Origin of the sequence: Paenibacillus sp. RC21 (genome assembly GCF_044907935.1) — a bacterium.
Taxonomy (GTDB): domain Bacteria; phylum Bacillota; class Bacilli; order Paenibacillales; family Paenibacillaceae; genus Paenibacillus; species Paenibacillus terrae_A.
In genome coordinates this window covers 634,196-749,538 of the sequence record NZ_JBIYCS010000003.1, presented here as the reverse complement: position 1 = coordinate 749,538, position 115,343 = coordinate 634,196, and the positions used below count along the sequence as shown (strand labels likewise).

At 45.5% G+C, this 115,343-nt stretch carries 109 protein-coding genes, 2 tRNA genes and 4 pseudogenes (1 of these 115 cut by a window edge); 34 read left to right on the top strand and 81 right to left on the bottom strand.

The features are described from left to right. Positions 1–108 precede the first annotated feature (108 nt). The 12 genes and pseudogenes from abc-f to ilvB all read right to left on the bottom strand — a co-directional run bounded on the left by abc-f (position 109) and on the right by ilvB (position 15,160). Entirely contained in the window at positions 109–1,950 is a 1,842-nt protein-coding gene (gene abc-f / locus ABIA61_RS13230; protein ID WP_404520012.1) for a ribosomal protection-like ABC-F family protein, read from the bottom strand. A gap of 376 nt (positions 1,951–2,326) precedes the next feature. Further along, positions 2,327–2,969, bottom strand: a pseudogene (locus ABIA61_RS13225) (pectate lyase family protein); the annotation flags it as partial. A gap of 199 nt (positions 2,970–3,168) precedes the next feature. Next, a tRNA-Gly gene (locus ABIA61_RS13220) sits at positions 3,169–3,239 on the bottom strand. Between the two features lie 107 nt (positions 3,240–3,346). Next, entirely contained in the window at positions 3,347–5,488 is a 2,142-nt protein-coding gene (locus ABIA61_RS13215; protein WP_404520010.1) for a putative bifunctional diguanylate cyclase/phosphodiesterase, read from the bottom strand. Positions 5,489–5,828: 340 nt separating this feature from the next. Then, positions 5,829–6,932: an ATP-binding protein gene (locus ABIA61_RS13210; protein WP_283655222.1), complete on the bottom strand. Its 1,104-nt coding sequence runs from the start codon at positions 6,930–6,932 to the stop codon at positions 5,829–5,831. A 342-nt stretch (positions 6,933–7,274) separates the two neighbouring features. Beyond that, on the bottom strand, positions 7,275–7,691 hold the full coding sequence (locus tag ABIA61_RS13205) for a hypothetical protein (protein ID WP_007429530.1): 417 nt from the start codon (positions 7,689–7,691) through the stop codon (positions 7,275–7,277). Between the two features lie 265 nt (positions 7,692–7,956). Next, complete coding sequence (locus ABIA61_RS13200) at positions 7,957–8,496, bottom strand: peroxiredoxin (protein WP_014280569.1); 540 nt, start codon at positions 8,494–8,496, stop codon at positions 7,957–7,959. 328 nt (positions 8,497–8,824) lie between these two features. Continuing rightward, positions 8,825–9,901, bottom strand: a complete 1,077-nt coding sequence (gene leuB, locus ABIA61_RS13195) for a 3-isopropylmalate dehydrogenase (protein WP_283655221.1) — start codon at positions 9,899–9,901, stop codon at positions 8,825–8,827. Positions 9,902–10,105: 204 nt separating this feature from the next. Then, positions 10,106–11,647 carry a 2-isopropylmalate synthase gene (locus tag ABIA61_RS13190; protein WP_404580827.1) on the bottom strand — a complete coding sequence of 514 codons (1,542 nt, stop codon included), beginning with the start codon at positions 11,645–11,647 and terminating at the stop codon, positions 10,106–10,108. 124 nt (positions 11,648–11,771) lie between these two features. Next, a complete protein-coding gene (ilvC, locus tag ABIA61_RS13185; RefSeq protein WP_014280566.1) occupies positions 11,772–12,764 on the bottom strand; it encodes a ketol-acid reductoisomerase in 993 nt (330 codons plus the stop codon). A 163-nt stretch (positions 12,765–12,927) separates the two neighbouring features. Then, complete coding sequence (gene ilvN / locus ABIA61_RS13180) at positions 12,928–13,413, bottom strand: acetolactate synthase small subunit (protein WP_283655220.1); 486 nt, start codon at positions 13,411–13,413, stop codon at positions 12,928–12,930. A 1-nt stretch (position 13,414) separates the two neighbouring features. Continuing rightward, positions 13,415–15,160: a biosynthetic-type acetolactate synthase large subunit gene (ilvB, locus tag ABIA61_RS13175; protein ID WP_283655219.1), complete on the bottom strand. Its 1,746-nt coding sequence runs from the start codon at positions 15,158–15,160 to the stop codon at positions 13,415–13,417. Positions 15,161–15,774: 614 nt separating this feature from the next. Between ilvB and ABIA61_RS13170 the strand changes: the two genes are divergently transcribed. Then, a complete protein-coding gene (locus ABIA61_RS13170; RefSeq protein WP_044646666.1) occupies positions 15,775–16,215 on the top strand; it encodes a GNAT family N-acetyltransferase in 441 nt (146 codons plus the stop codon). 34 nt (positions 16,216–16,249) lie between these two features. Here ABIA61_RS13170 and ABIA61_RS13165 read toward each other — a convergent pair whose 3' ends face one another. Further along, positions 16,250–16,597 carry a hypothetical protein gene (locus tag ABIA61_RS13165; protein WP_283655218.1) on the bottom strand — a complete coding sequence of 116 codons (348 nt, stop codon included), beginning with the start codon at positions 16,595–16,597 and terminating at the stop codon, positions 16,250–16,252. 26 nt (positions 16,598–16,623) lie between these two features. Between ABIA61_RS13165 and ABIA61_RS13160 the strand changes: the two genes are divergently transcribed. Beyond that, positions 16,624–16,770, top strand: a complete 147-nt coding sequence (locus tag ABIA61_RS13160) for a hypothetical protein (protein ID WP_404580826.1) — start codon at positions 16,624–16,626, stop codon at positions 16,768–16,770. 94 nt (positions 16,771–16,864) lie between these two features. Here the strand turns inward: ABIA61_RS13160 and ABIA61_RS13155 are convergent, their stop codons facing one another. The 8 genes from ABIA61_RS13155 to ABIA61_RS13120 all read right to left on the bottom strand — a co-directional run bounded on the left by ABIA61_RS13155 (position 16,865) and on the right by ABIA61_RS13120 (position 24,670). After that, positions 16,865–17,824: an ABC transporter permease gene (locus ABIA61_RS13155; protein ID WP_283655217.1), complete on the bottom strand. Its 960-nt coding sequence runs from the start codon at positions 17,822–17,824 to the stop codon at positions 16,865–16,867. A gap of 1 nt (position 17,825) precedes the next feature. After that, positions 17,826–18,905: an ABC transporter permease gene (locus ABIA61_RS13150; RefSeq protein WP_283655216.1), complete on the bottom strand. Its 1,080-nt coding sequence runs from the start codon at positions 18,903–18,905 to the stop codon at positions 17,826–17,828. After that, the gene (locus tag ABIA61_RS13145; RefSeq protein WP_283655215.1) at positions 18,898–20,436 is read right to left on the bottom strand and encodes an ABC transporter ATP-binding protein; all 1,539 of its coding nucleotides are present in this window, start codon (positions 20,434–20,436) and stop codon (positions 18,898–18,900) included. The genes ABIA61_RS13150 and ABIA61_RS13145 overlap by 8 nt, the downstream gene beginning before the upstream one ends. Positions 20,437–20,577: 141 nt before the next feature. Further along, positions 20,578–21,615 (bottom strand): BMP family lipoprotein, encoded by a 1,038-nt coding sequence (locus tag ABIA61_RS13140; RefSeq protein ID WP_283655214.1) that lies wholly within the window; start codon positions 21,613–21,615, stop codon positions 20,578–20,580. 377 nt (positions 21,616–21,992) lie between these two features. Continuing rightward, on the bottom strand, positions 21,993–22,352 hold the full coding sequence (gene rplT / locus ABIA61_RS13135) for a 50S ribosomal protein L20 (protein ID WP_007429517.1): 360 nt from the start codon (positions 22,350–22,352) through the stop codon (positions 21,993–21,995). A gap of 53 nt (positions 22,353–22,405) precedes the next feature. Beyond that, the gene (gene rpmI, locus ABIA61_RS13130) at positions 22,406–22,606 is read right to left on the bottom strand and encodes a 50S ribosomal protein L35 (RefSeq protein ID WP_013309379.1); all 201 of its coding nucleotides are present in this window, start codon (positions 22,604–22,606) and stop codon (positions 22,406–22,408) included. 20 nt (positions 22,607–22,626) lie between these two features. Then, positions 22,627–23,124 carry a translation initiation factor IF-3 gene (gene infC, locus ABIA61_RS13125; RefSeq protein WP_014280557.1) on the bottom strand — a complete coding sequence of 166 codons (498 nt, stop codon included), beginning with the start codon at positions 23,122–23,124 and terminating at the stop codon, positions 22,627–22,629. A gap of 307 nt (positions 23,125–23,431) precedes the next feature. Then, positions 23,432–24,670, bottom strand: a complete 1,239-nt coding sequence (locus ABIA61_RS13120) for a glycosyltransferase family 2 protein (protein WP_283655213.1) — start codon at positions 24,668–24,670, stop codon at positions 23,432–23,434. Between the two features lie 602 nt (positions 24,671–25,272). Here ABIA61_RS13120 and ABIA61_RS13115 point away from each other — a divergent pair. After that, positions 25,273–25,800, top strand: a complete 528-nt coding sequence (locus tag ABIA61_RS13115) for a phosphatase PAP2 family protein (protein ID WP_283655212.1) — start codon at positions 25,273–25,275, stop codon at positions 25,798–25,800. 51 nt (positions 25,801–25,851) lie between these two features. Further along, positions 25,852–26,985, top strand: coding sequence for an MGDG synthase family glycosyltransferase (locus ABIA61_RS13110; protein ID WP_483874943.1), 1,134 nt, complete (start codon positions 25,852–25,854; stop codon positions 26,983–26,985). A gap of 22 nt (positions 26,986–27,007) precedes the next feature. Here ABIA61_RS13110 and trmB read toward each other — a convergent pair whose 3' ends face one another. Continuing rightward, positions 27,008–27,721, bottom strand: coding sequence for a tRNA (guanosine(46)-N7)-methyltransferase TrmB (gene trmB, locus ABIA61_RS13105; protein ID WP_283655210.1), 714 nt, complete (start codon positions 27,719–27,721; stop codon positions 27,008–27,010). A 104-nt stretch (positions 27,722–27,825) separates the two neighbouring features. Then, a complete protein-coding gene (locus ABIA61_RS13100) occupies positions 27,826–28,023 on the bottom strand; it encodes a hypothetical protein (RefSeq protein WP_013370066.1) in 198 nt (65 codons plus the stop codon). Positions 28,024–28,328: 305 nt separating this feature from the next. Between ABIA61_RS13100 and mnmL the strand changes: the two genes are divergently transcribed. The 4 genes from mnmL (at position 28,329) to ABIA61_RS13080 (ending at position 32,003) form a co-directional block, all read left to right on the top strand. Continuing rightward, on the top strand, positions 28,329–29,282 hold the full coding sequence (gene mnmL / locus ABIA61_RS13095) for a tRNA modification radical SAM protein MnmL/YtqA (RefSeq protein ID WP_404520000.1): 954 nt from the start codon (positions 28,329–28,331) through the stop codon (positions 29,280–29,282). Further along, positions 29,283–29,864: a tRNA 5-(aminomethyl)-2-thiouridylate-methyltransferase MnmM gene (gene mnmM / locus ABIA61_RS13090; RefSeq protein WP_404519998.1), complete on the top strand. Its 582-nt coding sequence runs from the start codon at positions 29,283–29,285 to the stop codon at positions 29,862–29,864. It begins immediately after the preceding gene. A 160-nt stretch (positions 29,865–30,024) separates the two neighbouring features. After that, the gene (locus ABIA61_RS13085) at positions 30,025–30,999 is read left to right on the top strand and encodes a type I phosphomannose isomerase catalytic subunit (RefSeq protein ID WP_283655208.1); all 975 of its coding nucleotides are present in this window, start codon (positions 30,025–30,027) and stop codon (positions 30,997–30,999) included. Positions 31,000–31,025: 26 nt separating this feature from the next. Continuing rightward, positions 31,026–32,003 (top strand): alpha/beta fold hydrolase, encoded by a 978-nt coding sequence (locus ABIA61_RS13080; RefSeq protein ID WP_283655207.1) that lies wholly within the window; start codon positions 31,026–31,028, stop codon positions 32,001–32,003. A 121-nt stretch (positions 32,004–32,124) separates the two neighbouring features. On the opposite strand, the gene ABIA61_RS13075 is transcribed toward ABIA61_RS13080, so the two are convergent. The 5 genes from ABIA61_RS13075 to ABIA61_RS13055 form a co-directional block, all read right to left on the bottom strand. Then, the gene (locus tag ABIA61_RS13075; RefSeq protein ID WP_283655206.1) at positions 32,125–32,655 is read right to left on the bottom strand and encodes a YfiT family bacillithiol transferase; all 531 of its coding nucleotides are present in this window, start codon (positions 32,653–32,655) and stop codon (positions 32,125–32,127) included. Between the two features lie 137 nt (positions 32,656–32,792). Then, complete coding sequence (odhB, locus tag ABIA61_RS13070) at positions 32,793–34,103, bottom strand: 2-oxoglutarate dehydrogenase complex dihydrolipoyllysine-residue succinyltransferase (RefSeq protein WP_283655205.1); 1,311 nt, start codon at positions 34,101–34,103, stop codon at positions 32,793–32,795. A 5-nt stretch (positions 34,104–34,108) separates the two neighbouring features. Then, positions 34,109–37,000, bottom strand: coding sequence for a 2-oxoglutarate dehydrogenase E1 component (locus ABIA61_RS13065; RefSeq protein ID WP_404580824.1), 2,892 nt, complete (start codon positions 36,998–37,000; stop codon positions 34,109–34,111). A 305-nt stretch (positions 37,001–37,305) separates the two neighbouring features. Next, positions 37,306–39,021: an ABC transporter ATP-binding protein gene (locus tag ABIA61_RS13060; RefSeq protein ID WP_342417129.1), complete on the bottom strand. Its 1,716-nt coding sequence runs from the start codon at positions 39,019–39,021 to the stop codon at positions 37,306–37,308. 122 nt (positions 39,022–39,143) lie between these two features. Then, a tRNA-Pro gene (locus tag ABIA61_RS13055) sits at positions 39,144–39,217 on the bottom strand. Positions 39,218–39,604: 387 nt separating this feature from the next. Here ABIA61_RS13055 and ABIA61_RS13050 point away from each other — a divergent pair. The 5 genes and pseudogenes from ABIA61_RS13050 to ABIA61_RS13030 form a co-directional block, all read left to right on the top strand. Further along, positions 39,605–40,138 (top strand): annotated as a pseudogene (locus ABIA61_RS13050) (PRD domain-containing protein); the annotation flags it as partial. A 111-nt stretch (positions 40,139–40,249) separates the two neighbouring features. After that, positions 40,250–42,155 (top strand): annotated as a pseudogene (locus ABIA61_RS13045) (beta-glucoside-specific PTS transporter subunit IIABC). A gap of 24 nt (positions 42,156–42,179) precedes the next feature. After that, positions 42,180–43,643 carry a glycoside hydrolase family 1 protein gene (locus ABIA61_RS13040; protein ID WP_404580016.1) on the top strand — a complete coding sequence of 488 codons (1,464 nt, stop codon included), beginning with the start codon at positions 42,180–42,182 and terminating at the stop codon, positions 43,641–43,643. A 326-nt stretch (positions 43,644–43,969) separates the two neighbouring features. Further along, positions 43,970–45,241, top strand: a complete 1,272-nt coding sequence (locus ABIA61_RS13035) for an MFS transporter (protein WP_404580823.1) — start codon at positions 43,970–43,972, stop codon at positions 45,239–45,241. A gap of 157 nt (positions 45,242–45,398) precedes the next feature. Beyond that, a complete protein-coding gene (locus ABIA61_RS13030; protein WP_283655198.1) occupies positions 45,399–45,704 on the top strand; it encodes a hypothetical protein in 306 nt (101 codons plus the stop codon). A 47-nt stretch (positions 45,705–45,751) separates the two neighbouring features. Here the strand turns inward: ABIA61_RS13030 and ABIA61_RS13025 are convergent, their stop codons facing one another. Next, entirely contained in the window at positions 45,752–46,156 is a 405-nt protein-coding gene (locus tag ABIA61_RS13025; protein WP_283655197.1) for a hypothetical protein, read from the bottom strand. A gap of 284 nt (positions 46,157–46,440) precedes the next feature. Here ABIA61_RS13025 and ABIA61_RS13020 point away from each other — a divergent pair, with 284 nt between their 5' ends. After that, complete coding sequence (locus tag ABIA61_RS13020) at positions 46,441–46,653, top strand: helix-turn-helix domain-containing protein (protein WP_283655196.1); 213 nt, start codon at positions 46,441–46,443, stop codon at positions 46,651–46,653. A 210-nt stretch (positions 46,654–46,863) separates the two neighbouring features. After that, a complete protein-coding gene (locus ABIA61_RS13015; RefSeq protein ID WP_010349271.1) occupies positions 46,864–47,085 on the top strand; it encodes a helix-turn-helix domain-containing protein in 222 nt (73 codons plus the stop codon). 856 nt (positions 47,086–47,941) lie between these two features. Here ABIA61_RS13015 and ABIA61_RS13010 read toward each other — a convergent pair. The 3 genes from ABIA61_RS13010 to ABIA61_RS13000 all read right to left on the bottom strand — a co-directional run bounded on the left by ABIA61_RS13010 (position 47,942) and on the right by ABIA61_RS13000 (position 56,612). Next, positions 47,942–48,664 carry a hypothetical protein gene (locus ABIA61_RS13010; RefSeq protein ID WP_283655195.1) on the bottom strand — a complete coding sequence of 241 codons (723 nt, stop codon included), beginning with the start codon at positions 48,662–48,664 and terminating at the stop codon, positions 47,942–47,944. 12 nt (positions 48,665–48,676) lie between these two features. Further along, positions 48,677–54,505, bottom strand: a complete 5,829-nt coding sequence (locus tag ABIA61_RS13005) for an RHS repeat-associated core domain-containing protein (RefSeq protein ID WP_404580822.1) — start codon at positions 54,503–54,505, stop codon at positions 48,677–48,679. 97 nt (positions 54,506–54,602) lie between these two features. Further along, positions 54,603–56,612 carry a fibronectin type III domain-containing protein gene (locus ABIA61_RS13000; protein WP_404519969.1) on the bottom strand — a complete coding sequence of 670 codons (2,010 nt, stop codon included), beginning with the start codon at positions 56,610–56,612 and terminating at the stop codon, positions 54,603–54,605. Between the two features lie 358 nt (positions 56,613–56,970). On the opposite strand from ABIA61_RS13000, the gene ABIA61_RS12995 reads away from it, so the two are divergent. Beyond that, the gene (locus tag ABIA61_RS12995; RefSeq protein WP_283655192.1) at positions 56,971–57,729 is read left to right on the top strand and encodes a DUF2087 domain-containing protein; all 759 of its coding nucleotides are present in this window, start codon (positions 56,971–56,973) and stop codon (positions 57,727–57,729) included. A gap of 33 nt (positions 57,730–57,762) precedes the next feature. Further along, positions 57,763–58,104: a GIY-YIG nuclease family protein gene (locus ABIA61_RS12990; protein WP_283655191.1), complete on the top strand. Its 342-nt coding sequence runs from the start codon at positions 57,763–57,765 to the stop codon at positions 58,102–58,104. A gap of 5 nt (positions 58,105–58,109) precedes the next feature. Here ABIA61_RS12990 and ABIA61_RS12985 read toward each other — a convergent pair whose 3' ends face one another. The 13 genes from ABIA61_RS12985 to ABIA61_RS12925 form a co-directional block, all read right to left on the bottom strand. Next, positions 58,110–58,667 (bottom strand): GNAT family N-acetyltransferase, encoded by a 558-nt coding sequence (locus tag ABIA61_RS12985; RefSeq protein ID WP_283656224.1) that lies wholly within the window; start codon positions 58,665–58,667, stop codon positions 58,110–58,112. Positions 58,668–58,697: 30 nt separating this feature from the next. Then, positions 58,698–59,255 (bottom strand): hypothetical protein, encoded by a 558-nt coding sequence (locus ABIA61_RS12980; RefSeq protein WP_283655190.1) that lies wholly within the window; start codon positions 59,253–59,255, stop codon positions 58,698–58,700. Between the two features lie 277 nt (positions 59,256–59,532). Next, on the bottom strand, positions 59,533–59,649 hold the full coding sequence (locus ABIA61_RS12975; RefSeq protein WP_404520071.1) for a TetR family transcriptional regulator: 117 nt from the start codon (positions 59,647–59,649) through the stop codon (positions 59,533–59,535). A gap of 32 nt (positions 59,650–59,681) precedes the next feature. Next, a complete protein-coding gene (locus tag ABIA61_RS12970; RefSeq protein ID WP_283655189.1) occupies positions 59,682–60,098 on the bottom strand; it encodes an HD domain-containing protein in 417 nt (138 codons plus the stop codon). A gap of 48 nt (positions 60,099–60,146) precedes the next feature. Beyond that, positions 60,147–61,091: a class I SAM-dependent methyltransferase gene (locus tag ABIA61_RS12965; protein ID WP_283655188.1), complete on the bottom strand. Its 945-nt coding sequence runs from the start codon at positions 61,089–61,091 to the stop codon at positions 60,147–60,149. 56 nt (positions 61,092–61,147) lie between these two features. Continuing rightward, complete coding sequence (locus ABIA61_RS12960; protein WP_283655187.1) at positions 61,148–61,294, bottom strand: hypothetical protein; 147 nt, start codon at positions 61,292–61,294, stop codon at positions 61,148–61,150. Positions 61,295–61,411: 117 nt separating this feature from the next. Continuing rightward, positions 61,412–62,623 (bottom strand): rhamnogalacturonan acetylesterase, encoded by a 1,212-nt coding sequence (locus tag ABIA61_RS12955; RefSeq protein ID WP_404580853.1) that lies wholly within the window; start codon positions 62,621–62,623, stop codon positions 61,412–61,414. 60 nt (positions 62,624–62,683) lie between these two features. Continuing rightward, positions 62,684–63,181, bottom strand: coding sequence for a ribosomal maturation YjgA family protein (locus ABIA61_RS12950; protein WP_404580821.1), 498 nt, complete (start codon positions 63,179–63,181; stop codon positions 62,684–62,686). Between the two features lie 243 nt (positions 63,182–63,424). Beyond that, positions 63,425–64,018: a GNAT family N-acetyltransferase gene (locus ABIA61_RS12945; RefSeq protein ID WP_404519965.1), complete on the bottom strand. Its 594-nt coding sequence runs from the start codon at positions 64,016–64,018 to the stop codon at positions 63,425–63,427. Beyond that, the gene (locus tag ABIA61_RS12940) at positions 64,015–64,728 is read right to left on the bottom strand and encodes an HAD family hydrolase (RefSeq protein WP_283655185.1); all 714 of its coding nucleotides are present in this window, start codon (positions 64,726–64,728) and stop codon (positions 64,015–64,017) included. The genes ABIA61_RS12945 and ABIA61_RS12940 overlap by 4 nt, the downstream gene beginning before the upstream one ends. 24 nt (positions 64,729–64,752) lie before the next feature. After that, positions 64,753–64,932: a hypothetical protein gene (locus tag ABIA61_RS12935; RefSeq protein ID WP_283655184.1), complete on the bottom strand. Its 180-nt coding sequence runs from the start codon at positions 64,930–64,932 to the stop codon at positions 64,753–64,755. Between the two features lie 400 nt (positions 64,933–65,332). Continuing rightward, positions 65,333–66,418, bottom strand: a complete 1,086-nt coding sequence (locus tag ABIA61_RS12930; protein WP_404519963.1) for a saccharopine dehydrogenase family protein — start codon at positions 66,416–66,418, stop codon at positions 65,333–65,335. Continuing rightward, positions 66,405–67,190 carry a class I SAM-dependent methyltransferase gene (locus ABIA61_RS12925; RefSeq protein ID WP_404520067.1) on the bottom strand — a complete coding sequence of 262 codons (786 nt, stop codon included), beginning with the start codon at positions 67,188–67,190 and terminating at the stop codon, positions 66,405–66,407. Before ABIA61_RS12925 ends, ABIA61_RS12930 begins: the two co-directional genes overlap by 14 nt. A 333-nt stretch (positions 67,191–67,523) precedes the next feature. Here ABIA61_RS12925 and ABIA61_RS12920 point away from each other — a divergent pair, with 333 nt between their 5' ends. Next, the gene (locus tag ABIA61_RS12920; RefSeq protein ID WP_404519961.1) at positions 67,524–68,636 is read left to right on the top strand and encodes a LuxR C-terminal-related transcriptional regulator; all 1,113 of its coding nucleotides are present in this window, start codon (positions 67,524–67,526) and stop codon (positions 68,634–68,636) included. A 101-nt stretch (positions 68,637–68,737) separates the two neighbouring features. Here ABIA61_RS12920 and ABIA61_RS12915 read toward each other — a convergent pair whose 3' ends face one another. The 17 genes from ABIA61_RS12915 to ABIA61_RS12835 all read right to left on the bottom strand — a co-directional run bounded on the left by ABIA61_RS12915 (position 68,738) and on the right by ABIA61_RS12835 (position 84,364). Then, entirely contained in the window at positions 68,738–68,917 is a 180-nt protein-coding gene (locus ABIA61_RS12915; RefSeq protein WP_014280513.1) for a hypothetical protein, read from the bottom strand. A 76-nt stretch (positions 68,918–68,993) separates the two neighbouring features. Continuing rightward, positions 68,994–70,046 carry an NAD(+)/NADH kinase gene (locus ABIA61_RS12910; RefSeq protein ID WP_404580820.1) on the bottom strand — a complete coding sequence of 351 codons (1,053 nt, stop codon included), beginning with the start codon at positions 70,044–70,046 and terminating at the stop codon, positions 68,994–68,996. Then, positions 70,043–71,104 carry an SPFH domain-containing protein gene (locus ABIA61_RS12905; RefSeq protein WP_283655180.1) on the bottom strand — a complete coding sequence of 354 codons (1,062 nt, stop codon included), beginning with the start codon at positions 71,102–71,104 and terminating at the stop codon, positions 70,043–70,045. Before ABIA61_RS12905 ends, ABIA61_RS12910 begins: the two co-directional genes overlap by 4 nt. 168 nt (positions 71,105–71,272) lie before the next feature. Beyond that, positions 71,273–71,938 carry an HD domain-containing protein gene (locus ABIA61_RS12900; protein ID WP_283655179.1) on the bottom strand — a complete coding sequence of 222 codons (666 nt, stop codon included), beginning with the start codon at positions 71,936–71,938 and terminating at the stop codon, positions 71,273–71,275. A 383-nt stretch (positions 71,939–72,321) separates the two neighbouring features. Then, positions 72,322–73,356, bottom strand: coding sequence for an NAD(P)/FAD-dependent oxidoreductase (locus tag ABIA61_RS12895; RefSeq protein WP_283655178.1), 1,035 nt, complete (start codon positions 73,354–73,356; stop codon positions 72,322–72,324). Positions 73,357–73,511: 155 nt separating this feature from the next. Then, positions 73,512–74,015, bottom strand: a complete 504-nt coding sequence (locus ABIA61_RS12890) for a DinB family protein (protein ID WP_283655177.1) — start codon at positions 74,013–74,015, stop codon at positions 73,512–73,514. 16 nt (positions 74,016–74,031) lie between these two features. Further along, positions 74,032–74,481, bottom strand: a complete 450-nt coding sequence (locus tag ABIA61_RS12885; protein WP_283655176.1) for a hypothetical protein — start codon at positions 74,479–74,481, stop codon at positions 74,032–74,034. A 199-nt stretch (positions 74,482–74,680) separates the two neighbouring features. Continuing rightward, positions 74,681–75,202, bottom strand: a complete 522-nt coding sequence (locus ABIA61_RS12880) for a GNAT family N-acetyltransferase (protein ID WP_283655175.1) — start codon at positions 75,200–75,202, stop codon at positions 74,681–74,683. 40 nt (positions 75,203–75,242) lie between these two features. Next, a complete protein-coding gene (locus ABIA61_RS12875; protein WP_283655174.1) occupies positions 75,243–76,250 on the bottom strand; it encodes a phosphotransferase family protein in 1,008 nt (335 codons plus the stop codon). A gap of 2 nt (positions 76,251–76,252) precedes the next feature. After that, positions 76,253–76,744 carry an 8-oxo-dGTP diphosphatase gene (locus tag ABIA61_RS12870; RefSeq protein ID WP_283655173.1) on the bottom strand — a complete coding sequence of 164 codons (492 nt, stop codon included), beginning with the start codon at positions 76,742–76,744 and terminating at the stop codon, positions 76,253–76,255. A 63-nt stretch (positions 76,745–76,807) separates the two neighbouring features. Continuing rightward, complete coding sequence (locus tag ABIA61_RS12865; protein WP_283655172.1) at positions 76,808–77,233, bottom strand: GNAT family N-acetyltransferase; 426 nt, start codon at positions 77,231–77,233, stop codon at positions 76,808–76,810. A 194-nt stretch (positions 77,234–77,427) separates the two neighbouring features. After that, entirely contained in the window at positions 77,428–78,453 is a 1,026-nt protein-coding gene (locus tag ABIA61_RS12860) for an NAD(P)/FAD-dependent oxidoreductase (protein ID WP_283655171.1), read from the bottom strand. After that, a complete protein-coding gene (locus tag ABIA61_RS12855; RefSeq protein WP_283655170.1) occupies positions 78,454–79,434 on the bottom strand; it encodes an ABC transporter substrate-binding protein in 981 nt (326 codons plus the stop codon). A 95-nt stretch (positions 79,435–79,529) separates the two neighbouring features. Further along, a complete protein-coding gene (locus ABIA61_RS12850) occupies positions 79,530–81,173 on the bottom strand; it encodes a helix-turn-helix domain-containing protein (protein ID WP_283655169.1) in 1,644 nt (547 codons plus the stop codon). A 175-nt stretch (positions 81,174–81,348) separates the two neighbouring features. Continuing rightward, complete coding sequence (locus ABIA61_RS12845; RefSeq protein WP_283655168.1) at positions 81,349–82,818, bottom strand: hypothetical protein; 1,470 nt, start codon at positions 82,816–82,818, stop codon at positions 81,349–81,351. A 272-nt stretch (positions 82,819–83,090) separates the two neighbouring features. After that, positions 83,091–83,447, bottom strand: coding sequence for a FlxA-like family protein (locus ABIA61_RS12840; RefSeq protein WP_283655167.1), 357 nt, complete (start codon positions 83,445–83,447; stop codon positions 83,091–83,093). Positions 83,448–83,527: 80 nt separating this feature from the next. Next, the gene (locus ABIA61_RS12835) at positions 83,528–84,364 is read right to left on the bottom strand and encodes a hypothetical protein (RefSeq protein ID WP_283655166.1); all 837 of its coding nucleotides are present in this window, start codon (positions 84,362–84,364) and stop codon (positions 83,528–83,530) included. Between the two features lie 264 nt (positions 84,365–84,628). On the opposite strand from ABIA61_RS12835, the gene ABIA61_RS12830 reads away from it, so the two are divergent. The 5 genes from ABIA61_RS12830 to ABIA61_RS12810 all read left to right on the top strand — a co-directional run bounded on the left by ABIA61_RS12830 (position 84,629) and on the right by ABIA61_RS12810 (position 89,382). After that, complete coding sequence (locus tag ABIA61_RS12830) at positions 84,629–85,204, top strand: class I SAM-dependent methyltransferase (RefSeq protein WP_283655165.1); 576 nt, start codon at positions 84,629–84,631, stop codon at positions 85,202–85,204. A gap of 15 nt (positions 85,205–85,219) precedes the next feature. Then, a complete protein-coding gene (locus ABIA61_RS12825) occupies positions 85,220–85,825 on the top strand; it encodes a DedA family protein (protein WP_283655164.1) in 606 nt (201 codons plus the stop codon). Positions 85,826–86,446: 621 nt separating this feature from the next. After that, the gene (locus tag ABIA61_RS12820) at positions 86,447–87,181 is read left to right on the top strand and encodes an SDR family NAD(P)-dependent oxidoreductase (protein ID WP_283655163.1); all 735 of its coding nucleotides are present in this window, start codon (positions 86,447–86,449) and stop codon (positions 87,179–87,181) included. Positions 87,182–87,256: 75 nt separating this feature from the next. Continuing rightward, positions 87,257–87,856: an NADPH-dependent F420 reductase gene (locus ABIA61_RS12815; RefSeq protein WP_137063209.1), complete on the top strand. Its 600-nt coding sequence runs from the start codon at positions 87,257–87,259 to the stop codon at positions 87,854–87,856. Between the two features lie 971 nt (positions 87,857–88,827). Beyond that, positions 88,828–89,382 carry a TetR/AcrR family transcriptional regulator gene (locus ABIA61_RS12810; RefSeq protein ID WP_283655162.1) on the top strand — a complete coding sequence of 185 codons (555 nt, stop codon included), beginning with the start codon at positions 88,828–88,830 and terminating at the stop codon, positions 89,380–89,382. A 255-nt stretch (positions 89,383–89,637) separates the two neighbouring features. Here the strand turns inward: ABIA61_RS12810 and ABIA61_RS12805 are convergent, their stop codons facing one another. Both ABIA61_RS12805 and ABIA61_RS12800 read right to left on the bottom strand, forming a co-directional pair. Then, entirely contained in the window at positions 89,638–89,772 is a 135-nt protein-coding gene (locus ABIA61_RS12805) for a hypothetical protein (protein ID WP_014277671.1), read from the bottom strand. Positions 89,773–90,386: 614 nt separating this feature from the next. After that, complete coding sequence (locus ABIA61_RS12800) at positions 90,387–90,653, bottom strand: hypothetical protein (protein WP_404519944.1); 267 nt, start codon at positions 90,651–90,653, stop codon at positions 90,387–90,389. Positions 90,654–91,419: 766 nt separating this feature from the next. Here ABIA61_RS12800 and ABIA61_RS12795 point away from each other — a divergent pair. Beyond that, positions 91,420–91,711 (top strand): annotated as a pseudogene (locus ABIA61_RS12795) (hypothetical protein). A 161-nt stretch (positions 91,712–91,872) separates the two neighbouring features. After that, positions 91,873–91,962, top strand: a complete 90-nt coding sequence (locus ABIA61_RS12790; RefSeq protein WP_007429455.1) for a putative holin-like toxin — start codon at positions 91,873–91,875, stop codon at positions 91,960–91,962. A 263-nt stretch (positions 91,963–92,225) separates the two neighbouring features. Here ABIA61_RS12790 and ABIA61_RS12785 read toward each other — a convergent pair whose 3' ends face one another. From ABIA61_RS12785 to recQ, 4 genes are all read right to left on the bottom strand, one after another. After that, a complete protein-coding gene (locus tag ABIA61_RS12785) occupies positions 92,226–93,539 on the bottom strand; it encodes an alkaline phosphatase (RefSeq protein WP_404580819.1) in 1,314 nt (437 codons plus the stop codon). 161 nt (positions 93,540–93,700) lie between these two features. After that, positions 93,701–94,162, bottom strand: coding sequence for an NUDIX hydrolase (locus tag ABIA61_RS12780; RefSeq protein WP_404580852.1), 462 nt, complete (start codon positions 94,160–94,162; stop codon positions 93,701–93,703). Positions 94,163–94,261: 99 nt separating this feature from the next. Continuing rightward, entirely contained in the window at positions 94,262–96,151 is a 1,890-nt protein-coding gene (locus ABIA61_RS12775) for a B12-binding domain-containing radical SAM protein (RefSeq protein ID WP_404580818.1), read from the bottom strand. 50 nt (positions 96,152–96,201) lie between these two features. After that, entirely contained in the window at positions 96,202–98,100 is a 1,899-nt protein-coding gene (gene recQ, locus ABIA61_RS12770; protein WP_192511530.1) for a DNA helicase RecQ, read from the bottom strand. Between the two features lie 245 nt (positions 98,101–98,345). Here recQ and ABIA61_RS12765 point away from each other — a divergent pair, with 245 nt between their 5' ends. Then, complete coding sequence (locus tag ABIA61_RS12765) at positions 98,346–99,392, top strand: RluA family pseudouridine synthase (protein ID WP_404580817.1); 1,047 nt, start codon at positions 98,346–98,348, stop codon at positions 99,390–99,392. 89 nt (positions 99,393–99,481) lie between these two features. On the opposite strand, the gene ABIA61_RS12760 is transcribed toward ABIA61_RS12765, so the two are convergent. The 3 genes from ABIA61_RS12760 to ABIA61_RS12750 form a co-directional block, all read right to left on the bottom strand. Continuing rightward, complete coding sequence (locus ABIA61_RS12760; RefSeq protein ID WP_283655156.1) at positions 99,482–100,330, bottom strand: hypothetical protein; 849 nt, start codon at positions 100,328–100,330, stop codon at positions 99,482–99,484. 194 nt (positions 100,331–100,524) lie between these two features. Further along, on the bottom strand, positions 100,525–100,764 hold the full coding sequence (locus tag ABIA61_RS12755; protein ID WP_283655155.1) for a helix-turn-helix domain-containing protein: 240 nt from the start codon (positions 100,762–100,764) through the stop codon (positions 100,525–100,527). A 27-nt stretch (positions 100,765–100,791) separates the two neighbouring features. After that, entirely contained in the window at positions 100,792–100,929 is a 138-nt protein-coding gene (locus tag ABIA61_RS12750; protein ID WP_283655154.1) for a hypothetical protein, read from the bottom strand. Positions 100,930–101,181: 252 nt separating this feature from the next. On the opposite strand from ABIA61_RS12750, the gene ABIA61_RS12745 reads away from it, so the two are divergent. From ABIA61_RS12745 to ABIA61_RS12735, 3 genes are all read left to right on the top strand, one after another. After that, the gene (locus ABIA61_RS12745) at positions 101,182–101,445 is read left to right on the top strand and encodes a hypothetical protein (protein ID WP_404580856.1); all 264 of its coding nucleotides are present in this window, start codon (positions 101,182–101,184) and stop codon (positions 101,443–101,445) included. An 85-nt stretch (positions 101,446–101,530) separates the two neighbouring features. Then, positions 101,531–102,337 (top strand): adenosylmethionine decarboxylase, encoded by an 807-nt coding sequence (gene speD / locus ABIA61_RS12740; protein WP_404580816.1) that lies wholly within the window; start codon positions 101,531–101,533, stop codon positions 102,335–102,337. Positions 102,338–102,607: 270 nt separating this feature from the next. Next, a complete protein-coding gene (locus ABIA61_RS12735) occupies positions 102,608–104,026 on the top strand; it encodes an NAD-dependent malic enzyme (RefSeq protein ID WP_283655152.1) in 1,419 nt (472 codons plus the stop codon). 108 nt (positions 104,027–104,134) lie between these two features. On the opposite strand, the gene ABIA61_RS12730 is transcribed toward ABIA61_RS12735, so the two are convergent. Further along, positions 104,135–104,815, bottom strand: a complete 681-nt coding sequence (locus ABIA61_RS12730) for a protein kinase family protein (protein ID WP_283655151.1) — start codon at positions 104,813–104,815, stop codon at positions 104,135–104,137. Positions 104,816–104,857: 42 nt separating this feature from the next. After that, on the bottom strand, positions 104,858–105,592 hold the full coding sequence (locus ABIA61_RS12725; protein ID WP_404580815.1) for an HAD family hydrolase: 735 nt from the start codon (positions 105,590–105,592) through the stop codon (positions 104,858–104,860). A gap of 459 nt (positions 105,593–106,051) precedes the next feature. Here ABIA61_RS12725 and ABIA61_RS12720 point away from each other — a divergent pair, with 459 nt between their 5' ends. From ABIA61_RS12720 to ABIA61_RS12710, 3 genes are all read left to right on the top strand, one after another. Then, positions 106,052–106,909 carry a hypothetical protein gene (locus tag ABIA61_RS12720; protein WP_404580814.1) on the top strand — a complete coding sequence of 286 codons (858 nt, stop codon included), beginning with the start codon at positions 106,052–106,054 and terminating at the stop codon, positions 106,907–106,909. A 111-nt stretch (positions 106,910–107,020) separates the two neighbouring features. Continuing rightward, positions 107,021–107,776: a threonine/serine exporter family protein gene (locus ABIA61_RS12715; protein WP_404519936.1), complete on the top strand. Its 756-nt coding sequence runs from the start codon at positions 107,021–107,023 to the stop codon at positions 107,774–107,776. Between the two features lie 20 nt (positions 107,777–107,796). Then, positions 107,797–108,231 carry a threonine/serine exporter family protein gene (locus tag ABIA61_RS12710; protein ID WP_404519935.1) on the top strand — a complete coding sequence of 145 codons (435 nt, stop codon included), beginning with the start codon at positions 107,797–107,799 and terminating at the stop codon, positions 108,229–108,231. A 134-nt stretch (positions 108,232–108,365) separates the two neighbouring features. Here ABIA61_RS12710 and ABIA61_RS12705 read toward each other — a convergent pair whose 3' ends face one another. After that, positions 108,366–108,887: a GNAT family N-acetyltransferase gene (locus ABIA61_RS12705; protein WP_283655148.1), complete on the bottom strand. Its 522-nt coding sequence runs from the start codon at positions 108,885–108,887 to the stop codon at positions 108,366–108,368. Positions 108,888–109,062: 175 nt separating this feature from the next. Between ABIA61_RS12705 and ABIA61_RS12700 the strand changes: the two genes are divergently transcribed. After that, a complete protein-coding gene (locus ABIA61_RS12700; RefSeq protein ID WP_483874942.1) occupies positions 109,063–109,497 on the top strand; it encodes an MBL fold metallo-hydrolase in 435 nt (144 codons plus the stop codon). A gap of 79 nt (positions 109,498–109,576) precedes the next feature. Continuing rightward, positions 109,577–110,665: a M24 family metallopeptidase gene (locus ABIA61_RS12695; RefSeq protein WP_404580813.1), complete on the top strand. Its 1,089-nt coding sequence runs from the start codon at positions 109,577–109,579 to the stop codon at positions 110,663–110,665. Positions 110,666–110,782: 117 nt separating this feature from the next. On the opposite strand, the gene ABIA61_RS12690 is transcribed toward ABIA61_RS12695, so the two are convergent. The 7 genes from ABIA61_RS12690 to ABIA61_RS12660 all read right to left on the bottom strand — a co-directional run. Continuing rightward, positions 110,783–111,742, bottom strand: a complete 960-nt coding sequence (locus ABIA61_RS12690; protein ID WP_283655146.1) for a sigma-70 family RNA polymerase sigma factor — start codon at positions 111,740–111,742, stop codon at positions 110,783–110,785. Positions 111,743–111,830: 88 nt separating this feature from the next. Continuing rightward, positions 111,831–112,178 carry a hypothetical protein gene (locus ABIA61_RS12685; RefSeq protein ID WP_404519930.1) on the bottom strand — a complete coding sequence of 116 codons (348 nt, stop codon included), beginning with the start codon at positions 112,176–112,178 and terminating at the stop codon, positions 111,831–111,833. A gap of 17 nt (positions 112,179–112,195) precedes the next feature. Next, positions 112,196–112,513: a hypothetical protein gene (locus ABIA61_RS12680; RefSeq protein WP_044644645.1), complete on the bottom strand. Its 318-nt coding sequence runs from the start codon at positions 112,511–112,513 to the stop codon at positions 112,196–112,198. A 32-nt stretch (positions 112,514–112,545) separates the two neighbouring features. Next, positions 112,546–113,010 (bottom strand): hypothetical protein, encoded by a 465-nt coding sequence (locus tag ABIA61_RS12675; protein WP_283655144.1) that lies wholly within the window; start codon positions 113,008–113,010, stop codon positions 112,546–112,548. Positions 113,011–113,178: 168 nt separating this feature from the next. Further along, positions 113,179–113,715 (bottom strand): sigma-70 family RNA polymerase sigma factor, encoded by a 537-nt coding sequence (locus ABIA61_RS12670; protein ID WP_283655143.1) that lies wholly within the window; start codon positions 113,713–113,715, stop codon positions 113,179–113,181. A gap of 521 nt (positions 113,716–114,236) precedes the next feature. Next, positions 114,237–114,386 carry a hypothetical protein gene (locus ABIA61_RS12665; RefSeq protein ID WP_404559585.1) on the bottom strand — a complete coding sequence of 50 codons (150 nt, stop codon included), beginning with the start codon at positions 114,384–114,386 and terminating at the stop codon, positions 114,237–114,239. 247 nt (positions 114,387–114,633) lie between these two features. Then, positions 114,634–115,343, bottom strand: partial view of a DNRLRE domain-containing protein gene (locus ABIA61_RS12660; protein WP_404580812.1) — the end only. The gene runs 3,280 nt beyond the window's last position; 710 of the gene's 3,990 nt are visible here — the last part of the coding sequence; the start codon falls outside the window, past its right edge; it ends in the stop codon at positions 114,634–114,636.

Below are 115,343 nucleotides of genomic sequence, written 5' to 3'. Positions count from 1 at the left end.
TTCTCCATCAAGACATTTTCAAATTTCGAACTATTGTCCATTATTATATGCAAACCCTAGCGCTTTGGCAAGCCGGGCACACGGTTTTACCCATTCTGACGCAGCCGTTTAATCCGACTGATCCAGTTTGGCACGAATACGCCTGATTTCTGACAGCAGTTCCTCATTTTCATCGTCCGGCCCCGCCGTACCCATCAGCTCCGTAAGACGCAACTGTAATCGCAGACGCTCCTCACGCTGTTCCTGATCCTCTGGTTCCTGTTGACGGTTCCGCTGTTCTTCCTGCTTTTCGTCGGCTATCCCTTCATAGATTTCATAGGTGCCTCCAGGCTGCATATCAAGCAAACGGGTTGCCGTCCGTCGCACCAGCTCCCGGTCATGTGAGACAAGAACCAGCGCCCCATCGTAACTGCGCAAAGACTCCTCCACGATTTCACGGGTTTCAATGTCAAAATAATTGGTTGGCTCATCCAGCACCAGCAGGTTGGCTCCACTAAAGTACAAACGTAGAAAGGCCACTCTGCATTTCTCACCCATACTGAGCGTCCCGATCCTCTTGAACACATCTTCTCTGGCAAAAAGAAAGCATCCCAGCACCGTTCTCGCTTCCGTCTGCGTCATGGTGGGGAGCGCAAGCAAGCTGTCCAGCAATGTCTGATCCTTTGGAAGCTGCTCCAGCTCCTGTGAGAAATATCCGATTTTTAGCTGTGGATTCGCTGTGATCTTTCCCTTATACGGCTCCAACTGTCCTGTTAACAGTCGCAGCAGCGTTGTTTTGCCAATTCCATTCGAACCCCGAACAGCCAGACGATCGCCACGAGCAATGTTCAGGTTGAGATCCTGCACAATGGTATTATGGTCGTCGTAGCTAAAATAGACATGCTCGGCACGCAGCAAATATTTGGCTTGAAATCTGCTGTCACTTAATTTCATATGCAGAGACGCGGCTTCACGCGGCTGCTCAACCCGATTGGCCTCCAGCCGTTCCAACTCCTTCTCCTTCGCATGATAACGGGAAATATTTTTATTAGCCTTGGCCTTATAAAAGCTTTGCGTAACGGCCATTTCCACATTGGAAGCTGCCCGGTGCGCCTGATGGAACCATTCCCGGTAACTTCGGATCGTCTCCTCCAACGCCTGCCGTGCCAGCTCCTGCTTCCGGTAGTTGGCTTCCTGCTCCCGCAGCTCCCTTTCCTTTTGCTCCTTATATTCCGTATAGCCGCCCTTATAGCGCCGAATGCCCGTTGACGTCAGCTCGCAAATACCTGTAGCTACTCGATCCAAAAAGGCTCTGTCATGCGATACAAACAACAACGTCCCATGATATGTGGACAGCCACTGCTCCAGCCAGAGCAAACTTTCGGCATCCAGATGGTTGGTCGGTTCATCCAGCACCAGCAGCTTCGGCTGTCTGACCATCAATCCGGCTAACCGTACTCTGGTCTTCTGCCCTCCGCTCAGGTCACCATAGGAAATAGGCCACGTCTCAGCAGGCATCCCCATCCGGGTCAGCGCCTTTTCCACTTCGGACTCCCACGCAAAACCTTGCAGCCGCTCGTACTCATCCATCAGCTCGCCGTATTGCTCCAGCCGACGCTCTGCTTCCTCTCCCCTATGGGCAATTTCAGCCTCCAGTTGCTTCAGCGTCGTCTTCACTCGCCAATGCTCAGGACTGGCCTGCTGTGCCGCCTCCAGTGCAGTTCGCGCGGATTGAATGGTATCCTGCTGCTTCATCCAGCCCCGCTCCTCCAGCGGCAATTCATGCTCTAACTTACCTGAAGTCGGCGCCTCGTCGCCCAACAGTATCCGCAATAGCGTCGTTTTGCCTGCTCCATTTCTTCCGAACAGGGCGAGCCGCTCCCCCTCCGTCACATCCATGGACACATTCTCAAACAAAGACGTCCCGTTCCAATCCTTTATGACATCTCGAATACGCAAAATGGTTCTCATATGGTAATCATCCTTTCCCTGTCCGGTTTTCATCACCGGAAGCAATAAAAAAAGCCGCAGAAGGCTACGGCTTGCTTACAAGGAATATAGAATGACTGCTATGAATCGTTTCAGAACATACGTTTATAAGAAAGAGAACCGTAAACGGAAAAAAGCATAATCCCGTTCCGGAGCAAACGTATACGTCCCAAACCTCATTTTCAGACACACTTCTCCCGTTGCAGCATACAGCCGCCTGCCACTAACTGTGCAGTTTGTGGGGAAAATCAGTGTGCTTACTTCATCGGACGTATCGTTACCTTCCTTTTCACGGAATACTTGCTTGCAGCCAGTATAGCAGATCAGAAAATATTTGCAAATCCGTTGTACATCAAAATTATTTTCCGAATACAAGAGTTGTATTGGACGAGCCTGCATATTTAGTTACAAATTCCTTGGTATATTCAGGAGTTTGAACTTGATAACTGTAGTTCTTGCTCGGATTCCAGTTGGTCACCCGCGACTTTTGGTTGATAATGGCTGGAAAGCTGCCGACGTCTTTAAATTCTCCATTTGCTTTATCGTCCAGAATGCCGCCCTTTTCGCTACCTTTTCCAAAATAGTTGTACTCCGAATAGATCTGCATTCGTAGCTATCCTGTAGGCCAACTGAAAATTATTGATGTAATTATTTTTAACATGGAAATATCCATATCTCATAAGCCCAGGACCGCGAACTTGCAAATTTTCAAAATAATTATTGGAGATAGTGATATAAGGTAAAGCTGAATATCATCATTATCGTTAATGTGGCGCTATGTTCAAAAGTCAAGTTTTGAAAGATCACAATACCGGAATTAGCCGTTGTTTTCAAATGAATATTAACCAGTTGTTCTGCGCGTATGAACCGATAAGCGATTTGTTGGCACCAATATTGACAACGGTTTTAGAGGAGGCAAAAATATTTTTTTCAATCACCAGGATTTTGGGAGTTGAATCCCCTAACTGGTTTTTCAAATCGTTGAGATTGTTGATATAGATATTTTTGTATAATAGTGTAAAAAAACAGTTCGTAAGAACGCAAACAAGCCGGTACACCCGATTGGCATCCCGGCTAACTATATGTAATCCAACTGCCCCTTGATCTGCTCCTATTTTAAAAAGGAGTCTGTCGTACGTCGAGCTATGGGCAAAACAAAAACCCTTGTAGGGCAAGGGTTTCAAGCATTTTATACAGCAAAGCGGGTGATGGGAATCGAACCCACGCTATCAGCTTGGAAGGCTGAAGTTCTACCATTGAACTACACCCGCACTTTAAAATATCTTAATTCTTATGAATGACATATTCGAACTGTTGTCAACCAGCAGAATCAGGATGTTATCTAGTATAACTTACCTGCCTGTAAATTGCAAGCAAACTACATACCATCCTGAACCAGCCAATTCATAGGTTTGCGCAAAAACAGGTTTTCAAAGGATTCTGCCGGAATGGGCCGACTGAAATAATAGCCTTGTCCCTCATGGCAATCCTGAGCCTGTAAAAATTGGAGTTGGCCCTCATTTTCCACTCCTTCAGCCGTAACCTTCAGCTTCAAATGGTGGGCCATGGAGGCAATGGTCGACACAATAGCCGCATTTTTGCTGTCCACCAGTACCTCATTGACAAAGGAACGGTCAATTTTAAGTCGGTCAATCGGAAGATTTTTCAAATAATGCAACGAACTATAGCCTGTTCCAAAATCGTCGATACTGATTGCAACGCCAATGGCCTTTATGTTTTTCAGTTGCTCAAAGGCCAGATCCTTATCAAAAGTCATACTCTCTGTAATCTCCAGCTCCAGGTAGCACGGCTCCAGTTCCGTGTAGGTCAAAATGCCCCGTATCACATCCACGAGCTTTTTTTGCTGAAATTGGCGCATGGATAAATTCACTGATATCGGGATCGGCTGGTACCCTGCCTTCTGCCAACTCTTGTTTTGCAGGCAAGCTTCCCGCAGCACCCATTCCCCCAAAGGCACGATCAGACCACTTTCTTCGGCCACCGGAATAAAATCTCCCGGCATCACCATTCCGCGATGAGGATGATTCCAGCGCACCAGTGCCTCCAAGCTCGTCAGTTCACCGCTTTGTAAATGAACACGCGGTTGATACACCAGTGAAAATTCCTCATTTTCAAGCGCACGCCGCAAATCATTTTCCAATTGGAGCCTTTCCTGCGCACGCATCTGCATGACACTGGTATACCGCTGAAAATTCACCCCCTGCTCCTTGGCATTATGGACAGCGGTATCCGCATGCTGAATGAGCTGCTCACCCTGAGTGGCATCCAGAGGATATAAAGCTATCCCCATACTCACCATCACATGATAGTACTCACCATTAATATCAAAAGGCTGCTCAAACAACTTTACCATATCATCAATACGATTCTTCATGGCATCTATATCCTGGTAGCCTGTGAGAAGAAACGCAAACTCATCTCTGCCCATACTGAAAACATCCTCGCCTTCACGGCAAAAATGCTCCAAGCGTTCTCCCACCGCATACAGCAAATAATTCCCTGCCATATGCCCCAACGAATCGTTAATGGTTTTGAATCGGTCAATATTCAATATTAAAAGAGCTGCCGTCTCATCGGGTTTTAATGGATTACGCAGAGATTGCTCCAGACGTTGTGAAAGACGCCGACGATTCGGTAGCCCTGTGATATCATCATAATAGGCTATGTAATTAAATTCAGATTCTGCCGCCTTCTTTTCCAGGTATGGAACAAGGACCATGAGCCGAACCAAGCCGCTTAGCAGATCATAAAACGCAATAGCATTCATCAAAAGTCCCATAAGCTGATTTATATCACTCATTTGCCGGGAGGACAAATAAAACAACTGGCTCACGATACATAGCCCAATCCCGCGAAGCATAAGCAACATACCAAATTCCGATGGAAGATATTTAAAATATTTTCGTGCGCCCAAAATAAAATTGGATACAAGCAGAAACAGGATAACCCAGTTCAACATCCATCCCAGATTGTCCAGTTCATGTCTTATACGAAGATCCGGTAAGTACGGTCCGTAGATCTGAATAGTCCCAAGGATCAGCAAAGTAAAACTTATACCTGTCCATAAAGCGGTTTTCTTGTGTCCTGATTTGGCTTTTCTAAAGGGGAAGGAGCAAATGACTATAAGCATAATGGAGGTAAAGACACGGTTCACATAAAGAATCCATAGCGAAATACCCGGAGACAAAACAAAATCTGTCAGGCTAATAAAACTAAACGAGACGATATGAATAAGGTAAAGAAGACCAGTCACCAGAAATGTGGGCGCGATGAGAAGTCTCTGCCAGGATAAGTGCTCCAGCAAAACCGACCAAGATTGATAAAAAATAGAGAAACAGATCGCCGCACAGACGAATCCAGCAATGGGATATAGCAAGAAAAAAACATTATAGGAGTATAGCTTATTCAAAGTTACATGAAATAACTGAACCAGGACAAACAGAACTAGCGCAGCAATGCCGATGCCTATCGTTTTCTTTACTTCCAGCCGTGTACTCATTCAGCCTCTTCAGCCCCCTGCATATCGGAAATTCCGATCATCTAAGACGTTTGACAGCTTTGGAAGCCGTTTTTTAAGTCTTTAGTATCAAAAATAAATATGGATTATGGTACATAATAACATTTAATCTGTGAAAGGTGAATCATTTTTTTGTCTTATATTCATTATTTCATTTTCGTATTTACGCAAATAAATAAGCTTCCAGAACCAAAAAAGCGCATCATCTCTTCAGATAATGCGCTCTATCCGGTCTTTTTCAAATGAGTGATACCTATGCCCCAGTTCTGTACAACACAAAAGAATCAGTACCTACTACATCCCTTGTGAAAGTCCCAGAACACTAAACTACAGGAAGCGTGATTTTAAACTGTGTCCCCTTTCCATGTGTACTGTCTACATGAATAAAGCCCCCGTGATTTTTGATGATCCGATAGCTCACTGCCAGTCCCAAGCCGGTACCACTTTCTTTCGTTGTAAAAAATGGATCAAATAAACGTGATAATGTATTGTGATCCATTCCCAAACCGTTATCTTCAATGCAAATATGGACATACGAGCCTTCCAGCACTGTATGGATATCAATGCATCCCTTACGGTCCTCTCTGATACCTTCGATGGCATCCATTGCATTTTTGATCATATTGAGAATGACCTGCTTAATCTGCTTTACATCAATCGAAACCTTCATGATCGTACTATTTTCATCCAGTGCAATTTGACAACCCTTCATCAGCGCCTCGCTTTCGGTCAGCATCACAACCTCTTTCAGCAGACCCATCACAGGTACGGCTGTTTTTTGCGGAGCTGAAGGCTTGGACGAATTCAGAAACTCATAAATAATGTCGTTCGCACGATCTATCTCTGTCAATATTATACGAGCATACTCATCTCTTCCCAGCTCCACCAGATGCGGCCGCAGTAATTGAATAAAGCCCCGAATAGCGGTAAGCGGGTTACGGATTTCATGAGCAATCGAGGCGGAAATGCGGCCTAACATCGCGAGCTTGTCATTTTGATACGCCGTCTGCTCAATTTGCTTATAATCCGACACATCCTTGACACTGAACAAAAAATCGCCATCCATCTGATCCCCGTAGGTCACCGTAATCAACCAATGCCGACTATATTCATCAATTAGCTCATGATAGCGCTTTCTATGAAAGATGGTCTCTTTGTATATCCGCATAATTTTCTTCTTCTTAAATCGGCTTAACTCGGGATGATGCAAAATTTGCATCAAGTTGCGGCCTGCCAGCGAACTACGCGGCAGTTCCAGCAGTTTGGCCATTTGCACGTTAATAAAGGTCAGTACACCGTCACTGTCAAACAGCATGATACCACTATCCAGGTTCTCCAGAACATTTTCATACTTGTTATTGGCGATCTGAGTGGAAGGACAAGCTCCCACGGTATCAAGCAAGGCTTCTTGGAATTCACTGATCATGCCAGGCTTCCCCCTTGTTTCGGAATGATAAACTGGCCGTATCGGACGCTTAACATTTTTTGAAGAAGAGAAAGACATCATCTATCGACTACCCTTCAACGGTTAGAAAACAGATTCAGAAAATCCTGGTCATCTCTTTCCAATTGAGAGTCTAATTTTATGATAGACAAGACTTAGGATTCCAGTCAATCGGAAAAAGTGTCGAATTCACATTTTTATCCTGTTTTCTTTCGTCATAATATCTGCGCAACATTACCAAAAACGAAATAATAAGTTAGGAATAAGCATCCTACACACCAAAGAAGCTCTCTAGGTGTGAGAGCTTCTTTGGTGTGTAGGATGTCAACTGCCGCTCTTATTATGCTGAAGCCGAGAGCGTCTCTGGCTCATAACAGCCAGTCTTCTCTTGAGCTCTCCCTGCCATTTTTCATCGTTCATCTGTTTTGCTACCATCAATAAATCCAGAGACATGTCAATTTGACGCTTCACAATTTCAAACGCATCTTCACTCTCTCGATTCACACAATTCTCAAATATCGTATCATCATCTTCCATGACGTAGTCCTGAAAATCAATCTCGCTTGCCCCGTCTCCATGTGCATACTCCGCCAAAATTTCATACTCATTCTCGACTTTATAATGGACCTCAATGCGACGACATACTGGGCAAAACAGCAAAGGAACATTATGAACTTGGGTGCGGTAATGCTTCAGCGTTCCCTTGGTTCCTACCATGCTTGCTCCACAGCAATAACTCATCCGGGCTCAGCCTCCTCTGAACAAAACCTGTTCCGCCTTGTTTATCCTCTATGTTACCTTATTCGCTTTCACCAGTCGAAATTCCTCCAAAACACAGTAACATTTCCACAATTATTTCTTATTTCACCCTATACTGTTCACTTCAAACACACATAATTATAAAATCTTTTCCTGCATAACATAGGCAAGCAAGCCCCCAATGTCGGTAAAAAACCGCTTGTTGGGGGCTTGCAAGTTTAATGCTCAACTTCTTCTGAAGTTTGTATTACAGGTTCTTGTCGCCTGGTTTCCAGTTCATTGCGCACAAGCCGCCAGATTGCAAAGCTTGCAGTACACGCAATGTTTCTTCTACACTACGACCTACGTCGTTGTGGTTAACCACTTGATATTTCAATTCGCCTTCAGGATCAATGATGAACAAACCGCGCAATGCAACTCCTTCTTCTTCGATCAGAACGCCATAATCGCTTGCTGTTTTTTTCGTGATATCAGAAGCCAACGGGAAGTTCAGTTTGCCCAATCCATTGTTTTCTTTTGCTGTGTTGATCCATGCTTTGTGGCTGTGTACGGAGTCTACACTGATACCCAGAATTTCAGTATCCAGCTCTTTAAATTGGTCAGCAGCATCGCTCAATGCTGTGATTTCTGTTGGGCACACAAAAGTGAAATCCAGTGGATAGAAGAAGAACACGAGCCATTTGCCACGGTAATCGGAAAGCTTCACCGAACCAAATTCTTGACCGTCCCCAGTCACTGTTTCCAATGCAAAATCAGGTGCGGGTCTTCCTACCAATCTTTCTGCCATAATATGAAATCCTCCTTTTAAAATATGTAAGGATTTTGAAAACTCCTCATGTAAGAAAAACATCAAATGTGTTTTCCTCAATCATCTGTATTGTATTAAAACAACCTACTTGATAAATGTTATCATTCGCAGAAATCAAAGTCAATATTGTAACCATTACTTTTTTAGAATTATTTTAAACTAGGTTTTGAAAATTCACAATTTATACACATTCACCAGGTTGTACACTTCCGGATATAACAGCAGCCCCTGATGGCTCAGGAGCTGCTGTATCATCATGCACTTGCTGTATAATCAGCTACCTTGTTTTAAGGAAGCCTCTAAGCTTTTATCGAATAGCCGCTGCGATCAGATCGCCCATTCGAGTTGTCGAGATGGCCTTGGATTTATCCACCGCGATATCGGCTGTGCGATGTCCGGCATCCAGTACCTCAGCTACCGCCTTCTCAATGGCATCAGCAGCTTTCTCATATCCGAAGGTCATACGGAACATTAAAGCAACGGACAGGATGGTTGCAATCGGGTTGGCCAGTCCTTGACCCGCAATGTCCGGTGCCGAGCCGTGGACCGGCTCGTACAGACCGAAGCTGCCTTCCCCGAGAGAAGCGGAGGACAGCATACCGATGGACCCGGTCAGCATAGCCGCTTCGTCACTAAGGATATCGCCGAACATATTTTCCGTCACGATGACGTCAAAGCTGGACGGCCGACGCAGCAATTGCATTGCGCAGTTATCAACCAGCACATGCTCCAGTTCAACATCCGGATAGTCTACTGCGACCCGGTTAACCACTTCACGCCACAAACGGGAAGTTTCCAGCACGTTGGCCTTGTCCACCGATGCGAGCTTTTTGCGACGCTTTTGTGCAATCTCGAAAGATTGGCGAACAATGCGCTCCACTTCCATTACATTATATGCACATGTATCGACAGCTTCCTCACCCTGCGGGCTTTCACGTCTGAACTTCTCACCGAAGTAGATGCCGCCCGTCAGCTCGCGCACAACGATCAGATCCGTTCCTTCCAGCACTTCAGGTTTCAGTGTCGATGCGTCCTTGAGACAGTCGAAGACGACAGCCGGACGAAGATTCGAGAACAGTCCCAGCTCTTTGCGTATACCCAGCAATCCTGTTTCAGGGCGAAGCTCCTTCGGATTGTTATCCCACTTGGGACCACCTACGGCTCCCAACAGTACGGCATCTGCAGATTGGCAGACAGCCAGCGTTTCTTGCGGCAATGGTGTACCCTTCTCATCAATGGCAATTCCACCGAACAGTGCATGCTCCGTTTCAAATGAATGGCCAAACACTTCCTCCGTACGCTTCAAAATTTTCTCTGCCTCAGCGACCACTTCCGGTCCAATTCCGTCCCCGGCTATTACCGCAATCTTTTTCACGTCTGCCATCACGTACACTCCTCTTGTTTTACAGCCTTACGGGCGTATTATTCATACCTTCTTTGTAACATACATGACAGGGCTTTGACCAAGATATAGAATCTATCAATTTAATAGGATTAGCCTATAAGCTGAAAAGCTGTAGTAAGACAAAACAAAACAGGACCGGAAATACCCGATCCTGTAAACTCCAAATTGCTTGATTCGCAACCATTAGGACTTGTAATCTACACGATTGCTGTAGTTTTTACGCTTGTCGATCAAGCCATTCAATGCATCCACATAAGCGCGGGCACTTGCTTCCAGAATGTCAGTGCTTACCCCACGTCCCTGTACAGACAGATCGTTTTGGGTCAACACGACATGCACTTCACCCAGAGCATCCTTACCTTGGGTAACAGACTTGATCGAGTAATCCGAAAGAACGACTACCTCGCTGCTGGCTTGGTCAATCGCATTGTAAATCGCATCGACCGAGCCGTTCCCTTCAGCTTCCGTCTCAATAACCTGACCTTCGTCGGTAACCAAACGTACCTTGGCGGAAGGTGTAGCCTCGTTGCCATAGGTTACGAAAATCGTTTCCAGCTTGAAGACTTCCGGTGAATCGGCCAGTTTTTCTTCCAGTAGCGCCAGGATATCATCATCCGATACTTCTTTCTTCCTATCAGCCAAATCCTTGAACTGTCCGAAAGAGCGGTTCAGCTCCTCTTCGCTCAATTCGTAGCCCAGCTCGATCAAACGTTCGCGGAAAGCATGGCGACCGGAATGCTTGCCCAGTACCAGCTTGCTCTCCTTCAAACCAATACTTTCCGGCGTCATGATTTCGTAGGTCGTTTTTTCCTTCAACATGCCATCCTGGTGAATACCCGATTCATGTGCAAAAGCATTCGCTCCAACAATCGCCTTGTTGCCCGGCACAACCATGCCCGTCAGGCGGCTGACCAACCGGCTCGTACGTGCGATCTCGGACAGTTGCAGAGACGTTTTGGCCTGGAAAAATTCCTGTCTCGTCTCCAGCGCCATTGCAATTTCCTCAATAGCGGTATTTCCGGCGCGTTCACCGATACCGTTAATGGTGCCCTCAATCTGATCCGCCCCGTTCAGGATCGCAGCCAGTGTATTGGCCGTAGCCATTCCCAGGTCGTTGTGGCAATGTGCGCTCAGTTGAACCTTTTCCACATCAACCACATTCTCCTTAACATGCTTGAAAATGTTGCCGTATTCATATGGTGTCAAGTAACCCACGGTATCCGGAATATTGACGACAGACACACCTTCCTGTACAGCCATGGTGACCATTTCCACCACAAAATCAAGCTCTGTACGACCTGCATCCTCCAGAGAAAACTCTACCTTTGGCAAATATTTTAACCCGTAACGAATGGCTGAACGAGCGGTTTCCAATACCTGTGCCTTCTCCATCCGCAGCTTATGCTGACGGTGAATCGGAGAGGTTGCCAAAAAGATATGGATACATGGGTCCTGAGCTCCCTTAAGTGCCTCGCGGACCGCATCAATATCTTGTTCCCTCGCACGTGAAAGACCAATAACCGTTGAATTTTTGACAGCCTTGGCGACTGCATTGACAGCAGCCAGGTCACCCGGAGAAGCAGCCGGAAAGCCAGCTTCCATACGGTCAATTCCCAGTTTCTCCAACTGGTAGGCGATCTCTACTTTCTCACGGGTATTCAAGTTCACACCAGGTGACTGTTCTCCGTCTCTCAACGTTGTGTCAAATATATATATTTTGCGCAACCTAACACACCTCCCTCAGGATAGAAGCATTAAATTACAATGCGGCTCACGCAATAAGCAGGGCCGCATTGTAAGATTACATTATGAATGAATCATATTGTCGAACTCGTTGTACAAAAAGATCTTATTTTTTGATCCAGTGCATCATTTCGCGCAATTGTCCGCCCACCACTTCAATCGGATGGTTAGCTTCATTACGGCGAGTAGCCGTCAGGAATGCACGTCCGGATTGATTTTCAAGGATAAAGTCACGAGCAAATTTACCTTGTTGAATGTCTGTCAATACGTCTTTCATTGCTTTCTTCGTATCTTCTGTTACGATACGTGGTCCAGTTACATAGTCGCCATATTCCGCTGTGTTACTGATAGAATCCCGCATTGTTGCCAATCCGCCTTCATACATCAGGTCAACGATCAGCTTAAGCTCATGCAAGCATTCGAAGTAAGCCATCTCAGGAGCATATCCTGCTTCAGTCAGCGTTTCAAAGCCCGCTTTTACGAGTGCGCTCACGCCGCCACACAATACCGCTTGCTCACCGAACAGATCCGTTTCAGTTTCTTCACGGAAGGAGGTTTCGATCACGCCTGCACGTGTACAGCCAATACCTTTGGCATATGCAAGACCGATTTCTTTCGCTTGACCCGTTGCATCCTGCTCGATTGCGATCAGACCCGGTACGCCAAAACCTTCTACATAGGTACGACGTACCATATGACCTGGGGATTTTGGAGCAACCAGCAGTACATCGCTATCTTTAGGAGCAACGATTTGTCCGAAATGAACGTTGAAACCATGGGAGAATAAAAGAGCTGCGCCTTTTTTCAGGTTAGGTTCAATTTCATTTTTGTACACAGAAGCTTGTGTTTCATCCGGCAACAAAATTTGAACCACATCTGCACGGCTTGTTGCATCAGCCACGTTCAGAACTTCAAAACCGTCGTTTCTTGCAACATCTGCCGATTTGCCTTCACGCAAACCGATAACAACATTCAGACCACTATCACGCAAGTTTTGTGCTTGAGCATGTCCTTGGCTACCGTAACCGATAACGGCAACTGTTTTTCCTTTCAATACGCTGAGCTCTGCATCTTTTTCGTAGTACGTTGTAACTGCCATGGTTAATTTCCTCCTTTTAATTGGACCCTTCATAATGAGCGGGTACTCCAAGAGACTCTGCCTCGTTACCAAAATTTGAAAATCTCTTCGAGCCCCCGCTCTTATGCGGGCGGTTCTTTATTGATGTAATGCGCTATAAGCGGTAATTCGTTAAAGCTCCGTATTAAGCATTGCCACGTATCATGGCCGTAACCCCGGTTCGGGTCAGCTCACGAATACCGTAGGGCTTCAACAACTCGATCATAGCATCAATTTTTTCGGTATCGCCAATGACCTGAACAATCAAGCTCGTCGTTCCAACATCAACTACTGCTGCTCTGAACGTTTCCACGACACCCATAATTTCTGGCCGCTGAGGTGGTTCTGCTTTCACCTTAATCATCGCCAATTCCCGCGCAACCATTGGCTTGGAGCTAAGATCAATAACCTTGATTACATCAACCAGCTTGTAAAGCTGCTTTTCAATCTGCTCCAGATTGTTCTCATCTCCTATGGTCACAATGACCATACGGGATAATCCAGCTTCCTCCGATTGACCCACGGTAATGCTCTCAATGTTAAAACCACGGCGACCGAACAGGCCGGACACACGCTGCAAAACGCCGGGATGATCATTTACCAGTACAGCAATGGTATTTTTAATCGTCATTTTACTCGTCCCCCATCAGCATTTGATCAATCGTCGAACCTTGCGTCACCATCGGATATACATTCTCTTCCTTGTTGACCACAAACTCGACAACGACCGGTCCGGGTGTATCAAGCGCCTCCTGCCAAGCCCGACGTGCCTCTTCCTTATTCGTAGCACGCAGTCCTTTTACGCCGTATGCCTCAGCCAGTTTCACAAAATCCGGGCTTCCGGCCAGATCAATATGGCTATAGCGATTGTCATAGATCAATTCCTGCCATTGTCGAACCATCCCCAGCACCTGATTGTTGATAATTACGATTTTGACCGGGATGTTATTGATTGCACAAATGGCCAGCTCCTGCGAACACATCTGCATGCCGCCGTCTCCGTTAATTGAGATAACCAGTCTGTCGGGATTCGCCATCTGAGCGCCGATCGCGGAAGGGAAACCAAATCCCATCGTGCCCAGCCCACCGGATGTTACCCATGAGCGCGGCTGATTGAATTTATAATACTGCGCCGCCCACATTTGATGCTGACCCACATCCGTCGTTACGATTGCGCCGCCTTTGGTCGTTTCATCCAGCAGCTCGACAACCCATTGCGGCTTAAGCACTGTATCCGAATCCTTATAAGAATAAGGCTTCTCATTTTTCCATTGTTGAATTTGCGCTCTCCATGCATCCGCTCGATTCGCGCGTTTCACATCCTGATTCAGCAATTCCAGTACCGCTTTCACATCGCCTACAATCGGAATGTCTGTCGGTACGTTTTTACCGATTTCAGCAGGATCGATATCAATATGGACGATTTTGGCGTGAGGAGCAAAGCCGTCCAGCTTGCCTGTCACCCGGTCATCAAAGCGGGCACCAATACAGATTAGCAAATCCGACTGTTGAATCGCCAGATTGGAGGTGTACGTTCCGTGCATCCCCGGCATTCCCGTCCACAGTTCATGACCGCTTGGGAAACCGCCCAATCCCAGCAATGTTGTCGTAATCGGAATTTCCGTTTTGCGAACAAACTCGTAAAGTGCCTCATGTCCGCCGGAGTATACAACCCCGCCACCTGCCAGAATAAATGGGCGTTCCGCTTCAGCAATAGCCTGAGTCAGCTTGTCTAGCTGAATTTTGTTTGGTAATACCTTCGGGTTATAACCTCGCATGGTCACAGGTCCCGTTTGCGGAACAAACAGCGTTTGGGCTGCCGATATATCCTTCGGAATATCAATTAGTACCGGACCCTTGCGACCCGTGTTGGCAATATGGAACGCCTCATGAATGATTCGCGGCAGATCCTCTACATCTCTTACCAGATAGCTGTGCTTCGTAATCGGCATCGTGATTCCCGTGATATCGGCTTCCTGGAAAGCGTCCGTGCCGATCAGGGAAGATACAACGTTACCCGTGATGACCACTAACGGCACCGAATCCATAAAAGCCGTCGCAATGCCGGTTACCAGGTTGGTTGCTCCAGGTCCGGAAGTCGCGATACAGACGCCGACTTTACCGCTGGCACGTGCGTAACCATCTGCCGCATGAATAGCTCCCTGCTCGTGACGGGTGAGGACATGCTTGAAATCCTCAAAGCCGTACATGGCATCATAAATGTAAAGCACTGCACCACCAGGGTATCCGAAGACACAATCTACTCCCTCCAGCAACAGGCTACGGAGCAAAATTTCCGAACCTGTAATCACTTCAGGTTTCATCCACTTTTCACGTAATTCATCGGTTGACCGAACTTCAGGAATTTGTGCACTCATTGGTCATCCTCCTTCACAAAATTTACATACATCTGACATTTGTAAAAACAAAAAAACCTTCCATCCCTAGAACAGACTTGCTGTTACTGAGGGACGAAAGGCTGTAGCTTCCGTGGTACCACCCGTGTTTGCCCGATATTTCGCAATACCGAACCTTGGCAGGTACAGAAATCACAAAGGATCTCCATATCTGGCGTCTGTAACGTAGACCATACGATTTTCCCTAATAGGTGATTCAGCGCACCGCTAAATATCATCGGGCCCAAATACTTTTCAGGAAAACAGCTCCAAGGTGAGCTCGTTAAAAAGGGATTTTGGTGAAGCTTGCAGCTAATGCCTCACTCTCTGAACAAAAGAGCCCTAATCACTTCGTCCTTTTCATTGCCGTTGAGTTCATGTCATTCTTTCAAATGTTTAGACACATTATATGTCCCCCATCTGGGATAGTCAATACCCAGATTTCATAAAAATTTATGTTTTTTCTCCGGGGTACCTCTGAATCGCACGCTTCCATGAGGTATCCGCATATTATAAAAAAGACCACACGGCGAGACTGTGCGCACCTCCAAAGCTGCGTCTTGCCTTGCTAAAAGGGTGGAAAAGGAGGCCCGCTTATGATCCGCAAACGCAGCGCTCAGGATGACCGCATGATCCTTCGACTGATCGAGCAAGAGCTTGTTCCCCTATCGCATTTAAGCGCACAAGAAATGGATCAAATTCGTAAAGAATTACCCCGGCGCTTAAACCGGGGCATCACTTTTGTCGCTTGCAGGCCGGATAATGCACAGCCTGTCGGCTTCATTCATGTCATGCTGCATGGAGAGCTGCTGTATATTGATTTGATCGCAATCTCTTCGTCTCATCAAGGCCAGCGCTACGGAATAAAACTGCTGGAGCATGCCGAGCAATATGGGCGACTACGACGCTGCAAGCGGGCAAAAGTCATGGTAGACGAAGACAATATCCGTGGAATCCGCTTTTATCTGCGCAACCAGTACCAAATGCTACGATACGTCTCCCTGAGCCGATGCCATGAACTTGAAAAGGCATTGTGAAAAAGTACCTCCTACAGCTCATCATTCCATTATCCTAGAATAAATTGGGGTAAAACGGATAACCTCCGGGGTATCCCCCATCTGTATATGGGCCGTACTGAGGGCCACCGTATCCCGGTCCCCCATAACCTGCTCCGTAACCGCCATAACCGCCACCATATCCACCAACATAAGGAGCCGTGCCGATGGCAAGCAAGTCGAACAGCACCAAGGGAATAATCGCCTTCGTCTTTACCTTTTTCTTACGATTGGGTTGAAGAATCAGTCGGTTACCCGAAATGCGAATCAGCTTGCCGCTGACCTGGGAACCATCCTTGCGAGTAGCCAGAATGACTTTGCCGACAAGCTTCTCCACCTGCTTTCTGGTCACTGCCTGTTTCATCGTATTTCCTCCTTCTTTCTCAACGGATGGACAGATTGAACGGCTCCTTGATAGCTCACCGCCACCACAAAAACAGACTGGAGCTGACAGGGGCCGAGCGTTCGTCCAATCTGCATAGCACAGTCTATTCCATCCATGCCAGAAGCGTATGTTTAAATGCCTGCACAACCTAAAAAAATCCGGTACCTGCGAATGCAGATACCGGATTTGCGAACAAATGCAATTTTCAGATTTCAAGACAAACAGCTTTTAGCTGCCCATGTAAAATTAGCGCTTGCTTGGATCATAGAGCTGACCCAAAGCAGCAGGAGCACGCGAGCGCCCTACAGCCGCTACCAGAACAATAATCGTTAGGAGATACGGCAGCATAAAAATAATTTCCTGGGGAATACTTTGCGACCATGCGAATAACTGCACATAGTTGCGAATGGCCTGAGAAAAGCCAAAAAACACAGCTGCGCCAAAAGCGCCGAGCGGATTCCATTTTCCGAAAATCATAGCGGCAATGGCAATATATCCTTGACCGGATACCGTATTATGCGAAAACATATTTGTCGTCGTCAAGGTGATCGTAGCTCCGCCAATACCAGCCAACGCACCGCTGATCATGACCCCGATATAACGCAGTCGATTTACCTTGATACCAACGGTATCCGCAGCGCCCGGATGCTCTCCGACAGAACGCAAACGCAAGCCGAACGGCGTTTTATACAATGTAAAATATCCAATAATGACTAATAATATGGCCAAATAGGTCGTTGGATAGGCTTGGAAAAAGGCTTTTCCCAAAATCGGAATATCTACTAGATAGGGAATGGATATTTCGCTAAACCCCTGAATTCGCCCAGTATCCCCATCACCCTCAAATAAAAGCTTAACCATGTATAGTGTACTGCCTGCCGCCAAAAAGTTAATAACAATCCCGCTAATGACCTGATCGGCTTTAAACGTAATCGAGGCTACAGCATGAATCAGCGAAACCAGAATGCCGAATACCGCCGCCGACAGCACACCTACCCAAGCCGCAGAGGTTCCCCCCAGCCCTGCTTGTTCCGCATAAAATCCGCCTACACCCGCCGCAAACGCCCCGAACACCATAAGACCTTCCAGCCCGAGGTTCGTTACACCGGATTTTTCCGAAAAAACTCCGCCGAGAGAGGCAAATATAATCGCCGTCGCAAAAACGAGCGTTGTATGGATTAATTCACCAAGTGTTAACCAACTCATTTTACAACACCTTCTCTTTCTTCCGCTTGGAGTAGAGCGGCTTCACAACCCAACGTACAATTCCCTGGGCTGCAATAAAGAAAATAATCGAGCCGATGACAACCCGAATAATTTCGGGCGGTACATCCGCGCTAAAGCTCATCCCCGCAGAACCATACGTTAGCGTTCCGAACAAAACAGAGCCAAGCAGCACACCGAACGGATTATTCATCCCGATGAGCGCCACGGCGATACCGTCAAAGCCGGTCCCCGGCGATCCTGCCATGACAGATTGATAATGGAATACCCCCAGCACTTCAAAGGCACCCGCCAATCCGGCAAAAACACCACTAATGAACATCGCCTTTACGATGTTGCGATTCACATTCATACCTGCATAGCGGGATGCGTCCTGATTAAATCCGACAGCACGCAGTTCATAGCCCTGCTTGGTTTTCCACATGAAAATATAGAAAAACACCGCCGCCAGCACAGCAATGACGGTCCCCCAATGAACCCGGGCATTTCCCATCATCTGTGACAGCCATTCAATCGAAATCGAAGCGGAAGGCAGAATATCCACGGAACGATTTTCACCCTCCATGAGTGCGAACTGGTTAATCACCAGGTTAGCCAAATACAGACCAATCCAGTTCATCATAATACAGGTGATAACCTCATTAACGCCACGCTTGGCCTTCAAATAGCCAGCAATTGCAGCCCATAGACCCCCGAATACCGCCCCAGCAATGATTGCCAGCGGTGCATGAATAATAGCAGGCAGTCCATGCAGCTTGATGCCTACAATCGAAGCAGCCGTCATACCCACCAGAAATTGACCTTCGCCGCCGATGTTAAACAATCCGGCACGGGCAGCAAAAGCAAATGCCAACCCCGTCAAAATCAGTGGGGTCATCTCACGGATTGCCTCACCAAAATTGTATGAGTCTCCGTACACACGGCTAAATAGTGCAGAATACGCCACAATGGGATCATAGCCGCCAATCAGCATTACGACAGCACCCAGAAGAAGACCCAAAATAATAGAGACCAGCGCCAGAACAAAGGAGTCTTTCGTAAATATTTTCAATAGGTTAGCCATTCTCTACTCCTTTCTTCACTGCACTTCCGGCCATCATCAGTCCCAATTCCTGATCATTCGTTTCTTCCGGCAGCACTTCCCCAACAATCTTGCCCTCATAGATGACAGCAATTCGGTCGGAAACATTCATAATTTCGTCCAGTTCAAAAGAAATGAGCAATACCGCTTTGCCTTGATCCCGCTGGGCAATCAGTTGCTGCTGGACAAATTCAATCGCTCCAACATCCAGCCCCCGTGTAGGTTGGGCCGCAATGAGAAGGTCTGGATTTTTATCTATTTCACGCGCAATGATTGCCTTTTGCTGATTACCGCCAGATAATGCTCTCGCCTTGGTATGAATATCCGGCGTTCTCACATCAAATTTCTCAATGAGACTTTTCGCCTGCTTATCAATAGCCTCTTTGTTCAGAAAGCCGTTTTTACTGTAAGGAGCCTGATAGTAGGACTCCAGGACCATGTTTTCGCTCATGGAAAAATCGAGTACCAACCCGTGCTTATGCCGGTCCTCCGGGATATGCGAAACGCCTGCCTCTGAAATTTTACGTGGCGACTGATTCGTCATCTCTTGTCCGAGCAATCGAATGTGTCCGCCATCGACCTTGCGTAAACCGGTCAAAGCTTCAATCAGCTCACTCTGTCCGTTACCATCCACTCCAGCGATTCCCAAAATCTCACCTGCCTTGACTTGCAGGTTCAGCTCATTCAGAACGCTAATGCCATCCTTGTTTTTAGAGACCACATTGCTCATTTCAAGAACGGTTTGTCCCGGCTTCGCAGGCTGCTTGTCCACTTTAAAGGTCACACGGCGGCCTACCATTTTCTCCGCCAGGTCATTCGGCGTCGTTTCCGATGTCTTGACCGTATCAATGACCTGACCCCGACGAATAATCGTAACTGTATCTGCAATTTGCATGATTTCTTTAAGTTTATGAGTGATCAGAATAATGGACTTGCCTTCAGCTACCAGACGCTTCATAATGTCCAGCAACTCAATGATTTCCTGTGGAGTCAGTACCGCTGTCGGCTCGTCAAAGATCAGGATATCTGCACCACGATAGAGCGTTTTGATAATTTCCACACGCTGCTGCATGCCGACGGATATATCTTCAATTTTGGCATTCGGATTCACCTGAAGGCCGTACTGCTCAGACAACCGCTGTACTTCGGCGGCAGCCTTTTTATAATTGATTTTCAGACCTTTGCGTGGCTCCGAGCCCAGGACAATATTTTCGGTGACAGTAAACGGCTGCACGAGCTTAAAATGCTGATGCACCATGCCAATACCCAGATCAATCGCCTTATTTGGGCTATCAATCTGTACTGGTTTTCCACCGATTTCTATCGATCCTTCATCCGGCTGATACAGTCCGAAAAGAATATTCATAAGCGTAGATTTACCCGCACCATTCTCACCCAAAAGGGCATGAATTTCTCCCTTATGCAGCTTGATGCTGATGGAGTCGTTGGCAACGATGCCGGGGAATCGTTTTGTAATTTGCTTTAACTCAACGACGGGGGTCGCTGCATCCATGAGATCACCCTTATATACTTTATAGTATGTGCTCCAATGAGCTGATTTACCGTTATGATCTGTATAACTCCAGACGTAAGAACAAGGCTAGTCTTGTGAACCAGCCTTGTCGCCACCTTTATTTATCTTGCAAGCCAAATCTTATTTCGAAGGAACTGTAATTTCGCCCTTAATAATTTTTTGCTTGTATTGTTCTACGAGATCAAGCACGTCTTTAGGAACGTTTTTACTGGATGTATCCGCCAAGCCAATTCCGTTATCTTTCAGAGCCAGCGTTTCGATACCACCCTTAAATTTACCGTCGATAACTTCCTGGGATACGCGTTTTACGGCTTCATCCACACGTTTGACCATTGAAGTCAACGTTACGTCATCACCAAACTCAAGCGATTGGTCTTTATCTACACCGATAACCCATACTTGCTGACCTTGTTGCTTCCGTGCGAGCGCTTCGTTAAATACGCCTGTACCTGATCCGCCAGCTGCGTGGAAAATAATGTCCGCACCGCTGTTGTAGATCGTTGCAGCCGCTGCTTTACCCAGATCCGGCTTATCAAACGCACCTGTGTAGTTTACTTCCAATTTTGCATTTGGATTAACTGCTTTAATACCCGCTTCGAAGCCTTTTTCAAAACGTTTGATCAGCGGGCTATCTTGTCCACCCACAAAACCGATTTTGTTTGTTTTGGTGAGTTTACCAGCTACAACCCCCACCAGGAAGGAACCTTCATTTTCAGCAAAAACAACCGATTTTACATTAGGCGCATCTACGACACTGTCGATGATCGCCAGATTTTTGTCAGGATTGTCTTTCGCTACTTGTCCAATCGCATTCGCCAGATTAAAACCAATACCCCAAGTCAGGTTAAAACCGCCCTTAACAAATTGGTTCAGGTTAGGAATATAATCTTGATCCGATTTACTTTGCAAGTATTTAGCCTTGGCGCCTGTTTCTTTTTCAATGGCTTGCAATGCTTCCCATGCAGATTGGTTAAACGATTTGTCATTTACTCCACCTACATCTGTAACCATGCCGATTTGGACATTCGATGTTTTGGCAGAACCACCTGCGTCTCCGCCACTTGCGTTGGACGCCCCTTGATTTTTGTTACCGCAGCCTGCGAGAATGACTGAGATCGCTAGCAGCATAACCAAAGACATACTGAACATTTTCTTCATGCTGATACTGTTCCCCCTTAGTGTTAGATCCCTGGACTGTCTCTTTTCTCTGAAAATGGACACGTCATACATTCCATTTACTGTCGAGACAGATCGTACAGAAGACTTACTTTAGAGATTATACAATTATGATCGACTAAAATCTAGATGATTAATAACCTTGGGTCAATTTTTTTTGAAAATTGATTAATGTAAGCGCTACACCTATTGTAAAATCCATACATTCTGTCATCATACGTCATGTTTATTCGTATTTTGAATAATTTGGACTTTTTTCATTTCGTTAAGTATGTACAAAAAAAGGCATCCCTACACAGCATACTGCTCGGGATACCTTTTCAACCACTTTCGCGGTTTCAACGCCTTCATTTCAATAATTAAGCGTTGATTTTGCCTTTAGCAACAGTTGCCAAAGAGTTGAACGCATTGATATCGTTGACTGCAAGATCAGCCAAGATTTTGCGGTTAATGTCCACACCAGCCAATTTCAGGCCGTGCATCAGTTTGCTGTAAGACAAACCGTTCAAACGAGCTGCTGCATTGATACGCACGATCCACAGTCTGCGGAAGTTACGTTTCGTCTGACGACGGTCACGGTATGCGTAAACAAGCGATTTCATTACCTGCTCGTTAGCTGTTTTAAAAATGCGGTGTTTGGAACCAAAATAACCTTTAGCAAGCTTCAATACTTTTTTATGACGACGACGAACGACGAATCCGCCCTTTACTCTTGCCATATCAAAAGACCTCCCAAATAATGTTTATGCTTAATTCATTGCCGTGCTGTGTGCTATTTCAGGTTAGCAAGACCTTGTTTCAGACGCTTAACGTCCCCAGGTGCCATCTCAGGGTTAGTACCCAGTACGCGTTTTGCACGTTTGGATTTGTGGGAAAGCAAGTGGTTTTTGTAAGCTTTGTAACGCATTACTTTACCAGTACCAGTAATCTTGAAGCGGCCTTTAAGGCTGCTATGTGTTTTCATTTTGGGCATTGAACTTCCTCCTTAATTTGTCATTGACTCTTTGGAGCCAATATCATAATCATGCTGCGTCCTTCGAGCTTGGGTTGGCGCTCCACGGTACAAAGATCAGCAACTTCCACTTTCACACGCTCGAGAATTTTTTGACCCACATTAGCATGGGTAATTTCCCGACCACGGAAACGAACGGAGCATTTTACCTTGTCCCCTTCATTCAGGAACTTAACCACATTGCGAAACTTGGTCTGGTAGTCATGCTCCTCGATGTTGGAACGGAACCATACCTCTTTGATGTCAACGATCTTCTGGTTTTTACGGGCTTCCTTTTCTTTCTTCTGTTGCTCATAGCGGAATTTTCCGTAATCCATAATCCGACACACGGGCGGCTTCGCTTGAGGCGCCACGTTCACGAGATCCAAGTTTGCGTCAATCGCCATTTGCAGAGCTTCACGAGTCGGTGTAATCCCGATTTGTTCCCCGTTAGCACCAACCAGACGTACTTCTCTCACCCGAATCTCATCATTGATCATATGTTCCTTACTAATAACCCTCCACCTCCAGAACCTGTTATTGTTGTATTGTGTTAAAGCACAAAAAAGGGATGACGACTATGCAGCCGACATCCCTGTCTGATACTCAATTCATCATGAAAGTTCAATTCACAAATCATTGGATCAAGACCAGCCGGCAATACCGGACAGGTGAGAAGTCGGACCTTCTACTTATAATCCATACTTTTCAATTAACATGCTTGAACATCTTATCACGCAACTCACCAGAGTGTCAACACATTTATTCAAAACAGTTGGCACTTAGGATCTGCGATACACTCAGCATTTAGCCCTGCTTACTTTGAACTTCTTCCAGCCGAACGACACGGGTATGCTGGGTGTGGCTCCATTGCTTGTTGTTTTGCGTAAAGAACGCATAGAACGTAATCGGATACCACGAAACCAGATAGACAGGGAACAGCAACAAATAAAGATACACTTTTTTGAACGTGACCTTTTCCAGGATCATCGCGATCAAAAAGGTGGTAATATTCAGACCAACAGCTATAGCACCGGTCCAGGCCGGGAATTGTACATAGATATTTTCGATATTAGGTCCACCAAATAACGTAATGTCTACCCACATCGCTACTGTCATCAAGAAGGTAAGCAGTACGATATACACGTTCAGACCATAGAGAGCCATATCGAATTTGACCAGGCTTCTATGCTTGATGCTCTGCCACAGCAGTGGGAAGAAATAACGGCGAGCGACTGTAAAGTGACCCTGCATCCAGCGCAGACGTTGTCTGGAGGAAGCTTTAAAAGTCAACGGCTTCTCGTCATATACCTTGGCATCATAATTAAATCTTGGATATACATTACGTTGCGTACAGCGCATGGTAAACTCCAAATCCTCTACCAGACTCGTCGCACCCCAGCCCATTTCCTTGAGCAGGTTCGTTTCAAAACACATGCCTGTACCACCAAGGAAGTTAGCCATGTTCAGGTTGTGACGTGACAACTGCCACAGACGGTTGATGTACCAGTAAGATACTCCGTATGCCGCAGTAATCCATGAATCCTCAGGATTCTTCGTATCAATGTACCCCTGGATAACACGGGCACCTGTGCACAAGTCGTTGTTCATTTCACTCAAGAAATTCGTATGTGCCAAATTGTCAGCATCGAACATGACAATCGCATCATATTGACGTGGCATAGCCCACAATTCCTTGAGCATCCACTCAATGGCGTAGCCTTTACCACGCAAATTCGGATTCGTACGTTCACAAGCATTCATGCCGTGTGCGCGAACGATATCCGCCGTCTTGTCCGTACAGTTATCACAAATAACGAATACATCGTACAGTTCCTTTGGATAATCAAGTTGCTTCAAGTTCTCCATCAATGCTCCAACAACCTGTTCCTCGTTGTGGGCAGCGACCAAAATGGCAAATGATTTTTCCGGAGCCGCATGCTCTTTCCTTTTTTTGCGAACCAGACCGAACAAGGAGAATCCAAACTGATAGACCGCGATCAGCGCCAGAATAATCTGGAGCGTCACAAAAATGGCGTCTAACATAATCTCTTGTTACCCCCTTTTTTATACCCCTTAAAAATCTTGCGTTTGTTTGTTTTCTATCTCTGTAGCGCAAGTTGCGGCGCTTTGCGCGCCTTTTTTTGTAGTTTTTGACCCGACCCTTGCTTTTTTCATTGACTGTGTGCAGCCCCCTATTGGCTGACACAGGAACGCCATTACGATTTTCGTTGGTTTTCAATCTTTTGTCAAAGCCTCTAAACCGTTCTCAGCAGCAAAAAAACACGACAAACTCCCGTTTGAACCAGGAATGCGACGCTGATCCTTTCATACATGACGGTAGGTCTTATTTTCATCCATTTGCTAACTTTTTATTTCTTTAGTCCCTCCTTTTTTGTGGTCCATTTAACAGCCACTTCTAAATACTCTATCGTATTAGACGAATGAACGCAAAGAAAGTTATACAATTCAACTTATATTCCATTAACATTTTTGTGTAGAATTGAACCAGATAAGTTGTGATTCTTGAAATGAGCAGCGTTTAAAAATATGATGAGAGCAAGAGAATAATGACTTATCACCTGATTCTGTCCAAGTGATTCAAAATATTTGCCGACCAACCCGGCACGGCAACCGGAGGAAACCAAATGCAACGTCTAGTCGTAAAACTTGTAAATCTGGAGCAGCAGTTGTTCAAATGGATCAACGGACGCTTACACAATCGTTTTTTGAACTTCTGGCTTTATTATCTTACACATCTGGGGGGAGCGACCTTTACAATCACCTCTACACTGCTTGTATGGCTGCTCGCTCCGCTTCCATGGAAGGAATCCGGTATGAAGGGGGCCATCGCGCTTGGAGTCAGCCACATCCCTGTAGCCATCGCCAAAAAGCTGTACCCGCGGATTCGTCCGTACCTGGCACTGCCAGATACGAATACGTTCCGTAATCCCCTGTCGGATCATTCTTTTCCTTCGGGGCATACAACCGCTATTTTTTCAGTAACCGTTCCTTTTATGCTACAGTCCCCCATGCTAATACTGCTTTTGCTGCCCGTCGCGCTGATTGTGGGTTTTTCCCGAATTTACCTGGGGCTCCACTATCCTACGGACGTACTCGCAGGGGCGGTCATCGGCACATCAGCAGCAATAGGAACGGTTGCATTCTGGCCTTAAAGCCGATATGGTATGATTGAGAACATCCCAGCAGGAACAGGTGAAATGAGAGTGGCTAAAAAACGAGTGTTATTATTATCGGAAGGTTTCGGTGCCGGACATACTCAAGCTGCGTACGCACTCTCAAGCAGTTTGCGCAAGCTTTCTCCGAATGTGCAGACCAGAGTGCTGGAATTAGGGAGCTTTTTGAATCCGAGAATGGCTCCGCTCATTATTACAGCGTATAAGAAGACTGTCATATCGCAGCCTCGCCTGATCGGAATGGTTTACCGTCATCAGTATAAAAAATCATTAAACCGTCTTACAACGCTCGCTTTGCACCGTCTGTTCTACACGCAGACCCGAAACATTCTTCGGCAGCTTCGTCCTGATTTGGTGGTATGCACTCATCCCATCCCAAGTGCAGTAATTTCACGTTTGAAGCGCTTGGGCGTACATGTTCCGCTCTGTACCGTCATTACAGATTACGATGCGCATGGAACGTGGATCAGTCCCGAGGTGGACCGTTACTTTGTATCTACGCCTGAAGTCATGCGTAAGCTGCGCACACGCGGAGTGCCTATGTCGAAAATTCAAGTAACGGGTATTCCGGTTCATCCGAATTTCTGGGAACATCCGGGGCACGACGAAATCCGGGACCAATTCGGTCTTAAGCCGATTCCCACCGTACTCGTTATGGGCGGCGGCTGGGGTCTGATGAACGACGAAGTCATTCATCGCTCGCTTACCCACTGGAGAGAAAACATTCAATTTATTTTTTGTCTGGGTCATAATGATAAAATTCGTCGTAAAATGCAGCTGGATCCCCGCTTCATTCATCCGAATATTCATATTTTCGGATTTACGCGGAAAATCGACAAATTAATGGAGGTATCGAATCTGCTCATTACCAAGCCCGGCGGAATGACATGCACCGAGGGGCTGGCAAAAGGGATTCCGATGTTGTTTCACAAACCTCTCCCCGGACAGGAAGAAGAAAATTGTCAATACTTTACGGCTCAAGGCTTCGGAGAACCGATTACTTCGCTGGATGTTGTCGTTAAATGGATGAACCGGCTGTTACACGAATTTCCGGAAATCGTTCGCAAGCGACAGGATCACGTTCATAATGTAGCGCGATATTATCCTCTTCAGAGTGCACAGAGTATTTTGGATATACTGGAACCAAACAGGGTGCTTTCCTAAAAGGAAGCACCCTGTTTTTTATTTATTTCCCATACTTCTCAAGACGCATTTTCTCATACTCTTCCAATGCATCTTTGCCAATCAACACCTCGACACGATGGATGTTCATGCCTTTGCCCATAAATTTATGTTCATACTCAGTCATGACATGCTCTTCGTTGATACCATCACGATGAAGATTCAACGATATATTCGTCATTTGCAGACCACTATCAGCAAACGAATTCAGCGAGAACTCAAACAGCGTCTCCGAATCGGTTTTGAAATGAATTTGCCCCTTGCTATTTAAAAGTTGCCGGTACTTGTCCAAAAAGCGCGGATGTGTCAAACGACGACGCGCGTGCTTGGCTTTAGGCCACGGATCGCTAAAATTCAAATAAATGCGTTCAATTTCCCCAGGTTCAAAAACATTCTCAATCTGTTCAATGTTCGCAAGCGCCAATTTGATATTAGGCGGCGTATCAACCTCTGTATCACTCCAGGCCAGACGCGACTTTTCCGCTGCGCGACGCACCAGTTCATCATACATATCAAAGCCAATATAGTTGATTTCCGGATTCCGATAGCTCATTTGACTGATGAACCGACCTTTGCCCATACCGAATTCCACATGAATCGGACGATCATTGCCAAAAAGCTGCTGCCACTTTCCTTTATACTGTCCCGGCTCCAAGATGACCAGGTCCTGCTGTTCTTCCAGACTTTCCCGTATTCCTTTTCTTCCGCGTAAACGCATGTTACTCCTCCATATGCTCTGTTATCAAGGAAAAAGGAATCTCACCCCCGCTTGAAGATACGGAAATGAAATTCCTTTTTCAATATATTTGGATTGGGGTCCAACTAATTTAATTGTTCATAGTCTACCCCATCAGCAGGTGAAAAATCAATCGTCTTTTGGCAAGCGGCTCTGATTTTTTGACGTGCGGCCGTTCCAATCTGGCGGTCTTGCCCAAAACGGACACCAGTCAGCGCCAATGCCTCGTCAAAGGTTAACTCAACAGTAACTTTATCCATACGCGTTTTATCCTGCGTATTCATAAAAGATCACCTCACGGGTTATTAGTGATGGAACCGACGTGCATTTACCCTAAAGCAGGCGATAGAAGCAGCATAGCTGCCCTGAAAAATAATCATTAGCCGATGGTTAACTTTTATTTTCAGGATCGAAAACAGTCCTTTTATATTATGTCTGGTACCGCTTACAATATAACACATGGTGTAACCTTTTTCAATCCTGAATCCAATAAAATCCGCACTTTCTCTTGCCTTTCGCTCTCAAGTGATTCCCAATTCCGACTGATTTTTGTTACAATAGGGTGATCGCAAAAAAAAGGAGTACACCCATGAAAACAGATTTGTTGCCTGCTTCTCTCCTGTGGGGAGATAAACGGTTCCATACGTGGAATTACGAAATGCGCGAGCAATTTCAAAATAAAGTGTTCAAAGTCATGCTGGATGCAGGCTTTACCTGTCCGAACCGGGATGGTTCCATTGCCAAAGGAGGCTGCACCTTTTGCAGCGCACGGGGATCTGGTGATTTTGCCGGACGCCGCCGGGACGATCTCGTCACCCAATTCAATACGATTCGGGACCGACAGCATCTAAAATGGCCAAACGCCCAATATATCGGCTATTTTCAAGCCTATACGAATACGTATGCCCCGGTTGAGGAGCTACGCGAATACTTCGAGGTCATTCTGGAGCAGCCCGGCGTTGTTGGTCTGTCCATCGCTACACGTCCCGATTGCCTGCCTGACGATGTAGTGGATTACCTTGCCGAGCTGAACAAGCGCACATACCTGTGGATCGAAATGGGCCTGCAAACCGTCCATGAATCCACCTCGGAGCTGATTAACCGCGCCCATGACACTCAATGCTATCTGGAAGCGGTGGAAAAGCTGCGCAAGCGCAATATCCGCGTATGCGCGCACATCATTTACGGACTGCCGCAGGAAACGCATGAAATGATGCTGGACACAGGTCGTGCAGTGGCGGCTATGGATGTGCAGGGCATCAAAATCCACCTGTTGCATCTCATGCGCAAAACGCCGATGGTCAAGCAGTATGAAGCCGGATTGCTTCGCTTTCTGGAAAAAGATGAATACGTCAAGCTGATCGTCGATACGCTGGAATTTTTGCCGCCCGAAATGATCGTTCATCGGTTGACCGGGGATGCACCACGGGATTTGCTGATGGGTCCGATGTGGTCGCTCAAAAAATGGGAAGTACTCAACGCCATTGACGATGAACTAAAATCACGGGAAACGTGGCAAGGTAAGTATTGGAGGCAGCCTTAAATGGGCTTCCTGTCTGTACTGAGCTACGCTCATCAATTGGTAGCTGCGCGAGTCCAGCCGGGCGATACGGCTATAGATGCCACAGTTGGCACCGGAGCGGATACGCTGTTCCTGGCTAAGGCTGCCGGAAGACGGGGACGTGTCTATGGCTTCGATATCCAGCAGGAGGCTTTGCAGCTCGCTCGTCGTCGGCTGGACAAAGACGAATCCCTCTCACTGGCGGAGGTATCGCTATTGCTGCAAGGTCATGAGCAGATGCGGGAAGCCGTTCCCAACAAACTGCATGGCAAAGTCGCTGCGGTCATGTTTAATCTCGGCTACTTGCCCTCCGAAGGCGCTGATCCATCTGTTATCACGCATACCGACAGTACACTCGCCGCTCTTGATGCGGCACTGTATCTGCTGCGTCCGCGCGGTATTCTGACCGCCATACTGTATCCGGGACACGCTGGAGGCGGCGAGGAAGCCGAAGCTGTCCTTCAATGGGCCTCCACCCTCCCGGTATCCAGTGGTCAAAGCATTATTTACCGCCAATTACAACGAGCTGCTTCGCCTTACGTAGTGGCGGTTGAAAAGAAATAATGTCGCATTTTTAAATTCGCATATTCAGGTTATGAGCGGCTTTTTTAGCCGCCTTACATATATCTTTTTTTGAGCGTCGTACGGGCTATTCACCCCAGTTTTATTGCCCCAGCGGCATGTTTCTGGTCGCACTCATTACTCATTATGGAGGAGAGAAATTATGCTAAAGCCATACCCGCTGCAATTTCAACCTGAGTTCAAAGAGAGAGTTTGGGGAGGACGAGCCTTGGAGCAATTCGGTTTAACCCCGCCGGAAGGGCATATTGGGGAAGGATGGATGATTGCCGATCATCCAAATGGAACCACAACGGTCATCAATGGCCAGCTGGCTGGCAAGGGGCTGGATGAAATTCGCGAAACCTACGGGCAGGACTGGCTCGGGGCCAAGGGTGTATCGGAAAAAGGCGGACGTTTTCCGCTTCTGATCAAGCTGCTGGATTGCAATGACGATCTGTCCGTGCAAGTGCATCCGACAGACGATTATGCAGGACTTCCAGCCGGAGAGCTGGGAAAAACCGAAATGTGGTACGTGCTTGATGCCAAGCCGGATGCCAAAATTATTTACGGTTTGACCGAGGGCGTGACCCGGGACAGCCTGCGTACCGCCCTTGAAAGCGGAGACATCCTGGGTAGCTTGCGTCAGGTTCCTGTTGAGGCAGGCGACACATTCTTCATCCCTGCTGGAACCGTACATGCGTTGTGTGCAGGCGTTGTTGTTGCTGAAATTCAGCAAAATTCAGATACCACCTATCGGTTATATGACTACAACCGTCCTGGTCTGGATGGCAAGCCCCGTGAGCTGCATATCGAGGATTCCCTCAATGTGACCTCTTACGAGGGGGCTGGTGCAACAACAATGAAGACAGGTGGTTTACAGCCGGGTGAATGGCTTCAACTCGCAGCCTGTGAGTATTTTGTCGTGGAAAAGGGTATCGTAGAGGGAAGCTGGGCGCTTTCCACAACCGATGACAGCTTTACCATTCTCGTGATTTGCGAAGGCAGTGGTACATTAACGTGGGACAATCATTCGTCGTCTCTCTCCTGCAAAGCTGGAGATTGCTTCCTGCTCCCCGCTAATCTGGGTGGTTACACGCTGAATGACGGAATGACTGTCCTTAGATCTTATCTTCCTTAAAGCTTAAAGGGTGTGTTGTCTAACTTATGCGGGAATATACCTTCACCATCGCTGAAAATGACGGAACGGAGCTTTTTGCCTACCGCTGGCTACCGGATCAGCATACGCCCGTGCGGGGAATCGTTCAGATTTCGCACGGGATGTGCGAGACATCCTACCGCTATATTCGCTTGGCTGAGAAGCTTACAGCTTCCGGCTATGGTGTATATGCCAACGATCATATCGGCCACGGACGTACCGCCGGTGATTCTGATAAGCTTGGCATGCCAGGGGCGAATGCATTCCAACGAATGGCAAGCGGTATGCTGGATCTGGGCGAAATTGCGGCCAAGGAGTTTCCAGATCAGCCTCGTTTTTTGCTCGGTCACAGTATGGGATCCTTTTTAACCCAGAAAATCATGTATGATGATAAGCAACAGTATCACGGATTTATTTTATCGGGAACGAACGGACGGCGTGGCCTGCTGAAACTTGGAGAACAAGTTGCCCTGCTGCAAGCCAAACTGCAAGGAATGGATCACCGCAGCATACTGCTCAACGCTATGGTCTTCGGCGGATTTAATCGAGCCTTTCGTCCGGTGCGTACAGCGTTCGACTGGTTATCCCGCGATCCCGATGAAGTAGACCAATTCGTACATGATCCGTTATGCGGTGCCATCTGCACGACAGGCTTTTTTCTAGATTTTTTCCGGCTTTTGCAGGAAATTCATTGGCCCTCCTCACTCGAAAAAATCAATCCCAAGCTGCCAATCTATATTTTTGCCGGGGATCGTGATCCGGTGGGGTTGTTCGGTAAAGGTGTTCTAACGCTGGTGGATATGTACCGGAGTCTGAAGCTTCAGGATGTAGAATATCGTCTCTATCCTGACGGCCGACATGAGATGCTGCATGAAACGAATCGCCATGAGGTCATGACCGATATCGTTGATTGGCTGGATCGCCATATTAACACAGCAGCGACCTCCGTTTCTGTTATGTCTGGAGGCTCTGAGGCATCTTCATAAATAGCTCTTAATAAAAAGAAACCTTCAAAACCACGGTTAAAGTGAGTTTAAAGGTTTCTTTTTATTTCTTTGTCTGCGTCGTGACACCACAAGTAACTTTTCAGTTCAGCTTATTAGGAGATTACCATGTATTCCGTTCTCTTAGGGAAGTAATATGAGCTATATGATGTTTGCCGTGCCAGGCATAGATGCCAATGTTTCGTTCCAGGCGGATCGTCTGACCCGATTCCGGATGGATAAACGTTCGGTGTAATTGATCATCCCCCAGCGAACGCAACACAACCACCCACCGTTCATGCAGCCCTTCCAGCAATTGCAGAGAAGGCTCCAGCGGAAGCTCCCTTGCATCCGGTATTTCGGCCCAACGCCCCTCATCATATGGCTTAATCGTGGGTGTATCCTCTGTTAGCGCTAGCTTGAAGCGAATATAACCGTTCATATGGCTGTCTGCCAAATGATGGACAACCTGCCGAACCGTCCAGCCTCCTTCGCGATAAGGCGTGTTCAACTGTTGTTCGTCCAGCCCTTCGACCGCCTGACGAAGCTGAGAAGGCAGTTCAGCAATATCGTGAGTCCATGCCAGAAGCTGTTCTTCTGTAATGGTATCCGGAACGACGAATGGCCCAATCGGGTAGCGCAAATCATGATCCAAAACAGTTCCCCACCCTTCTCTGCATCTGAGTATCCTACTACCTGTAATCTTATGTTATAACTATGCATGAAAAAAAGCAGACCCGCAAGAGCCTGCTTTTTCATATACGTAAAGATTGGATACAACTGTTGATCTATTTATCCTTCCAGCAACAGTGATTCCGGATCTTCCAGCAATTCTTTGACCGTTACCAGGAAGCGAACCGCTTCGCTGCCATCAATAATCCGGTGATCGTAGGACAACGCGATATACATCATCGGACGATTTTCCATACGTTCCTCGTCAATGGCAATCGGGCGAAGCTGGATTTTATGCATTCCCAAAATACCCACTTGCGGTGAATTCAGGATCGGCGTAGACAGCAAGGAACCGAAAATACCTCCGTTGGTAATGGTAAAGGTTCCACCTTGCAGATCCGCCAGAGAAAGCGAATTGGAACGTGCTTTGCCAGCCAAATCTGCAATGCTTTTCTCGATTTCGGCAAAGCCGAGACGATCAGCATCCCGTACAACGGGTACAACCAGCCCTTCCTTCGCAGATACAGCAATCCCGATATCATAGTATTTTTTCAGTACGATATCATCGCCGTTAATTTCCGCATTTACAGTAGGGAAACGCTTGAGCGCACCGACCACTGCCTTCGTAAAGAAGGACATAAAGCCCAGCCCAACATCGTGCTTCTCCTTGAACTTATCTTTGCGGCGTTTGCGAACATCAAGGATGGCGGTCATATCCACTTCATTAAAGGTCGTAAGCATAGCGGCCGTTTGCTGTGCCTCAACGAGACGTTTGGCAATGGTCGCTCTGCGGCGGGACATGCGCTGACGTTCTACCGGCTTGCTGTACTCTGTCTGAGACGGAGACGCAGCAGGTTTATTCGCAGCGGGAGAAGCAGGTGCAGGTGATGCAGCACGCGAAACATCGGCGCTGTTCCCATGCGTTTTAACGTCCTCCTGGAACACGCGTCCAAGCGGGTCCTTCCCCTGTACCTGCTCCAGATCAATTCCGCGCTCACGCGCCAGCTTCCGGGCAGAGGGAGATGCCGTCTGACCGTTCCCGTCACCGTGGGACGGAATAGGCTGTGCGGCCTGTTCCGCTGCTGATTTGCCATCGCCTGCTGTGGAAGCAGGCGAAGTGGCTACAGGCGGTGCCTCCGGCGCTTTGGTCGCTGCTGCTTCTCCGGCACCGGATGATCCTGCGCTAACGCTCCCACTGCCGCTTCCGATCAAGCCTACAGCTTCACCGATAACCACCGTTTCCCCTTCCTGTCGAAGGATTTTCTGGACTACGCCCGCTTCTTCTGCGCTAATTTCCAGATTGACCTTATCAGTTTCCAGCTCCAGTAGAACATCCCCCTGTCCTATGGAATCCCCTTCCTTCACAAGCCATTTGGAGATTGTTCCTTCCGTGATGGATTCTCCCATTGCTGGCACTAAAATATCGCTCACAGCCGCTACCTCCCCAGTGTAATATTGTTTTTGGAATCCTGCTTCAACGCTGATTGAATAATTCGCTGCTGCTCTAGGCTGTGTACTTGCTGATAACCGCTCGCTGGGCTGGAACGATCCGGTCTGCCTGCATAGCGGATTTCCGCTCCTTGCGGCACAACATTCCGCAAACGAGGCTCAATGTAACTCCAGGCACCCATGTTTTTCGGTTCTTCCTGTGCCCATACGAATTCCTTAACATGCTGGAAACGGCTGAAAATATTCCGAATTTCCTCTTCTGGGAAAGGATACAACTGCTCGACACGAATAATGTGCAGACGGTCCTCCGCTTCAGCCTTGTCCTTCTCCAACGCTTCTTCCAGATCAATGGCAATCTTGCCACTGCATAGTACAATCCGTTCTACACGATCCGGGCGCGCACCCAATCCGGGCTGCTCCAGCACGGGACGGAATGTTCCTTCGCTGAATTCGGAAGCAGGCGAAGCCACACGGTTATTACGAATGAGACTCTTCGGCGACATCATCACAAGCGGACGAGCTTCCTCACTCTCGCTTAATGCAGCCTGACGGCGCAGCAGATGGAAATACTGCGAGGCACTGCTCAAGTTAGCTACAGTCCAGTTATTTTGTGCAGACAGTTGGAGGAATCGTTCCAGACGTGCACTTGTATGCTCCGGTCCTTGCCCTTCACTACCATGCGGCAACAGCATTACCAGACTGGATTTCTGTCTCCATTTGGCACGGCCAGCGGAAATGAACTGATCGAAAATAACCTGCGCACAGTTGGCAAAATCACCGAATTGCGCTTCCCAAATCACTAACGTTTCAGGAGAGTACACGTTATAGCCATACTCAAAGCCAAGGACAGACGCCTCAGACAACGGGCTATTATGAATACTGAACGAAGCACGTGCTTCCGGCAATGTGTGCAAAGGACAATGCGTATTGCCCGTTTCAGGCTCGTGCAACACGAGGTTACGGTGAGCAAACGTTGCCCGCTCCGCATCTTGACCCGTCATACGGATCGGTTTGCCATCTGCCAGAATCGTAGCCAGAGCGAGCGTTTCCGCCAAGCTCCAATCCACCTTTTCACCTTCGTTCAGAGCCGTTTTTCTACGCTGTAAAATACGATCCAGCTTCGGATATACCTGGAAGGCTTTTGGCCATTTCAGCAGGTTTTCATTGATCTGACGCAGCTTTTTCAACTCTACAGCCGTACGAACCACAGAATCCTGACCCCGTTTTGCCTTGGAAGGAGCAATTGCAGGCTCCTCTTCCGGGTTATTCTTCACATGCTCATGCGCTTCCTTGAGTCGATTTTGTACCTTTTCGATAAGTCCAGCATTAAACGCTTCATCCACGATTCCTTGCTTAATCAGTTTTTGAGCGTACAATTTGCTAACCGTTGGATGGTTTTTCACCTTGCTGTATACCAGCGGTTGCGTTGTTTCCGGATCATCGGATTCATTATGACCGTAACGGCGGTAGCCAATCAGATCAATCAGGAAATCCTTCTTGAAACGGTTGCGATATTCGCCAGCCATTCGAGCTGCTGCAATGCACGCCTCGGGATTGTCCGCGTTCACGTGTACGATCGGAATTTCGTAGCCTTTGGCCAGATCGCTTGCATAGCGGGTCGAACGTGAATCCACGCTTTCTGTTGTAAAGCCCAGACGATTGTTAACAATAATATGAACCGAGCCGCCATTACGGAAGCCGCGTAAATTCGTGAAATTAAGTGATTCCGCCACGATGCCTTCACCTGGAAAAGCCGCATCGCCATGCATGATAATGGTTGCCGCCTTGCTGACATCCAGCTTCGGATAGCCTGCCTCACTGCGATCTTCCTGTGCTGCGCGGGAAAAGCCCTGCACGACCGGGTTCACGTATTCCAGATGACTCGGGTTATTCGCCAATGTCAGACGGGCCTGTACCGCTTCCCCATCCTTTACAAAACGATTGGCACCCAGATGATATTTTACATCTCCGGTCCAGCCATAATTAATCCCTGTCGAGCCTTCCGACGGAATCAGATCCTTATTCGGAGAATGATGAAATTCAGAGAAAATTTTGCTGTAAGGCTTGCCCAGTACGTGGGCCAGTACATTCAGACGACCACGATGCGCCATCCCCATCAACACGTGGCTTGCACCTGCATTCGTCGTAAGACGGATAATCTCGTCGAGTACTGGTACGAGGACATCATTACCTTCGATGGAAAAACGTTTCTGTCCGACAAACGTTTTATGCAAAAACTCTTCGAACTGCTCCACCTCTACCAGTCTGCCTAGCAACGCCTTGCGTTCCTGTGTGGTGAGTGGTTTGGAGGACCAGCCGGATTCAGCGTAGCTGTTCAGCCAGCGGCGTTCCTCCTCGTTATGAATGTGACTAAATTCATAGGCAATCGGGCCTGTGTATGCCACACGCAAGCGTTGGATGGCTTCCCAGCCGTTAAGTGTTCCAGCGGGAGCGTTATCCCATATTAAAGAGGCCGGAAAAGCCTTTAGGTCCTGTTCAGTTAAACCGTAGGATGCCGGATCAAGCAAGCGTGTATCCTGCTCGGCATCCAGTCCCAGTGGGTCTATTTGTGCAGCCAAATGTCCGTATTCACGGATGTTCCACACCATTTTCCCAGCTGTAACCGCTTTCTGTAATGTGTTCGAGTCAAGATGTCCCTGAGCATTTGCCGGGGGGCCTTGCAATTTGTAGTCTATCATGGAAGCAGCCGAGTATTCGGATTGCGGCGGCTCACCCCATTGATCAAACAGCTCGCGGTAAGCCGGATCAACTGTTCCGGGGTCCGCTACATACTTTTCATACTGGTCCTGCACATAACCTAAATTAGGTCCATAATAACTCTGCCAAGGTACCTGTCTGCTGCTCTCTTCCATTGTCATCTCGTTCCCTCCGTCAAATTTTGAAATTCATAGCTGGACGGAAATCATTTTCATTTCAGTTTTCGCAAAATTCTCAATTTAAGTTGTTCACAATATGCTCACATTATATGAAATCCTTCATCAAAAGTCGAATTTCACAATTCCTATCCTTCTTCCATTGTATAAACTTTTCCGTCGATGAGCATTTCCTTTTTCTCAACATACCAATGCATAAATTAGATCAATCAGGTTATTTCGTATGAAAACAAGCGCCAGAGACTGGTTTGTCCCCCAGCCTTGGCGCTTTTATCGTACAAATCATAGTATCAGGAACCGAATTGGGCAGTGTGCAGACGACTGTACACTCCACCCGCCGCAACCAGCTCCTCATGTCTTCCCTGCTCGGTAATGCCTTTTTCCGTCACTACGATAATACGGTTGGCATTTTTGATCGTCGCCAGTCGGTGAGCAATGACCAGTGTCGTCCGTCCGGCAGACAGTTCTGCCAGCGATTGCTGAATCGCAGCCTCTGTCTCCGTATCCAGCGCTGAAGTCGCTTCATCCAAAATGAGAATCGGCGGATTTTTCAAAAACATCCGTGCAATCGCCAGTCGCTGCTTTTGACCTCCAGACAGCTTCACACCCCTTTCACCGATCACCGTATCCATTCCTTCTGGCTGAGAACGGATAAAATCATGTAGCTGCGCACGCAGCGCAGCCTCCCATATTTCATCTTCCTTGGCATCCAGCTTGCCATACACTATATTTTCACGAATAGTGCCAGAGAACAGGAACACATCCTGCTGTACAATTCCAATCTGTCGGCGTAGTGAAATTAGCGTCATACTGCGGATATCCATACCATCAATGGTAATCGCACCACCCTCCACATCGTAAAAACGGGGAAGCAAGCTGCAAATCGTCGTTTTCCCCGCCCCTGATGGACCTACAAAAGCAACCGTTTCTCCAGCCTGGATGTTGAGATCAATTCCTTTGAGTACCTTGTCCTTGCCTTCATATCCAAAGGAAATATCGCTATAGCGAATATCTCCTCTCAAATGCTCCACTGCACGTGCATCCGGTGCATCTGCCACATCCGGGTTGGTATCCAGCAGATCTGTATAGCGCTTGAAGCCTGCAATGCCTTTCGGATAGCTTTCGATAATTGCATTGATTTTATCTATCGGACGGAAAAATACATTAGACAGCAAAATAAATCCGATAAACTGTCCATACGACAATTCTCCACGAATGACATAATATGCTCCAAAAATCAGCACAAACAGCGTAACCATGCGGGTCAGCATATAGCTCATCGACAGTCCGTTGGACATGATTTTATAAGCCATCAGCTTTGCACCCCGAAAACGGTTGTTGTCCTTGTCAAAGCGCACCTTTTCAAATTGCTCGTTACCAAAGGCTTGCACTACACGGATACCGCCAATCGTATTTTCCACGCGGGCATTAAAATCTCCCATGCTCGTATACATCGTGTCGAAGGCCTTGGTCATCTTTTTGTTAAAATAAATGGACAACCAGATCAGCACCGGAATCACTGCAAAAATCAGCAGCGCGAGCTTCCAGTGAATCGAGCTCATCAGCACAAATGCCCCAATCAGCGTCATAATCGCAATGAACAAGTCCTCCGGCCCGTGATGGGCCATTTCGCCAATCTCCATCAAATCATTCGTAATCCGTGACATCAGACTGCCTGTCTTGTTGTTATCAAAAAATCGGAAGGACATTTTTTGCATATGCTCAAACAGCTTCCGCCGCATCGCCGTTTCAATATTAACGCCCAGCATATGGCCCCAATAGTTAATGATGTACTGCATCACCGTGTTTACCGCATAGATCGCCAGCAAGCCCGCGCAGGCCCACAGAATCAGCTCTAAGTTATTTTGCGGCAATAAGTCGTCCACTACATAATTCACGGCGAGTGGAAATCCTAGCTCCAGCAACGCAGCAAAGACCGCGCACGAAAAATCCAAAAGAAATAAAGACCGATACGGTCGATAATATTCCAAAAAACGACGTAGCATGCTTTTCCCCATTTCTGTAAATACTCATTAATGAACAGGCTTCCAACCGCTGGAAAGATCCAATAAACAAAAAAATATCCGGCAGGCGCAAAATCTGCGTCAGCAGGACATTTTGGATAGAATCGGAGTAGCGGGATTCGAACCCACGACCTCGCCCACCCCAAGGGCGCGCGCTACCTGACTGCGCCATACCCCGATATAACCATTGTATGTAAACCGATGTTGTTATTTTCCATTATAAGATGACCATAAAATCCTGTAAAGAGACTTAGAGTAATCTATTCAAGTTGTCATATGCCTTCCATATTTATTTTCTAAAAATCTCGCAGTTGATCAAATAGCTCAAACAACGGATCTCTGTCAACGAAAGGGGGGTTCATTTCTAATCACAAAAAAGTTGACAACGTTTTCAGATCATGATAACTTATCCGTGAGATTTGTTACCGGTAATGCGGGCAAAACCACAACGGAAATGATGATGTTTATTTCTGTTGTGGTTTTGCCTTTTTTTTATTCCTCAAAATGGGGGATTCGATGTGATAATTAAACAAATTTTTAACAATAATATCGTCAGTACGGTGATATTCATTTTGCCATACAGCGTATGGAGCATGACATGATTGTACGCAATCCACTGTCATGGGAGATTCAGCATTTTTATAAGGCTGAGTATGACGCTACCAAAGAATCGTTGACGCTTTTGCGCGAACGTTTGGGTATTGAATTCCCTAAGGAAGAGATTTGCAATATTGCCCTTCATTTCGTGAATGCTGAAATTAATGATTCGATGAATGATGTCACTCATATGATGCAGTTGCTTCAGGAGATCATGAACATTATTAAATATCATTTTAATGTGGAATTTGATGAGGACAGCGTGAATTACTTCCGTTTTATTACACACCTCAAATATTTCTGCCAGCGCGTTATTACGCATTCGAGCCATGATGATGCAGAAGAATATTTGTATGAAGTCGTGAAGAAAAATTATGCAGACACTTTTAAATGCATTGGTAAAATCGAAAGATTTATTCAAAAGAATTACGAGTATACCATGACGCATTCTGAGCAGTTGTACCTGACACTGCATTTGGAGCGTCTCATCAAAAGAAAATAAATATTTTAAGGCTTGTCACTGTTAAATCAGGCAAAACCTGAATGAAAAGGCTCACGATACGTGGGTCTGCTCATTCGGGTATTTTTTTGCCTAAAAATGGGGAAATTCAAGATGGGTCAGCAGGAAACTGCCAAAAAAATTGTGGATTACGTTGGCGGAAAAGACAATATTAACTCTGTATACCATTGTGTTACACGCTTGCGCTTCGATCTCAAGGATAACGACAAGGTAAATCTGGATGAATTAAAGAAGCTGGATAAGGTTATGGGCACAAATATATCTGGTGATCAATTTCAGGTCATTATCGGCAATGAAGTAGCCACAGTATTCAATGCCATGGCGCAGCTATATCCTTTTTTAAAGAGTGACTCCAGCGAAAAAAAACTTCTGAAAAAAAGAAACAAAATGTTATCTCCAGATTATTTGAGTTCATTGCAGGTGTATTTGCTCCTATTTTGCCTGCCATTGCGGGTGCAGGTTTGCTCAAAGGTTTGATTGCTTTGCTCGTATCCGTGGGCTGGCTTACAGCGGGCACGGATACGTATCGAATTATCTCAGCGATCGGAGACGGAGTCTTTTATTTTCTGCCGCTGCTTATTACTGTGAGTGCTGCCCGAAAATTCGGTTGTAACCCTTATGTCGCCGTTGCCGTCAGTGCAGCACTCATGTACCCGGACATGGGAACGTTATTATCGAGTGGTCAAGCTGTTTCTTTTATCGGTATTCCGGTTACTGCCGTTACCTATGCGTCCTCCGTTATCCCTATACTTCTGGCCATTTGGCTGATGTCTTATATCGAAAAAGGCGTAGACCGTATCATTCCTTCTTCTTTTAAGCTATTGCTTGTCCTATTGATTACGATGCTCATTGTCGTTCCGGTTACATTGATCGCTATTGGACCGCTGAGTACTCTGATCGGTAATGGATTGTCAGGAGGTATTAATTGGCTGATTTCCGAAGGCGGCTTGTTCGCAGGTATTATTTTGGGTGGAGCTATGGCGTTGATCGTTATGACAGGCATGCACTATGCACTCGTCCCAGTCATAATCGGCAATTTGGTAAAACTGGGTTTCGACAAGTTTCTGCCGCTAACGTACATCTCCAATATGGGTCAGGAGCAACCATGGGGGTATTCTTCCGTGCCAAAGATAAGAAGCTGAAATCTGTAGCATTTTCTACAAGCCTAACAGCACTTATGGGTGTCACCGAGCCTGCTATGTATGGGGTTAATATGAGATATAAACGGCCTTTTGTAGCAGGTATGATCGGTAGTGCCGCAGGTGGCGGCTTCTCCCTTGCCTTTGGTGCGAATGCCTATGTACTGGCGGGCAACGGTGGGATTCCGGGGCTGCCTGCCCTGATTGGACCGACGTTCTGGTATGCATTTGGCGGTATGGTCATCGCATTCGTTGTAGCCACAATCGCAGCTATACTGATGGGGATTAACGAAGAACAGAACGACGAAGCTGTGCAAACCACGAGCGAAACGGCCGTCTCTCCAGCAAACCGTGACAGCTCAACGGATTCCTCTAATGAGGTACAGGAAGATGTAAATATTCCCGCTTCGAATGAGACAATTTATGCTCCCATGACAGGTCGGTCGATTCTACTAAAGGAAGTGAATGATCCGACATTTGGTGACGAATTGATGGGTAAAGGCGTGGCCTTTGTTCCTGCCATTGGCGAATTATCCTCACCTGTAAGCGGCACCGTGCTGAATGTGTTCAAAACGAAGCACGCCATGGTTATTCGCAGCAACGACGGTGCAGAGCTGCTCATCCATGTGGGAATCAATACTGTTAAGCTTCGCGGGCAGTTTTTTGAGGCTCATGTTCAGGCTGGTGATGTAGTTCAAGCAGGCGATAAGCTGCTCACGTTTGATCTGGAGCATATCGCAAAAGAATATGATATCACAACAGCCATGGTTGTCACCAATACAAGCGATTATCAATCTGTTTTTCCAATCAAGCTGGGGGATATCATCATGAAGGAACCCGTACTGAAGGTAGAAATCTAAAAAACGATAAAGGAGCACACACTTATGAGTAAAGCACAAGTATTTCCCGAGAACTTTCTATGGGGAGGCGCTATCGCCGCCAATCAAGCTGAGGGCGCATTTGACGCAGACGGCAAAGGCTTGTCTACCGCAGATATGGTTCCTTATTATAAGAAAAAAGATTATGCCAATCTTAGTGCCCTCATGCACGTATCCAGTGAAACGATTGCAGAGGCCATGGAAACAAAAACAGCCGAGGGTTATCCGAAGCGTTATGGAATTGATTTTTATCATCATTTTAGAGAAGATATTGCGTTATTTGCTGAGATGGGCTTCAAAACATTCCGTCTTTCCATTAACTGGAGCCGCATTTTCCCTAATGGAGACGATCAGGAGCCAAATGAGGCTGGCCTACAATTTTATGACAATGTTTTTGAAGAGCTACGTAAATACGATATTGAACCTCTGGTTACTCTATCGCATTATGAAATGCCGATGACGCTGGTATTGAATTATGGCGGATGGAAAAACAGAAAGGTCATTTCGTTCTTTGTGAAGTATGCCGAGACCGTTATGAACCGATATCAGGATAAAGTAAAATACTGGCTGACGTTCAATGAAATCAATACAACCCTTATTGAACCGTTCACAGGCGGCGGAATTGTCGGGGACAAGGAAGAAAACCTGTTGCAAGCGTCCTATCAAGCATTACATCATCAGTTTGTTGCCAGCAGCCTGGTAACCAAAAGAGCACGTGAAATCAATCCGGCCTTCCAAATCGGCTGTATGTTGGCCAGAATGATCCATTATCCTGCTACAAGCAGCCCGGAAGATGTACAGCAAGCTCAGATCGACAACCAGATGAACCTGCTTCACACCGATGTCCAGGTACGCGGTAGCTACCCGCCAATCATCAAGCGTTATTTTGAGGATCATCAAATTCATATCGTAAAAGAAGCAGAAGACGATCAGATTTTGAAAGAAAATACTGTCGATTTTATTTCCTTCAGCTATTATACATCCCTCGTCTCCACTACAAAGCCGGAGAAGTATGGAGTTACTGGAGGTAACCTGTACAGTACCGTCAAAAATCCAAATCTGAAGGTGACGGAATGGGGCTGGCAGTTGGACCCGATTGGCTTGAGAACGGTTTTGAAAGAATTGTATGATCGCTATCAATTGCCTTTGTTTGTGGTAGAAAACGGGCTGGGAGCCAAGGATACTGTCGAAGAAGACGGCTCCATTATAGATGATTACCGGATTGACTATTTTAGACAGCATATTGAACAACTAAAAGAAGCTATTCTGGATGGCGTTGAAGTGATTGGCTATACCAGTTGGGGAGCAATTGATATCATCAGTGCATCCACTTCAGAAATGTCCAAACGCTACGGATTTATTTATGTGGATCAGGACGACGAAGGCCACGGAACCCTTAACCGCAAAAAAAAGAAAAGTTTCGACTGGTATAAAAAAGTGATTGCTACGAATGGCGAGGATTTGGGTTAATTTAGATTAGAGACTGCCCCCCATTTGTGAGTCAGGAATCAAACACCTGGCAAGTTAACCAGCCAGTCGTCGGATATCAACCGACGGCTGGTTATTTAGTTTATGTTGCACCTCATACTACGCCAAATGAGTTTAAAAACAACTCCCCAGTCCACCCTACTATGTTTATCGTTAATAGCAGAATTTAAAAGACAGATGGTCCGATACGATGCAAACTCAAATTTTAATATGACATTAAAGTCACTTTTCTGTACAAAATTCCTACTTTTCACTATTATTTTAATTAGGCATCTAAAAACCGCTTTGAAAGCGAAAGGGATGGAACTGTGACTGGATTAAAACAAGTACTCAGAAACAAGAATTATGTCAGGCTTTTTCTGGCAACGTTCGCCTCACAAATGGGAGGAATTATTGGGGTTACTGCATTCATGTTTTATTTGTTGAAACGGTTTACGAATCAGCCATACTATGCAACGCTTGCCGAGTTAATGTATTCGCTCCCGATGCTGGCAGTATTTCTCGTAGTTGGAGTACTTGCAGATCGGATGGACCGACAAAAAATTGCTGTTAATTGTGATTGGATCAGCGCTTTTTTATCCTTATGTTTGCTTATTTTTGTTTGGGTTGATTCGATTCCTTTGATATTTGCCTGCCTCTTCATCCGTAGTGCTGCTTCCAAATTTTTTTTCCCAGCCGAAAGTGCCATTATACAGGGAATCTTAAACAAAGATGATTACACCATTGCCGCAGGCCTCAATCAAATGATGGGGAGTCTTTTCATGTTGTTTGGAGGAACTCTGGGGGCCGTCGTTTACTGGCATTTTGGAATTACTGGAGCCATCCTAATTGATGCTGTTTCTTTTATTGTGTCTGCACTGCTTATCCGTTCCTGCAAAATTCAAAAGGAAGTACGCCTTCCAAACGGGGCACATCAATTTAAGCAATTAAAATTTAAACTGGTCATGCATGACTTTAAACAAGGGTTTCTTTACATATTACGCAACAGACTATTGATTTGGTTGGTTTCAGGCTTTTTTATGTTCGGTATTTTAAATGGTGGATTTAGCGTTTTACCGATGTTTATTCTTAAATATAAGCTAGCTCCAGGCAACTATGAGCAGTATATGGTATGGGCAGGTATTATTTTTGGGTCAGGTGTGTTGCTTGGCACCTTAATCGCTTCTCTTATCTCCACCAAGCTAAAGTTACACCAAATGATTGCAGCGGGAGTTCTGGTAGCCGGAATTGGTATATGCACACTTGGATTTGTTAATCACCTCTATGTATTTTTGATTATCAACTTCGCCATTGCACTGGTACTTCCGTTCATCAATATTGGCATAGGAGGATGGCTGCCTTGTATTGTAGATCCTCAAATGATGGGACGTGTGCAAGGTTTAATTAATCCGTTAATGATGCTGTCCCAGTCTCTTACATTAGGTTTCATTGCTGTAAGCTTTCCTTCATTTATTTCAATTGAAGTCTTATTTTTATTAGTCGGGATCTGTACCGTTATTGTAGGAATATATTACACTATTGTGCTCCCCCGTTATGCTGATTACGGCACTTCTTCTAACGTCCTTCAGGAATCTTTATAGGCAGATTAAAAGAGTCCTAAGTTGAATTGCCACTTCTGTCTCCATATCCAGTGCAGAGGTGGCTTCACCATAGCTCCCCTCAAATGCTCCACAAGCACGTACATTATGGTAGATACAAAAGTTAAGAGGTCAAAAACGGAGATCATAGGAGTTAACCATGCAAAGCAAAAAAGTGTTAATACCCGCAGCATTACTTCTTTTAATACAGTTAAGCGTTCCTGTCAGCTGTACCTTTGCACAGAATAACCTTGTCATAGATCATGAAACTAAAGAGAGACTCAAAGAACAATATGGCTTGGAAGAACCTCAGTCACCTATATTAGAGCAGCAGCAAAACATTTTATTCGGAGGTGATTGGGGCTTTAGTCCTTCTGCCGATGCCGCGATGCTGGAATTGACCATATGGATTCGGAATCCGCTCATTTTCATCAGTCAACAACTGGTACATTCACTGAAATCATAAGCTGTTTTCTATTCGGTAAGTTCCATGATATAGAGCATAAGGGTCATTTATTTTGTAGTAAGTTGTCTGCCACTTGGGGTCACTTCATCCTTCTTATTGAAAAGGTTTAATTCAATGGGTCCCCTACCATGTAGCCACAGCAGTTCATCGAATAAAAATGTCAGTCCATCCTTGGCGCATAAGCGTTCGATGATCTCCGTGACAACTTGCATAACTTCCCCTTGTACACCCGCTGCCAGTTGCAGACCTCCGCTCTCTCCATCCAGGTAAAGATGCGTATGATATGATTGCTCCACCTTCTTCACATGGCGCAAACACAGTATGCCATTTTCGAGGTAAAAGAAGTATTGATGGTCATAAAGAACCCCTTCGCATATCTCATACATATGAGGGAAATCATACGGCCCCTGCACCATTGAGACCCGCTCCAATCCCATTACTGATTCTGTCATACATCCTCGCTCCATTCCTTTGTTCAAAGTTTCTTATTTGCCAATATACTTTCTTCTACAGGTAGTTTTTCAAACTAGGTGGTTGAACGATAATTAATTGCTAATTGTAAAACGTTTTGGTACGATAAGCATATTACTACGACGTTCACAAATAACATTTCAATAAACCTAATGCACATTACAGTGTTATTTTTGTTGTTTTCAGAATACATCCAATAGTGTTTATTGTCAATACTTTGATGTTTCTTTTTAACACTATAGAATGCATTTAGCTGGAGGAAAATATGATAAAGATTCATCTTTCCCGTATTATGGGCGAAAAACGAATAAATATTGCCGAGCTTTCCCGCATGACTGGATTACATAGAAACGGAATCACCAAACTTTACAACGAAGAAACAGACGGTGTGAAATTTGATACGCTAGATAAAATTTGTAAGGCTCTACACTGCCATGTTCAAGATGTTATCGAGTATGTAGAGGATGATACAGACTAGATCCCTTCCGTTTATTTCCCCCTCCTCACGCATTTATTTGTTTAGGATTATCAAAATAGTAACTGTTGCTAATTTTAAAGCATTTTGATACTATGAAGGGATCAACTTAGTTTACTTATAATCTTGTTAACTAGATTACTTATTTACAAATATACACTTCTATTCTATACATGTCAACTAGTTTACTTGATTACTTTTGGAGGAATTGTTGTGATTAGATTTTCTCTTGATAAAATTATGAAGGACCGTGGACTCGAACAGAAAGATATTGTTTCTATTACGGGAATTAATAGGAATACAGTTAAAGCTTTGGCCTCCAACGCAAACGCCCGAATTGACTTTCCAACCTTGAACACACTTTGTAGAACCCTTGGCGTACTCCCTGGTGAACTGATCGAATACTTGCCAGAAGACGACGAAGAGAGCCGTTAACATGCTTAACGGCTCTCTGTTCTTTATATAATATTCAAATTTTTAACGATCTTCCCACTCAAATTAGGTTCGAAGATCATAATCCCTTCCTATCAGCGATTTCAAATAAACTCTTCCCACGTATGATAAATATCAAATAATGCATTAGGGTTACGTTGCCCTTTTAAAATTGCGTACATTTTATTCGATACAATCCTGATCACATCCATATCTTTTTTCCTGAATCCAACAATAACAGGGCGATTAACGCTAATATAAGACTTTGGTTTAAAAACAATGCCCCAATCCAACCCACTATGATTACTTTTTACAACCTCTCCTAGATAAATGGAAATATCCAGTGTAAAAGCTTGAGATTTTGTGTCGAGTTTATTCTCATATATAGCTCTTCAACCATTCTTCGGTTTCTGAATGCTCCTCTTCTAATTCCGAAGCACTTTTACTTTGAATCTGTACACTCCCTAGATACCATTCTCAAATATCTATGAGCGAACGATCACTATAAATCCAGATGTATCTGTGAAAATGCGCCAAGGTGCTCTAAACGCGAAGGTATTTGTTGTTTAAACCAATTAAAATGTTCTTTCGCTTCATTTTTGTTCATTTCTGAGTATTCTTTCATGTCGAAAGGTGATTGCATAAATCCATAGTTCATTTATATATTTTTCTCATTTAAACCTTTTTTATCCTATATAAATTTATATAATCGATACAGTTTCCCAACTCCTCTTAAACCCTTAGAAAAGAAAAACCACACAGAATTTATCCATGTGGTTGGAGTGCAAACTCACTATTAAAGAATCATCTTGGACCGAATAAAAAATCGGAACATGTATTTGCTCTCAATTTAATTTGATTATTTCCTATTACCTTGAAGATTCTTTACAGTTCCAGCAATGGCCTGATAGTGATTAATAATTGAATTATTTTGAGGATTAGAAGCAAAACTGTTAGAGATTTGATATGGCTCTCTATTAAAATTACTAATTCCACCTATATTTTTAATAGAAGGACCATAATTTTGATCGTAGTACCACTCACCATCTAACGTATGGATAAAAAATTCTCCTAAGAAATAGCTTGATAATAGAACGTTTTCCTCCGTCGGTTCTGAACTTAGCAAAGCTTCGATGGTTTTTAATGAATTTTCATCTTTAAAGTTTAGATTATTTACCTCGACAAATTTCTGTAGCTTCTCAAACCATCCTTTATCTAAAAAGTTAGCAGGAGGAAGCGTATCTTTAGGTACATTCTCTTCAAACCATTTTAAAGCAAACTGATCAATAATCTTTTCTAGGGTGATAAATATATCTCGTAATGACTCTTCATCCTCATAGTAATGAAATTTCTCCATCTTTGATCCATCAATGAAAAAAAAACTATTAACTGATTCGGATTCAGTCATAAAAGTAATGCGTATTGCATTCTCCGTCCAATAACTTTTATCGATTTGGATTGTTTCCTTAAATCCATTGACTACTCTTGTAAAAAACCAAGTATTGTTTAAATGCTCATAAACAAAATTTAAAGTAGCCAATTTCTTACCTATAGTTTGTTTAATAATCATGGATATTTTCATGCAACATTCTCCTTACAGAATAATTGGCACACGCATCCGTGGAACAGGGAGAAATCCTCCTCCTCCTCCATGTGACGAGCTACCACTCGGACCTGGCATACCATTAGGCAATGGAACACCTTCAGGGTAATAATCAGCAGAAAAGAAGTCTTTGATTTTATCCCAAACCGTTCTTGTAACTGGAACTCGTTCATCCAAATTTTTGTCCCTACGATTTCTCTCACCATAATATATCATCCCCTGATCATTTGGATAAGTATAGTAGGTGATTTCCTTTTTTGAATTATATGGACTTGGGATAGAAAGCCCATTCGGATTCCATTTATTACCTATATAAGCAAAGCTTCTTTTTCCTTTGAAACCATTCACATTAATACCATCAATATAATTTTGCAATTGTTTTCTACCCGATGCGTGCAATGCTAGACTCTTTTCCTTACTCCAAGATACTGGCTTTAATTCACAAACTTCATAAGCATTCTCTCCTGTTTTCAAGATAAAATCAGCATACCCGATCTTCCCATTAGTTAATCTAATAGTCTGTTCTGTATACGCTACTTGTTTTCCTGTTACATAGTTAACAAATTTAAATATGAACTGTAAGGATCTATGTGCATAAATACCATAGGCTGTATCTCCAAATTGTGGAAGATGGCCTGTTGGATCGCCATATTTAAGTGGGTTATTTAACACATACGTATACAAATTCAAACTCAGAGAACTATCGATATCTCCTTCATACGTATCCTCATTGATAAATCTTCCACTATCAGGATCATACCATCTGGCGCGCAGGTATTGTAATTCCGTTGTATCATCCCACAATTCACCAGAGTAACGGAATGGATTGTGGACTTTTTCCTCCTTGACCTCTTCATTACCCCAAATATCATATTGATATTGATTCAGCAAGGCTCCGGAGGAATCCCTGATTTCGATAATATCTCCATGACCATTGTAGACGGGATAGGCTTCCGTTAGATCTGCATATGCTATGGCCTCTAATTTTAGACCTCGAATATAATTGGCTTTTAAAACAGGTTTCCCATTTTCAATCGTAGCTTCTGCTATGATTTGGGCACTGTTTCCATCGTAGTAGTATCGGGTTTGAACGCCATCCTGTATACGGTCTGTCAGTAATCCATCCCCGTTGTATCGGTACTCTACGCTCTTTCCGTCGATCTTGACTTGAGTCAATCGGTTCTGATCGTCGAAGCTATTCTCCCTCGGCTTCGTATGAGGCTCTCTCTCTGTTTCCATCGTAAGACGGTTACCTCTGGCATCATACGAATATGCATCCTGATTTTCGCTCGAAGTCGTAATCCGATTCAGCTTATCGTACGTAAAGGCATCCTCTACACCATTTTGAGTACGTTTGGTGATATTTTTACCAGGATCGTAGCTATATTGAAAGCTATTGGTCTCCGAATCGGATCGGGTGTGCTTCAATTCAACTAACTGAATCCCGTTATATTGGTTTTGCTGGCGATAACCATTTGCAGATACCGTTGAGTCCAGCAATCCATTTTTGGTGTAGGCATATTCTGAAACGGGCTTATCTTTTGTGCTGCCTACGGTCTTCAATCTGTTCAATTGATCATACGTGTAGTTTACTTGCTCGCCAAATGGCCCAGTCATTTCGGTTCGATTCCCATTGGAATCATACTGATTGGAAAGCTTTAGGCCGTCCGGGTAAGACAAGGTGTCTAATTGCTCCGTATACGGATCATACGCATAGGAGGTTGTGCCCGTTCGATCTGTCATGCTCAGCCGCTTGCCCGTAGCATCGTATACGTAGCTGACCGTTTCATCCTTACCTACACGCGACTTCAACCGATTACGGCTATCGTATTCAAAAGAAGTGACATTCCCGTTACGGTCTATTTTCTTGGATAAATTCCCGTTGGTATCAAAATAGCTCTTTTCTATCTGGCCCTTCTCATCTTTGGTTTGAATCACTCTACCCAATTCATCATACGACTTCACCTTGGCCTGACCATCCGGATACGTGATCCGAGTGAGATTACCCAGCATATCGTAAGTGTACTTCGTCGTTTCGCCGTTTGGCTCCGTCACAGCTGTCTGATCGCCCAAGGCATTATATGAAAATTGGGTCTCGTTTCCATTCGCATCGGTTTGACTCAAAATCTGATCGTTTACAGCATCATACTCCACTTTGGAAGTTAATTTTTGATTACCATCCATTGCTGATTTTTCTTCGTTTTGTACTAATCGGTTCCATTTGTCGTAGGTTTGAATTTGTTCATTCAACTCACCGTCTCGTTGCGTTACTTGACGAAGAGCATCATTATATCCTACTACAGCTTCTGAACCGTCCGCATAGGCTGTTGATGTAGTACGGCCCCAAGCGTCATAACTATAGCGCGTAAGATGTCCAAGCGCATCTTCACTGGATACTAATCTGCCGTTGGGATCATAAGCTGATTTGGACTTAATCACATAATCGTTACCTTCATACAGCCCTGACTCGATATTCCAGCCTAAAGCATTGTAACGTGTTTTTGCTCGTATCCCCAGCTCATTCGTCACCGTTACGATGTTCTCAAGATCATCATAGGCTACACGGATACTTTTACCGTCCGGATAGGTTACAGCCTTTACGCGATCAATAGCATCATATTGGTACTCTGTTTTTTGACCTTTTCCATCCAGCGAGGAAGTGATTAAACCAGTTAACTTATCATAATCCGACTGAATGGTAACTGTAGATTTTTCTCCATCTATATTCGTAACCTCTACACTTTGTTTCGTTGGAAAAGCATGATCGTCATCACTGCTATACTCCGTCGTTGTCGTCACGGATTTGTTACCATTTGCAATAGTTTGAACGGTTGTATTTCCGTAAGCATCTATACCTGAATAATTTACTTTTTGTAGTAATTCACCCCCGGGATGATCCTTGGAAACCATAACCTGCGTTACTTTCCCTTGCGGGTTTCGAGTGTACTCTGTAACTCCAGTGCTTTTGGAGTCAATCGGTTCAGTAACCGTTTTAATCCGATGCTTGTCGTCATACGTATACGCCGTTTGTGAACCCTTCTCATCCACTGAGCTTGTCACATTACCGTAATCATCATATTCAGCAGTCGTTGTCAAAACGTCTCCATTTTGATTATTGCTGGACGAGGTACGGGTAGGAACAGGTACGGTATAAGCTTTGCCTGTCACCTGCTTGCCGTACTGATACGCTGTGTTCTTTTCAGAATCTCCTGCTTTAACTACTGACTGATCCAGGTAATACTGCGGTGGCGTGTCTGCACTAATAAACTTTTTATTATAATTGAAGGTTGAACGAGTTAATCCATTGTCTGTGATGGTAGAGAACGAAGTATCTTTCACATAGCTCTCACCCATATCAGAATTGTAATGAATGGTTTCCTGATTATAGTTTTCGGTTTTATTGTTTTGATAAGTGATTTGATCTACACGTGAAACCGCTCTATATGCCTCGTTTACTGAGTTGGAGCCAATATAGCGTTTTACTGGCTGGTCCTCGTAAGTATACAGAGTAGAGGCTCCTGTAGGATGAAATACTTTGGTTAATAAAGCGTACGGGTTAGATATTTGTCTTTCCGGATGCGAAGCACTCAAATTAAACTTGGCCGGTGCTAATGTATATGAATATGTGGTTTTTCTACCTTCGGCATCTGTCACGGAATCCAGTAATTCAACGCCTTGTTCTGTATGTTTACGATAGACAACAGTGCGGTTTCCTTTAGACAGAGTGACGTCTGTAGCCGTATATTGAATATCAATCGAGTTACCGATTGCATCTTCTACTTTGCTAAGCAGCTTGCGTTTATACGTAGCATTGAGTTCATAATTAAACTTAATGGCATTATGATAGGCATCTTCAATTTGCAGCAACTGACCGTCTTTGGAGAAATATTGTTTTTTCGCTCCATCAACAGAAGTTAATACAGAAGCTGAGTTCTCCCCACTAACCGTTACTGAAGTATCGGGTGTGAAAGTCAGGCCTTTCCAGTCGTAACCTTTAAGCTGATCTCCCTCAATTTCATAGCTGCCGCCATCCCCCAAGTGCATGTACTGCTTGCCCTCTTTGGTTTCTACATAAGGTAGATTCCAGGACCACCCCTTGCCAAGAGGATTCAGTTGATCTTCAAGCGCAGGATAAGTTCGGTTTTGAAAAATAAATGAAGGTTGATAGGCTACAATTTCAGCAAAAATGGTAGCATCCGCATCTGCTGCAATATAGTATTTATTCCCATCGTCACCCTGAAATACAGTCGGAGGACTACTGTTAATTAAGTCTCTATAGTGTTCTGCCTCAGAAATGGTTTCAAACGGGATTGTCTGTCGGCGAACAGCCGTTTCGAGCCCCTCTGAAACAATCGTTTCAATTTGCGGTGATCCTTCCATAGTAAAGGCTGTTCTTGTCCTTCCACCTTTGCCATTACTTGTCCACTCGCTATAACCAATATCGCTTGTATAACCGGGCTTCGTAACGGTTCCGCTATAATCTTGTCTCCATTCTCGGGTATCGGCAGTTCCCTGATTGAAAACTGTTCCTGAATAAAACGCTGATCCTGACTCGGTACACATTACTCTACCAGGAGAGTACATGGGACATCTTGGATAAACCAGCATAGATGATAAAGATAAATCCCCTACATATGAATCCCTGTCGTAATGCATTTTAGAGTCCCCACATACCGGGCTACCTGGAAAATATCGCGAAGCGTTACCCGCACTATCATAATAGTACGAATTCATGACACTACATTGTTCCCAGAATATATTTTTAGAACTTGGACCCGTATATGATCCCTTGATGACTCTGGCTTGTCCATCTTTGCTTAAAGTTCCTGTAAATCCATCTTTACTATACTTTATTGAGTCTGGGAAGGCCTTCTCCCACTTTCCAGTTTCAGAGTCCTTTTCTACTCTTGATTCCGAGGGTATAGTATAGGTTATTTTTTGTCTCGCTGCTTTGCTAGCAGCTTCATAAGTCGTGTATGTGCCTATAACTTTGGTTTCAGGCTGGAGATTATAGGTATTAACATCAACATTCCCATCACCGTCTGTATCCTCTTGTACCCATCTTTTTTGCTGATAGGCTACCTTGTACGACTTGGTAACAGGTATCATCATCGCCTTAAAGTAGACATAATAGTTCTGCACAGCAGCACTGTTGTCAATGATTTCAGCGCCTTTGTCGAAAAATTGAGCCCGATTCGTATCATATTGACGCGTCAAAGAAAAGCCCAGTCCGTTTCGTCCAGGCAGTGTTAAATCTGTATTTTGCAGCGATAGGCTGCCTGATAAAGTGGATATAGATTCTTTATCGTCGCCAACAGAATAAGGAGCTTCATTAAAAGAAGCTTTATTGTATACTGGTGCTTCTTCTCTAATGGGTGGAAGCTGCGGTACATTCGCCACGAGACTCTGTTTCAGGAAATCTGTCTTATATACATCTTCAGTGACTTTGTTCGTAGAAGCAAGGTCATCTGTTGGATAAACATCATCTGTAACATTATGAGAGATCAAGTTATCTAGTGGAGCATCCGATAGCTTATTGTATACGTCACTTGTGACGGTTTGTGATTGGTTCTCTTCTATAGGAAATAACGAAGCTGCTGCTTGTTCATAGCTAATATGATCTTGTTCAGCCGAATATAACGCCGTATAAATCTGGTTTAAAGAATAACCTTTTCTTAATTGTTCTGACAAAAAAGATGACGTGACTCCAAATCTGGCAGCCATTTGATCCGCCGAGTATTGCGAATTGTCATTCCCCGCACCGAATACATTTGGAGGAACAAGTCCGCTAATTGTACCGAAAATAAATGTGATAATCATGATTATTGCTATATGACGTCTTGTTGTTCTAAATCGCAAGTTCTTCTCTCCATTCCCGACTTTAAATTTGGTTACATATCATTTATTTAGAAATTGCTCACTTTATAATCTGTATCAGGTTACCATTGGAGTCATATTGATATTGGAAAACAACTTGGCCATCCTGTTCAATATGTTCAAGCCTTCCATTAACGTCATAAATGTATTTATACTTTCTGGATAAGCCGCTTTTAACACTATTGCTAAATTCCGAATAGTTACCAGCCGCATCCTTGGCTTTTACTGCGAACATATATATTTTCTGAGGTTCTAATTGGTCTACTTGAAAGGTTAATTCCTTGGTATTGCCTATCATCTGACCATTACGATAAACATCATAGCTAACGACTCCAACATCATCGGTAGATGCTTCCCACGTTAAAATAATACGGTCCGGTGTAGGTCTGGAACCTGCCAGCTTCTTCGGTTTGGAAGGGCTTGTTATATCCTTAGGTAAATCATCAATAGCCGGTATACGATCCAATCGATCGTTAAGCTGTTGCTTGTCCGCATCATTGAGATGCACAAGCAAAGCACGGGCTATATTAATCTCAGTTTGTAAATTTGAAGTTTCTGCTTTTACAACTGCTTGTGTAGCTGTGGTCAATTGCTCAGTATAGGCAGCTTTTGCATCAATATTTTTCTGTATGGCTACTACCCTTTCAACAAGCTTGCCCTTGTCTGGATCACGCAGCTTGTTTATTAGTTCTACAGCTGCTGTTACATCGACTTGTAATTTAGAAGTCTCAGCTTGTACTACCGCTGCTGTAGTTTTGGCCAGTTGTTGTACATATTTGGTATCTAGAACTTTTACAACGAAGCTCTGGGATACAGACTTGCCTAACGGATCTGTAGCAGTTATCGTTATCGTCGATTCTCCCGAGCTTTGCGGTTGCAAATTTAGTATCGAGGTATTCCCTTTTGAATCCTTAACCAATTGATGTGTGACAACAGATGAATTTGAATTCGCACCGGAATACCGAAGCTGCTGCTGGTCAGGATCTGTAAAGTATTCGGATAAATCTTTAACTGAAATTCCCTCATCCATTTCAATCGTGGTTGCTGGAATGGTTTTAATAGCTACGGGGCCTCTGTTTATCAAATTTATGACAGAATCTGCAATCTGAGAAACATTTCCAGCGCTATCTTTTGCCCGTGCTTGTATGCGCATCCCGTACTCATTGACATCGATTGGTGAATTGTACACCTTCCATTCGCCTTGATTGATACGATATTCCCTTGATACTGCATCAGAAGGGTAGTTCATTGTAACTCTGATATTGTTGGCTATTTCACCCGCAGGGCTATGACTGAATGATGGCGGCGCAGGCGGTGCTTTATCAATGTTATTGACTACTAATGAATTCACAGCGCTTATATTCCCATATTTATCTGTACAACGAGCAAAAATAGTAGTGTTTTCAGACACTTGAAATGGGTTACTGTATGGAGTCCACGTACCGTTCACACCGATTTTATACTCGCTTTTAGAATTAGCAGGTACACCATCCAATTGGATAGGGACATTTTGATTCGTTATCCCTGTCATATTGGTACTCATACGTGGGCTGGCTGGAGTGGTTAAAACAATTCCTGAGTATGTAAAATTCCCCGAGGATTTAGCTCCATTATTCTCATTAATGTAAAAGTAATTGACAGTAATAGCGTTATTAGAAGATGCAGAAGCACTGTAAAATTTAACCGATAATGCAGCCCCAAGATCTTTGGAATAAACGACTACATTGTTGCGAATAAAATTGATATAAGGAGAACTCGCCTGCACATGTACAATCGAACCGTCTGACAAGGTTACTGCTTCATGTGTAGATGATGGCTCTGTCGTCGGTGTTTGACTGTCTTCTGGTATCCCTATTGATCCGCCCCTGTCTGGTCGTGGATAAATATTTATGGGTATTCCACCTGTAAACGCTGCTGACACTACTGCCTGAGGAAGCACAGTTGTGCTCCATGGAGATAAAAAAACAAATAAGCCAAGTATAGTTAAAACGAGTGACTTAGCTTTCTTTCCCTTTTCCTTCATCCCCAATTCGGAAAAATTATATTTCATTTTTAAAATCCATCTCCTCAAAATTAGTAACAATACGTTGTTAAAAGAATATTAAAATTAATATTCTTTCCTATACCCTCTCATATTCCTCCCTCTTCAAAAGGATATATTTGTATTTCATATGATAACAATGTCGCATTTAATTTGTATATAGCGAATAATGTCGAAATAAAGAAAATTAGAGAAATATTTTTAAATTACCATTAAAAATACTTAAAATAATAAATATCTTTTTTAAACATAATTCCATTTGAATGACCAGTATAATTAACCCCTTCACTTCATCCATTGATTTTATATAAACAAAATGTTATATTGTCTATAAAATAATCAACATTTAATCGAGGTGTTTGTAAAAATGGATCATTCCGAGCTATTCTGGAATGCTGGAATCGAGGAACTGAAGCGTGGATATATCCGTCAAGGGGAGCAGGTGATTTGTCTGCTGGACGGACAGCACTACGAGCAAGGAATCATATATCAGGATCAAGGGGTATTTTATGACGCAGAGCGGTATATGCGTCTTCATATTGAGCGGACGTACAGTTCGGTCTTTGACTATTTGATCGGCCTGGACAAAAAGCTGACCGGACTGACGGATCATCAGAATCGATTACTCCAGTTGTTTTATCAAGGCATGGGCGATGCGGATATTCAAAAGGAAACCGGAATCGGCAGCGCATCCACCATCCGCAATCATCGCTTTGGCCTCAAAGAAAAGGAACGGCAGGCCAAGGTATTTCTGACCTTGATGGAGCTGCTAAAAGAAAAAGACCGCCACGCTCCCGCTATCGTCGAAGTGCCTGTACGGGCACGGATGGTGGATGAACGCTACAACATTACCGAAGACGAAAGGCAAAAGGTACTGGCAAAGTATTTTCCAGATGGTACACAGGGTCGCCTGAAAACCTTCAAAATGCAGGAAAAGCATAAGTTGATTGTGCTGCGTGAAATTGCGGGACGTTTTGAGGAAGGACGGACGTATCATGAGAAGGATATTAATGCCATTTTACAGGAAGTGTATGACGATTATGTCACGGTGCGAAGATATATGATTGAATATAGTCTGTTGGATCGCAAGCCGGATGGCAGTGAATATTGGTTGAAGGAATCTTGAAGCACGATATTTGTAAAATAAGGAGGACTCAAAATGAATCGAAGAAAAGAACTGGTGCAGCAGTATATGGAGATCAAGACAGAAGCCGGAATCTACTGCATTCGCAATACACACAACGGGAAAATTTTTGTTGCTGGCACACCTAATTTAAAATCATTGAACGGTCGTCGGTTTGAGTTACAAATGGGCACTTGTCAGAACCAACAATTGCAACAGGAATGGAATGAGTATGGCGAAGATGCGTTTGAGTTTGAGGTGCTGGAACTTTTGAAGAAAAAAGATTCGGAATTCTTCGATGTCAAAGATGCGCTGTCCAAGCTGGAGCAGACCTGGCTTGATCGGCTCCAGCCTTACGGAGAAAAAGGATATTTGTAAAATTACTAATCCGCACGATATTCTTCTCGAAGGATAGCAAAAATAACAGCATCGACAAACTGACCTTTTTCATAAAAATAGTCTCTCAAGTGACCCTCTTGGGTAAAACCACTTTTGAGCAATAACCGTCTGGAGCCTTCGTTATCTGGATCAATGAAGGCTTCAATACGGTGAACCTGCGGCAAATGAAATCCATAATGAATCACTGCCTTCATCGCTTCTGCCATCAGGCCCTGTCGCCAGTATTCGGGTGCCAGCTCATAGCCGATTTCAATACGAGAGTGCTTCTTGTGCCAGTTATGAAATCCAATAGTACCAACTACACGTTCAGGAGCTTCTCTTAACGTAATCCCCCAACGAAAGCCCTCTTGCTTTTCATATTTGGATCGCATGGAACGAATAAAATGTTCTGCTTGCTTTACCTCTGTAAAGCTTTCCAGATCATAATATTTCGTAACCTCATCTTTGGAGAAATAGGCGAACACATCCTCCGCGTCTCCCAACGTAAGCTGTCTTAAATGCAAGCGGCTGGTTTCCAGCACCGGAAACATTTCCTTTGTCATCATCTATCTCCTTCCTCATATATGAAGATACTATTTCATCAGCCACCAGCCGATTCCGACCATCACCCCATTGATTAAAAATAATAAAATACATGCCTTCCACTTATTTATTCCACTTGTTTGAAAAAATCCAGTCACTGTACTACGGCACATAAACACCGTAAACAGCAAATTCCAAACAATACGCATACCATACTTTACGTAGTATAGGGCAGGACTTAGATGTACGCCCCCCAACATTGGAGGTACATCCGGAATAAACAGGATCGCACACGCATAACGCATCGTTTCATATGTAAAATAAAATACAGCAAGCCACCAGGCCCACTTCTTACCAAATAACATGCCGACACCGGCAGTTGCCCCTGACAAACCGAGCAAAGCGATGAATCCTTGAAACATCCCCCTGCAAATTCCCACCAACGTAGAAGCCTCATTCAACGCATTAAGCGTCAACAGCTGTGTCACCAGCAGAAGAGCTCCATTAAAAATCAGTAAAATGGCTGCAATACTTACACCTAAAGGCCGCTCAAAAACTACATTCGTTACATAGTCTTTTACTTCTTTTTTCGTATACAAATCCGACACTTCTTCTACTCTCCTAACCCAATCATATACATCCATTTTCGGACGGGTACAATAACAGTGTGTGTTTTCGCCTCATTCAGATATATCGGCTTTTAGGAAAATATGGTTTAGATCGTTAACAGAATCCCAAATAGAGTAATATCTATCCTTATACTACCATTCCAAGATGAACTCTGACAAATAAAAGGACTAAAGTCCGGCCTTTCTCCGTGATAAATCTTCAATCATACATACCTGGGTTGCCAATCATTTGGGTGTGCCCAAATTTAAAATAATGTCATTCATGTATATTTCCGATTAAGCCCTTATATAGATGAAGCAACAGATGGCCTCGCCCAATCTGCGCCGCTTCTGCAATTTGCCGAATGGTGGTGGTGCTGTAGCCTTGGGAAATGAATAATTCAGTTACTTTTCTTTAAAATGGGTTCAATCCAAAAGCTCTTGCAGCGCCTGCTTATACTTTTCTATTCGTGCTGCATCCTTCTCCGTGGGATGAGGGATGCGATCCAGATTCATATTTTCCTGAATATCCGCTATTTTCACTGCTCTGGACAATGGATTGTTTTTGGCTCGGCGTATAAAATCGCTGTACTCCTCTCCCTTGTTCCGAGTGAGTCCTTCCACCGCTTCAATGATGTGTTTGCCAAAGCCCGCTTCTTTCAGTTGATCCGCTATGACCCCTGTATCCTCCAGCACATCATGCAGCACGGCAACTATTTTTTCATCCATATGCTCTACTCGGTTCATGACCTGAAGGGGGTGGAAAATATAAGGCTGACCGCCCTTGTCCGTCTGTCCCTGGTGAGCCTGTGCCGCAATTGCAATCGCTGTTTCTATGTTCATTGTGCGCCCCTCCATGCTCTGCTTTTTACCTTTGAACACCCTTAGCCATTATGAACGTAATCGTGTTATTTTCGTGGCTTCATAACCTTTAGATGACTGGATATGCTCTACTCGATAACCAGCTTGGATATCCAAAAGATCTTCCATAAAAGGAAGGCACGGACTGTAAATAAAGCTTCCTCCCGGCCGGATTGCCCTAAGCAATTCCATATATTTGTGGGCGTATTCGTGAATATTGCCGTCCGATTTCAAATGATGATGTATAAAATGGTTGGAGAACGCCATATGAGAGATAATCGTTCCCCATGTGCCTTCCTTGAAGGTTGTCTCCAGCCAATCTCCCTGAGTAACACCTGTTCCCTTTTCAGCCAACCGATCTGTTCCATAAGCCTCAATCCCAAGGGAACGCAAATAGCCGACTAGCCGTGCCTCTGATCCGCAGCCTACATCGAGAACAGGCTCCTGCAAACGAGCAATGTCCAATCCTAGCAGCTTTGCCTGCAATTCAGGCGTATATTCCTCACAAGGTATCCAAAAGGTGTACTCACTCTCTGCATACTTGGCAAACATCGTCCGTCCGTTGGTACGAATTAGAAAATCTCTTAAATGCCCGTAATGCTGTTGCAGCAGTAAATTTAGTATGCTCTCATTCATAGCCTGGTTTTGGAACAGCTTTTGAATCCGGGTGAAAAGTCGATCATACAATTGTGTAAGCTCATTAAGATGATCTGATTGAAAATGAATATACTGATTGACGCTCACAAACTGGTGCAGTGTTTTTGCCGCGACGCCCGTGACAAAAGCGGTATACTCATGCTGACGCTTCAAGCTTTGGAGCATGAGGAGCAGTTCCGGGCTTCTCTGTGTCAGCCAATACGTCATTTCCGGTGAAGGACCCATCAGGGCGTTCCCCTCATGCATATAAAACAAACTCCGATGCTGATTATAGAGTATTTGACCGTCAATGAGTCTGTTCAACTGGGCAACCGACATTAGCGTTTCCTCCCGTGGCTCAAGTTAAATGAAGCTTTTATTTTGCCAATGAATGCTCAAACTGCTCGCACCACTTGATGATATCCTCTACTCTCGCCAAGGACGTAAGCCAATGCTGCGGAATCTCCCCAAGCCCATAATAAATTCCCGCCAAGCGCGTCCCCGATGCACAGACCCAACATACCGTCCTTTATTTTACTCACGCCTGGCCTCTCCTTCTTTTGCCCGGAACGTTAAGGCCCTACCCAAGCCGGAACAGAGCCATCTTCGGGTAGGGCCAGCTTGTTTTCTAAGTATACCATGCGTATGGAAATAGCGTTTTATGGTGAATTATTCGTCCGTACATAAGAGGATAAAGGGATATTCAGCTCGCGGATCCCCTGGGCTACCAGACGGGCTATTTGCTCCGCACCATACTCCTGAAAATGCGTATCGTCCTGCACTCCATCAGGGAACGCAGGATACACTCCCGGCTCCAAATGTAAAAATAACGGAAGCGTTCCTTCCGGACCAAGCGTATTATAGTACGCCACACTTAACCGACTTAGATCGACCAGCGCAACGCCTGTCTCCGATGCCGTTTCCTTCATGGCCTGCACGTATTCCGGAAAACTGATCCGATAGGAAGCACTTGCGGCATCATAATCCCTGCGGCCAACAGGGGTTACCAGCACAGGTGTAGCCCCGCGTTGTGTCGCTCCTTGAATGTAGGTTTTCAAATAGACTTTGTAATCCGCTGGGGAAACATAACGCTCTTGGTTGTTGATTGCCGCATCATTATGACCAAACTGGATGAGCAAATAATCACCCGGTCGGATGGTCCGCAAAATATCGTCCAGTCTTCCTTGTACAAGGAAAGTCTTCGTGCTTCGTCCACCAATAGAACGGTTCACAAAAGTCGTCTCGTCTGTGAAGAACGGCGCAATCTTCTGTCCCCAACCAGCCTGAGGCTTCATAGAGGCTTTATAGGTTTGGACCGTGGAATCCCCTGCAAGATATACGGAAGGATGCTCACTTTGCGTTCGAGTCTCTTTTGGCGTAATAACCAGCGCGTTAATCTTCGGATCATTTCCCGAGAAATACAATTCCAGCTGACCATCGATGAGCGCAAGCTCAAATGTGGCCTCGACAAATTGTCCCGCTGTTTTGGCGGCAGGCTCCACCTTGACGATGGACTCGGCCTTTACCGTAATATCTGTACTTCCGGCTGTATCCCCTGCGATCAGGGAAAGCGTATAATCCGCAGGCGGCAGATTGACGACAAAGGATGATCCCTGAACACGAATGAAATCCGAACGAATAGCGTCATTTCCACCACGATCCTCTTCTTTCACCTTGGAAAGATCGGTAAATCCATAGCCTCGTTCAGGCGTGTATGCATCCTTGGCGGTGACCTGAGTGTAGCCCTCAGCTATGCTTCCCGGGCCAAAGTCAAAACGAAGAGGCCCCGCAAGCTGTTTATCAGCCAATGCCTGCCCCGGAACAAGTATGGTCGCAAACAACAAGCTGAACCCTGCGCATAATCCGATCATTTTACCCAACAACCTGTGACGCTTTCCCTTTTGTCTCAAGCGCAACCCTCACTTTTCAGGTTATTTGAATGACTCGTCATCGTCTATATGTGTAGTGCGTGTTGTGATACCCGCCAGCCTTTGGCAGCCTTGGTCCAACGCCCAGGATACCGCAATACCCACCGTGTACCGAATCAGATCGGCGGTCAGGAACCCTTTTCCCAACACCAGCCCGCCCAATGTCGTCGCACGGATACTGTTAATCCAGGGAGCCTGGTACATCTGACTGAACTCAATGGCGAAACAAAACAGCAAACTGCCCCACAGCGCCACAGACAACCGACGATCCACCCACAACATCCTCAGCCCAAAGTAAATCATGCACGCCCACAAGGCATCCCCAAAATGATTGGCAACGAATTCAGGCAACCAGGAGGAAAAGGTCCTGCTTCCCAAGCCCAACAGGATAGCGACCAGCACCGCAGCCAGATACACAGCTCGGGCCTTCCAGCGGGATTTCACACCTGTGTTCCGATTCGTCTTCCTGTCGACGTCGACGCTTTTACGAGTTCTTCCCATGCTAAATCACCTGACCTAACGTTGGAAAAGCTTCGCCAAGCTGCTGGGATCTCGTCGAGTATCCCCTTAGGTTAGCGCTTGCAAGAGTGCTGATATTCCTGCTGATGTCATATTGTATGCACACTAGCCTGTCTGTATTTTTCATGATCCAATTCATCATAAGGAGGCCTCCGAAATATCGTACAAACGTAGCTTTCTTGCGCTTTTGGCTCATAATATTGTATCCCCGTTCCACTTCTGATGCTAAAATTCAATGCCGCGCACCTTGGCAAAAATCATTTGGCTGGCCAGTGTGCCTTCTTCATCATACTCGACATTCCGCAAAATACCCTCCAGCGTAAAACCTGCCCGTTCTGCTACCTTGGCGCTGCGTGTATTTCTGGAATCACAACGAATCTCGAGCCGATTCGCCTCCAAATGCTGTATGGCAAAATCCGTGATACCGTGTACTGCCTCTGTTATCATGCCTTTTCCTGTGCAAGACGTTCTGAGCCAGTACCCGATTTCAAACTTGCGTGCAGCCCAGTCGATCCGGTGCAAGCCACTGCTGGCTACAAAAGCTCCCGATACCGTCTCAAATACGTACAACATCATGTCAGACCGGTCCAGAAATTGAAGTCTGGCTTGGCGTGAACGGATTTCAGATTCCTCTGGCGTAGGAAGATTTCTTGCAAAAGGCAACCAGGGACGCAATTCTTCCACACTCTCCCGTATGGCTTCATTGACCATCGCCCCATCACCCCACTGTGGAGCGCGAAGCGTCAACCGTTCTGTCTGGAATTGCTCCGGAAACGATAATAAAATGGGGCTGGTCTGATCCGTCTGCACCTTACTCATGATGCTCCCTCCTCCATTTTCCCCGAATAGCTGGCATGATCCAGCCAACCAATAATTTCGCGCAAACTGCCAATCCTGTAATTCGGCACAATGCCCGTTTCCTGCCACGGCATAAATCCCTCCAGCCAGATCGTATGCAAGCCTGCACTTTGGGCACCACGAATATCATTCGTCGGATGATCGCCTACATACCAGACGTTGCCTGGGTCTGTAATCTCCAGCTCATTTAACGCCAACTCGAATATGCGAGGATTAGGCTTCTCCACGCGGACGCCTCCCGAGACGATAATGGAATCAAAATAATCCTTCAGCATCACACGGTTGATCTTTGCTTGTTGTGTGCGGAGTGAGCCATTGGTGATGATACCAAGCTTCAAACCCCGCGACCGCAGCTCGGACAGCACTTCCTTGGCTCCATCCATCAGTACCGTAAACTTATGAAATTCACCATACCAAAAGCCCAGCATTTCCTGTACCGTCGTATCCGGATTTTTCAGTTCCAACTCTGCATGCAGCTCCGTATACAGCTCCCTTTTGTCACGGTATCCATCCTGATCCGCCAGGCGTATGTGCTCGACTATTGCTGCCCTGCTCGCCGGATCTTCCGCCACAATGAAGCGTTCCACAAAACGCTCCGTATATGCCGCAAACGCCTGTTTACGATGAATCAGCGTATTATCCAGATCAAAAATGATCGCTTCTATGGACATCACGAACTCCCTTCTTCCGGTTCGTTATACCGATGAGTTGGAAACAAATTGAACAACTCCGATCACCAAAAGCAAGAAAAATACAGACAAGAAAATGATAAGCATCGTTTTCAGTATTCTTCCGGAAGTCGACCTTCGTTCCAGATTTTCCTCGATCTGGGCCAGTCTGTCCTTGATGTCTTCCAAATCCTGTTCCACCTTCACTTCATTCTCCCCTTTCTTCGTTTTAACTTACTGCTTTCGACCTCAGCAATCTCCTGTATGGATAGACTCGAGGTCATGTTAACTCACCTCCATTTACTGGCAGGAACTGTTTGTATCATCGTGTTCCATCTAAAACTACCAACATGACTCAATTCTTTTCAAAAATGAGCATTTTGCAACAATCCCAAGAGCGATTTCAAATCAGCAATATAGATCGAAACGGTTTAATTCGTCTATCTATTGTACTTTCGAGCGTTGGGAATCGAATGATGCAAAATGCTGAAATATGTACTTCGTACTAGTGTAATCTAACAGGAAAAGAAATCCAAGACCCATCCGCAATGAGTTGCCGAATAAGCTTGGATTACATAAGTCCCTCTTGTGTCAGAAAATATGACTTCTATACCTGCTGTCCGTTCACCTGAATATCCACGGCTACCTGCTGCCCCAGCCATTCCCGCATACGATTCCACGAAAAACACTGCTCCATGTGAAATACACCATGAGGAAGCTCAGAACGGTATAGCGCCAGCGCTGCAAAGACTGCTGCCTTGGCGGTTAAATCGGATTGATGATGTCCCCTTAGTTGGCATTCGACTTTCGTTTCCTTGCCATGGAGGGTTCCTCGCGCGTCTACCTGGACCGCCACCGCATTCCCTCCCAGATGCAGCTTGCTAAAGCTGCGAACCATTGCGTTACGCACGGATTTCTGTCGGAGTAAACCCGATATCCCTGTTGTCCGAAGCCCTGCCAGAAGCCGGGTAGTTAACCGGGAATCGAAGCAAAGACGTGTGCTGACCGTAGGAATTCCGAGCGTACGTGGAAGTGTATGCTGATCGGAAAATGGGAAACGATACGCGCGGTGACGCCCCACTCCTGCGCCGAAGTCTGCCACTCGCCCGTCGCTAAAGCTTTTTCGAATCACCGGGCGACCCTGTTCCATAACCTCTAAATCGGTATGAATCTGGTCCACTGTCCATTCAATAGCAGCCTGACCATGTTCGTCTCCCAAGCCCAGCATCAGAGAAATGTTCAACTCATCCGTCTGATCCATAAGCTGCGTTGCTTGTAACGCCAACAGATTCGTCAGCCCCGGAGCCAATCCCACACTTAGCAGGGCAGTGGCCTGATAAGCACGTGCCTCCTGATGACACCGCTCCACCTGACTCAAGAAAGCTGCATTCGCGGTAATATCCATATAATGCACCCCATGCTGAAGGCAGGCACGTACCAAGTCTGTGTTTTCCTGATCCAGACACATGATAACGATCTTGGCCTGCTTTAAAATCGACGAGGCTATCGGCTCATGGATATTAAGCTGTAAAGGCAGTACCTTACCACCCGATTGCTTGCTAAATTCAGTGGCACGTTCCATGCTACGCCCTGCGGCAAACACCTTGCCGGGAAACATTTCACTTAGTTCCGTGCATAAAATTTTTCCAACATGACCGTATCCGCCAATGATGATAATGCTATCCTTTGTCATGAGTAGCTTCTCCCCCTTTAACTGCAAACCACCCATTCACTAAAAAAGCGCCAAAATACCGGGTGATATGGGTAAAGCCTGCATCTACCAACATTCCCTGTATTGCCGTATTGGACACCGGGTCTGACTCACGGCCAATGGAGGCAGCGAATCGCTCCCAATCCTCCAGGGGAATGCCCTGATCCAGCATATGACTTTTCCACGCCTGCATTTGAATGGAAAAGGCAGACTCCTGTGGATTTCCATTGATGGAGGCCAGGCAAAAAGGCGCGCCGGGTTTGAGACGAGCAGATATCTGTTGCAGCAATGCCCGTTTGCTCTCCAGGCTGTGAAGAAAATGAAGCACCAGCAGGCAGGTGGCAGCATCATAAATCGGCTCAGCGTGTGATGCTTCGGTCTGTTTTCCAGACTGCTCCTTAGGCTGTTCTTGGAATAGTTCTCCGGGCAGCTCTTCCAACGTGCCTGTGACAAATGATATTTTTGACCTTATGCCCGCTTGCGCCACACGCTGACGCGCCAAATCCAGCATGCGTTCAGATGGATCAACTGCCGCAAAAGACCATGCCGCATGTTGTCCTCCGAGTGTAATCAGCTCCTGACCGCCGCCAGCCCCGATAATCAGTACATTCGGATCCGTCGCCTCCGTGCGGATCTGAGCCTCAAGCTGTGCGGTTATCAAGCGGCACGTCATCTCATACAGATGAGCATATCCCGGTATTTTTAAAGCAATCGTGTCCGGGTACTTGCTTACATTCGGATCGTTCCAGCTCATAGGCTGGTTAGGAATTTTATGTTCAGCGCTTGTATGACGGCTGTTGCCTGTGTGATGAGCGTCCTTAGGATCGTTTGACTTACTACTGCTATATTCCATATATAGTTCCCTCCAAAATCGAACAGCTGGAAAAAGATGCGACAGGCCTTACATCTAGCCTTGATCTTCCCCTAGCATTCGTATATTGTTGATTTAATTGAGGATTTTGCAAAATCCCGAATTAAGAATCATTCTCAATTATAACGACTGTACGTATATTCACCATCCCATAGATGTGGGATTTACTTCGATACAATGTTGCGAAACTCCAGCTTTTCACGATGGGAGCAATGTATGAGCGCACAATATACACAATTTTCACAGCTAAAAGATGCTCGACAGCAAATCATTCGACTGGGAGAAAAAGCCCCTTCATCGCAAGCTTACAAACATACGCTAATCGACCGCTTACGTACTCAGGTTCCGTTCGATGCGGCGTGTTGTACATCAATAGATCCGCATTCGCTGCTTTCCACAGGGGCATTCACCGAATCAGGCGTGGATGGCATTCATTACAAGCTGTTAGAGTACGAATATCTGCGCAATGATGTGATGAAATACGACCAGTTGGTGCGGGAGGGGCAATCCATAGCGACCCTAAACGGAGCTACGGGAGGTCATCCGAATCGGAGCGCACGTTACAGGGATGTTTTGCAGCCTGCCGGATTCGGGGATGAATTACGTGTTCCGTTAATGTACAAAGGAACCTGCTGGGGATTTCTCACGTTGTTTCGCCTTCATACGGAGCCGGTATTTAGTGAGGAAGAGCAGCAGCTTCTTGAAGCCTTAGCACCGTCTATAGCCTACCATTTGCGTCAGGCCAGTGTGGGCTTATCTCCAGACTCCGCTATAATTATGGAAAATGATATGGAGCCAGGGGTTCTGGTGCTTTCTGGCAAGCTGGAGCCGATTTCCTCCAATCCAACGGCAGACCAGTGGCTTAAGTTGCTTCGGCAGCAGGAAGGCATCGACGAAAATAACCTTCCCGCACCCGTTCGGGCGGTATGCTTTCGCGCACTATCCACAGCCCTTCCGGGAGCTTTCACTACTTCCGCTTCACCAGCCAAACTATGTATACCCGCCGCAGACGCAGGAACCCGGTGGGTAACACTCAGGGCCACCCTTCTTCAAAGCGGGCAAAGTAAAGATGAAAAACAGCTTGCCGTATGGTTTGAGCCTGCTAAAGCAACTGAAATGCTGCCGCTCATGGCCGAGATGTTTGCATGGTCCGAGCGGGAAAGACAGCTTGTCCGGCTCATTGTTCAAGGCTTTTCGACCCGAGAGCTGGCAAGCGCACTTCATATCTCAGCCTACACAGTGCAGGATCATCTGAAAGCGATTTTCTTGAAAACAGGTGTAAGCAGCCGCCGTGAGCTGGTATGGAAGGTATATTCCAGATTCAACTAATTTCAACCCGCCTATTCCACCATAATACATGCCAAAGAGACAGATGACCCGATTAAGGATCATCTGTCTCTGCATGTTTGCTCTATTTGGACGCAAGAGTCTTATTGCTTCGAAGAGGTTTTCGTATCATCGTAGGACACAGGTGAAGGCTTCGCAATCCATTCGTCAGCCTCCGGCTCGATATCCACGCCGTTTTCCAGCTTGTTTTTCTCCATCAAGGAATCTCCGTCCTCGTTCTTCTTGTTGCGGATTTTCGCTTCGTCTTGAGTGTGGTCGCTCATGTTGATTCCTCCTTTTTGACTTCATCTGATTGATGTACCTTACTCAACATTCCCCATTGCCGTCCTGTGCAAACCTCTACACGACCAGATGCCCTTTTTTCTCCGCCGGACCAATGGTCGCCTCTATCCCGGCATTAAACTCCAGAAAGTCGCTTTCTACTCCATCGCTGAAAATGACTCCATGTTCCGGCATCTGCGAAGCAATCCGCAGCGGTTTTTCAGCTTCCACCTGACCAAATACAAGATCCGCAGCAGTCGTCCGACTGGGAAATGGTTCTCTCACCGTAAAATATAGCGATGGCGAACTCCATGTTGCGCGGTTGTCATGACTATAGTCATCGTCACTGCCATGGTCGCGCCCGTTGCTTCTCCGGCCTCGTTGCTGTCCTTCTGCTGCTGCTTCTTGATGGAAGACGGCGCCCGTCACCAGATGATCTGGAGTCAGCGAAATCGGGCGCTGCGTAGCGCTGCCGACAATCCCTGCCGCCCCGGCAAGCACGCTGGTCAACCAGCCTGTCGCGCCCAGCCCCGTTGAAACGATAATGCCGCTGGAGGATTGCTGCTCTACCTGATCCTCCAGCCTCAGCTCATATCTCGCAGAAACATGGGTTTTGCGCCCGATGAACAAATCGTTCACAGCGTACAACGACTGACCGTCATTTAGCTGTGCCTTAGCCAGCGTAACCTCCTTGATCGGACGTCTGTGTACGAACACATCTGGCACAACCCAGCGCAAATCCGATACTGTAAATGGCAGCAATACTCCGTCCCAGCGCAATGGATCTGGATTCACACCGATCAACGGCTGCTCGGTCAAGTATTTTAACGTGTTGGCCACCAGCCCATCCTGACCCAGCACCACCACCGTATCCTGCTCACCAAAAATAAAGTTGGGCACATGCTCCCGCTCCACAATCTGAACCCTCCCCAAGGTCGTCAGTTCCGATGCTGCCGTTGCCACCGCTCTGCGGTAATTTTCATCCTCCAGCACATAATCACTGAAATCCGCACCTAGCCGTTCTATAAAAAACTGGGCCTGCTGCACCGTGTTATACCGGATAATCAGTTCCTCCAGACGTGTTTTTCGCTTCACCAAAATGATCCTGTGCTCTGTCATCCGGGTACTCATCGTGCTCTTCCTCCGGATCCTCTCGTTCCTTCCGATCCGCCTGTTCCCTTAGCGGACATCAGACCTTGCAACAAATCCGGTGTAATGTTTAGCTGACCGATTTTCCCTGCATTTTCTGCAAGCTCCTGGAATGCAATGGCGATCAGCTTATCCGGGCTCATATCCATGTTCGCCATAGCCTGAAGCACGTTCGGCTCGACATCCTGCAACGATTTCATGACTGCCGTCAGTTCATAAGCCTTGGCATCGGCTTCCGCCTTTTTATTCATTACGGTCAACTCAATCAGCTCACGCTTTTTCTCCTCCAAAGCCGTGTCAAAAAGCATTTGCTCCTCCTTCATCTCGCTTTGCTTCTGCTTCACTGAACGTTCGGCATCGAGCTGGGTTTCGCGGATTTGCTTCTTTTTCGTCTCCACTGCAATTTCGGTGTTCAGCTCATTCTCCTTCACACGCCGCTCCTGCTCAATGGAAGCATTCCGACGCTCATACAGGGCGTGATCCGCATTGCGAAGAATTTCCTCCCTTGCCTGCGCCTCCAGCGCTCTCATCGTTTCTTTATTCGGTAAAATCGCCAAAATCGACAGTCCCATCACCTCAATACCGAGCTTTTCGATTTCCGCGTGTTGAGCGATATCCTTCGCCATGCTTTGGGCCAAACGTTCACTGGATTGAACAGCCTCTTTGAGCGGAACACGCTCCAGATATTTTTTGGTCAGCACCTTTGCAATGTTAATCACCCGTTGGGCCAGCTTGCCCGGGTCATCCGAAATGTAGCGATTTGCTTTCAAGTCATACGTATAATTCAAAATCTGCGTCGATCTCCGATAATCCACAATCCGATAAGTCAGTTGCCCCTGCACCGTCACCGCCTGAAAATCGTGGGTCATTTCCTCAAATATGAACGGCACATCAATAGAGGAAACAGGAGCGACGACGACCGAGGTTGTTGGAGCGTAATAATAAAAGGATAATCCCACACCTTCCCGAACTACTTTCCCGTTCTTCACCTTCATCACATACTCACTGGGCTGAAATTTCACAAAATTAAATCCGAACATAGCCGCTTCCTCGCCTTCCTTATAGTTTTTATTATTTTGTTATTATCAATTTGTTATTAACAATAAAATAGCATACATTTTCAATAATATCAATATGACATTTATATATAAAAAAAGCTGCTTCCCCTCCGATACACTCGGTTAGAGGTAACAGCCTTATTGAAATCCTTATTTATCATCCACATTCCACTCTCTATAAAACTGCTCCAAAAACATCTCCATCCATTGATGCCGGACAGCCGCCAGTTCTTTAGCGTAAGCTGTATTCATTAAATCCTTGAGCTTTAACAACTTTTCGTAAAAATGGTATATGGCACTTTTTCCCGCAGCACGATAATCATACTGTGAAAAATCCTTTTCGGGGTGATGCATCATGCTGCCTTTGGAGCCTGCATACATAAAAGTCCTCGCGATGCCAATCGCTCCAAGTGCATCCAACCGATCTGCATCCTGCACAACCTGACCTTCCAGCGTATCCATAGGTGGATTTTGTCCACCATTATAGGACATCGTACCGATAATGGTCATCACATGCGTAATCACGCCCGGATCGCTTACATGCAGACGCAGCCAGTGCTCCACTTTGTCGAGTCCCGCTTGTTTGGAGTCGTTTAATTTTTCATCCGCTACATCATGCAGCAGCGCTGCCAGTTCACAAATAAACGTATCTGCGCCTTCTTTGGCAGCAATTTCGAGGGAGAGCTTTCTCACCCGGTCAATGTGCCACCAATCGTGACCGCTGTGGTCATGCTCCAACTGCTGCTGTACAAAAGGTTCTGCCTGTTGAATAATATCTGCCAAAATAGCTTCCTGTTGCTCCGTTCGTTTCTCCATAAGTCACCTTCTGCTCCACCCTTGTATTCCAAGGCGAGTTATTTTAATTTCTAACGCTTGTTCATTTACCTAATCATTTGCTTACTGCGGATCATAGAAAGCGCCTTACGGGCTGCCAGCTTTAATCGCCCGGTTGCTAGCTCATACCCATATGTCCCAAAAGGGTACACCGCTCCTTATCTTTCTACTCAAAATCTGCTATATAAGGCCGAAAAGGACAGGCTATCTCTATTTTATTCTATATGGTGTATGGCATCCAACCTTTGTGATGGAGTTAGTGACCGTACAAAAAAGAACTACCAATTCCACATCAACAGTGGTCTCGGAAGTTCTTTTGCGTTTTGCCTATCCTATCTCTATCCTATCAGACTTATTTACGTATCTTACTCCACGACACCAAGCTCGCGGTTTTTTTCCTTGAAACGGCTGTTGTGGGAAGATACATAGGCCACTTTATCTGCTGCGGGATCAATGTACAGCTTGGCGCTATTCAGCGCAAGGGCAGCATCCGTAAACGTACCCGCAATCAGATACAGCTTGCTTCCGTACTCGACAAAATCGCCTGCGCCGAAAACCCCTGGCAGATTCGTTTCCAGCTTCTCACTCACTCTGGCATGCCACTCACCCATATCCAGTCCCCAATCCCGAAGCGGGCCAAAATCCGATTTCAGACCATGGTTCACAATGATTGCATCGACGTTCAATACTTGTGTTTCACCCGTCTCTACATGACTGATCGTCACCTGTTCAATCGTCTCGCCATTATTACTATGCAATTGGCTCACCGCGTAAGGTGTGAGGACATGAACAGAAGACGCCTTCATGCGAACTATATTTTTCTCGTGACCGCCAAAATGCTCTCGACGATGGACTACTGTCACACTTGCGGCAATAGATTCCAGCTCATTCGCCCAATCCACAGCCGAGTCGCCTCCTCCGGAAATCAGGACATGCTTGCCTCGGAACGGCTCCAATTCTTGCACAGTATAATGCAAGTTTGTAACCTCATAGCGGTCAGCTCCTTCAATCTCCAGCTTGGCCATTTTGAGAATGCCATAGCCTACTGCCAGCACCACCGTACGTGTCCAATGCTGTTCCCCTGTCGCAGAGGTCAATAGGAAGGTTCCATCCTCTTGCCGATCCAAACCTGTGATCTGCTGTCCCAGCACAATCGTAGGCTCGAACGTCCGCGCCTGCTGCTCTAGCTGATCAATCAGCTTTTCACATAATATCGGCGTGACACCTCCAACATCCCAAATCATCTTCTCCGGGTAAATGCGCATCCGTCCGCCCAGCTCATGCTTGGCTTCGATCAGCTTGGTCTTCATATCTCTCATTCCGCTGTAAAATGCGGTATACATACCGGCAGGACCACCGCCGATTATCGTTACATCATATAATTCCAAGGACTCTTTCACTCTGCAACTCTCCCTACCTTAGCGTGATATGTCTGCTCCTATTATAATTGATAATAATTATCAATATCAATTAAGAATTAAAAACATATCCGCTTCGGGAGTTTTTGTGACCTTGGAACTACATTTTTATACGGTATATATGGCTGTTGTTTCTCTCATTTTTCTGAGGTATTCAGGAATTGCTGCACTATAGCACGTAACGCCTTCTCATTAAGTCCTGTCTGTACAAATTGAAAACGGTAATTTGCCAGTCTCTGTGCGCGGTCTATGATCTGCCCCAGATGATAAGCCGTATGCTCCACCACATGGTAAACATTGTACATATCTATCGCGCCTGTGTTGTCCAATGCTGCGCAGAAGGATGAAAAAGCCTCTTCCACCTCAACCATAAGCTGCACCTTGTCTTGTAGCGAAGGTGTGAAGCTATCCTCCATCCCTTGCTTATATGTAATCGTCGGATCTATGAGCTTAGCTGCGTTTCTACGCACATGCACCATGATATGATTGATAATACCACCTATACTGTTCGTTTCCCCTTCACCAACCTGCCACAGCACCTGTTCGTCCAAAACCTCGACGCAGGCCCGCAGCTTTACCAAGTATTGATCGTTCATTCTGTGCTTGGAGATGATTTTAAACTCATGTATGGAAGAATCCATATTATTCCTGCTCCTCTCATATGAATTTTTCAAAAAATGACTTCCCATCTATAATCCAATACCGCTCAGACGGAGACACCTCGTTCAAAAAGTTTTGATATTCCCCATTCCATCCCGCTGGAACATAATGCTCAAACGATGCTGGCTCTGGAAACAGCGAATAGAGAATTTTCTGGTCAAAATCAACATACAGCGCAGGGCAGAACTCTAACACCTCATCCTTATGCTCAATGGCATCAGCCAGCATACTGAGCAGTAAGGTTAGTTCATCAGCAGCTACTCTATATTCACAGATATGCCCCAAAAATGCTCCTGCCGTTGTTTCATCCAAAATGGGAATACCAAACCGTTCCTCCATTTCTGTATTCAGAAACCAATACTCTCTTTCGGTCACATACCAGTTCCATTGTCCTTCAAAAATGACACCCACAATGATGTTTTGCGCATATTCAGGCTGTAATTTCATAAGCTTTTCGCGCTACCCTCCTTCTTACTTTCTTGTTGTATACCACGACTTCGCAAAATCTTTATTTGGGATACTCGGTTCCGTTTAATGCCAATATAACAGATTCCAACGGCAGAATCGGACGTTATAGCAAGGTGTCTCCGAATAACCGTGGAGAATTCAGACCCATGTATGAGCAAGCGTATATGCGAAAATCCACTTACAGTTCTATCCAAAATCGATTCATACGATTTCCATCTTCATCAACGTAATCCTGATCCGGTGTTCCTCCGTTGCCAAGGATTGTTTTTTTGGAGGCGATATTATCGGAGTCGCATACGACCAAAGCTCTGGAAATCCCCAGCTCTTTTGCTTTTTCCAGTGCCAACGCAAGCATAGTAACAGCGTAGCTATTCCCCCGTGCGGAAGGACGGATACCGTAGCCGATATGCCCTCCGGTATTTAACAGCTTTTCGTTAAGCTCATGCCTGATGTTTACCACTCCGACGACCTGCTCAATTGCAGTCACAAGCCAATACGTTGAGGTTTTGACCCAGCCTTCCGACAGACCAATTCCATTTTCCTGATTGCTCAAAAACGTCAGCATACCTTCAAAATCATACGGTTCTGTAGAAATTACCCACGGTACCATAAGCTCCTGACTCTGTTTCCATTCCTCATAAAAAGAAAGATAAGCTTCCTTCCATACACTTTCCGGCTTTACCAAGCTCACTGTTTGCACGCCTATCACTTCCTCCTATTAAACTCGCAATTCTTCTTGCCTAGTGTTCATATATCTCAATATCCGTGAATTTACGGGCCCAATCTGTAAAAGATTGCTTGTCATCCCAAGTGACCTGCTTCATCGCTTTGGCACAGCCCCAATTTAAAATCTGCTGATGCAGCATATGCACCTGGAAGCGTTCTACAAATCCTTTTTTATCTTCCATCCCTTTCAAGTAAGCTGTAAGAAAACGTCTGGCCAGCTCTTCCTCTCCATTCTCCAGATACATTATGGTTATTTTCGGAAGGTCTGCAACCCCGTCACCAAAATAGGCTGTCGTAAAATCAAAAAGCCCACTGACTCTCCAACCACCATCGCCGTTTTTAACAAGGAAATTTTGCGGTTTAAAATCTCCCATTACAAATGTGTTGGTATCCAGTTGATCGAATGCTTGGCGTGAGCCTTCCAAAATACACTCTACCCATGCTATGTCCTGTGCAGAAATGTCTGAGTATTTTCGGGCATCCTCTAGCCAGTAACGGATACGTCCATATAACCACGCCCGATAAGAGACATCAAAAGGACGAATAGCCAGACTGATTGTATCCAGCTCTCCACTGTTCTCAACCTTCCAGCTATGAAGCTCCAGTAGTACAGTAGCCAGCATTTCAGCCATCTGTTGTTGACCAGGCGGTGTCAGTCTCGCTTGCAGCTCGGGCGTATGTATATGCTGACCGTCTAAACAAGGCATAACAGCATAGCTCCAGCCAAAAATATCCTCGGTTTCATCCACAAGATACGGTGCAGGCACAGGAATTTGGGTCCTTGTATGTAGCTGCTCCACTATAAACTGCTCTTCCACCCATTGCCCTTGAAAAAGCGGGTTGCCCTTCAATACAAATTGTCCAGCCGTCGAAGAAATATAGAGGGTTTGTCCCATGACGCCTTCTGCCGTTTTCCCCGAAGATCGCAGGCGACCCAGATTGAAACGATCCAGCATCCTCTGTAATTGATCATCTGCTACCTCCCCCAACCGGTTAGAGGAAAAATAAATGGTCGTCGTCATCTCTACACCCCATAGTTTTTGACCGTTGCTTCCAAAGTTTCATTCGTGTCCTGTATCCACACCTGGCTCACCTCAAAGGTTCCGGGAGCGAAAAACAATGGGAATCTCTGTTTAAACCAATCCTGCATCGGCAGATCGAGCGCTTCCTCCATATCCACCCATAGCAGTTCTCCTTCTGGAGGATTTTTTAGCAGCTCCCCTTCACTCGCAGTAGCCAAATAGTTAAATACCATGTATCTTAACCCTTTGCTAGGGTCACAAAATTCGTCAATTCCTTTAAATACAATTTCCGTTACGGTTAATCCTGTTTCTTCCTTCACTTCACGAATGGCCCCATTCACAATGCTCTCTGGAAATTCTACTTTCCCTCCTGGCGCGATGTAACCTGGAAAGCCCTTTTTATCCGGTCTGTTGAGGAGCAGTACCTTGGTTCCATCCTGAATCATGCACATGGTATATATTTTGTGTGTTACTTCCGTCGTCAATCCGATCATACCTTTCTTTATCCCTATTCTTTATAGTATAACTCCCTTTAGCCGCATATATTAGAGTCCTCGCTAGATGTTTTTCTTATAATAATAGTGCTTAAAGCCTCGGGGGGCATCATCAATGACGCCGATCACTTCGTACCCATACTTTTCATAAAAATCGGGTGCTTGAAAAGTAAATGTGTTGAGTTGTATAAAGGTACACCCTTTATCTTTGGCGATTTGTTCGATCTCACCAAGCAATTGTGAACCATAGCCCTTCCCTCTGTAGCTCTGATCTATCCACAAAATATCTACCTCCACCCAGTTCCAGCACAGCACACTTAAAAGACCACCGATCACCTGACCATCGTCGTTTTTGAGGGTAAGATTGATCTCCTCATATCGGGTTTGGATATCTTCAGGTATGTGTTTTGCGTTAAATTCAATCAGTTTGTTCCTGACAAATCGCGCTTCATCCTTACTGCTTCGACTCATTTGAGGTTCCAGCGTCATGGCATAAATCCTCCAATTTAAAATTAAAATTTATAATCGCTTGAAATAAGATTTTCACGTTAAGCTTCATCGTAGTTACTGTTTTATATTGTATAAATATTTCCATGTAAAGTCACCTTCTCATTTTTCTTATTACACCAAAAAGATCACAGTAATGATTCGAGAAAAATCTCGTCAATTACTGTGATCTCTTATCAACCTTGTAAGATCGCTTTATTTTTTCCAAAGAAGGCAGAATGATGAGACGAAACACCAGCCATATCTAAAGCGGTTGGTTCCAGATAGAGCTTAGCACTATTTACGGCTAATACGGCATCATTAAATGCTCCTGCAATTAAACGAACCTTACTGCCATAGGTGATAAAGTCTCCAGCCCCAAAGATTCCCGGAATGCTTGTACGCATTCGAGCATCAACAGAGACACCATAATCTTCCCTGTCTAGTCCCCATTTCAATACATCACCAAAATCACGATCAAATCCATGACTGACTACAACTTCATCTACTTCAACCTGCTCTATAGCACCGGTCTTGATATGCTTGAGAGACACGCTTTGAATAGAATCCCCCGTACCATATAAGCAATCTATCATGTACGGTGTCATGACCTTAGCGGATGCTTTCATTTGGGCTACAGGCAGTTCATGTGCAGTAAATTCATCTCGTCTATGAGCCACAATAACTTCTTTGGCCAGCTTTACCATTTCATTCGCCCAATCAACCGCAGAATCTCCGCCCCCTGAAATCAGAACTCGCTTATCTTTAAATCTGGACAAATCTGTAATCACGTAATGAAGGTTCGTCAATTCATACCGATTGGCCCCTTCAACATCCAGCTTTTGAACTTGTGTCATTCCTCTTCCAGCACATAATAATATAGTACGTGTGTAGTGGCATTCACCCGTTTTTGATGTCAGTACAAAGACATCATCATGACGTTCAAAATGTGCGATTTCCTGACCTAACACAATGGTGGGATCAAATGTTTTCGCTTGTCTCTCCAAAGCATCAATTAATCTTTCACATCGTATCGGACCTACTCCGCCCACATCCCAGACTAATTTCTCAGGATATGTACGCATAAATCCGCCTAGCTCCTGTTTAGCGTCAATTAATTTGGTACGCATCGCTCTCATTCCACTATAAAAAGCAGCATACATACCAGCAGGGCCGCCGCCAATAATGGTGATATCGTAAATATCCCGTTGCACTGTATTCATTTAAGGCACCAACTTTTCTACGATATAGTCAATAAGCAGACTTGATCCAATTGGACCTTCACCTTCAACGAAATCACTTGTTTTTAGTGGAAATACATGGTTATTTTTAACTGCGTCCATGTTCTTCCATAACGGACTTTCTTCCAAACTTTTCAGTGAATCTGCACTATTATAATTTTGTATCATTCTCTTCTCAAGGAAAACAAAATCCGGTTTGATTTCAGGTAAAATCTCTAGTGAAAATGGTGTAAACCAGTCTTTTGAGTCTTTAAATATTTCAGGGATTTTTAGCCCAAGTGTTTTATAAAAGAATTCACTGCTCTCGCCAGCTTGTGATCCTAAATAACGGTATTGTTTTGGGTCTACTCGAAGAATAAGCACCGTTTTATTCCCAATAGCTTGATGAATTTTTTCTCTCGCCCTTGTCGCCTTCTCACTAAATTCAGCTAATACCTTTTCGGATTCTATCTTCTTATCGAAGAGGTCTGCTAATTTGGGCATTGCGTCATACATGCCACTACCTGCCTGTAAAGCAATAGTTGGAGCAATCCTGGATACCTTTTCATATACTTGTGCATCCATCCCCTCTCCTTGTGTGATAATCAAATCCGGCGATAAATTAAGCAATTTTTCATAATTCATTTGATACTGTTGCTCTTGAATCATTTTAACTCCATGCTTTTCAAAATATGGCAGACGATAAGCCGGTTCTATTTCGGGAACAAATGAAACCATTTGTGGCGTAATTCCCATTTCAATTAAATACTCTGCATATTTGGAACTCATAACAAGCATATTTTTCGGATGAGATGGGATCGTCACATCTCCAAAAGCATCCTTCACGACTCTTGTTCCACTGCTCTCCTGATTCTCTACGGAAGAAGCCGCTTCCTTCTGATTTGATGCATTGGAACACGCTGCTAATACGAAGGTAAAAGCTAACAGTACGGTTCCCAATCGTATCATCGCCCGTTTTGACATGATGGCCCTCTCTTCTATTGATAATAATTATCATTATCAAAGATTATCAAATAAGAAGATATCCTTCCATAGCTAACAGTGCGTATTGAAGTGGATTATTGTGCTCTATTATTTGGTGAATCCATTAAACTGCTCACGATTTGATCCATAATCATCGTATACCCGACAACTCCACTACCATCCACCCACAGACTCGTATCTATATAGAACACCCGATGATCTTTAACTGCTCTTACATTTTCCCACTGACTGCTCTCCATGAGTTTCTTCATATTTTCCTCTGCGCTGAAATTCTCCATCACACGTTTCTCCACAAATAGATAGTCAGGATTAGCCATAAGTAGTTGCTCAAGGGAACATGGATTAAACCATGCTTCTCCCGCCTTTAGCGGTTCTGGGAGTGATAGTCCTAACTTCTGATACAGCAATTGAGATACCTCGCTTGAATATCCCCCAAGATATCGATATCCAAAGGGTTCTACTCTTAGAACCATGACTGTAGCAGAGGATTCTACTATTCTTTTTAATTGTTTTCTTGCTGCTCTCACTACTTCTTCCATTTGAGCCTGGAGCTTTTCTGCTGCTGCCTTTTTATTAAATAAGGCTGCAAATTGATCAAGCAAAACATCCAAATTGATGGTAAGACCTGTGATAATGGGTGCGATTGTGCGCAATTTCTTCTTTATATCTTCCGTTAACAGATGTCCAATAATCAGCTCCGGCTTCTTTTGTTGAATTAAAGTTATATTCATATCGTATTGTGGTACTTCCAGCAATTCTACTTGATGTTTCTCAAATAATTGCCGTTGATGCTGTGGTAATAGCAGGGGGGTGACCATAACCGCATATGGTATGATGCCTAATTCAATTAAAACGTCAGCACAAAGCGGTGATATCGATAAAATTTTGCGTTGCTCCAAGGTTCGAACATAATTTCTTGGCGACACACCTGTAAAATGTTTGAAGCGGCGGCTAAAATAATGAGCATCCTCAAAACCTACTTTTTTAGCAATCTCTTGAGATTTCGCTGAAGTTAATAACAGCTCTTCTTGTGCGCGATAAATCCTGTATTTCGCTAGATACTCTAGAGGAGGTTGGCCACATAATTCACTAAATTTCCGAGAATAATGCCACTGACTTATGCCTGCCATCTGTGCTAATTGCTCACGTGTAATCACTTCATCGTAATGTTCTTGCATATAGGTGATTGAACGTATAATTCCATTTTCAGTGGTCTGCTGCTCAGTTGGCTGTTTATGATATAAATTCTTCAATAATCCATACAAAAGATGTTGATTCTCAACCATCATCTCACTAATTCCATCACAAACTTGTTCTTCACTCAAACGGTCACGTATACTCGCTAAAAAACCGCGGGTTAACTGCACTTTTTGATAGGCTTCCCCGGTAGGTACATGCCATTCAAATTTCATGATTTCTCGTTCTTGGTGGAAAGAATACGTATCAAACTGAATTTTCCAGCCAGCCAGATCAAGATTCCCACCCTCTAGAACCTCAATCAACGATCCCTTTTCGATTGCAATCAAATACCCAAATGCAACATGGACATGCTGCCCATTAATATTCCAAACCGCTTGCCCGTCTGTAATGAGAATCAGTGCATGGCTAAGAAAATAATGTATTTCTCCTACGGTAAGCCATTTATCAGTTAACGGCTGAGTTGACTCCCATTTCGCAATCCATGCGTTCTCATTTGGTTGTGCTTGTACTCGAGTCAATATTGTTAATCTCCTGTTCCTGCAAATATAAATGATTATGTCAACGATTTTAAGATGAATGCTCTTATTATTTAAAACAAATACGCCCATGCACGGAAGAATCCAACATGGGCTTTAGCTATTTTAACACAATCTTTTTTATAGATTCAACTAACAGCTCTATCAAACGAGCTACTTATGAGGCACTGACTGGAGTCAGCTTGCCGCCGCCAGACAAAGTAATGGTCTCCCCATTCAACCAGCTATTTGCACTCGCACTTGCATCATAATAGATGGTGTGTCCGTTATCCACGATGTTTGAGAGCTTAATGTCGCTGTCTGTCAAAGAGGTTAGATAGGAATCCGCTGTAACGACCCATTTGCTCGTTTTGTCCAAGGTTAAAGTAACCGATTTAGCTGTGTTTTCCGAATTTATAGAACCTTTCAGGGTTGTCTTGTTTTTCAGATTAGCTGTAATGGAACTGATTTTATCCGCAGTGATGCTGCCTGGCAATGTTTGGTTATCTGCGTTCAGTGTCACATTCGCCCCGTTTGAACCTGTGGTTCCCCACTTGTCAGCAGCAGCGTTCAGCAATACTTCTGTATTTCCTTTTAATTTGGCCCCTTTCAGGTTAACCACAGCTTCTGTATTGGTAGAATAGAAGATCGGACCCGCCTTAGCCGTCAATGTACCATCATTCATCGTAAAGACGCTGGTTCCGACCTCGGCATCGCCCGAAAAGCTTTGATACAGCATGACGCCACGATCTACATCTCCAGACAGGCTGGTGTTATTGACCGTAATGCTGTTTCTACCCTCAATGACAGCCGCTTCCGATCCGGTTGCTTTCAAATCCGAATTGGATACAGTAATCGTACCTGTCGAATAGATGCCTGGGGAACCTTTTCCTGTTGTTTTGCCCGTTGCTTTGGTCACATTAATCGTACCGTTACCCCGGTCTGTCGCAATAGCGGCGGAATGCTCACCAGCCGTTTGGATTTTGATATTCGTTGCATGAACCGTTCCCTTCAAGGTAGCATCCAGTCCACGCGAGGAGTCGGCGCTGGTTTGAATGGTAACATCTTTTACATTAATGGTAGAGCCTTCTCCTGTTGCAAACACCGCATTGGCTCCGTTGGCATCCGTTTTAATAGTGGAATCCGACAACTGAATGGTGCTGGCAGAAGCAGCTAAAACCCCGGCGTTCAGGCCGTAAAAGTTACTGTAATCGTCCGATGAGGTAGCGCCTTTTTTAGTCAGAGTGGATTTGGAAAGTGTTAATTTTCCACTGTCCGTTACTTTGACAATCGACTGATCTGCCTGATCCGCAGCAATCGTCTGCTTGGACAGGGTTACACTTTTACTGCTTTGTGTGTATTTTGCTGTTCCGTTATCTGTATAGCTGTCCGAGCCTTCACCTGGTTGTCCGCTGGGTGGCTCGCCATCCGGAGGCGTTCCTTCCGGTGGGGCTTCTACGGTTGCGCTAGTACCTGTGGTACTGGTGTCTGTGGAAGTTACTGTAGCGGGATCCTCTTGAGTGGCTGTTACAGATGATGAAGTAGAAGTAGCGGTCGTCCCGTCCGTCGATGAGCTGGCATAAGCATACGATGCAGTAATGGAAGCCAGCAGTACAGCCGTAGCGATTACATTCAATTTCTTTTTCATAAAATCCATCCCTTTTCATAGAGTATTTTTTGGTGAAGCCTGTATGCATAGACTTGATGGTTCTACAAGGTGTCAGGGAGCTTATAAGGAGTGAATTGCTTGTCCTTATCGGCTACAAACTCATTTTAGAACACTAGATTGAAAATAAAATGAGTGCTTACTGAAGGTTTGCTGAATGCTAAAAAAACAGGCCCCCCGGTGAGGCGGAGAGCCTGCTAACTGCTGTCTTCTGTTGTCTATTGTCTGCCGTAAAATGAGAAGAGAAAGTTTGATTAGATTGAAATATCCAATGACTTCCCAACACCGGTAATGTCGCTACTGTTAGCAGTGTTGACACGAGTGGTTTCCGTGTTGCTTGGTAGAGCTGGCTGTTGCGCTTTTGGAGTTGACGTGCCGGTGGATTGAGAGCTCTGCTGGGCAATTTGCGCTTCAATTTGTTTAATTTGCTGCTGAAGCTGCTTCATTTTTGTTTCTATTGTGTCTTTATTATCCTTACTTTGCTGTACCTTGTTGTACTCCGCTTCAAGTTGAGCTTTTTGCTTTTCCAGACTAGCTGTATCATTGGTACTCGATGAAGATGAGGTGCTTGCAATAGATATAGAACTGCTGGATGTCGATGAAATGTTCATAAAAGATTCCGCCTTTATAATAGTATGTGTTTACAGTTGTGGGCTAACTATACTCTAAGTAATGGTATTGCAAAGTATGACTATGAAGATGATGAAACAGATTGTTCAAAAACTTTAGCGATTTTATCAAATAAAGCCGATATTTCCTCATCTGTCGCATTCGATTCGTCCGTACTGCCCCATGCGTTTTTTAATGCAGACAACAGATCCGTTGCTTGATCATCCTCTGAAGACGTCGAGCCGGACACCAGACTGGAACTCAAAATACTTTGCAAGTCACTCAGGAGAGATCTTTTTTCATCTACGGTAAGTTCCTTGTCAGATGTAGTGCTGTTGTCCTCTTGGTTGGAGGTCTCTTGGATATTCCATGCGAACGGAGGCATAATTCCACCCATCGCTTGCATCATAGGAGGTAGACCGCTGCTATTGACTTCCGACTGGAATGAGTCATCTTTGGGCGGCGGTGCAGGCCGATTATTCTGGATCGTTTCTGCTACTTTATCGAATAGATCCGATACTTCCTCATCCGTTATCGTCGAAATATCCCGATTGGATAATAACTCGGTAACCGAAGCCAGCGGGTTCTTGGTGTTGCTTCTAGTAGGTTCATCTGTTTCAGATAAGGCGCTTGAGGAGGTCAGGTAGCTTTGCAGCTCGGATAATAACGTTTTCTGTTGATCCGTAGTCAACGTAAGCTTATCCTGGTCGTATTTGTAATCATAACTGTAATTTTCCGTAGGAAGCGAGGTTTGCATTCCACCCGCATATTCCATAAATTCCGTGCTCAATTCGAGTGAATCACTCGATTTCTTGTGTGTGGTGTTACCTGTGTTATTTAATCCAGTCTCGTTGGACTTCACCGTATTCGAGGTATCATAGGAAGTCGTGATCAGATGCCTGTTAATGGATAGTGACAAAGTAGATCCCCTCTCAGTGTACATCATTTTTTTAGTTGCCCCCCCCTCTTTCATCGGTAGCGAAACTGAATGCAACCTGAAGATACGCTGAATGATAACTGAATAATTTCCCCACTGCTTCCTAGACTATAGTCAAGGAAAATCCCCGTCTCAGGACGGGGATATGAACCCTACTCCAGACAGGAGCAAGCAAAGGTATAATTTGTTACTCTTAGCAGAGAATAAACGAACGTATTCAGAAAATCGAAAGTAGGGGAACGGTTCATGATCCGTATTAGTCATTTGGTTCAAGAGAGATTTCTATTCTTATTTAAATTTTTGCATTCGCCAGCCTATGTGGGTAGTGTAACACCAAGCTCCAGATTTCTAGCTAAAAAAATGATCGAATCCATTCCATGGAGTGAAATTCATAGTGTTGCCGAGCTTGGTGCTGGTACCGGGGCAATCACTCAATACATTCCATCTGCTGCAAGGGAACAAACCAAGGTACTGCTTTTTGAGAAGGATCAGACAATGCGACGAGATTTAAAAAAGAGATTTCCAAATTATCTTTGTTACTCCGACTCCCTTGAGCTTCAACGTGCTATGCAAAATGCCGAAATTGAACAGCTTGACTGCATTATAAGCGGGCTGCCATTTTTTAATTTCCCCCAAGCGATGCGAGATCAAATTGTAGAACAGATTCACCTATCGCTCAAGGATCAGGGAATGTTTGTCGCCTTTCAATATTCCAAGCAAATGAAACAGCAATTAGAGGAATGGTTTGATATTGAGGAAATCAAGTTTGTGCCTATGAACATTCCACCTGCGTTCGTCTATGTATGCCGGAAGAAAGCATGATTAGGGGGAGTGATTATGGACGTTGAACATTTAATTTCCATCATCGAACAGTATGGCTATGCGGCATTATTTTTTTCCCTATGGCTCGGGATCGTTGGGCTACCCATTCCAGACGAAGTGATTGTGATGACTGGCGGGGCTGTAACCAGCATGGGAATACTTCAACCGTTACTCGCCTTTTTCATCGTATATCTAGGGGTTATATCGGGCTTGTCCTTAGGCTACGTATTGGGAAGATTCTTGGGCACAACCGTTCTGGATCGTTTACGACGAAAAAAGAAAATGGACAAGTACATTACATTTTCGGAAAATTTGGTACATAAGTATGGCAATTTCACCATTTGCATTAGTTATTTCCTGCCGATTGTCCGTCACATCATCCCTTATATTGTCGGAATCAATAAAATGAGCTTCAAGCGTTATGCTCTGTTCTCTTACTCAACAGGCTTGATCTGGACGCTAATCTTCTTTTTACTCGGACATTTCTTCGGCGATCATGTACAAACAGCAGGAGAACTCATACATCGTTATGGCTTACAGATCGCATTGCTTCTCATGGTACTGGCCATACTATTTTTTATAATGAAATATGTTTGGGGGAAGAGAACAACTGAGGAGTAAAGGTTGCTCATGTTCGGCATTCTGGCTTTACTTACCTACATGAAAAAGAAATAGACCGCCCTGACTAAGGAAAACGGTCTATTTCCGACCTTATCTTACGCGGCCGACTGCTCTTTATGCAGTTGTTGTATGCTGAAGCCGTGTTAGCGCACGGCTCCTTACTTATTCTTACCTCATTATAACCGATTTTATAACGTAATTACAGCTATAAAGTCAAATCATAATAATAAAATTCCGGCCAAACTTCTCCTCAAGGATCACTTGGAGAGTTGCGTTGTGGACGCTGTACACCACGGAAATCAAGAAAAGGTACTGTCCGATCTAAATAAAGCGATAATTACATTCGATAGGAAGTGGTTGCTTTGGCAAATGATCTAACGATAAATGACACCACTAACCGGGTGGTGTCATCTACGCTGGTACTACCCCAAGTAGATGACTGCAATTTTTCCTGGCGTCAGCTCGCATGGTTGCCTTGACAAACGGATCAGTGATCCATTATAATTGGATCACTGATCCGAATACAGTAATCGGTGACTGGATCAGTGAAATCCATAAGATACAGCAATCTGTGCAAATGGGCCAGAGATGCTGTCCAACACAACGAAAGGGTGAAAATTCATGGGAAAGCTTGAAGGTAAGGTTGCAGTCATCACGGGGGGCGCTACCGGCATCGGTCGCGCCGCAGCAAAGCGATTCATCGAGGAGGGCGCCTTCGTCTTCATCTTCGGCCGCAGGCAGGAAGCGCTCGACGCCGCTGTGGCCGACCTTGGGCCCAATGCCCGCGCGGTGAAGGGCTCGGTCTCCGATCTGGCCGACCTCGACCGACTCTACGCGGCGGTGAAGTCCGAGCGCGGAACTCTCGACATCGTCTTCGCCAATGCCGGGGCGGGAAGCCAGCTTCCGCTCGGCGAGATCACCGCTGAGCACATTGACGAAATCTTCGACACCAATGTGAAGGGTTCGATCTTCACGGTCCAGAAGGCGCTACCGCTGATGGGCCAGGGCGGTTCGATCATCCTAACGGGATCGAGCGCTGGCACCACGGGCGCCCCGGCAATGAGCGCCTACAGCGCGAGTAAGGCGGCAGTGCGCAACCTCGCGCGGACCTGGGCGGAGGACCTGAAGGGCACCGGCATCCGGGTAAACGTGCTGTCGCCCGGAGCGACGGCAACCGAGCTCGCGAAGGAATCGCTAGGCGAGGAGGGCCAAAAAGTCTTCGCTTCGATGACTCCGCTCCAGCGCATGGCTGATCCGGCGGAGATTGGGGCGGTGGCCGCCTTTCTCGCATCATCGGACAGCAGCTTCATGACCGCCAGCGAGGTCGCCGTCGACGGCGGTCTAGCGCAAATCTGACACGCTACGCCCGGCCGGTCACTCCATTCGATATTCGGAGCCCGTAGGGCGTGGTAAACCAAAGGAGAAGAATATATGAGCTACGCAATTATTGGCTTCGGCAAGATCGGCCAGGCTCTTGCTAAGGCGTTTGCCCGAAGCGGCATCGAAGTATCCGTTGCAACCACTCGCGACCCGGAAAGCTTTGCATCCGCTGCGGCCGCGATCGGACCAGAGATCATTCCCAAAAAATTGGCGGACGCCGTCAAGGCGGACATCATCTTTTTGGCTGTCCGTTTCGAGTCGCACCCGGATGTCGCGAAGGCGCTCCCCACCTGGCAGGGGAAGACCATCGTCGATGTGACCAATGCCTACGGTGTGCCCCCTGAGGAACTGGGAGGACAGCCTTCTTCCAAGTTCGTCGCGCAGGCCTTCACTGGTGGACGATTGGTCAAGGGCTTCAACCATTTGGTGGCTGCCGTCCTTGACCAAGATCCGGCCGTTCATGGTGGCAGGAGAGTCGTGTTCCTGGCGAGCGACGATGACGGCGCAGCAGCGGAGATTGGTGCGCTTGCGGAAAATCTCGGTTTCGCGCCGATCAAACTTGGCGGGCTTTCGGAAGGCGGACTGCTTGTGCAGGCGCGAGGAAATAGCTGGGGTCAACTGATCTTTAAGGATTTGGTCAAGCTCGACTGATGAATCGTGATCGCAAATTCCGATGCAATCCTGCCTCGTGGACAAAGGGCAGCCACAGTTTGATTGAAGCGAGGGCGACGCCGGTAGACAGACGCTTGCCGATCATCTGGCGTGTGCGCGCTTGTGGGTCTGTCTGACGTCCTACTCGGGGAGCTGACGGGCCATGGCACTCCTGCTTGCGCACCTGATCGGGCGTGAGGGTCGGGCTAAGGCGCTGCGCAGCTCACGCCTGGACGGTTTGAACGCCGAGACGATGAAGCTTCGGTCGTGGCCTGCACCCGTCGCGCTTGCAGCTGGCTCGATGGTATGAAATCAAAAAATTCAAGTAGATCGTAGAATCGACGAAAAACCGCAACATACCTAGACCACCTATTACCAACGCATCTACTCCCAATACTGTTGGTGCATCTTTCGGGGTTTTTAAAACAAATTTACCTGCATCCGACTGGAACACCATCCGTGAACAAGTGCGAAATGATGTAATTGGACAAAAGTTGAAAGGCTATGACGACCAAGGAAGAAATGATGGAGATACTGACGAGGAAGATTGAATTTGATATAATGATAATGCAGCACATTGGAGTTGATATTGGATCATGGCTGGCTCCTTAGGGATTCGGCCTGCCCTCGATTCATAATAAAAGCCTGGCTTCTGGTTTACCACATGCTAGCCTTCGGTATTCTTAAGGGATAATGTTACGTAAGCAATACTAACGTTTCAATTTCTTGGCTGGGAAGAAATGAGAGATCACTGATCAATACCGATTAGAAGAACAGTTAAGATCCATTCTCTTTGATACTGAAAGACATATTAGCTTTCGATGGAATGTCCCAAAAACAAATCTTTTTGTGGTTTTTACAGATCAAGTTATAACTAGGCGTATGCCGAGAAAAGTCGCGTACCGGGAACGCAGGGAAAATCAACGCCTGATCGTGACAGTAAGCTTTCGCTATTTGAGTGGGGTGAAAACATGATGCGAGCCGACGCCAGAAAAAATTACAGTCATCTACTTGCAGTCGCGCGTGACGTCGTCGCCGAGCATGGTGTCGATGCGTCCATGCGAGATATCGCCCGCCGGGCCGACGTCGGGTTGGCCACATTGCTTCGTCATTTCCCGACGCGGGAAGCCTTGTTCGAAGCGTTGCTGCGTACGAATCTGGAGGCACTGACGCAGAAGGCAGGCGAACTCGAAACGTCGAATCCACCTGACGAAGCGCTCGTGTCCTGGGTTCGCGAACAGGTGGCTTTCGTCCAAAGCTATAGCGGCGTTGTCGCCTTGATGGCGAGCGCCCACGCGGACCCGGACTCCGCGCTTTACGCTACATGCGCAGCGGTGCACTCAGCGGGCGAGCGACTATTGCTCCGAGCTCAGACCGAGGGAACGGCGCGCGCCGATATGAATGGGGACGACTTGTTCGCCCTGATATCGGCGCTCGGCTGGCTTGTCGGCCAACCTTCATTCGCGCCACGGACCGATCATCTCTTCAATGTTATCACGAGCGCCATCTATGCTACCGGAAAATAGCACCCTCCCTGGAGGCCTTAGAGTCTTTCATTGTCGAAATGAAAAGCAAATTTAAACCTGAATAATGTCCTGCAGTTGGGGGCATGCCTCCTTCAGATCGATGCATAAATAAAATCCCGCCAGTACTGGCGGGATTTTATTTTGCTAGGACGAAGCGCCATATTATTATAGCTGAATTGAATCTTTACTTGCGTAATTTTCGGTTGCGTCTGCGATACTTTGTGTTTCGCTTTAAACTTCTTCTTGATTGCATGTTTAAATCGGGTGGACACAGAGGCAGCTGCAGGCGAATTCAACCGTTTCTTTCGCACCCTGGAAACCCTTGGACCAAGGAATCCCCTTTCCCCATTCGACTACGTGATTCACCATCTCCATCCATTGTTGTTGCATTTGTATTCCTCCTCATTATGATTTTGTTACAATATTCTTTTGTCAAAATCTTTAAAGACTCCTAACAGAGATGCGAGAATTTTAAATTTTTTGATGAATCATATCGTATCCTTCCTTATAAGCACCTCCGATTCTGTATATTCCAGGATTCCATCGCTACTGTGTCTAACCATTCAGGAGCCTGTTTTTCCCGTTATCTAAATAAAGTGAAAAGTTCAAATTTTATTCCAAAAATCTCAAAAAATATGAGTACCGCAAAAAATTAGGCAGAACTGGCTAACGTGTTACGCGGGGAGCTCGCAGGCTTGGAGGCTTGATCGAGTCATTTTATGCCCATCGAGCGAACCGGTTGGATTATTTAGCTGCCTCTCGATTCGTCCAAGGCAGGTACGTGCACCTTCCCGGGTTAACCATTGCCCCACCAGGGACAATAGTTGCTACAGGGTCTAAATTTTTTCTGGGAGGGATAAGTCCGGCAATCGTTTCGTTGTCTTTTCAAAAAGAAAAGGCCCTCTTCAATTCGAAGAGGGCCTCTTACCAGTATCAAAACGTTTCGTTTATTATCCATTCCTTGCTTACATTAATCTATCAGCATTGGAGTACCTTCTATTGGTTTAATTAGTATTATCGATCAGCTGCTTGGCTGCATCTACCGTGGGAAGCTCAATAGAGCGTTTCGTACCAAAGTCTACCCTATAGCCATCCTCCATTCCATACTGGAAAATAGAGTAGCCCTTATGCTCCTCGATCTTCGTATAGGGATCCGGAGTAGCCAGGGAAAAGGAACGTAGCATCAGCAATTTTATCACCGCTGGCCAATTCCACGTCGGCCGTCCCGAGTTGAGACACTTCTTAAATGTTCCCCAGAAATTCAGACTCATCGGTAATTTCGCCTACTTCAGATAAAACGACTTTATCCTTTGGGGGATACTGCTGCAGTAGTTAATACGCGTTGTAGGGGTTTACGTGATATGCATTTATCTAGGGATGGGAATCGCTGGCGTATGGCTTTCGGTTGCTATTGACTTACTCATGCGTGCCGTTTTCTTGCTGTTGCGTTTCAAACGAATATTTCGGCCCCCCCCTTGGATCAAACAATCACGGTTCGTGATTCATGATTTAACTTGGGATTCCTCAAATTTAACATTTTTATCCAAATGCTTGCGGGTGGTGTCAGCTACGCTGGTACTACCCCTAATCTTCATTTACAAATAAATCATTCAATATCCATGATCTTTCCATCGAGATAGAAGAAAACGAAGGATATAATTGTGTGAATCCAATCAATTTATCTTCTTCTGCATCCTTTATGATAAAGATGACAGATTCCATTGCGACAAAACGCTCGCGCTCCCTCGATATCCGATTCAGTTTATAAAATATTCGGTATTAATCAAACAATTCTGCGATTTTATCCAGCTTTTCAATGGTAGCTTGTCTGACAAAAAATCTGTTTATATGGAATAATTTTCCTTTTTTTAAGTCTGTCTAAGAATGTTCACAAAATGTTCGATATTTTCCTATTGATTTGATGTCACTATGATGTCACCTTTCGGTATACCAGATCACTCTGTAATGATACAATATTTACATGATATTTTTTAATAGCGTGTTAAAAATATTTTTCATCCCGAAGGTTTGCAAGTCATGTCTAATTCTTTAGAGATATTAATTGAACCCATCATCAGAAACCGATTAGAAAAATTGTATAGCATGCTTTCCAAAAAACACACCAGAATGCAATCAATTTTCTATGGAATGTAACCAATACTTCCAGCAAATTCGTGAATCCGTTCCTGAACATCTCGAACACACACTATTCTTATATGAAGATGCTCAAATCTCTCTTCAATCTATTTTAGAGAACCAAATATATTTACAAGGATTTAAAGACGCCATACAATTTTTAGATGAATTACGCGTATCTTATACCAACTAATAATTATAATCTAAACCTATTTATCTCAAATAGAAAACAAACACCTAGAAACAGACGTTTTCATTTTTGTCCTTTTTAGCAAGACTATCCATATGATATACTATGAACTAACAACAGAATGGCTTAGATGGGCGGTCGGCTAGTCTCCTGCAAAGGAGGTGATGCCTGTGGAGGTTAAAGATACGCTGATGTTGATGATTCAATTTGCAACGTTGGTGATCTTGATTATTTCCTTCAACAAAAAGAAATAGACCGCCCTCTGGAAAAGGAATGCGGTCATATTTCGATGACTAAAACTTTTTGAACAGCCACCGCCCTTATAAGCGGCTGTTGTCAAAGAGTGAGGATGTTGGTAGCATCCTTACTCTTTTTTAGTATATACCTTTTGGCTATAGTTTATCACAGGAAAAACCATATTGCCAATATGGAAAATCCTTTATTCAGGCACCCAACGGTAGGATTTCCCACCTAATATTCTCTATTCAAATATCAGATGACAGCATTTCATCCCAAGTTATTTTTTCAATTTAAGCAGCTTAACCAGCTTGTCATGAATTGCAGTATTCGGGTAATTTCCGCTAAATTGGGAGGCGCCGGGTCCCATCGCAGTCAGTGCCACATCTACTGCGGTATGCCCTTTTGTCGTCCAATCGATATAAAACGTTTCGTTCGTGCCTTGTATGGTGAATGGACCATCTTCATTCGTGGTGCCGTCGTCGGCTTCGTCTTTCGCATCCTTGCCTTCAATGGCCAAACCACCCGTTTCGTGGTCAGCTGTAACCAGAACCAATGTATCTGGATGCGCTTTGGCATAATCTTTGGCTACTTTAACGGCCTTGTCGAGCTGCTGCCCAGCCTTGATCGTTAATGCGCCTTCATTGTCATGCGCCATCTCATCCGTTCCTTCTTCCTCTACCATCAGGAAAAAGCCTTTTTGGTTTTTGGAAAGAACATCAATCGCTTTCGTCGTCATATCAGGCAAAGAAACGGTTGGGTTATAAGAGTTCCCCAGCTTATTATGAGCTTGGAACATCTCTTCATTGGCGAACAAGCCGAGCAGTTTAGAGCCTTTGGCTGCTTTCATTTCCGCCTGATCTGTCACATAGCTATAGCCCAATTTCTTGGCCTGCTCCACTAAATTTCCTTGAGTTCCCTTACTAGCTTCCTCAGGATCTTCTGCCAGCGCATCTGGATGTTTACCTGCTGTACCCGCAGGATACCAAAAATCCTCACCACCACCCAGAATAACATCCAGCTCGCTATTTTCCAGATACTGCTTAGCAATTTCGCTTTGCGCAGAGCGCTTTTCGACATGCGCACCAAAGGCTGCCCCCGTTGCGTCCGTCACCTGACTTGTCGTTACGACACCTGTGGACATACCTGCCTTTTTCGCCAGCTCCATGATCGTTGTGACGGGCTTTTTATTCAGATCCATCCCGATAGCACCGTTATATGTTTTTACACCTGTTGCAATGGCAGTTGCGGCGGCGGCGGAATCTGTAACCAGGTTGTCCCCTGAGCTTGTGCTAACCAGCCCCGTTACAGGCATGTTATCCATTTCAAGCAATCCCGACTTCCCGACTGTTGCAAGACGAACCGCATTGCGGCTTGCTTCTCCCATGCCATCGCCGATAAAGAGAATGACATTTTTAGGAGCATCGACTTTTACTGAGGTAGACTTCTGTGCTTTGGATACTTGTGCTGTAGTGGACTTTGTATTAGATGAGGCTGCAAAAGTGGTAGGGATGTCAGATGATAACAATGGTGCACCCAAAACCGTAATAGCGCCTAAAGCAAGAATACTCTTTTTCATTGAACGCTTCTTCACAAGGTCACACTCCAGTAGATTTAATATAAATATATGATGAAATAATCATATATTTGAATTGTAAAGCGTCATCAAGCAAAAGATCACATAGATGTAAAAAAACAAAACCCGGCCTCAGATAGCTTCGCTTCTATCCAGGTCCGGGTTAAAATCTTATAGGATCATCTCATAATAATTTCAATATGCTTGTAAAAAGCGTTGATAACCGGGATATCCGGAGGACTAATTTCATCAGGAAGTTGGTCGAGATCAAAAAATCTTAATTCCTTGACTTCATTTGGATCTTCCTTTAGCTCTCCGGTGTATTCGGTACAAATATAGGCTGTAACGACATTGTATACTTCGTCCCCATGTGGATATTTGTAATATAATTGCGGCCCGGAAAACACATCCAATAAGGTAAGGCTACCCGCCTTCAGTCCTGTTTCCTCGGCTAATTCTCTTACCGCGACCTCTTCCATAGATTCTCCCGGTTCCAATGACCCGCCTGGCAATCCCCATAATCCATTATCTGTTCTAAGTCCCAGCAATAATTGGTTATTATTAAGTAATAGCACACAAGCGCCTGCCATGATTAAGGGTCTGGTACCTACCACTTTTCTTAAGTCCATAATATAGCCCAATCTGATCACTCTTTTCATTCGTCAAAAGAAGGCACCGACTCTTGTGTTGTCAAGAACGATGCCTTCTGATGTTTAGATGTCATTTGTACCTTTTTCCTCTTAAATCGCTGCAATTTCCTTGCCAATTGGCATGGTGTAGTACAGTGGCTTTTGCTGTTCGTTTTGCTGGTAGACTACGAGTAGCAACGTTCGGCCTTCAGCGGTCAAAGGGCTGCCACCACTCAGGATATGATCCAGCCGGAACGGCAGAACATCCAGCACAGCGTGCTTTTGCAGTTCCTTTTCACCCAGCTTCAAGGAAGCGAAAGACGGAATCACCTCGCGGTATGGCTGCGGCTGCGAACTGTCCGAAACAGAATGGCCATCTGTAGCATGAGAAGCAGGTGCAGCAGTTTGCGTCGCATCTGCCACAAAGTCTGCAACCACAGGTGACAACAGCGCATCCGGGTGCTGGAGAGCCATTTTCATATAGCTGGACCAATCGTCCTTCTCCAAGGCGTGTTCCCACCAGATTTTACGCGGCTTGTATTTATGGTTCAGGAAATAGTCGAGCTTCATCAGCCCAAGCACCATATCCATTCGCTTCGTTCCGCGTGATTCAAGAAAGGACTGGAGACGCGTGAACAGGTCTTCGAGCTGGTGACCGATTTTTTGCCAGCCCTGTCCCTCCCAATAGTCTCCGAACTCCTGAAAGAAATCAAAGGCCGACGCAAATTCGCGCTCGATCAGATAGTTCACCGTATGATCCATACGATGGGAGTTCCAGTATTTCTCCAGCACATCTTCCAAACGTTTAAGCCGAACGATATCGGCAAAGGAAAGGACGTCATTGCTCAGCATTTCATAAGGCGCAACATCCATGTACGTATAGTTGTACTTGTCTGCGTCGATACGCAGTCCAGTGCCGCGCAGCATTTTGAGGAAGCCGAGCTGAAGCTCTTCCGGGCCGAGCGCAAAAACGTCATTAAACGTTTTACGGAACGTGTTGTAATCCTCCAAAGGCAGACCGGCGATTAAATCGAGATGCTGGTCGATCTTGCCGCTTTGCTTGACCTTCGTAACGGTACGGGAAAGCTTGGCAAAGTTCTGGCGACGCTTGACCAGCTCATTGGTCGGATCATTCGTCGACTGGACGCCGATTTCAAAGCGGAATACGCCCGGCGGCGCGTTTTCCGCCAAATAATCCAACACCTCGGGACGCATAATGTCTGCCGTAATCTCAAACTGGAAGACACATCCGCGATGGTTTTCAATGAGAAACTTGAACATTTCCAGCGCATAATCGCGTTTAATGTTAAAGGTCCGATCGACGAACTTGATCAGGTTGGCTCCGTTGTCGATCAGATACAGAATATCCGACTTCGTACGCTCAATATGGTAATAACGCACCCCTACCTCAATACTGGACAGACAGAACTGGCAACTGAACGGGCAACCCCGACTGGTTTCAAAATAAACAACCCGTTTGCCTAATTCCGGTATATCCTCTGCAAAGCGGTACGGTGACGGCAGCTCGTTCAAGTCCGCCTTTGGACGGCCCGGCATCTGAATGACCTCTTCTCCCTTGCGGTAGGCCAGTCCATATACAAAATGGTACTTTTGCGTACCCTCAATCTCCTGAAGCAGTTGATGAAAGGTTTCCTCCCCCTCACCGACAACGATAAAATCCACATTCGGCAGGCGTTTCATCCAATGGTCGGTATCGTAAGAGACTTCCGGGCCACCGAGAATGATTTTGACCTCCGGCATAATCTTTTTCAACACATCAATGACTTTAATCGTCTCTTCAATGTTCCAGATATAGCAGGAAAAGCCGATGACATCCGCTCCCCGCTGAAACAGGTCGGATACGATGTTCATCACAGGGTCCTTGATCGTATACTCCGCCAGCTCAATGTCAAAGTCCTTTTCACTGTAGGCTTTGAGACACCGGATCGCCAGCGAGGTATGAATATATTTTGCGTTTAACGTTGATAAAATGACTTTCATAGGTCACAACCTTTTATAGTTTGCATGACGCCTCATATCTTTTAGTATGGCTATTCAAAATCCTCGTACACATCGTCCGCATAAATCTCATCTTCACTCACCGTTCCTCCGGCATTCCCCTGATTTTGAAAAAAATCAAGGAACAGCTTGCCGTACTTGCGGAACTTCACTTCGCCGACACCCTTGATCCGCAGCATGTCCGCCTCAGATTGCGGGTTCGCTACACTCATCTCACGCAGCGTAGCATCGTTAAAAATGATATAGGACGGCACATGCTCCTGCGCGGCCAAATCGCGGCGAATCAGGCGCAATTGCTCGAACACCGTTTCGTTGACTGCCGCCGGGTACGCATCGCGTCCCTGTCGTCCACGTGAGCCTGCTCCACCTGCAAAAGCTGTGGCATGTCGCACCACACGCTGCATGACTTCGCGCTGACCTTTCAGCACTTCAGCCGCAGGCTGCTGCAAACGGACAACCGGATATTGTCCCTCAGACAGCAGCAGATAACCTTCCGATACAAGGACGTTAATAATTTCAGAAATTTCTTTTTCCGTCCGATTGCCCATTACACCATAGGTTGGCAGGCTGTCAAAGCCATACTGTAGCACTTTTTTGTTACGCGAGCCTTTCAATACCGAGGCTACCATCGAAACACCAAAACGTTCCCGCATGCGATGAATACACGAAAAAATCTTTTGCGCATCAATGGTCATGTCTACCAGTTCCCGTTCATCCGTACATGAGCTGCATGTGCCGCAAGCCTCATGCTCCTCTGCCTCACCAAAATACTCAAGCTGCGCCGTACGCAAGCAGCGAGTCGTGTAGCAATAATCAACCATCTGCTGGAGCTTGCGGTAGTCGTTGCGCTTGCGGTCCTCATCCTGCGGATTTTGCTCGATCAGGAATTTCTGGGTCACAATATCCTGCGGTCCGAACAGCAAAATACATTGACTCGGATCGCCGTCACGTCCTGCGCGTCCCGCCTCTTGCACGTAAGCCTCCATATTTTTAGGCATATTGTAGTGAATGACGTAGCGCACGTTCGATTTGTCGATCCCCATGCCGAAGGCGTTAGTCGCTACAATGACACGAATATCGTCGTACAGGAACCCCTCCTGGCTGTCTGCCCGTTCCTGATCGGTCATCCCGGCATGATAACGCCCAGCCGCCATTCCCGCATCCCGCAGCCGTTGGTACAGGTCGTCCACGTCCTTGCGTGTTGCTGCATAAATAATGCCCGATTCGCCGTCATGCTCACGCGCATAATTCAGCAGAAAGCTGCGCTTGTCCTCCCCACGCAGCACACTGAACGCCAAATTTGGCCGTCCCAGGCCCGTGACGAATGTCTCCGGCTCACGCAGGCGAAGCAGCCGCACGATGTCGTCCATGACCTGCGGTGTCGCCGTTGCTGTAAATGCCGCTACAATCGGGCGCTCGTACAGCCCATCCACGAACGGAGCCACCGCCAGATAACTGGTACGGAAATCATGTCCCCACTGGGATACACAGTGCGCCTCATCGACCGCAACGCAGGAAATCGGTAGCTGCGCCATCTCATCGCGAAACCAGTCCAGCTCCAGCCGCTCCGGTGCAACATACAGCAGCTTCAAATCTCCATTCCGTGCGGCACGTATGCGGTCGTTCACTTCCCGGCCACTCAGCGTACTATTAATATAGGCAGCCGCAATCCCCATCGTGGTCAACGCATCCACCTGATCCTTCATCAGCGAGATCAGCGGTGATACAACAATCGTCAGCCCATCATGCAGTAGCGCAGGAATCTGGTAGCATATGGATTTCCCGCCGCCTGTCGGCATAATGCCCAGCGTATCGTTGCCCTCCAGCATACTGGCGACGATTTTCTTCTGGCCTTCCCGGAAATCAGGGTAGCCATAAAATTTTTGCAGTAGATCCTGCGCCCGTTCCAATGTTGGTGCTTGTACACTCATAGTTTCAAAACCCCTCATATTTCTGGCGTCCTCGACGCATATCGGCTTATCTTTCGTTACCTTTAGTTTACCGGGGTTCAGGGCAATGTTCAACCGCTGGAAGTCCATAGGTATAATGTATAATGAAATTCTTATCGAACCCTTCTACCATGGCGTTCGCTGTTTTCTCATGATATAGTGAACACGGTGCCGCAAGTTTGTCCATTACTATGATGAGACACGGTACCAAGAAGGAGAAAGAACCCATGAACAATCGTAAACCCAATCGAAAAAATCATACAAAATCCACGCCAAACACAGGCAACGCCAAGCGCAGCCACAAACCCGCCGGAAAATCCGGCTCACATAGACCCGAAGCACGGGGCAAAACGGGGGTTTTTGATAAAAATGCTGCCCAAGAGCAGGGTAAACCGGAAAAAAACGTTGCAAAAACATATATTGTACAGGAGCCTGCCGAGCTGTTGAATTTTTTGGTAGAGCATGTGTCTGGCATGGGCCGCAATTCCATTAAATCAGCGCTGGCTCGTGGACAGGTGTCCGTGAACGGCATTCCTCGTACCGTGTTCAATTTTCCGCTGGAGCAAGGTCAGACAGTGGTCCTCTCCAAGGAAAAGATCACTCCCGTGGTGCCGCTGACCGGGCTGCGTATTTTGCATGAGGATGAGGCCATTATTGTCATTCACAAGGATGCCGGGCTGCTGTCCGTCGCCTCTGCGCAGGAACAGGAAGTAACGGCATACCGTCAGCTTACGGCACATGTGCGACGTGAACATCCATACAATCGTATTTTTGTGCTGCATCGTCTGGATCGTGATACATCTGGAGTCATGATGTTTGCGAAAAGCGAAGCCATACAGCAGGAAATGCAACAGGCGTGGAAGGAAGTCGTGTATGAACGAACATACATCGCTCTCGTAGAAGGACAGGTTAAAAAGGCTGCGGGCACTATCACCTCATGGCTGAAGGAAAGCAAGACGCTGAAAATGTATTCCAGCCCATATCCGAATGACGGACAGCACGCGGTTACTCATTACAAGCTGCTTCAGGCCAATCGGCATTTTTCTTTGCTGGAAGTACGTTTGGAAACCGGACGCAAGAATCAGATTCGCGTTCATATGGAGGATATCGGCCATCCGATTGTGGGAGATAAAAAATACGGCTCCAAAGCCAAATCTATCGGTCGACTCGGTCTCCATGCGCGAGTACTGTCGTTTATTCATCCCGTCACTGGAGTATTGCTGCGGTTTGAATCCGACATTCCTAAAACCTTTTTAAATCCGTTTCGAGAGTAGCCTTACGTAAGACAAGCAGGAATAATTGGAACGGAAAAAATATACGTGGAAATTAGGGGGCTGTATGATACAGCTCCCTTTTTTATTCATTAAGCGGTATGCTTTCGGACACCATTAGCTGTTTTCATCAGCTCGTCCCAAATGGAGATCGATGTATTGCAAATGGGGCAATTCAGCCGACCGTTTAAATAGGGTAAATGGGCCAAAAGGTTGTTCTCTTCAATTTTTTGGGCATATTGATATAGCCATTGTAGATTAGAGCCTTTATGGTCCAATGAGCCGGGTTGGATCGAATGGGGAACCAGGTTTTTTGAGTTTACCGGATCTTTATCGTAAACCACCAGGACATCACTTTGTTCAAGAGGCCAAATATAGAGCGGAGTTCCGCAATGCGGACAATCCAGCGTATATTCATCACCAGTATCAAAGCTTTGCAGCATAAAAGCTACACATCGATAACCCTGAAAGGCAGCCCCCGCAGCCAAAACATAACGCTTGCCAACATCTCCTTCGTGGTCCTTAGCATACAACACCATTTCCTCGGTCAATCCTGTAAGCCGGACAATAGCTTGCTGGTATTGTTCATATATATATTCAGCCAGATCTGCATCCAATTCTACCTGATCCCTTGCAAATTCCAACGGAACTTTTGTATGTAAGGGATTAACATTTTTAGCTTCGAATATTCCGCAAATATTATAAATATCCGCACGAATACTTGTATCAGAGCTGCTTAACGCAATATCTACGAGGTACGGTACAGCTGCGAAGGTACAAGTATATAACGTATTTTGGTGATACAGTTCCTCCCAATACAAGGTGTCAGCTATTTCGCCGTCATATCCGGCTTGGAGCTGCTTCAACATCTCCGGGACGTATTGAGAGGAACCATATGGGCCTTGGAGCAGAGCCCAGGCCGGATCGGACAAAGCCAGCATCTTGAAACTCCTTTCGCCATTTTACTTTCAGTGTAGCATGGGATGGGATTGTGAAATTCTTTTTGCTATCAAATTCATTTTAACTTCATAATTCTTAGCTTCTTACGTTTATTTTATTATACGCTTGCTTTTAGCTGAAGTTTCTTTTCTCATTTTACGCAATGCCCAAAGTCACTTTCCTTGCAAGTCTATAATCATATTCGGTTAAGCTTGCGGTATTGTGAAGGTGACATGTGCTTTCTGGCTGAAAAAACCCGACTAAAATAAAATCCGTTCAGATATCCGCATTTTCCCGCAATATCATCAAGCGTATATTCTGTCTCCAGCAATAAAGTCTGGGCCTTCTCAAGACGCAGTGTGGTCACATACCGGATGGGTGTCAAGTCCACCGCCGTCTGAAAACTCCTCGGGAATTGCACCGGACTTAACCCCAAACGAGATGCACCTGGTATTTGCCTCCCCTAGTGTTCCTTAATAGTATAGGCAAACTTTCCTTCTTCAATTACATAGGCAATCCAGTGCACATCCGTATCGAGCACCAACTGAAAAGATTGTTTCTGCTTCCAATATACATGCTGATGAATGTGGACTCCGAACATGGGCGTTTACCGCCTTCATTTTCCATGTCCTGCTGACTGTGCGCCAAATATCCACAAAGCGTTCTATCCATCTGCTTTCACATTATAAATCCTGTTACTAAAAATTAGCTAAACATGAAATAAAGTATATACGCATGATGTTTCCGTGCATGTCAAAACAAAGCTCGCTCAGGTAACAGCGTCCAGCAGTCTTACTGCCTTGCGTGTGGACTCGCTCAGGCTGTCTGCTCCAGCTCAGAACTTCACGGATATGTGAAAGCCAGTGCGGTGCTGGAATGGACAATGCGATCCGGTGGACTGCGGCTGCCGAAAAAAACGGTTCGGGAGATTCATTGTACCTTTAATGATGACGTTAACGAGGATTTAATCAATCTCCATCATCATCGCACCCCTTTTGAAGTTATGCCCGAATTGGTACGTCATTATCGAATCGAGGTGTTTACAGATGGAACTATGAACAGAACATGGCGTACGTGGACGTTGATTCAAAGTTATGGGTACATTAATCTTAGCTAAAGGATGGAGTATATGAATGGGTATATGAAAAGAAGTGATGGGAACATTATGTATGAATACTGCAACTATTAAGGGGAAATAGCCCATGACCATGACACCGGAACAGCGGATTACCTTGCACGGGTTTAACAATCTGACCAAATCGCTGAGCTTCAACATGTACGATATTTGTTACACCAAAACAAGGGAAGAACGCGAAGCCTATATCGAATATATTGACGAACAATACAATGCGGATCGGCTGACTGCCATTTTAAAAAATGTGTCCGATATCATCGAGGCTCATGTGCTCAACGTAGCCCAGCAGGACTATGTTCCTCAAGGAGCCAGTGTGACCATGCTTATATCGGAAGGTCCTATCGTGGAGGTGCCTACAGAATCCTACGCCGAATCACCCGGCCCTCTGCCCGATTCTGTCGTTATACAGTTGGATAAAAGCCATATCACTGTCCACACCTACCCGGAATATCACCCCGACGAGGGAATCAGCACGTTCCGAGCCGATATTGACGTCTCTACCTGTGGGGAAATCTCCCCGCTCAAGGCACTCCATTATTTGATTCATTCCTTCGACACAGATATTATGACGATTGATTATCGGGTACGCGGCTTTACACGTGATACGAATGGGCATAAGTTGTTCATCGACCATGACATCGCCTCCATTCAAAATTATATTCCCGACGAAGTTCGTAACCAGTATGACATGATAGACGTGAACGTGTATCAGGAAAACATTTTCCACACCAAATGCAAGCTGAAACAATTCGATCTGGACAATTATCTATTCGGCTATACGAAGAAAAGTCTGAGCGGGAACGAGCAGCAAAACATAACCGCCCGTCTTAAAACAGAAATGGATGAAATTTATTATGGCAAAAATATGACGTAGCGGGATGGGAGCAGCAGGATGGACTATATGTTATCCATTAGAAAAGGACAATAGCTATGGAGCTGAAACAGAGCCGGGCTTTTGTCCTTTTTTGATGCAAAATGAGAGATTTGATTCAGCTTTATCTGTACAAGTGGGAGATTGTTCACTATGATAGGGAAAGAATCCACTAATTTGAAATATAAATTCACCTCTTAGGCACGCTTTCGATTGTAAGCGCAATCAATTGATCCTACTAATTTTGTAATGGAACACAAAGGAGGAATTTGTATGCAAGGCGGTATTGGCGGTAAAAATATCATTTTACGACTGGAAATTTCCACCGAGCACATCCAATTTGGTCAATTGATTACGCTGGTCAACGAACATGGCGGGGATGTTATTGCGATTGACGTCATTCGCACCTCTGAAAAGGTCACCGTGCGGGATATTACGGTTACCATTGCCGATCCGGCCGAAATTGACCGAATGATTACCCGGATTAAAAAAGCGCAAGGCGTGAAGGTACTGTCCATCTCTGACCGGACCTTTCTGCTGCACCTTGGAGGTAAAATTGAAATGCAGCCCAAGGTTCCGATTCAGAATCGCGACGACTTGTCCCGGGTGTACACTCCAGATGTAGCACGCGTGTGCATGGCGATTCATGAGGAGCCGGACAAAGCCTTCCGTTTGACGATCAAACGTAACACCGTTGCTGTCGTCTCGGACGGAAGTGCTGTCCTGGGCTTGGGCAATATCGGCCCCTACGCGGCTATGCCGGTCATGGAAGGCAAAGCCATGCTGTTCAAGCAGCTCGGGTCCGTCGATGCTTTCCCGATTTGTCTGGACACACAGGACACTGAGGAAATCATCAAGGCGATCAAGCAAATCGCTCCAGCTTTCGGCGGTATTAATCTGGAGGATATTTCATCACCTCGCTGCTTTGAAATTGAGCAGCGGCTGCGTCAGGAGCTGGACATTCCTGTTTTTCATGATGATCAGCACGGCACTGCTGTTGTCTTGTACGCAGGGCTGATCAATGCACTCAAGGTCGTCGGCAAAGCGCTGTCTGATGTGAAAATCGTCGTCTGCGGTATCGGAGCTGCGGGTGTAGCCTGCACTAAAATTTTGCTATCTGCGGGTGCCGTTAACATCATTGGTGTAGATCGCCACGGAGCCATTACAGCTGATGAAACGTACGATCATCCGGTGTGGAACTGGTACGCACAGCATACTAACCCCGAACGGTTATCAGGCACGCTGTCCGAGGTTCTGAAAGGTGCTGACGTGTTTATCGGTCTATCGGCAGGCGGGCTACTCCAACGGGAAGACGTAAAACGCATGAACGAGGCTCCAGTGCTGTTCACCATGGCTAACCCGGTTCCCGAAATTGCCCCCGAGGATGTCGAAGACATCGCAGGTGTCATTGCCACCGGACGTTCAGACTACCCTAACCAGATCAACAACGTGCTTTGCTTTCCCGGCATATTCCGCGCGGCGCTCGACTGTCGCGCCCGTGAAATTAACGAAGAAATGAAGCTTGCGGCAGCAGAAGCCATTGCGAGTACGATCCGCCCCGAAGAATTAAATAAGCTGTATATCATCCCCGGCGTATTTAACGAGAATGCCGTTCAGCGGGTGCGTGAGAAGGTCATTCGGGCTGCGATTGAGAGCGGAACCGCCAGAAGAGTACCTCGGGATTTCAGGTAAAAGAGAATCTGCCTATTCCGTAAGACATGTCTGGTAACGTGCCAAAAAGGATTGCTCCCTAATACGGGTGCAATCCTTTTTTTATAAGAAGATCAAGACTTCCTTCCATTATGACTTCCATTTGGAAAACAGTTGGCTGGCGCGTTGAGCGAACTCCTCCAGATTAAAGCTGGAGTTGTCCAGCTTGTAGTACCATTTTTTAATCGTATCCAGAATCCATGACGGAACTTTAACCTCCGAGATACCTGAGTAAAACGTATGATACGCCCACACCAGATGCTCCCAGCGCTTGTCATCGCCCTCCTTCACGTATTCGGATACGTCCAATACCTTGGCGCGTCCATCTTGCATCAGTACATTTTTGAGATGAATATCACGGGGATTCAGCCCCTTGGATCGGACAAACTCCCTCGCCTCTTCCACGTCCAGAATGACTTGCTCCGGCACCGAAATGCCTTGCAGCAGACAATCCAGAAGCGTAATACCTGATTCATAGCTTATGACAATATACTTGTCACCTTTCCCGTAATAATGTGGAAAAAAATCGGATCCCCGCAAACGCTCGTATACGTCGGCCTCCGCATCCTTCTTCTCGATCGCCATGTCTGAGTACACCTTGAACGCGTAGCCGGGCAACATATCGAGCGTAAATACGGCCGCATCCGTCCCGATGCCAATACAACGGACGTCTTGGGAGACTGTTTTAATCGTAACCGGATCATTATCCTCGGTACTGTAAACAGTCACTTGACTTATGATTTCGTCTGCCTGCCTCCATTGTTCAACCATGCGCGATCCCTTCCTTCTCTGTTCTAAACCATTTGAATGAAGTTAGACATATGTCGGATACAGCAGTAATTTTTTCAACTCTGAATAGCTTGCCGCTGTTTCATAGACTCCCACTACCTCAGACTCCGGGGCAACCTTTCTGTGATTGAACCAGATGACCCGCCAATTCGCCGCTACAGCTCCCGCCACGTCATTACGCCAGGAATCCCCAATATAGCAGCAATGCTCCGCCAGAGTCCCTGTCCGTTCGTTCACTACTTCGAAGATACGTGGATCAGGCTTGGCATAGCCAACCGTTCCGGATACAAAAATATGCTCTGCCGCAATATGATTTTCCAGCGCCATGGCCCTGATTTTGCTCATCTGGTGATCTTCGAGACCATTCGTAATCAAGCCAACCAGATATCCAGCCGAGCTCAACTCGTCCATTAACGATGTAGCTCCCTCGAAAGGCTCAATCCGATACTGGCGATCCAAGTACTCTTTTTGGATATCCACTGCCTGCTCACGGGTAATATTCACCCCAAATTCCTGTAAAGCCAGAACAAAACGGCCTTCCCTCATATCCTCCAGCTCATCCTGCCCCGCTTTCCCCTCCAATAGTCCTCCTTTGGCTGATAACACATCACTGTAATAGCGAATACGATGATAGGCCTCTTCATAAGGAAAACGCTCACTCAATCCTAATACTGTACGCAACGCATCGCGAGTAGGGTGCAAATGATCGTACATTGTATCATCCACATCGAAAAATACGGCCTTCTTGTGCAAGTTCATATACCCACTTCTTTCTGTAAAAATCATTGGATGACGTCCATCCTCACCTTGTCCTGATATTATACCCGCTGACCCGATACGTTGCACCTTACTCCTTCGCCATCCATAGCTCTGATCTGTAGTTTGATCTGTAGTTTGATCTGTAGTTTGATCTGTAGTTTGATCTGTAGTTTGATCTGTAATTTGTAGCAATTATTTGTATCCATTCCCGCATTCACACTTCACCGTGGCGGTCATAAACTGAAAAGACATCTTTTTCACAAACTCACTTTACTTCTGTACTTACTCTAAATAGGTATCTCGTCCTGTTTTACCCCGAAAGCGGTTTATTCCATAACACACGGGTAAAAGGTCACATTTTTGAAAAGATTCAGCATACAGGTTTACATTTCGTGTAAAATCACGTACCTTTTAGGGATGAACGCTTTTTGGATGTACTTGGATAAGGAGGCATACACGATGATTTCCGGTTCTAACCCTGCCTACGGATCAGCTACACCTTTGATTGAGGCAATTATAGAATTTGAACAGGAGCTTGAAGCGAACCGGCATTCTCTGAGTTTTGATTTGGGATTGATTATGGAGCATGGCCGCGCGCCACGATATATGGCTACACCACCGGATGTGATTCCCTTTGCTCACGCAGGCGTGGACGGAATACATTACGGCTTTTTAACGGATTTTGGACTTGTAAAGGATCTTTCGCTGGCCCCCATTGTGTGCATATCCCCTGTTGACTGGACAGGTGTATGGGTGGTTGCCCGCCACTTGCAGGATTTTTTAAGTGTAGTTTATACAGAGAACAGTTCATTAAAGCGCTACTACGCTAGTGGACAGGATTATACAGGACATACAGGACATCGGCCGCCTCAGGCCGTAGATGAACGCACTGCGTTTGTGCGGGAATCCTTTCGGGAGCGCTTCGGTGTTCAACCGATTCAGGATATGGCTGCCTACATCGACAGTTTGCGAACCGAGCGCAAGCAAAACGAAGCTGCTCCTACACTGAACGGCTTGGGCATTCCTGCATTTCCTTCTTCCGCAAAACAGCGTTCCTCTATGAAGAGTGCTCTTTTAAGCGTGGCAGAGCCCTTTCATTGGGATAAACAAGGTGAAACAGTTCGTGATTTGTTCCACAACGCTTCGCGTGAAGCGAGATTGGCCTTTATCCGGGATGCTCAAACACGCCATCTGTTCACCCATTCTGCCCTTCGTGTTTTTGTAGCAGGACAGCTTAGATCCATGGGCTTGTCTGAGGCTGCAACACATTTGGAAGAGTCCTACTATACAGTTATTCCCGATACGATGGAATCTTGACGGATTCCTTCTTATTTCCCACACAACCGCCTCTGAAAGGGCGGGTTTTTGTGCTACAATATATACAAATAATACGGCCAAACGGCCCGGTACGAATGAAAGAGAGCGAGCATGAATAATCATTCCCATCCTACCCCTGAGATCATCGAGGTTTGTCTGCTGGCTGGCAAGCTCATGATGCAAAATGGAGCCGAAACCTATCGTGTCGAAGATACGATGTCCCGCATTGCCTTAGCCTACGGCATATCCCAGTCCCATAGCTATGTGACACCGACCGGGATTTTTTTTGCCATTAACGACTCGGAGCCTGCCAAGCTGATCCGGATTGTGGAGCGGACCACCGATTTGCACAAGGTAGTAGAGGTTAACGCGATTTCACGTAAAATAAGTCGGGGTGACCTGTCACCCCGCGCAGCAGTTATGGAGCTGTCCAAGATTGAACGTGGTCCGCTCCGCTATTCCAATCGCGTGCAGCTGATGGCTGCGGCATTGGCGAGCGGCTGCTTTATGATTATGTTTGGCGGGGTCTGGCGAGACTTCCCTGCAGCCGTTCTCTGTGGCGGGGCTGGCTTCGCGGCTGTGCAATATTTTCACAGACTCGTTAAAGTTAAGTTTTTCTCAGAGTTTTCTGCCTCTTTTTTAATCGGCTTGTTGGCGGCCTTACTGACAGTTACAGGCTGGGGCCAGATGATGGACAAAATCATTATTGGCTCCGTTATGCCGTTGGTGCCAGGCTTATTAATTACTAATGCCATTCGGGATTTGATGGCCGGACACCTCGTTTCGGGCATATCCAAGGGTGCTGATGCTTGCTTGACGTCCTTTGGCATTGGGGCTGGCGTTGCGGTTATCATTTCGTATATGTGATTCGGAGGAGATCCAAGTTTATGCTTGCACAATTATTCACAAGCTTTATTGCTACCGCTGCTTTCGGCATTCTTTTCCATGCTCCCCGACATTCACTGCTACAATGCGGCTTCGTCGGCATGTTGGGCTGGCTCGTCTATTATTGGACTACAGACAGCATGGGACCCGTGAGCGCCAGCCTGTTGGCAACGGTTCTAATCGGAATCATCAGCCAGAGCTTGGCCAGACTGTACAAAATGCCCGTTATTATTTTCAGCGTGGCAGGCATGATTCCGCTCGTCCCGGGGGGAATGGCCTACAATGCGATGCGACAGTTTGTACAACATAATTATCCTCAGGCACTGGAGCTAGCTATGAGTACGCTGATGATCGCAGGTGCCATTGCTGTCGGCTTGGTGCTGTCCGAGGTGCTCAATCAAATTTTTCGCAACATCCGTTTTAAACCGCAGCGTTAAACGAAGGGGATAGGCAACATCTTTTTTTCACAACATAAAAAGGCTGCTTCCAAAACCACGCACGATTGTAGTGCGCAGAACATTTTGGATGCAGCTTTTTTTCATGTTCCACTTTATAAACGATGTTTGTTCGTCTATTTATCCTCAACATCCACTCGTTTACCCAGAATAGCCAGATCCCGCTCTATGCTGTCCAGCAGCGCAACACGCGGATAATAACCCCATTGCTCAAAACCGAATTTCCGCAGCAAGGCGATACTCGGCTCGTTGTGACCGAATACAAACCCCAACAGCGTCGTAATTCCAAGCCCAGGGCATGCATTCAGTACGTGTTGCACCATACGACTTCCTGCTCCAGTTCCACGAGAATCTTCATGGACATAAATACTGATTTCCGCCGTACCGTTATAAGCTGGACGTCCGTAAAAAGACTGAAGGCTGGCCCACCCTGCAATCGTCTCTTTATGTCTCAGAACCCACAAAGGTCGATGGTCTTCTTGATGAGCCTCAAACCATGGGATACGGCTCTCCACTGTCACGGGCTCCAAATCTGCCGTTACCATTCGTCCTGCAATGGTGGAATTATAAATGCCCACAATAGCCGGAAGATCCTCCCTGCGCGCAAATTCAATGGAAAAAGATTGGTCCCTATTCATCGTTTGTACCCGCCTCCTGCTATGTTGATTTATTTCATTGTACAAGACAAGCACCTGAACAGCCATATTAAGTTGTTATTTTTGCGGTTCGGATACAAAGGGTTTTATAATAAAGCTTGAAGAAAAACAAAAGCTTCAAAGCTTGGTCGGCCCATTTAACAATAGGAGACAGGAGGTGTGCTTCGGAGTTCACGGGATTCAGTTGGAACCATTGCGCAAGGCTATTGCAGATGTGGGAGAGGATATCAGCCACCTGAAGCGAATTATTTTAACGCATCAGGACATTGATCATATCGGAAATGTTCATGCACTGCTGGACTTGCTGCCGAATACCGCTCTATTGGCTCATAAGGATGATATTCCTTATATGACAGGGGATCGGCCGTTTGTGAAGCTGACAACGGAACGAATCAATCAGATGGATACTATGCTCAGGGAGCAAGCAGAGGATATGATTCGCCGCCTGCCGGACTTGCGCTTTGCCCATGCCCTTGAAGACGGTGAGCATCTTCCTTATAAACAAGGATTTTTCATAATTCGATTCTCAACGCTTAAATGTACACTATATAGACGAACTAAACCGTTTCGATCTATTATAGCGCTGATTTAAAATCGCTCTTGGGATTTATGTAAAATGCTCATGCAATAAGCGTTATAATGAATCCATGAATAGAAAGGGATGATTCTGTATGAATGATAAAATAACCCGGCTGTATGATGAATTGAAGTCACAGTCATGGGACGGATTGCTCGTTACCGATCCCAAGCACATTTACTACCTGACTGGCTTTGCCAGTGAGCCGCATGAGCGATTTCTTGGCTTGGTACTGCTTCGGGACGAGGAGCCTGAACTGATCGTGCCTGCACTGGATGCAGAGGCGGCCCACGCTGCTTCTTCCGTGACTCGCATCTCCACCCACACAGATACGGATAATCCATATGATCTGCTGCGCCAGCGCACAGATACCGGGGTGAAGGTGTTCGCCTTGGAAAAGGAACACGTCTCTGTACTCCGCTACGAGCAGCTACATACTGCCATTGGTGCGGCTCAATATGTGGATCTCGGTCCCGTGCTTCAGGATATGCGCGTAAGAAAAACACCTGAGGAAGTACGGCGTCTGAAACATGCCGCACAATTGGTAGAGGACGCGCTTCGCCACGGCCTGACCCATGTGCGTGAAGGCGTGACAGAAGTCGAGCTGGTAGCCGAAATTGAATACCAGATGAAGAAAATCGGCGCAGATGGCCCGTCCTTTGACACTACGGTGCTATCTGGACCCAAAACAGCGCTGCCTCATGGTGTTCCTGGTACCCGCAAGCTGGAACACGGCGATCTGCTCATGTTTGATATGGGCGTATATTCAGACGGTTACGCCTCAGACATTACGCGTACTTTTGCTTTTGGCAAGCTGTCAGCTGAGCTGGAGACGATTTATCAGACGGTACTCCGCTCAAACGAGGCTGGTATTGCCGCCATTCGTCCGGGTGTATCCTGCGCGTCGGTAGACCAGGCAGCACGTGCAGTTGTAGAAGCTGCCGGGTATGGTCCCGCCTTTAACCATCGGGTTGGACACGGCCTTGGCATGAGCGTTCACGAATATCCGTCTGTGCATGGCGGCAATGAAGACCTGCTTCATGAGGGCTTCGTGTTCACCATAGAACCCGGCATCTACGTGCCAGGCCTCGGCGGTGTGCGGATTGAAGATGACGTTCTGGTCACCTCTGACGGCGTAGAAGTACTGACCTCTTTTCCGAAAGAGCTAACGGTACTGGGATAGGTTTGATATCTTTTTTCGCTTTAAAGCTCATGCTGAAAACTGCATGGGCTTTTTTTACCCTCTTGATTCTAATATCGATCGAGAGCAGTTGTGATTTGCGTTTAACTTTGCTATACTTTATATAGCTAATTTTGCTTTTTTGCGGATATAGTAAAGAACACGTTTTGAATACTTTGAAATATCATAGCCGGATATTTTAAGTACATCTGTAATGTCTGTAACATTCAAGACTTGTTTATGTTCTTTACTCATCTCTACAATTAAGTTAATTTCTTCTCTGTATTTTGATTGAGCTTCAATTTGGATATTCTCAGTATCCTGTTTGTGTTTATCTATTTTTTTCCTGATGCGTGCTAACGTCCTGGTGATTGTCATGGGGTATACGTGGAGTATTTCAGATATCTGGGAGTTATTAGCTCCTTTCATAATTAAGTGCATCACCGTTTTTTCATGTTCTGTAAACAGAGAACTACATAACAGTTGTTGAACATAAACCTTATTAATCACATGTTCATCCATGTTATTTTGTGAGTTGTCTGTAGCTTCGAAGTTATCTATTGAATCAAAATGTTCCATTGCATCACTGAATTGGGCAACTTCTCTGTAACGTTCTATAGGAACTTGAAGTAGCTTCGCCATTTTTTGCTCACTCGGCCTGTAGCCTAGTGCATCTTCTATCTCTACCATCCTTCGGATCATATCAATAGCTCCCCGACTAAGTCTTACCTCTTGAGAGTTGCTATATAATAACTGATTAACCTCCCATAAAATTGGTCTTACTACATACGTAGTAAATTTAATTCCTCGATGAATATCAAAATCCTTGAGTGCCGTTAGTAATCCTATACATGCATGTTGGTATAAGTCATCTTCAGTAACCTTGAATTTCATTTTTAGCTCTTCTATACTTCCCCTATATCGCATAATAATCGAAAACATAAATTTCCGATTCTCTTGAAGAAATTCCCCAAGAAGGTCTTTGTCCTCTTTACACGCACAGATCAGCTTTATATTATGCATATCCTTCACAGCAGGTTTTCTTAATTGTATATACGTATCACTGAGCAATCCGTTCACCCCGTATTTTCTGGAAATACCAGCATAATGAATTTCCTTCTACATTGATCACGCTCACACTCCAGTAGTCGGTCTACCTTTTTAGAATTTATTTATCTGAATAGTTAATGAGATACGTATGGCCGGAATCATCCAAGAATAAAAAATTCTTTGAACGCGTTTGGTTAGTTTGCATTGAATCCAACACATACTCGTGCTGGGTAAGGAGCTGCTGCTCCATTTCCTGAACCAAAGACGTATATTCATTCATTTGCAATTCGAGCAATTGATTACGGGCCGCAAGTTGTCTATTTTGGGAAATCAGATGATGATTTTTCCTTTTAAGCTCCTTATTCTCTTTGACAACTCTCTGAATTTTGCTAATAATTTGTATAAATTCTACTGAATCAGAATCTTCCCCATCTTGCTGATACATGTTGTTGTTCATATGATTCATATCATTTCCTCCAGAGTTTATTTATAGCGATAGTCTGTAAAATCCTTGAGATGGATTTCGACCCGATTCAGGTTACAGTCTGGTTCATCTGCTAGCGTTTGTTCCAGCCTTTCAAACATAAGCAGTATCCCTTTGCTCACAGGCGGCTTAAATGTGTCTTCGCCTGCGTCGTATCTCGCCCACCACTTCCTCAGGGATTCCATTGTTATGGTCTGATTGATATAATCCCCACAGTGCTTACACCAAAGAACAAGAGATTGATCGCATTCCATCTCTTCAGGAACAAAAGAAGATTCCGCCCCACAATGGGGGCATTTATTCATATAACCGATCATGTTCTATAACCTCCCTCCCTAGGTGCTGTTCCTTAAACCCGGTCAGGTAGAGAAATAGGATCATAGCTTTGGTTCGTTATACCGTTTAGACGAAGGGTAACCTTCGGGTCTGTCAAAAAATAATAGGATACTTCTATTCTTTTGCGGTCAGCACTCTCCGTGTAAAATTCAAAACGAAATTCCCGCCCGCCCATTACAGGATGAGCTACCTGAAAATAGAGACCTTCACTATAATCTTTGCAATATACATGGTTAACAATTACATTTTCATCAACCACTAAGGACCAATAATCGGCAGGGGTAATAACATCCGCCTTTATTGAAATAGCGAAAAACTCCAGATCATTAGATATCTTAAAGATGTCTGTTACCTTCCTTTTACCTTCTAAAGCTCTAAAACCATCTATATCAACCCTGCGGCTTGCTATGCAGGGCCTTGTTTTGGTAGGATAGAAAGGTGGATCTAATCTTCCACCAACTATATAGCGACTCAACATGTAAACTACCTTCCTTTTTAACAATTTTCATTAAATTTTCAGAATCATTCACTTGCAATGCCTCAGTCAGATATGTATACTAATTAATGTATAGTAAGGGGCAGTGCGTAGTGCCTTTCTATTTCCTTTTGGATTTGATTTTGTTCTGATAGTGGTATATCAGAGTGTTTATTTGTCAATCTCAGTTTTATAGAGTTCTCTTAGTTTTTTCACGGCTCGACAAGCATGGGATTTATGAATATCAAGATAATGGGCGATTTCTGCAGGTTTCATATCCATGCCTTCTTCAGTGAATAGCATGAAATTTATGATTCGTTGCTCCTGTTTTGTGAATCTATTACGGTTGCTTAAGTAGTCTACTTTCACGTCTGCTAATTTAAACCCGTAATCATTCACTTGAACCGAGTAATAATTGGCCATTGAGCCTTCTTCATCTGTGCCATCGCAAAAGTTAACGGTTGTACTGAACTGTGTAATTTTACGTTTTTTTTTACGATAATAGTCAACCACAGAACGTTTAATGACCGTATGTGAAAAAGTAGATATATCCTTTTTTATATTCCCTTTGTGGATCGCTGTCAGAATTTGAACGATTGAATCCTGTTTCACATCTTCTCGATCCTCCTCGTTAACACCACGAAGTATAAAGTTAAAAATATGATTTAAGGTATCTGGGTTAAATGAGCTAACATTTGTCGTTATCATTGCGGTTCTCCTATTTTAATAGTTTATTTTAATTCAATAGGTTCCAGTTCACTCTGTTCCCTCCTTAAAACTTGTATCACAACTCCTTTCCGACATTCGACAATTAGTTTCCACTTTTTTCTTTATCTTACCCTACTCTTTTTTTAATACGTAATACATTTGAATCAGTTCCATTTACCTAATTGAATATATAATTTTTAGGATTCTACTCTAATAGTCGTCATATCTATCAGAAGAGTTGCAATTTATCTATTACTTTTTCAAAACACGAACTTATGTTCTCATTTTAATAGGTATATATAACCTTGTCAATTCCTAGCATTGATTGATGTTATTTTCATCTGGTTATATTGTTCCATTTTTTTGTGTATACATCTTTAAAAACAAGCCTTTTGACTCAATTCGAACATGTTCCATAAGACCTATTTCAACATTCTTTTGAAAACTGTCGAAGTTCCTCGATAGCCTCCAATTAGTACTTCATTTCAAATGTCAGTTTGCTTCCCCTATAAATCTATTTCCTATCCACCTTCAAGTCTGGCTACCAATGCCTCTACCTTCGCATTCAAGGATCTGTTTTCTGCGAGCAAACTTAAATTTTCAGCTTGAAGTACAGCTACCGCTTCACTTAAGCGATGGATTTCCTCCTTATGACTTGACAATGCATCCATTAGGGTGACCCGGAAAGCCTGCTCATCTTTTGACAATAGCTCTCGATCCGAGACCTTATTATTGCTACGACCGCTGGCGTAGCCGATGACTCCTGAAATGGCTGTACCGATGACTCCAATAACCGCGGTTATTACATTTATATCCAGCCCATATCACCTGCCTTTTGTCTATTTTCTTCCCCGACAGGTTCAATATAAGTAAAAATCAGTAAAACTTAACCCCTGCTACGAATAGCAGGGGTTAAGTTTACATGATAAAGCAGTATCCGTATTCTGTAGCCACATCTATACTGGAAGCCATATCATCATACACCTGAACCTGTATAGCCCCAGGTAGTAATGCTTTCTGCCACACGGAAATATGGCCTTTTAATATAGATCTTTTCCAAATGTCCATGGAACCATGAAGATCATTTTGTCGATACTGTCTGACCACCACTGAGCCAGTGACAATGGATTTCTCCCACACACTCATATCACTTTGTAAGCTTATTTGTGCTGTCCTTCTCACTGTTAGATAGCCTGTGATGTGACTATGTTCCCGAATCTCCAAATCTGATGGAAGCTCTGTTTGCTCTGAATGTCGAACGGTAACGCGACCATATTTATCATACGCTGCGTCCCGCCTAATCCCCACTTCAGCATTCAGATCATGGTGTTCCATAACACGAACCGATAGTTCGGTATCCCAATCCTGCTGATCGGAAAGACGCACCGAGATTCGAGACCATCTATCAGATTCACGGCTTTTCCGTGCACTGATCTTGCCTTTAAGTTCAGATTTCTCCCAAGTTTTTACGTAAAGCTCACTCGAGATAGAGTCCAAATGACTACGTCTGATTCGCAGATGAGAAGACTGATCCGTATGGCTGTCCACTCGAACCTTTATGTTAGAGCCTAGATTACCGGATCTTACTCCTACTGCAATTTCCAGATCAGAAATGAGCTTAACTCGCA

Coding starts and splice junctions, on each gene's coding strand:
- abc-f (WP_404520012.1), bottom strand. CDS start 1,950: ATGAGAACCATTTTGCGTATTCGAGATGTCATAAAGGATTGGAACGGG.
- ABIA61_RS13215 (WP_404520010.1), bottom strand. CDS start 5,488: ATGAGTACACGGCTGGAAGTAAAGAAAACGATAGGCATCGGCATTGCT.
- ABIA61_RS13210 (WP_283655222.1), bottom strand. CDS start 6,932: ATGATCAGTGAATTCCAAGAAGCCTTGCTTGATACCGTGGGAGCTTGT.
- ABIA61_RS13205 (WP_007429530.1), bottom strand. CDS start 7,691: ATGAGTTATTGCTGTGGAGCAAGCATGGTAGGAACCAAGGGAACGCTG.
- ABIA61_RS13200 (WP_014280569.1), bottom strand. CDS start 8,496: ATGGCAGAAAGATTGGTAGGAAGACCCGCACCTGATTTTGCATTGGAA.
- leuB (WP_283655221.1), bottom strand. CDS start 9,901: ATGGCAGACGTGAAAAAGATTGCGGTAATAGCCGGGGACGGAATTGGA.
- ilvC (WP_014280566.1), bottom strand. CDS start 12,764: ATGGCAGTTACAACGTACTACGAAAAAGATGCAGAGCTCAGCGTATTG.
- ilvN (WP_283655220.1), bottom strand. CDS start 13,413: ATGACGATTAAAAATACCATTGCTGTACTGGTAAATGATCATCCCGGC.
- ilvB (WP_283655219.1), bottom strand. CDS start 15,160: ATGAGTGCACAAATTCCTGAAGTTCGGTCAACCGATGAATTACGTGAA.
- ABIA61_RS13170 (WP_044646666.1), top strand. CDS start 15,775: ATGATCCGCAAACGCAGCGCTCAGGATGACCGCATGATCCTTCGACTG.
- ABIA61_RS13165 (WP_283655218.1), bottom strand. CDS start 16,597: ATGAAACAGGCAGTGACCAGAAAGCAGGTGGAGAAGCTTGTCGGCAAA.
- ABIA61_RS13160 (WP_404580826.1), top strand. CDS start 16,624: ATGGACAGATTGAACGGCTCCTTGATAGCTCACCGCCACCACAAAAAC.
- ABIA61_RS13155 (WP_283655217.1), bottom strand. CDS start 17,824: ATGAGTTGGTTAACACTTGGTGAATTAATCCATACAACGCTCGTTTTT.
- ABIA61_RS13150 (WP_283655216.1), bottom strand. CDS start 18,905: ATGGCTAACCTATTGAAAATATTTACGAAAGACTCCTTTGTTCTGGCG.
- ABIA61_RS13145 (WP_283655215.1), bottom strand. CDS start 20,436: ATGGATGCAGCGACCCCCGTCGTTGAGTTAAAGCAAATTACAAAACGA.
- ABIA61_RS13140 (WP_283655214.1), bottom strand. CDS start 21,615: ATGAAGAAAATGTTCAGTATGTCTTTGGTTATGCTGCTAGCGATCTCA.
- rplT (WP_007429517.1), bottom strand. CDS start 22,352: ATGGCAAGAGTAAAGGGCGGATTCGTCGTTCGTCGTCGTCATAAAAAA.
- rpmI (WP_013309379.1), bottom strand. CDS start 22,606: ATGCCCAAAATGAAAACACATAGCAGCCTTAAAGGCCGCTTCAAGATT.
- infC (WP_014280557.1), bottom strand. CDS start 23,124: ATGATCAATGATGAGATTCGGGTGAGAGAAGTACGTCTGGTTGGTGCT.
- ABIA61_RS13120 (WP_283655213.1), bottom strand. CDS start 24,670: ATGTTAGACGCCATTTTTGTGACGCTCCAGATTATTCTGGCGCTGATC.
- ABIA61_RS13115 (WP_283655212.1), top strand. CDS start 25,273: ATGCAACGTCTAGTCGTAAAACTTGTAAATCTGGAGCAGCAGTTGTTC.
- trmB (WP_283655210.1), bottom strand. CDS start 27,721: ATGCGTTTACGCGGAAGAAAAGGAATACGGGAAAGTCTGGAAGAACAG.
- ABIA61_RS13100 (WP_013370066.1), bottom strand. CDS start 28,023: ATGAATACGCAGGATAAAACGCGTATGGATAAAGTTACTGTTGAGTTA.
- mnmL (WP_404520000.1), top strand. CDS start 28,329: ATGAAAACAGATTTGTTGCCTGCTTCTCTCCTGTGGGGAGATAAACGG.
- mnmM (WP_404519998.1), top strand. CDS start 29,283: ATGGGCTTCCTGTCTGTACTGAGCTACGCTCATCAATTGGTAGCTGCG.
- ABIA61_RS13085 (WP_283655208.1), top strand. CDS start 30,025: ATGCTAAAGCCATACCCGCTGCAATTTCAACCTGAGTTCAAAGAGAGA.
- ABIA61_RS13080 (WP_283655207.1), top strand. CDS start 31,026: ATGCGGGAATATACCTTCACCATCGCTGAAAATGACGGAACGGAGCTT.
- ABIA61_RS13065 (WP_404580824.1), bottom strand. CDS start 37,000: ATGACAATGGAAGAGAGCAGCAGACAGGTACCTTGGCAGAGTTATTAT.
- ABIA61_RS13060 (WP_342417129.1), bottom strand. CDS start 39,021: ATGCTACGTCGTTTTTTGGAATATTATCGACCGTATCGGTCTTTATTT.
- ABIA61_RS13040 (WP_404580016.1), top strand. CDS start 42,180: ATGAGTAAAGCACAAGTATTTCCCGAGAACTTTCTATGGGGAGGCGCT.
- ABIA61_RS13030 (WP_283655198.1), top strand. CDS start 45,399: ATGCAAAGCAAAAAAGTGTTAATACCCGCAGCATTACTTCTTTTAATA.
- ABIA61_RS13025 (WP_283655197.1), bottom strand. CDS start 46,156: ATGACAGAATCAGTAATGGGATTGGAGCGGGTCTCAATGGTGCAGGGG.
- ABIA61_RS13020 (WP_283655196.1), top strand. CDS start 46,441: ATGATAAAGATTCATCTTTCCCGTATTATGGGCGAAAAACGAATAAAT.
- ABIA61_RS13010 (WP_283655195.1), bottom strand. CDS start 48,664: ATGAAAATATCCATGATTATTAAACAAACTATAGGTAAGAAATTGGCT.
- ABIA61_RS13005 (WP_404580822.1), bottom strand. CDS start 54,505: ATGATTATCACATTTATTTTCGGTACAATTAGCGGACTTGTTCCTCCA.
- ABIA61_RS13000 (WP_404519969.1), bottom strand. CDS start 56,612: ATGAAATATAATTTTTCCGAATTGGGGATGAAGGAAAAGGGAAAGAAA.
- ABIA61_RS12995 (WP_283655192.1), top strand. CDS start 56,971: ATGGATCATTCCGAGCTATTCTGGAATGCTGGAATCGAGGAACTGAAG.
- ABIA61_RS12990 (WP_283655191.1), top strand. CDS start 57,763: ATGAATCGAAGAAAAGAACTGGTGCAGCAGTATATGGAGATCAAGACA.
- ABIA61_RS12985 (WP_283656224.1), bottom strand. CDS start 58,667: ATGACAAAGGAAATGTTTCCGGTGCTGGAAACCAGCCGCTTGCATTTA.
- ABIA61_RS12970 (WP_283655189.1), bottom strand. CDS start 60,098: ATGAACATAGAAACAGCGATTGCAATTGCGGCACAGGCTCACCAGGGA.
- ABIA61_RS12965 (WP_283655188.1), bottom strand. CDS start 61,091: ATGTCGGTTGCCCAGTTGAACAGACTCATTGACGGTCAAATACTCTAT.
- ABIA61_RS12955 (WP_404580853.1), bottom strand. CDS start 62,623: ATGATCGGATTATGCGCAGGGTTCAGCTTGTTGTTTGCGACCATACTT.
- ABIA61_RS12950 (WP_404580821.1), bottom strand. CDS start 63,181: ATGGGAAGAACTCGTAAAAGCGTCGACGTCGACAGGAAGACGAATCGG.
- ABIA61_RS12945 (WP_404519965.1), bottom strand. CDS start 64,018: ATGAGTAAGGTGCAGACGGATCAGACCAGCCCCATTTTATTATCGTTT.
- ABIA61_RS12940 (WP_283655185.1), bottom strand. CDS start 64,728: ATGTCCATAGAAGCGATCATTTTTGATCTGGATAATACGCTGATTCAT.
- ABIA61_RS12930 (WP_404519963.1), bottom strand. CDS start 66,418: ATGACAAAGGATAGCATTATCATCATTGGCGGATACGGTCATGTTGGA.
- ABIA61_RS12925 (WP_404520067.1), bottom strand. CDS start 67,190: ATGAGCTGGAACGATCCGAATGTAAGCAAGTACCCGGACACGATTGCT.
- ABIA61_RS12920 (WP_404519961.1), top strand. CDS start 67,524: ATGAGCGCACAATATACACAATTTTCACAGCTAAAAGATGCTCGACAG.
- ABIA61_RS12915 (WP_014280513.1), bottom strand. CDS start 68,917: ATGAGCGACCACACTCAAGACGAAGCGAAAATCCGCAACAAGAAGAAC.
- ABIA61_RS12910 (WP_404580820.1), bottom strand. CDS start 70,046: ATGAGTACCCGGATGACAGAGCACAGGATCATTTTGGTGAAGCGAAAA.
- ABIA61_RS12905 (WP_283655180.1), bottom strand. CDS start 71,104: ATGTTCGGATTTAATTTTGTGAAATTTCAGCCCAGTGAGTATGTGATG.
- ABIA61_RS12900 (WP_283655179.1), bottom strand. CDS start 71,938: ATGGAGAAACGAACGGAGCAACAGGAAGCTATTTTGGCAGATATTATT.
- ABIA61_RS12890 (WP_283655177.1), bottom strand. CDS start 74,015: ATGGATTCTTCCATACATGAGTTTAAAATCATCTCCAAGCACAGAATG.
- ABIA61_RS12885 (WP_283655176.1), bottom strand. CDS start 74,481: ATGAAATTACAGCCTGAATATGCGCAAAACATCATTGTGGGTGTCATT.
- ABIA61_RS12875 (WP_283655174.1), bottom strand. CDS start 76,250: ATGACGACGACCATTTATTTTTCCTCTAACCGGTTGGGGGAGGTAGCA.
- ABIA61_RS12870 (WP_283655173.1), bottom strand. CDS start 76,744: ATGATCGGATTGACGACGGAAGTAACACACAAAATATATACCATGTGC.
- ABIA61_RS12865 (WP_283655172.1), bottom strand. CDS start 77,233: ATGACGCTGGAACCTCAAATGAGTCGAAGCAGTAAGGATGAAGCGCGA.
- ABIA61_RS12860 (WP_283655171.1), bottom strand. CDS start 78,453: ATGAATACAGTGCAACGGGATATTTACGATATCACCATTATTGGCGGC.
- ABIA61_RS12855 (WP_283655170.1), bottom strand. CDS start 79,434: ATGTCAAAACGGGCGATGATACGATTGGGAACCGTACTGTTAGCTTTT.
- ABIA61_RS12845 (WP_283655168.1), bottom strand. CDS start 82,818: ATGAAAAAGAAATTGAATGTAATCGCTACGGCTGTACTGCTGGCTTCC.
- ABIA61_RS12840 (WP_283655167.1), bottom strand. CDS start 83,447: ATGAACATTTCATCGACATCCAGCAGTTCTATATCTATTGCAAGCACC.
- ABIA61_RS12830 (WP_283655165.1), top strand. CDS start 84,629: ATGATCCGTATTAGTCATTTGGTTCAAGAGAGATTTCTATTCTTATTT.
- ABIA61_RS12825 (WP_283655164.1), top strand. CDS start 85,220: ATGGACGTTGAACATTTAATTTCCATCATCGAACAGTATGGCTATGCG.
- ABIA61_RS12820 (WP_283655163.1), top strand. CDS start 86,447: ATGGGAAAGCTTGAAGGTAAGGTTGCAGTCATCACGGGGGGCGCTACC.
- ABIA61_RS12815 (WP_137063209.1), top strand. CDS start 87,257: ATGAGCTACGCAATTATTGGCTTCGGCAAGATCGGCCAGGCTCTTGCT.
- ABIA61_RS12810 (WP_283655162.1), top strand. CDS start 88,828: ATGATGCGAGCCGACGCCAGAAAAAATTACAGTCATCTACTTGCAGTC.
- ABIA61_RS12805 (WP_014277671.1), bottom strand. CDS start 89,772: ATGCAACAACAATGGATGGAGATGGTGAATCACGTAGTCGAATGGGGA.
- ABIA61_RS12800 (WP_404519944.1), bottom strand. CDS start 90,653: ATGAGTCTGAATTTCTGGGGAACATTTAAGAAGTGTCTCAACTCGGGA.
- ABIA61_RS12790 (WP_007429455.1), top strand. CDS start 91,873: ATGCCTGTGGAGGTTAAAGATACGCTGATGTTGATGATTCAATTTGCA.
- ABIA61_RS12775 (WP_404580818.1), bottom strand. CDS start 96,151: ATGAAAGTCATTTTATCAACGTTAAACGCAAAATATATTCATACCTCG.
- recQ (WP_192511530.1), bottom strand. CDS start 98,100: ATGAGTGTACAAGCACCAACATTGGAACGGGCGCAGGATCTACTGCAA.
- ABIA61_RS12765 (WP_404580817.1), top strand. CDS start 98,346: ATGAACAATCGTAAACCCAATCGAAAAAATCATACAAAATCCACGCCA.
- ABIA61_RS12760 (WP_283655156.1), bottom strand. CDS start 100,330: ATGCTGGCTTTGTCCGATCCGGCCTGGGCTCTGCTCCAAGGCCCATAT.
- ABIA61_RS12750 (WP_283655154.1), bottom strand. CDS start 100,929: ATGTTCGGAGTCCACATTCATCAGCATGTATATTGGAAGCAGAAACAA.
- speD (WP_404580816.1), top strand. CDS start 101,531: ATGACCATGACACCGGAACAGCGGATTACCTTGCACGGGTTTAACAAT.
- ABIA61_RS12735 (WP_283655152.1), top strand. CDS start 102,608: ATGCAAGGCGGTATTGGCGGTAAAAATATCATTTTACGACTGGAAATT.
- ABIA61_RS12730 (WP_283655151.1), bottom strand. CDS start 104,815: ATGGTTGAACAATGGAGGCAGGCAGACGAAATCATAAGTCAAGTGACT.
- ABIA61_RS12725 (WP_404580815.1), bottom strand. CDS start 105,592: ATGAACTTGCACAAGAAGGCCGTATTTTTCGATGTGGATGATACAATG.
- ABIA61_RS12720 (WP_404580814.1), top strand. CDS start 106,052: ATGATTTCCGGTTCTAACCCTGCCTACGGATCAGCTACACCTTTGATT.
- ABIA61_RS12715 (WP_404519936.1), top strand. CDS start 107,021: ATGAATAATCATTCCCATCCTACCCCTGAGATCATCGAGGTTTGTCTG.
- ABIA61_RS12710 (WP_404519935.1), top strand. CDS start 107,797: ATGCTTGCACAATTATTCACAAGCTTTATTGCTACCGCTGCTTTCGGC.
- ABIA61_RS12705 (WP_283655148.1), bottom strand. CDS start 108,887: ATGAATAGGGACCAATCTTTTTCCATTGAATTTGCGCGCAGGGAGGAT.
- ABIA61_RS12695 (WP_404580813.1), top strand. CDS start 109,577: ATGAATGATAAAATAACCCGGCTGTATGATGAATTGAAGTCACAGTCA.
- ABIA61_RS12685 (WP_404519930.1), bottom strand. CDS start 112,178: ATGAATCATATGAACAACAACATGTATCAGCAAGATGGGGAAGATTCT.
- ABIA61_RS12680 (WP_044644645.1), bottom strand. CDS start 112,513: ATGATCGGTTATATGAATAAATGCCCCCATTGTGGGGCGGAATCTTCT.
- ABIA61_RS12675 (WP_283655144.1), bottom strand. CDS start 113,010: ATGTTGAGTCGCTATATAGTTGGTGGAAGATTAGATCCACCTTTCTAT.
- ABIA61_RS12670 (WP_283655143.1), bottom strand. CDS start 113,715: ATGATAACGACAAATGTTAGCTCATTTAACCCAGATACCTTAAATCAT.
- ABIA61_RS12665 (WP_404559585.1), bottom strand. CDS start 114,386: ATGGATGCATTGTCAAGTCATAAGGAGGAAATCCATCGCTTAAGTGAA.